Source organism: Sphingomonas sp. (assembly GCF_965200135.1).
Classification (GTDB): domain Bacteria; phylum Pseudomonadota; class Alphaproteobacteria; order Sphingomonadales; family Sphingomonadaceae; genus Sphingomonas.
In genome coordinates this window covers 110,557-218,778 of record NZ_CBDATK010000004.1, presented here as the reverse complement: position 1 = coordinate 218,778, position 108,222 = coordinate 110,557, and the positions used below count along the sequence as shown (strand labels likewise).

The 108,222-nt window shown below is 69.5% G+C and carries 117 protein-coding genes, 3 tRNA genes and 2 pseudogenes (2 of these 122 cut by a window edge); 56 read left to right on the top strand and 66 right to left on the bottom strand.

What is annotated here, in order from left to right:
- The 4 genes in view from ACOFKS_RS03200 to ftsE are tightly spaced (at most 53 nt apart) and all read right to left on the bottom strand, a layout consistent with a single transcriptional unit that may run on beyond the window.
- On the bottom strand, positions 1–559 hold the 5' portion of the coding sequence (locus tag ACOFKS_RS03200; protein WP_419807797.1) for a lysophospholipid acyltransferase family protein. Its footprint begins 155 nt before the window's first position; 559 of the gene's 714 nt are visible here — the first part of the coding sequence; it begins with the start codon at positions 557–559; its stop codon lies off the left edge, out of view.
- The gene (locus tag ACOFKS_RS03195) at positions 556–1,086 is read right to left on the bottom strand and encodes a YdcF family protein (RefSeq protein WP_419807796.1); all 531 of its coding nucleotides are present in this window, start codon (positions 1,084–1,086) and stop codon (positions 556–558) included. Before ACOFKS_RS03195 ends, ACOFKS_RS03200 begins: the two co-directional genes overlap by 4 nt.
- Positions 1,083–1,907 (bottom strand): cell division protein FtsX, encoded by an 825-nt coding sequence (locus ACOFKS_RS03190; protein WP_419807946.1) that lies wholly within the window; start codon positions 1,905–1,907, stop codon positions 1,083–1,085. Before ACOFKS_RS03190 ends, ACOFKS_RS03195 begins: the two co-directional genes overlap by 4 nt.
- 53 nt (positions 1,908–1,960) lie before the next feature.
- Complete coding sequence (gene ftsE / locus ACOFKS_RS03185; RefSeq protein ID WP_419807795.1) at positions 1,961–2,659, bottom strand: cell division ATP-binding protein FtsE; 699 nt, start codon at positions 2,657–2,659, stop codon at positions 1,961–1,963.
- Positions 2,660–2,769: 110 nt separating this feature from the next.
- Between ftsE and ACOFKS_RS03180 the strand changes: the two genes are divergently transcribed.
- Both ACOFKS_RS03180 and ACOFKS_RS03175 read left to right on the top strand, forming a co-directional pair.
- Entirely contained in the window at positions 2,770–3,501 is a 732-nt protein-coding gene (locus ACOFKS_RS03180) for an MJ0042-type zinc finger domain-containing protein (RefSeq protein WP_419807794.1), read from the top strand.
- A 108-nt stretch (positions 3,502–3,609) separates the two neighbouring features.
- Positions 3,610–3,696: transfer RNA gene (locus ACOFKS_RS03175), tRNA-Leu, on the top strand.
- A gap of 375 nt (positions 3,697–4,071) precedes the next feature.
- Here the strand turns inward: ACOFKS_RS03175 and ACOFKS_RS03170 are convergent.
- Positions 4,072–5,145, bottom strand: coding sequence for an alkene reductase (locus ACOFKS_RS03170; RefSeq protein ID WP_419807793.1), 1,074 nt, complete (start codon positions 5,143–5,145; stop codon positions 4,072–4,074).
- 50 nt (positions 5,146–5,195) lie between these two features.
- Here ACOFKS_RS03170 and ACOFKS_RS03165 point away from each other — a divergent pair, with 50 nt between their 5' ends.
- Positions 5,196–6,122 carry a DMT family transporter gene (locus ACOFKS_RS03165; RefSeq protein WP_419807792.1) on the top strand — a complete coding sequence of 309 codons (927 nt, stop codon included), beginning with the start codon at positions 5,196–5,198 and terminating at the stop codon, positions 6,120–6,122.
- A gap of 6 nt (positions 6,123–6,128) precedes the next feature.
- Positions 6,129–6,782: a COQ9 family protein gene (locus ACOFKS_RS03160; RefSeq protein WP_419807791.1), complete on the top strand. Its 654-nt coding sequence runs from the start codon at positions 6,129–6,131 to the stop codon at positions 6,780–6,782.
- Here ACOFKS_RS03160 and ACOFKS_RS03155 read toward each other — a convergent pair.
- From ACOFKS_RS03155 to ACOFKS_RS03145, 3 genes are all read right to left on the bottom strand, one after another.
- Positions 6,767–8,122, bottom strand: a complete 1,356-nt coding sequence (locus tag ACOFKS_RS03155) for a PQQ-dependent sugar dehydrogenase (protein WP_419807790.1) — start codon at positions 8,120–8,122, stop codon at positions 6,767–6,769. The genes ACOFKS_RS03160 and ACOFKS_RS03155 overlap by 16 nt on opposite strands.
- A complete protein-coding gene (locus ACOFKS_RS03150) occupies positions 8,119–8,601 on the bottom strand; it encodes a DUF2231 domain-containing protein (protein ID WP_419807789.1) in 483 nt (160 codons plus the stop codon). The genes ACOFKS_RS03155 and ACOFKS_RS03150 overlap by 4 nt, the downstream gene beginning before the upstream one ends.
- Before the next feature lie 80 nt (positions 8,602–8,681).
- Positions 8,682–8,755, bottom strand: a tRNA-Gln gene (locus ACOFKS_RS03145).
- Positions 8,756–8,895: 140 nt separating this feature from the next.
- Between ACOFKS_RS03145 and ACOFKS_RS03140 the strand changes: the two genes are divergently transcribed.
- From ACOFKS_RS03140 to ACOFKS_RS03130, 3 genes are read left to right on the top strand one after another with little or no spacing between them, the layout of a single operon-like run.
- Entirely contained in the window at positions 8,896–9,966 is a 1,071-nt protein-coding gene (locus ACOFKS_RS03140) for a Ppx/GppA phosphatase family protein (RefSeq protein WP_419807788.1), read from the top strand.
- Positions 9,963–10,625 carry an RlmE family RNA methyltransferase gene (locus tag ACOFKS_RS03135; RefSeq protein ID WP_419807787.1) on the top strand — a complete coding sequence of 221 codons (663 nt, stop codon included), beginning with the start codon at positions 9,963–9,965 and terminating at the stop codon, positions 10,623–10,625. Before ACOFKS_RS03140 ends, ACOFKS_RS03135 begins: the two co-directional genes overlap by 4 nt.
- Positions 10,626–10,681: 56 nt before the next feature.
- Entirely contained in the window at positions 10,682–11,320 is a 639-nt protein-coding gene (locus ACOFKS_RS03130) for a hypothetical protein (RefSeq protein ID WP_419807786.1), read from the top strand.
- A gap of 99 nt (positions 11,321–11,419) precedes the next feature.
- On the opposite strand, the gene rpoZ is transcribed toward ACOFKS_RS03130, so the two are convergent.
- Positions 11,420–11,761, bottom strand: coding sequence for a DNA-directed RNA polymerase subunit omega (gene rpoZ / locus ACOFKS_RS03125; protein ID WP_419807785.1), 342 nt, complete (start codon positions 11,759–11,761; stop codon positions 11,420–11,422).
- Between the two features lie 131 nt (positions 11,762–11,892).
- Here rpoZ and ACOFKS_RS03120 point away from each other — a divergent pair, with 131 nt between their 5' ends.
- Positions 11,893–13,044 (top strand): phospholipase D-like domain-containing protein, encoded by a 1,152-nt coding sequence (locus tag ACOFKS_RS03120; protein WP_419807784.1) that lies wholly within the window; start codon positions 11,893–11,895, stop codon positions 13,042–13,044.
- Positions 13,045–13,056: 12 nt separating this feature from the next.
- Here ACOFKS_RS03120 and ACOFKS_RS03115 read toward each other — a convergent pair whose 3' ends face one another.
- Positions 13,057–13,671, bottom strand: a complete 615-nt coding sequence (locus tag ACOFKS_RS03115) for a class I SAM-dependent methyltransferase (protein WP_419807783.1) — start codon at positions 13,669–13,671, stop codon at positions 13,057–13,059.
- Positions 13,672–13,801: 130 nt separating this feature from the next.
- On the opposite strand from ACOFKS_RS03115, the gene ACOFKS_RS03110 reads away from it, so the two are divergent.
- Both ACOFKS_RS03110 and ACOFKS_RS03105 read left to right on the top strand, forming a co-directional pair.
- Positions 13,802–14,122 carry an antibiotic biosynthesis monooxygenase family protein gene (locus tag ACOFKS_RS03110; RefSeq protein ID WP_419807782.1) on the top strand — a complete coding sequence of 107 codons (321 nt, stop codon included), beginning with the start codon at positions 13,802–13,804 and terminating at the stop codon, positions 14,120–14,122.
- A 32-nt stretch (positions 14,123–14,154) separates the two neighbouring features.
- Positions 14,155–15,429: an MFS transporter gene (locus ACOFKS_RS03105; RefSeq protein WP_419807945.1), complete on the top strand. Its 1,275-nt coding sequence runs from the start codon at positions 14,155–14,157 to the stop codon at positions 15,427–15,429.
- Positions 15,430–15,441: 12 nt separating this feature from the next.
- Here ACOFKS_RS03105 and ACOFKS_RS03100 read toward each other — a convergent pair whose 3' ends face one another.
- Positions 15,442–16,689 carry a DUF2254 domain-containing protein gene (locus tag ACOFKS_RS03100; RefSeq protein ID WP_419807781.1) on the bottom strand — a complete coding sequence of 416 codons (1,248 nt, stop codon included), beginning with the start codon at positions 16,687–16,689 and terminating at the stop codon, positions 15,442–15,444.
- Between the two features lie 10 nt (positions 16,690–16,699).
- The gene (locus tag ACOFKS_RS03095; protein ID WP_419807780.1) at positions 16,700–18,991 is read right to left on the bottom strand and encodes a CDC48 family AAA ATPase; all 2,292 of its coding nucleotides are present in this window, start codon (positions 18,989–18,991) and stop codon (positions 16,700–16,702) included.
- Positions 18,992–19,287: 296 nt separating this feature from the next.
- Between ACOFKS_RS03095 and ACOFKS_RS03090 the strand changes: the two genes are divergently transcribed.
- A complete protein-coding gene (locus tag ACOFKS_RS03090) occupies positions 19,288–20,175 on the top strand; it encodes a LysR substrate-binding domain-containing protein (RefSeq protein ID WP_419807779.1) in 888 nt (295 codons plus the stop codon).
- Between the two features lie 77 nt (positions 20,176–20,252).
- Here the strand turns inward: ACOFKS_RS03090 and ACOFKS_RS03085 are convergent, their stop codons facing one another.
- Complete coding sequence (locus ACOFKS_RS03085; protein WP_419807778.1) at positions 20,253–20,708, bottom strand: peptidylprolyl isomerase; 456 nt, start codon at positions 20,706–20,708, stop codon at positions 20,253–20,255.
- A gap of 183 nt (positions 20,709–20,891) precedes the next feature.
- Between ACOFKS_RS03085 and mgtE the strand changes: the two genes are divergently transcribed.
- On the top strand, positions 20,892–22,295 hold the full coding sequence (gene mgtE / locus ACOFKS_RS03080) for a magnesium transporter (protein ID WP_419807777.1): 1,404 nt from the start codon (positions 20,892–20,894) through the stop codon (positions 22,293–22,295).
- A 57-nt stretch (positions 22,296–22,352) separates the two neighbouring features.
- On the top strand, positions 22,353–22,757 hold the full coding sequence (locus ACOFKS_RS03075) for a DUF1489 family protein (protein ID WP_419807776.1): 405 nt from the start codon (positions 22,353–22,355) through the stop codon (positions 22,755–22,757).
- Positions 22,758–22,759: 2 nt separating this feature from the next.
- Here ACOFKS_RS03075 and ACOFKS_RS03070 read toward each other — a convergent pair whose 3' ends face one another.
- From ACOFKS_RS03070 to ACOFKS_RS03045, 6 genes and pseudogenes are all read right to left on the bottom strand, one after another.
- On the bottom strand, positions 22,760–23,461 hold the full coding sequence (locus ACOFKS_RS03070; RefSeq protein ID WP_419807775.1) for a GIN domain-containing protein: 702 nt from the start codon (positions 23,459–23,461) through the stop codon (positions 22,760–22,762).
- Positions 23,462–23,463: 2 nt separating this feature from the next.
- Positions 23,464–24,204 carry a head GIN domain-containing protein gene (locus tag ACOFKS_RS03065; RefSeq protein ID WP_419807774.1) on the bottom strand — a complete coding sequence of 247 codons (741 nt, stop codon included), beginning with the start codon at positions 24,202–24,204 and terminating at the stop codon, positions 23,464–23,466.
- Between the two features lie 113 nt (positions 24,205–24,317).
- Entirely contained in the window at positions 24,318–24,851 is a 534-nt protein-coding gene (locus ACOFKS_RS03060; RefSeq protein ID WP_419807773.1) for a CarD family transcriptional regulator, read from the bottom strand.
- Between the two features lie 246 nt (positions 24,852–25,097).
- Complete coding sequence (gene fdxA, locus ACOFKS_RS03055) at positions 25,098–25,439, bottom strand: ferredoxin FdxA (protein ID WP_419807772.1); 342 nt, start codon at positions 25,437–25,439, stop codon at positions 25,098–25,100.
- A 63-nt stretch (positions 25,440–25,502) separates the two neighbouring features.
- Positions 25,503–25,805, bottom strand: a complete 303-nt coding sequence (locus tag ACOFKS_RS03050) for an RNA-binding S4 domain-containing protein (RefSeq protein WP_419807771.1) — start codon at positions 25,803–25,805, stop codon at positions 25,503–25,505.
- Positions 25,798–28,340 (bottom strand): annotated as a pseudogene (locus ACOFKS_RS03045) (helicase-related protein). Before ACOFKS_RS03045 ends, ACOFKS_RS03050 begins: the two are co-directional and overlap by 8 nt.
- A gap of 213 nt (positions 28,341–28,553) precedes the next feature.
- Between ACOFKS_RS03045 and ACOFKS_RS03040 the strand changes: the two are divergent.
- Positions 28,554–30,029 (top strand): M23 family metallopeptidase, encoded by a 1,476-nt coding sequence (locus ACOFKS_RS03040; RefSeq protein WP_419807770.1) that lies wholly within the window; start codon positions 28,554–28,556, stop codon positions 30,027–30,029.
- A gap of 168 nt (positions 30,030–30,197) precedes the next feature.
- On the opposite strand, the gene ACOFKS_RS03035 is transcribed toward ACOFKS_RS03040, so the two are convergent.
- Entirely contained in the window at positions 30,198–31,862 is a 1,665-nt protein-coding gene (locus ACOFKS_RS03035; protein WP_419807769.1) for an ATP-binding protein, read from the bottom strand.
- Positions 31,863–31,965: 103 nt separating this feature from the next.
- On the opposite strand from ACOFKS_RS03035, the gene ACOFKS_RS03030 reads away from it, so the two are divergent.
- Complete coding sequence (locus ACOFKS_RS03030) at positions 31,966–32,883, top strand: ABC transporter ATP-binding protein (protein ID WP_419807768.1); 918 nt, start codon at positions 31,966–31,968, stop codon at positions 32,881–32,883.
- 17 nt (positions 32,884–32,900) lie between these two features.
- Here the strand turns inward: ACOFKS_RS03030 and ACOFKS_RS03025 are convergent, their stop codons facing one another.
- From ACOFKS_RS03025 to ACOFKS_RS02990, 8 genes are all read right to left on the bottom strand, one after another.
- Complete coding sequence (locus tag ACOFKS_RS03025; RefSeq protein ID WP_419807767.1) at positions 32,901–33,347, bottom strand: TM2 domain-containing protein; 447 nt, start codon at positions 33,345–33,347, stop codon at positions 32,901–32,903.
- A 41-nt stretch (positions 33,348–33,388) separates the two neighbouring features.
- Positions 33,389–33,464, bottom strand: a tRNA-Val gene (locus tag ACOFKS_RS03020).
- A gap of 49 nt (positions 33,465–33,513) precedes the next feature.
- Positions 33,514–34,377, bottom strand: a complete 864-nt coding sequence (locus tag ACOFKS_RS03015; protein ID WP_419807766.1) for a hypothetical protein — start codon at positions 34,375–34,377, stop codon at positions 33,514–33,516.
- Positions 34,374–35,882: an NAD(P)(+) transhydrogenase (Re/Si-specific) subunit beta gene (locus ACOFKS_RS03010; protein ID WP_419807765.1), complete on the bottom strand. Its 1,509-nt coding sequence runs from the start codon at positions 35,880–35,882 to the stop codon at positions 34,374–34,376. Before ACOFKS_RS03010 ends, ACOFKS_RS03015 begins: the two co-directional genes overlap by 4 nt.
- 3 nt (positions 35,883–35,885) lie before the next feature.
- Complete coding sequence (locus ACOFKS_RS03005) at positions 35,886–36,167, bottom strand: proton-translocating transhydrogenase family protein (RefSeq protein ID WP_419807764.1); 282 nt, start codon at positions 36,165–36,167, stop codon at positions 35,886–35,888.
- Positions 36,168–36,178: 11 nt separating this feature from the next.
- Positions 36,179–36,517, bottom strand: a complete 339-nt coding sequence (locus tag ACOFKS_RS03000; protein WP_419807763.1) for a hypothetical protein — start codon at positions 36,515–36,517, stop codon at positions 36,179–36,181.
- Positions 36,514–37,635 (bottom strand): NAD(P) transhydrogenase subunit alpha, encoded by a 1,122-nt coding sequence (locus tag ACOFKS_RS02995; RefSeq protein WP_419807762.1) that lies wholly within the window; start codon positions 37,633–37,635, stop codon positions 36,514–36,516. Before ACOFKS_RS02995 ends, ACOFKS_RS03000 begins: the two co-directional genes overlap by 4 nt.
- Position 37,636: 1 nt before the next feature.
- On the bottom strand, positions 37,637–37,774 hold the full coding sequence (locus tag ACOFKS_RS02990) for an aa3-type cytochrome c oxidase subunit IV (protein ID WP_419807761.1): 138 nt from the start codon (positions 37,772–37,774) through the stop codon (positions 37,637–37,639).
- Between the two features lie 116 nt (positions 37,775–37,890).
- Between ACOFKS_RS02990 and ACOFKS_RS02985 the strand changes: the two genes are divergently transcribed.
- Positions 37,891–39,306: a sigma-54-dependent transcriptional regulator gene (locus ACOFKS_RS02985; RefSeq protein ID WP_419807760.1), complete on the top strand. Its 1,416-nt coding sequence runs from the start codon at positions 37,891–37,893 to the stop codon at positions 39,304–39,306.
- 163 nt (positions 39,307–39,469) lie between these two features.
- On the opposite strand, the gene ACOFKS_RS02980 is transcribed toward ACOFKS_RS02985, so the two are convergent.
- Together ACOFKS_RS02980 and ACOFKS_RS02975 are read right to left on the bottom strand one after the other, a co-directional pair.
- Complete coding sequence (locus ACOFKS_RS02980) at positions 39,470–40,159, bottom strand: HAD family hydrolase (protein ID WP_419807759.1); 690 nt, start codon at positions 40,157–40,159, stop codon at positions 39,470–39,472.
- Positions 40,160–40,169: 10 nt separating this feature from the next.
- Entirely contained in the window at positions 40,170–41,054 is an 885-nt protein-coding gene (locus ACOFKS_RS02975) for a bestrophin family protein (protein ID WP_419807758.1), read from the bottom strand.
- A 46-nt stretch (positions 41,055–41,100) separates the two neighbouring features.
- Here ACOFKS_RS02975 and ACOFKS_RS02970 point away from each other — a divergent pair, with 46 nt between their 5' ends.
- Complete coding sequence (locus tag ACOFKS_RS02970) at positions 41,101–41,847, top strand: SDR family NAD(P)-dependent oxidoreductase (protein WP_419807757.1); 747 nt, start codon at positions 41,101–41,103, stop codon at positions 41,845–41,847.
- Positions 41,848–41,875: 28 nt separating this feature from the next.
- Here the strand turns inward: ACOFKS_RS02970 and ACOFKS_RS02965 are convergent, their stop codons facing one another.
- On the bottom strand, positions 41,876–42,406 hold the full coding sequence (locus ACOFKS_RS02965) for a DUF2306 domain-containing protein (protein WP_419807756.1): 531 nt from the start codon (positions 42,404–42,406) through the stop codon (positions 41,876–41,878).
- 145 nt (positions 42,407–42,551) lie between these two features.
- On the opposite strand from ACOFKS_RS02965, the gene ACOFKS_RS02960 reads away from it, so the two are divergent.
- Positions 42,552–43,337: a LytTR family DNA-binding domain-containing protein gene (locus ACOFKS_RS02960; protein ID WP_419807755.1), complete on the top strand. Its 786-nt coding sequence runs from the start codon at positions 42,552–42,554 to the stop codon at positions 43,335–43,337.
- Here ACOFKS_RS02960 and ACOFKS_RS02955 read toward each other — a convergent pair.
- Together ACOFKS_RS02955 and folP are read right to left on the bottom strand one after the other, a co-directional pair.
- On the bottom strand, positions 43,315–43,707 hold the full coding sequence (locus ACOFKS_RS02955) for a hypothetical protein (protein ID WP_419807754.1): 393 nt from the start codon (positions 43,705–43,707) through the stop codon (positions 43,315–43,317). The genes ACOFKS_RS02960 and ACOFKS_RS02955 overlap by 23 nt on opposite strands.
- Positions 43,704–44,756: a dihydropteroate synthase gene (gene folP, locus ACOFKS_RS02950; protein ID WP_419807753.1), complete on the bottom strand. Its 1,053-nt coding sequence runs from the start codon at positions 44,754–44,756 to the stop codon at positions 43,704–43,706. The genes ACOFKS_RS02955 and folP overlap by 4 nt, the downstream gene beginning before the upstream one ends.
- Here folP and ACOFKS_RS02945 point away from each other — a divergent pair.
- From ACOFKS_RS02945 to ACOFKS_RS02935, 3 genes are read left to right on the top strand one after another with little or no spacing between them, the layout of a single operon-like run.
- Entirely contained in the window at positions 44,755–45,132 is a 378-nt protein-coding gene (locus ACOFKS_RS02945; protein WP_419807752.1) for a hypothetical protein, read from the top strand. The two genes, folP and ACOFKS_RS02945, sit on opposite strands and share 2 nt — an antisense overlap.
- Positions 45,133–45,138: 6 nt before the next feature.
- Positions 45,139–45,714 carry a hypothetical protein gene (locus tag ACOFKS_RS02940; RefSeq protein ID WP_419807751.1) on the top strand — a complete coding sequence of 192 codons (576 nt, stop codon included), beginning with the start codon at positions 45,139–45,141 and terminating at the stop codon, positions 45,712–45,714.
- Between the two features lie 36 nt (positions 45,715–45,750).
- On the top strand, positions 45,751–46,137 hold the full coding sequence (locus tag ACOFKS_RS02935; RefSeq protein WP_419807750.1) for a hypothetical protein: 387 nt from the start codon (positions 45,751–45,753) through the stop codon (positions 46,135–46,137).
- A 421-nt stretch (positions 46,138–46,558) separates the two neighbouring features.
- On the opposite strand, the gene rfbH is transcribed toward ACOFKS_RS02935, so the two are convergent.
- The 7 genes from rfbH to ACOFKS_RS02900 all read right to left on the bottom strand — a co-directional run bounded on the left by rfbH (position 46,559) and on the right by ACOFKS_RS02900 (position 54,458).
- Entirely contained in the window at positions 46,559–47,902 is a 1,344-nt protein-coding gene (gene rfbH, locus ACOFKS_RS02930; RefSeq protein ID WP_419807749.1) for a lipopolysaccharide biosynthesis protein RfbH, read from the bottom strand.
- Between the two features lie 83 nt (positions 47,903–47,985).
- A complete protein-coding gene (rfbG, locus tag ACOFKS_RS02925; protein ID WP_419807748.1) occupies positions 47,986–49,071 on the bottom strand; it encodes a CDP-glucose 4,6-dehydratase in 1,086 nt (361 codons plus the stop codon).
- Positions 49,068–49,838 (bottom strand): glucose-1-phosphate cytidylyltransferase, encoded by a 771-nt coding sequence (rfbF, locus tag ACOFKS_RS02920; protein WP_419807747.1) that lies wholly within the window; start codon positions 49,836–49,838, stop codon positions 49,068–49,070. Before rfbF ends, rfbG begins: the two co-directional genes overlap by 4 nt.
- Positions 49,835–50,959, bottom strand: coding sequence for a site-specific DNA-methyltransferase (locus ACOFKS_RS02915; RefSeq protein ID WP_419807746.1), 1,125 nt, complete (start codon positions 50,957–50,959; stop codon positions 49,835–49,837). The genes rfbF and ACOFKS_RS02915 overlap by 4 nt, the downstream gene beginning before the upstream one ends.
- Before the next feature lie 117 nt (positions 50,960–51,076).
- Entirely contained in the window at positions 51,077–51,748 is a 672-nt protein-coding gene (locus tag ACOFKS_RS02910) for a ribonuclease HII (protein ID WP_419807745.1), read from the bottom strand.
- A complete protein-coding gene (gene thiD / locus ACOFKS_RS02905; RefSeq protein ID WP_419807744.1) occupies positions 51,745–52,887 on the bottom strand; it encodes a bifunctional hydroxymethylpyrimidine kinase/phosphomethylpyrimidine kinase in 1,143 nt (380 codons plus the stop codon). Before thiD ends, ACOFKS_RS02910 begins: the two co-directional genes overlap by 4 nt.
- On the bottom strand, positions 52,884–54,458 hold the full coding sequence (locus ACOFKS_RS02900; RefSeq protein WP_419807743.1) for a lysine--tRNA ligase: 1,575 nt from the start codon (positions 54,456–54,458) through the stop codon (positions 52,884–52,886). Before ACOFKS_RS02900 ends, thiD begins: the two co-directional genes overlap by 4 nt.
- Before the next feature lie 137 nt (positions 54,459–54,595).
- On the opposite strand from ACOFKS_RS02900, the gene ACOFKS_RS02895 reads away from it, so the two are divergent.
- The 8 genes from ACOFKS_RS02895 (at position 54,596) to ACOFKS_RS02860 (ending at position 64,003) form a co-directional block, all read left to right on the top strand.
- Positions 54,596–55,198 carry a hypothetical protein gene (locus ACOFKS_RS02895; protein WP_419807742.1) on the top strand — a complete coding sequence of 201 codons (603 nt, stop codon included), beginning with the start codon at positions 54,596–54,598 and terminating at the stop codon, positions 55,196–55,198.
- 47 nt (positions 55,199–55,245) lie between these two features.
- Positions 55,246–57,954 carry an ATP-dependent DNA helicase gene (locus tag ACOFKS_RS02890; RefSeq protein WP_419807741.1) on the top strand — a complete coding sequence of 903 codons (2,709 nt, stop codon included), beginning with the start codon at positions 55,246–55,248 and terminating at the stop codon, positions 57,952–57,954.
- A 16-nt stretch (positions 57,955–57,970) separates the two neighbouring features.
- Positions 57,971–58,510 carry a SixA phosphatase family protein gene (locus tag ACOFKS_RS02885; protein WP_419807740.1) on the top strand — a complete coding sequence of 180 codons (540 nt, stop codon included), beginning with the start codon at positions 57,971–57,973 and terminating at the stop codon, positions 58,508–58,510.
- A gap of 72 nt (positions 58,511–58,582) precedes the next feature.
- On the top strand, positions 58,583–59,644 hold the full coding sequence (locus ACOFKS_RS02880; protein ID WP_419807739.1) for a type III polyketide synthase: 1,062 nt from the start codon (positions 58,583–58,585) through the stop codon (positions 59,642–59,644).
- Positions 59,641–60,330 (top strand): methyltransferase domain-containing protein, encoded by a 690-nt coding sequence (locus ACOFKS_RS02875; protein ID WP_419807738.1) that lies wholly within the window; start codon positions 59,641–59,643, stop codon positions 60,328–60,330. The genes ACOFKS_RS02880 and ACOFKS_RS02875 overlap by 4 nt, the downstream gene beginning before the upstream one ends.
- Positions 60,309–61,394: an NAD(P)/FAD-dependent oxidoreductase gene (locus tag ACOFKS_RS02870; protein ID WP_419807737.1), complete on the top strand. Its 1,086-nt coding sequence runs from the start codon at positions 60,309–60,311 to the stop codon at positions 61,392–61,394. Before ACOFKS_RS02875 ends, ACOFKS_RS02870 begins: the two co-directional genes overlap by 22 nt.
- A gap of 39 nt (positions 61,395–61,433) precedes the next feature.
- Entirely contained in the window at positions 61,434–61,838 is a 405-nt protein-coding gene (gene msrB, locus ACOFKS_RS02865) for a peptide-methionine (R)-S-oxide reductase MsrB (RefSeq protein WP_419807736.1), read from the top strand.
- Positions 61,839–61,882: 44 nt separating this feature from the next.
- On the top strand, positions 61,883–64,003 hold the full coding sequence (locus ACOFKS_RS02860; RefSeq protein ID WP_419807735.1) for a transglycosylase domain-containing protein: 2,121 nt from the start codon (positions 61,883–61,885) through the stop codon (positions 64,001–64,003).
- On the opposite strand, the gene ACOFKS_RS02855 is transcribed toward ACOFKS_RS02860, so the two are convergent.
- From ACOFKS_RS02855 to ACOFKS_RS02845, 3 genes are read right to left on the bottom strand one after another with little or no spacing between them, the layout of a single operon-like run.
- Positions 63,976–64,665 (bottom strand): M48 family metallopeptidase, encoded by a 690-nt coding sequence (locus tag ACOFKS_RS02855; RefSeq protein WP_419807734.1) that lies wholly within the window; start codon positions 64,663–64,665, stop codon positions 63,976–63,978. The genes ACOFKS_RS02860 and ACOFKS_RS02855 overlap by 28 nt on opposite strands.
- Positions 64,655–65,098: a YcgN family cysteine cluster protein gene (locus tag ACOFKS_RS02850; RefSeq protein ID WP_419807944.1), complete on the bottom strand. Its 444-nt coding sequence runs from the start codon at positions 65,096–65,098 to the stop codon at positions 64,655–64,657. Before ACOFKS_RS02850 ends, ACOFKS_RS02855 begins: the two co-directional genes overlap by 11 nt.
- Positions 65,095–65,670, bottom strand: coding sequence for an SCO family protein (locus ACOFKS_RS02845; RefSeq protein WP_419807733.1), 576 nt, complete (start codon positions 65,668–65,670; stop codon positions 65,095–65,097). Before ACOFKS_RS02845 ends, ACOFKS_RS02850 begins: the two co-directional genes overlap by 4 nt.
- Before the next feature lie 67 nt (positions 65,671–65,737).
- On the opposite strand from ACOFKS_RS02845, the gene ACOFKS_RS02840 reads away from it, so the two are divergent.
- On the top strand, positions 65,738–66,328 hold the full coding sequence (locus ACOFKS_RS02840) for an ankyrin repeat domain-containing protein (RefSeq protein ID WP_419807732.1): 591 nt from the start codon (positions 65,738–65,740) through the stop codon (positions 66,326–66,328).
- Here the strand turns inward: ACOFKS_RS02840 and ACOFKS_RS02835 are convergent.
- The 11 genes from ACOFKS_RS02835 to ACOFKS_RS02785 form a co-directional block, all read right to left on the bottom strand.
- Positions 66,325–66,816 carry an MmcB family DNA repair protein gene (locus tag ACOFKS_RS02835; RefSeq protein WP_419807731.1) on the bottom strand — a complete coding sequence of 164 codons (492 nt, stop codon included), beginning with the start codon at positions 66,814–66,816 and terminating at the stop codon, positions 66,325–66,327. The two genes, ACOFKS_RS02840 and ACOFKS_RS02835, sit on opposite strands and share 4 nt — an antisense overlap.
- Positions 66,817–66,865: 49 nt before the next feature.
- A complete protein-coding gene (locus ACOFKS_RS02830; protein WP_419807730.1) occupies positions 66,866–67,438 on the bottom strand; it encodes a cell wall hydrolase in 573 nt (190 codons plus the stop codon).
- A 156-nt stretch (positions 67,439–67,594) separates the two neighbouring features.
- Positions 67,595–67,918, bottom strand: a complete 324-nt coding sequence (locus tag ACOFKS_RS02825) for a DUF1491 family protein (RefSeq protein WP_419807729.1) — start codon at positions 67,916–67,918, stop codon at positions 67,595–67,597.
- Entirely contained in the window at positions 67,911–68,384 is a 474-nt protein-coding gene (locus ACOFKS_RS02820; protein ID WP_419807728.1) for a PaaI family thioesterase, read from the bottom strand. The genes ACOFKS_RS02825 and ACOFKS_RS02820 overlap by 8 nt, the downstream gene beginning before the upstream one ends.
- Complete coding sequence (locus tag ACOFKS_RS02815; protein WP_419807727.1) at positions 68,374–68,850, bottom strand: PTS sugar transporter subunit IIA; 477 nt, start codon at positions 68,848–68,850, stop codon at positions 68,374–68,376. The genes ACOFKS_RS02820 and ACOFKS_RS02815 overlap by 11 nt, the downstream gene beginning before the upstream one ends.
- A 79-nt stretch (positions 68,851–68,929) precedes the next feature.
- Positions 68,930–69,511 carry a ribosome hibernation-promoting factor, HPF/YfiA family gene (gene hpf, locus ACOFKS_RS02810; RefSeq protein ID WP_419807726.1) on the bottom strand — a complete coding sequence of 194 codons (582 nt, stop codon included), beginning with the start codon at positions 69,509–69,511 and terminating at the stop codon, positions 68,930–68,932.
- A 70-nt stretch (positions 69,512–69,581) separates the two neighbouring features.
- Positions 69,582–70,280 carry a DNA polymerase III subunit epsilon gene (gene dnaQ / locus ACOFKS_RS02805; protein ID WP_419807725.1) on the bottom strand — a complete coding sequence of 233 codons (699 nt, stop codon included), beginning with the start codon at positions 70,278–70,280 and terminating at the stop codon, positions 69,582–69,584.
- A 7-nt stretch (positions 70,281–70,287) separates the two neighbouring features.
- Entirely contained in the window at positions 70,288–70,881 is a 594-nt protein-coding gene (gene coaE, locus ACOFKS_RS02800; RefSeq protein WP_419807724.1) for a dephospho-CoA kinase, read from the bottom strand.
- Positions 70,882–70,888: 7 nt separating this feature from the next.
- Positions 70,889–71,704 (bottom strand): shikimate dehydrogenase, encoded by an 816-nt coding sequence (aroE, locus tag ACOFKS_RS02795; protein ID WP_419807723.1) that lies wholly within the window; start codon positions 71,702–71,704, stop codon positions 70,889–70,891.
- A 34-nt stretch (positions 71,705–71,738) separates the two neighbouring features.
- Positions 71,739–72,335, bottom strand: a complete 597-nt coding sequence (locus ACOFKS_RS02790; protein WP_419807722.1) for a Maf family protein — start codon at positions 72,333–72,335, stop codon at positions 71,739–71,741.
- Positions 72,332–73,147, bottom strand: coding sequence for a pyruvate, water dikinase regulatory protein (locus ACOFKS_RS02785; RefSeq protein ID WP_419807721.1), 816 nt, complete (start codon positions 73,145–73,147; stop codon positions 72,332–72,334). Before ACOFKS_RS02785 ends, ACOFKS_RS02790 begins: the two co-directional genes overlap by 4 nt.
- A gap of 281 nt (positions 73,148–73,428) precedes the next feature.
- Between ACOFKS_RS02785 and hemE the strand changes: the two genes are divergently transcribed.
- From hemE to ACOFKS_RS02765, 4 genes are all read left to right on the top strand, one after another.
- Positions 73,429–74,472 (top strand): uroporphyrinogen decarboxylase, encoded by a 1,044-nt coding sequence (gene hemE, locus ACOFKS_RS02780; RefSeq protein ID WP_419807943.1) that lies wholly within the window; start codon positions 73,429–73,431, stop codon positions 74,470–74,472.
- A gap of 2 nt (positions 74,473–74,474) precedes the next feature.
- Positions 74,475–74,921: a CopD family protein gene (locus ACOFKS_RS02775; RefSeq protein ID WP_419807720.1), complete on the top strand. Its 447-nt coding sequence runs from the start codon at positions 74,475–74,477 to the stop codon at positions 74,919–74,921.
- Between the two features lie 142 nt (positions 74,922–75,063).
- On the top strand, positions 75,064–76,320 hold the full coding sequence (gene rho, locus ACOFKS_RS02770; RefSeq protein WP_419807719.1) for a transcription termination factor Rho: 1,257 nt from the start codon (positions 75,064–75,066) through the stop codon (positions 76,318–76,320).
- A gap of 276 nt (positions 76,321–76,596) precedes the next feature.
- Positions 76,597–77,301, top strand: a complete 705-nt coding sequence (locus ACOFKS_RS02765; RefSeq protein WP_419807718.1) for a YjbE family putative metal transport protein — start codon at positions 76,597–76,599, stop codon at positions 77,299–77,301.
- Here the strand turns inward: ACOFKS_RS02765 and ACOFKS_RS02760 are convergent.
- Positions 77,282–77,827 (bottom strand): methylated-DNA--[protein]-cysteine S-methyltransferase, encoded by a 546-nt coding sequence (locus tag ACOFKS_RS02760; RefSeq protein WP_419807717.1) that lies wholly within the window; start codon positions 77,825–77,827, stop codon positions 77,282–77,284. The two genes, ACOFKS_RS02765 and ACOFKS_RS02760, sit on opposite strands and share 20 nt — an antisense overlap.
- Here ACOFKS_RS02760 and ACOFKS_RS02755 point away from each other — a divergent pair.
- The 6 genes from ACOFKS_RS02755 to ACOFKS_RS02730 are packed head-to-tail and all read left to right on the top strand — an operon-like array spanning position 77,808 to position 83,474.
- Entirely contained in the window at positions 77,808–78,044 is a 237-nt protein-coding gene (locus ACOFKS_RS02755; RefSeq protein WP_419807716.1) for a DUF6489 family protein, read from the top strand. The genes ACOFKS_RS02760 and ACOFKS_RS02755 overlap by 20 nt on opposite strands.
- A 3-nt stretch (positions 78,045–78,047) precedes the next feature.
- Entirely contained in the window at positions 78,048–79,331 is a 1,284-nt protein-coding gene (gene mnmE / locus ACOFKS_RS02750) for a tRNA uridine-5-carboxymethylaminomethyl(34) synthesis GTPase MnmE (RefSeq protein ID WP_419807715.1), read from the top strand.
- Positions 79,332–79,382: 51 nt separating this feature from the next.
- Entirely contained in the window at positions 79,383–81,218 is a 1,836-nt protein-coding gene (mnmG, locus tag ACOFKS_RS02745; protein ID WP_419807714.1) for a tRNA uridine-5-carboxymethylaminomethyl(34) synthesis enzyme MnmG, read from the top strand.
- A gap of 23 nt (positions 81,219–81,241) precedes the next feature.
- A complete protein-coding gene (gene rsmG, locus ACOFKS_RS02740) occupies positions 81,242–81,826 on the top strand; it encodes a 16S rRNA (guanine(527)-N(7))-methyltransferase RsmG (protein ID WP_419807713.1) in 585 nt (194 codons plus the stop codon).
- On the top strand, positions 81,823–82,611 hold the full coding sequence (locus ACOFKS_RS02735; protein WP_419807712.1) for a ParA family protein: 789 nt from the start codon (positions 81,823–81,825) through the stop codon (positions 82,609–82,611). The genes rsmG and ACOFKS_RS02735 overlap by 4 nt, the downstream gene beginning before the upstream one ends.
- Positions 82,608–83,474: a ParB/RepB/Spo0J family partition protein gene (locus ACOFKS_RS02730; protein ID WP_419807711.1), complete on the top strand. Its 867-nt coding sequence runs from the start codon at positions 82,608–82,610 to the stop codon at positions 83,472–83,474. Before ACOFKS_RS02735 ends, ACOFKS_RS02730 begins: the two co-directional genes overlap by 4 nt.
- Here the strand turns inward: ACOFKS_RS02730 and holA are convergent.
- Genes holA through ACOFKS_RS02710 form a run of 4 tightly spaced genes read right to left on the bottom strand, consistent with a single transcriptional unit; the run spans position 83,471 to position 87,965 of the window.
- The gene (gene holA, locus ACOFKS_RS02725; protein WP_419807710.1) at positions 83,471–84,475 is read right to left on the bottom strand and encodes a DNA polymerase III subunit delta; all 1,005 of its coding nucleotides are present in this window, start codon (positions 84,473–84,475) and stop codon (positions 83,471–83,473) included. The genes ACOFKS_RS02730 and holA overlap by 4 nt on opposite strands.
- Positions 84,472–84,978, bottom strand: coding sequence for an LPS assembly lipoprotein LptE (gene lptE / locus ACOFKS_RS02720; protein ID WP_419807709.1), 507 nt, complete (start codon positions 84,976–84,978; stop codon positions 84,472–84,474). Before lptE ends, holA begins: the two co-directional genes overlap by 4 nt.
- Complete coding sequence (gene leuS, locus ACOFKS_RS02715) at positions 84,975–87,524, bottom strand: leucine--tRNA ligase (RefSeq protein WP_419807708.1); 2,550 nt, start codon at positions 87,522–87,524, stop codon at positions 84,975–84,977. The genes lptE and leuS overlap by 4 nt, the downstream gene beginning before the upstream one ends.
- A gap of 3 nt (positions 87,525–87,527) precedes the next feature.
- Entirely contained in the window at positions 87,528–87,965 is a 438-nt protein-coding gene (locus tag ACOFKS_RS02710; protein ID WP_419807707.1) for a DUF3576 domain-containing protein, read from the bottom strand.
- Between the two features lie 221 nt (positions 87,966–88,186).
- Between ACOFKS_RS02710 and ACOFKS_RS02705 the strand changes: the two genes are divergently transcribed.
- The 6 genes from ACOFKS_RS02705 (at position 88,187) to ACOFKS_RS02680 (ending at position 93,442) form a co-directional block, all read left to right on the top strand.
- A complete protein-coding gene (locus ACOFKS_RS02705; RefSeq protein WP_419807706.1) occupies positions 88,187–88,879 on the top strand; it encodes a hypothetical protein in 693 nt (230 codons plus the stop codon).
- An 80-nt stretch (positions 88,880–88,959) separates the two neighbouring features.
- Complete coding sequence (locus ACOFKS_RS02700; RefSeq protein WP_419807705.1) at positions 88,960–89,562, top strand: LolA family protein; 603 nt, start codon at positions 88,960–88,962, stop codon at positions 89,560–89,562.
- Positions 89,563–89,902: 340 nt separating this feature from the next.
- Positions 89,903–90,685, top strand: a complete 783-nt coding sequence (locus ACOFKS_RS02695) for an exodeoxyribonuclease III (protein WP_419807704.1) — start codon at positions 89,903–89,905, stop codon at positions 90,683–90,685.
- Positions 90,682–91,740, top strand: a complete 1,059-nt coding sequence (gene ribA / locus ACOFKS_RS02690) for a GTP cyclohydrolase II (RefSeq protein ID WP_419807703.1) — start codon at positions 90,682–90,684, stop codon at positions 91,738–91,740. Before ACOFKS_RS02695 ends, ribA begins: the two co-directional genes overlap by 4 nt.
- A 17-nt stretch (positions 91,741–91,757) precedes the next feature.
- Positions 91,758–92,234 (top strand): YdcF family protein, encoded by a 477-nt coding sequence (locus ACOFKS_RS02685; protein WP_419807702.1) that lies wholly within the window; start codon positions 91,758–91,760, stop codon positions 92,232–92,234.
- A gap of 107 nt (positions 92,235–92,341) precedes the next feature.
- The gene (locus tag ACOFKS_RS02680; protein ID WP_419807701.1) at positions 92,342–93,442 is read left to right on the top strand and encodes a peptidoglycan-binding domain-containing protein; all 1,101 of its coding nucleotides are present in this window, start codon (positions 92,342–92,344) and stop codon (positions 93,440–93,442) included.
- Here ACOFKS_RS02680 and ACOFKS_RS02675 read toward each other — a convergent pair.
- Together ACOFKS_RS02675 and ACOFKS_RS02670 are read right to left on the bottom strand one after the other, a co-directional pair.
- Positions 93,439–94,098 carry an HAD family hydrolase gene (locus tag ACOFKS_RS02675; RefSeq protein WP_419807700.1) on the bottom strand — a complete coding sequence of 220 codons (660 nt, stop codon included), beginning with the start codon at positions 94,096–94,098 and terminating at the stop codon, positions 93,439–93,441. The two genes, ACOFKS_RS02680 and ACOFKS_RS02675, sit on opposite strands and share 4 nt — an antisense overlap.
- A complete protein-coding gene (locus ACOFKS_RS02670) occupies positions 94,095–94,769 on the bottom strand; it encodes a YggS family pyridoxal phosphate-dependent enzyme (protein ID WP_419807699.1) in 675 nt (224 codons plus the stop codon). Before ACOFKS_RS02670 ends, ACOFKS_RS02675 begins: the two co-directional genes overlap by 4 nt.
- 21 nt (positions 94,770–94,790) lie before the next feature.
- Here ACOFKS_RS02670 and ACOFKS_RS02665 point away from each other — a divergent pair, with 21 nt between their 5' ends.
- Genes ACOFKS_RS02665 through ACOFKS_RS02655 form a run of 3 tightly spaced genes read left to right on the top strand, consistent with a single transcriptional unit; the run spans position 94,791 to position 96,861 of the window.
- Positions 94,791–95,285 (top strand): thiamine phosphate synthase, encoded by a 495-nt coding sequence (locus ACOFKS_RS02665; RefSeq protein ID WP_419807698.1) that lies wholly within the window; start codon positions 94,791–94,793, stop codon positions 95,283–95,285.
- Positions 95,286–95,323: 38 nt separating this feature from the next.
- Positions 95,324–96,103 (top strand): cytochrome b/b6 domain-containing protein, encoded by a 780-nt coding sequence (locus ACOFKS_RS02660; RefSeq protein ID WP_419807697.1) that lies wholly within the window; start codon positions 95,324–95,326, stop codon positions 96,101–96,103.
- Positions 96,100–96,861 carry a molybdopterin-dependent oxidoreductase gene (locus ACOFKS_RS02655; RefSeq protein WP_419807696.1) on the top strand — a complete coding sequence of 254 codons (762 nt, stop codon included), beginning with the start codon at positions 96,100–96,102 and terminating at the stop codon, positions 96,859–96,861. The genes ACOFKS_RS02660 and ACOFKS_RS02655 overlap by 4 nt, the downstream gene beginning before the upstream one ends.
- A 276-nt stretch (positions 96,862–97,137) precedes the next feature.
- Here the strand turns inward: ACOFKS_RS02655 and ACOFKS_RS02650 are convergent, their stop codons facing one another.
- Positions 97,138–97,683: a recombinase family protein gene (locus tag ACOFKS_RS02650; protein ID WP_419807942.1), complete on the bottom strand. Its 546-nt coding sequence runs from the start codon at positions 97,681–97,683 to the stop codon at positions 97,138–97,140.
- 484 nt (positions 97,684–98,167) lie between these two features.
- Here ACOFKS_RS02650 and ACOFKS_RS02645 point away from each other — a divergent pair, with 484 nt between their 5' ends.
- A complete protein-coding gene (locus ACOFKS_RS02645) occupies positions 98,168–98,323 on the top strand; it encodes a hypothetical protein (RefSeq protein ID WP_419807695.1) in 156 nt (51 codons plus the stop codon).
- Between the two features lie 402 nt (positions 98,324–98,725).
- Here ACOFKS_RS02645 and ACOFKS_RS02640 read toward each other — a convergent pair whose 3' ends face one another.
- The 3 genes and pseudogenes from ACOFKS_RS02640 to ACOFKS_RS02630 form a co-directional block, all read right to left on the bottom strand.
- Complete coding sequence (locus ACOFKS_RS02640) at positions 98,726–98,962, bottom strand: hypothetical protein (protein ID WP_419807694.1); 237 nt, start codon at positions 98,960–98,962, stop codon at positions 98,726–98,728.
- A 169-nt stretch (positions 98,963–99,131) separates the two neighbouring features.
- Complete coding sequence (locus ACOFKS_RS02635) at positions 99,132–99,599, bottom strand: hypothetical protein (RefSeq protein ID WP_419807693.1); 468 nt, start codon at positions 99,597–99,599, stop codon at positions 99,132–99,134.
- Positions 99,600–100,003: 404 nt separating this feature from the next.
- Positions 100,004–100,156, bottom strand: a pseudogene (locus ACOFKS_RS02630) (integrase); the annotation flags it as partial.
- Between the two features lie 114 nt (positions 100,157–100,270).
- On the opposite strand from ACOFKS_RS02630, the gene ACOFKS_RS02625 reads away from it, so the two are divergent.
- From ACOFKS_RS02625 to istA, 6 genes are all read left to right on the top strand, one after another.
- On the top strand, positions 100,271–100,750 hold the full coding sequence (locus tag ACOFKS_RS02625) for a hypothetical protein (protein ID WP_419807692.1): 480 nt from the start codon (positions 100,271–100,273) through the stop codon (positions 100,748–100,750).
- Positions 100,751–100,867: 117 nt separating this feature from the next.
- Entirely contained in the window at positions 100,868–102,199 is a 1,332-nt protein-coding gene (locus ACOFKS_RS02620; RefSeq protein ID WP_419807691.1) for an O-antigen ligase family protein, read from the top strand.
- A 41-nt stretch (positions 102,200–102,240) separates the two neighbouring features.
- Positions 102,241–102,951, top strand: a complete 711-nt coding sequence (locus tag ACOFKS_RS02615; RefSeq protein ID WP_419807690.1) for a polysaccharide biosynthesis/export family protein — start codon at positions 102,241–102,243, stop codon at positions 102,949–102,951.
- Positions 102,952–102,986: 35 nt separating this feature from the next.
- The gene (locus tag ACOFKS_RS02610) at positions 102,987–105,185 is read left to right on the top strand and encodes a GumC family protein (protein ID WP_419807689.1); all 2,199 of its coding nucleotides are present in this window, start codon (positions 102,987–102,989) and stop codon (positions 105,183–105,185) included.
- A 146-nt stretch (positions 105,186–105,331) separates the two neighbouring features.
- The gene (locus ACOFKS_RS02605; RefSeq protein ID WP_419807688.1) at positions 105,332–106,444 is read left to right on the top strand and encodes a hypothetical protein; all 1,113 of its coding nucleotides are present in this window, start codon (positions 105,332–105,334) and stop codon (positions 106,442–106,444) included.
- A 657-nt stretch (positions 106,445–107,101) separates the two neighbouring features.
- On the top strand, positions 107,102–108,019 hold the full coding sequence (istA, locus tag ACOFKS_RS02600; RefSeq protein ID WP_419807687.1) for an IS21 family transposase: 918 nt from the start codon (positions 107,102–107,104) through the stop codon (positions 108,017–108,019).
- Between the two features lie 14 nt (positions 108,020–108,033).
- Here istA and ACOFKS_RS02595 read toward each other — a convergent pair.
- The gene (locus ACOFKS_RS02595) for an IS3 family transposase (protein ID WP_419807427.1) occupies positions 108,034–108,222 on the bottom strand (it continues 932 nt past the right edge of the window). Within the gene, positions 108,034–108,222 belong to an annotated coding region that runs on past the window's edge; the region does not span the whole gene.

Below are 108,222 nucleotides of genomic sequence, written 5' to 3'. Positions count from 1 at the left end.
CGCTGTCGACCGCGATCGGGACCACCGGCAGCTTCAGCGTCTTGTACAGCCCCGCGAAACCGGCCTTGAGCGGCGGCTGCTCGCCCGGCGGCACCCGCGTGCCCTCGGGAAACAGCAGGATCGAGCGGCCCTCGCCGGTCAGCGCGCGGCCTTCCGTCATCATCCGCCGCATCATCGCCGCCGAGGCTTCGCGATCGACCGCGATCGCGCCATAAACCTTGGTCGCCCAGCCCCAGAACGGGATGCGCGTCAGCTCGCGCTTGAGGATGATCGCGGGGCCGTTCAGCGCCGCCGCCATGTCGATCGCCTCGAAGAACGACTGGTGCTTGACCGCGTAGAGCACGGGATGCGTCGGCAGCGTCCCCTCGACGCGCACCGTGATCCCCAGGATCAGCCGCGCGCACCAGCGCTGATAGCTCGACCAGATGCGCGCGTGCCCGATCATCGCGCCGCGCCCGAACAGCCCGCTGATCGGCACCGTGACGATGATCGGCCCCGATCCGCCGTAAAAGGCGAGGCGGAACAGCCAGGTGCGGAGCCGGCTCCCCATATCCGTCATCGGCCCATCCACAGCAGCACGCGCCGCAACAGCAGCTTGTTGTACTCGCTGACCAGCGTCAGCAGGCGCGGTTCGCCCGGCACCCCGTCGCCCAGCACGACGACGTCCGGGCCGACCGCCGCGCGCAGCTCCATGCCCGCGCGCGCCAGGTGCCAGTCGGAGGTGACGAGCCGGACGGTGTGAAACCCCTGCGCCGTCAGCCACGTCGCCGTCTCGCCCGCGTTGGAGCGGGTGTCGACCGCGTCGCGCCCGAGATCGACGCAGCAGGCGAGCAGGCGCGGGTCGGCCTTGTATTCGCGCGCCAGATCCGCCTCGCGGACGCCGGGCGCGACGCCGGTGACGAGCATCCGCTTCGCCTGATGCCGCCGCAGCAGGTCGAGCCCGCGATCGATCCGCCCCGGCCCCCCGGTCGGCACTACCACCGCGTCGGTGGTCGACCCTTCCAGCGGCGACGGCAGCAGCAGCGTGAACAGCACGAAGCCGAGGCTCCAGGCGATCACCAGGAAACCGAGCGCGCGGCGGATCACAGGGTGCGCCTCAACGCGGCGACGACCGTCCGCCGCGCCGCCAGCGTCGCCACCGCGACGAAGGCGAGCGGCAGGATCACGAGCAACAGCCAGTCGCCGGCACCGAGCGTCGCCCCGCCGAGCAGCTCGGACCCGAGCCCGGCTATCCGCCCGCCGATCAGCCACGCCACCGCCGCCGCCGCCGTGCCGCCCACCGCGCCGCCGATCGCGGCGTCGATCGCGACGCGGCGCTGGAACAGCCGCGCGACCTGGACGTCGGTGGAACCGAGCATGTGCATCACCTCGATCGTCGCGCGATGCGTCTCCAGCCCGGCGCGCGCCGCGAGCACCGCCACCGCCGCCGCCGCGCTCGCCATCAGCAGCACCAGCGTACCCGCCAGCCAGGTCAGCGAGCGCATGAAGTCGCCGACCGGCGACATCCAGCGTTCGTGCCGGTCGACCTGCGCGAGCGGGCTGGCGCGCCGGGCGATGCCGGCGACCTGTGCCGCCGTCGCGTCGCCGGGGTCGGCGAGATCGACGTCGATCAGCGCGGGCACCGGCAGTTCGGGGTCGGCGCCGTCACTGCCCAGCCACGGCCGCAACAGCCGCGCCAGCTCCGCCCGGTCTACCGCGACGACGCGCCGCACCTCCGGCAATCCGCGCAACGCCGCCAGCACGCGCGCCGCCGCCGCGTCGCGCCGCGCCGGCTCGCCATCGACGATCTGCACCGTCAGCCGCCCCGCCAGCTGCCGGTCGAGCTGCGCGGTCGCGTTGCGTGTCGCCAGCCCCGCCGCCGCCGCCAGCACCGTCAGGAACAGCATCACCGCCATCACGCCGGTCATCGCGCGCAGCCCGCCCGCCTCGTCCAGCACGCGCCGTGCGGAGGACCGGCGGCTCACGCGCCCGCCGGGTGGCGCAGCGCGCCGGTCGGGTCGAGCAGACGACCCTTGTCCAGCCGCATCATCGACGCGTGCGGAATCCGGCTGAGCAGGTGGAAGTCGTGGGTCGCGATCAGCACGGTCGTGCCCATCTTGTGCATCGCATCGAACAGGGCGAGCAGCCGCTCCGCCATGTCGGGATCGACGTTGCCGGTCGGCTCGTCGGCCACGAGCAGCTCCGGCCGGGCGATCACCGCGCGCGCGATCGCCACGCGCTGCTGCTCGCCGCCCGACAGCGTCGCGGGCCGCGCGTCGGCACGCTCGCCCAGCCCGACCCAGGCGAGCATCTCGCGCACCGGCTGGCGCAACTCCTCCTCGGGCACGCCCGCGACCCGCAACGGCAGCGCGACGTTGTCGGCGGCCGACAGGTGCGGCACCAGCCGGAAGTCCTGGAAGACGACGCCGATCCGTCGCCGAAAGCCCGGCAGCCGGTCGCGCGGCAACAGCACCGCGTCCTCGCCGAACAGCCGGATGATACCCCGGCTCGGCCGCTGCGCGAGGTATAACAGCTTCAGCAGCGAGGTCTTGCCCGCGCCGCTGGCGCCGGTCAGGAAGTAGAAGGCGCCGCTGCGAAGCTGGAACGACACGTCGGCCAGCGTCTCCGGCTGGCTACCATAGCGCAGTCCCACATTCTCGAACTGCACCACCGTCGCCATGTCCGCGGAACCTTGCCATGACCGCCGCGCCCCTTCAAGCTTGCCAGCCCGGCGGACCCGTGCCTAAGAATCGCACCGGGCCGCATCCGGCTCCGGGGTGTCCGACACGCATGATCCTGCAATGCCCCGAGTGCCAGACCCGCTACCTCGTCCCGGACAGCGCGATCGGGGCGGCCGGGCGCACGGTGCGCTGCGCGAATTGCAAGCATTGCTGGTTTCAGGACGGCGCGCCGCTGCCCGAGCCGGCGGCATCCCCGGCGCCTGCGATCGCGACGGGGACCATCACCGTGCCGCCGCCGCCGGTCGAGGACGAGTTCGCCGGTCCATCGCCCTTCCTGCCGCCGCTCGACGAGCCGGAAGCCGAAGCTCCGGTCGCCTCGGTCGAGAGCTACGACGAGCAACCGCCGTTCCGCGCGCGGCGCAATCCCGTCCGGCGGTGGACGATTGCGGCGCTGATCGCGGGCGCGCTGATGCTGGCGGCGGTGGCGGCGATCACCTGGCTGGGCGCGCCGAGCTTCCTCGGCCGCCTCGGGCTGGCGCTGGGGCCGACCGAGAGCCCGCTGCTCATCAAGGACAAGCCGATCCAGCGCCGCGACCTCGACAACGGGTCGGAGCTGTTCGCGGTCGCCGGCCAGATCACCAATGCGTCCGCCGAGCGTCAGCGCGTACCCGACGTCCGCGCCGAGCTTCGCGACGCGCAGGGACGACTGGTCTACAGTTGGACGATCACGCCGCAGCTGCGGACGCTGGCACCGGGCGCGTCGGTCGACTTCAATTCCGCCAAGCTCGACGTGCCGGCCAATTCCAAGCGCCTGGTGCTGAGCTTCGCCGGCGAGAGCTGACGCCGCCGCCTCCCCTCCCACGCAAAGCCGTTGCGGCGGGCGGGTCGCTTTGCTAGTGGCCCGCTCCTGCCAGCCGTCCGTCGCGATCGCGAGGGGCGGCGATCACGTGCGGCCGTGGCGGAATTGGTAGACGCGCAGCCTTGAGGTGGCTGTGTCCGAAAGGACGTGGAAGTTCGAGTCTTCTCGGCCGCACCACTTCCGGTCAAAAGGTGGGCACCATGCCCATGATGGCCGGTTCCGGCTTCCCGACGGCTCGTTCGAGCCTCCGGTGGACCCCGAAATCCAGGTGGCCTCCTGGTCGATATCGGCCTCGGAGAAGAACCGGGCGACACAGGTATTTCAACGCGCGGGACCTTCGCTGTGGAGGCGTTCGCAGCGACGCGATTTCGGTCGAACCTACACGGATAGGATGCGCTGTGGTCCGTGGCGTATAGTGGGTAGCCAATCGCTATACCCCCAGCCTCCAGCCGGGATGACGCAGAGGAGCCATGGCCTCCACCGCAAATGCGCGGTAATTCAAAAGGGCCACCGGCACCTGTTAAGCCGGCGGCCCCGTTGGACAGCCATTCGTCAGACGGTCGCCGCCTCCAGCGCCAGATAGTCGGTGTAGCCCTCCGGCCCCGGCGTATACCAGGTCCGCATGTCATCCTTCGCCAACGGGGCCCCCTGCCGGAAACGCTCGGGCAGGTCGGGGTTGGCGATGAAGGCGCGGCCCCAGGCGATCGCGTCGGCGCGACCGGACGCCACGTCCGCCTGACCGGTCTCGACGCCATAGTCCTGGTTGAGCACCAGCGGGCCGGTGAACGCCTCGCGGATCAACGGGCTGAGCTTGGGCACGTCGGTCTTGCCGAAGGTGCCGTCCGGCCCCTGCTCGCGCAGCTCCAGAAAGGCGATGCCCAGCTCGTTCAGCGCGCGGGCGGCCGGCACGAACACCGCCGCCGGATCGGAATCGTCCGCGCCCTGCGTCTCGCCGTTGGGCGACAGGCGGATGCCGGTGCGCCCCGCGCCGATCGCGTCCGCCACCCGCGCCACGCTCTCGCGCATGAAGCGGATGCGGTTCTCCGGGCTGCCGCCGTAATCGTCGTCGCGATGATTGGTGCCGTCGCGCAGGAACTGGTCGATCAGATAGCCATTGGCGCCGTGCAGCTGCACGCCGTCGAAGCCGGCACGGATCGCGTTGGTCGCGGCGTCGGCATATTCGTCCTGCGCGCGGGCGATGTCGTCCAGCGTCGCCGCCTGCGCCTCGCCATAGGGGTTGGGCTCCTTGTGGTAAGGCGCGCGCGTCGCCGACGACGACAGCGGCACCGCGCCGGTCACGTCGGGCCGGGCCAGCCGCCCCATGTGCCAGATCTGCGCGACGATCCTGCCGCCCGCCTCGTGCACCGCGGCGGTGATCGGCTTCCATGCCTCGGTCTGCTCGTCGGTCCACAGCCCCGGCGCGGCGGGCCAGCCCAGCCCCTGACGGCTGACGCCCGTGCCCTCGGTGATGATGAGCCCCGCGCCCGCACGCTGGCGGTAATAGTCGATCATCAGGTCGGTCGGCACGTGCGCGGGGGTCGAGCGGCCGCGCGTCAACGGCGCCATGAAGATGCGGTTGGCGGCGTCGATGTCGCCGAGACGGATGGGGTCGAACAGGGTCGGCATGGGTGCTCCTGAAGGGTGTCGGTGCAGGAGATAGGGCGTTAGGGGCCACCATGCACGACGCCGATCGCTCAAGAAATGCTGTCACGCGGCATAGCGCCGCGTTGCCGCTGGCCGCGGTGTTGGTCGCCAACGTCGCGCTCGCCTTCGGCCCGTGGTTCGTGCGGCTGGCCGATACGGGGCCGGTCGCCGCCGGGTTCTGGCGGCTGACGATCGCGACGCCGTTCCTGGCGGCCATGGCGCTTGCGGGGGGCGCGCGCCCGGCGCGGGTCGAGCGGTGGCTGATCTGGGCACTGGCGGCGGCAGGGCTGTGTTTCGCGCTGGACATCGCGGCATGGCATCTCGGCATCCTGCGGACGACGCTGGCGAATGCGACGCTGTTCGGGAACTGCGCGACGCTGATCTTCCCGATCTATGGCTTCGTCGTCGCGCGGGCGTGGCCGACGCGCGGCCAGGGCGTCGCGTTCGCGCTGGCGCTGGCGGGCGCCGGTCTCTTGATGGGGCGGTCCTATCAGCTCGACGCGCGCAACCTGGGCGGCGACCTGCTCTGCCTGACGGCGGGGGTGCTTTATACCGTCTATTTCGTGCTGATGGCGCGGGTGCGCGAGACGATGGCGGCGCTGTCGGCGCTCGCGCTGGCGACGGCGGCGAGCGTGCTGCCGCTGCTCGCCTTGTCGCTGCTGCTCGGCGAGCGGGTGTGGCCGGGCGACTGGTGGCCGCTGATCGGGCTGGCGCTGGTCAGCCAGGTGCTGGGACAGGGATCGATGATCTATGCGCTGGGCAAGCTGTCGCCGCTGGTGATCGGGCTGGCGCTGCTGGTGCAGCCGGTGGTCGCCGCCGCGATCGGCTGGATACGGTATGACGAGAAGTTGGGCTTGCCCGACCTGTTCGGCGCGGCGCTGGTCGCGGTCGCGCTGGTGCTGGTGCGGCGCGCAGGCCGGGACTCGCCGGTTGAACGCGGGGCCGTCGAGGCCCATTAGGGTGGCATGACCCAGGACTGGACGCTCGACGAGCTGACCGAAAAGCTGGCGCCCGAGATCGCCGCCAACGCCGCCTTCGACGGCTGGGGCGAGGAGGCCCTGACGATGGCGGCCGATGCCGCCGGGGTCGATCCCGGTGTCGCCCGGCTCGCCTATCCGGGCGGCGCGGTGGACATGATCGACGCCTGGTTCCGCCACGTCGATCGCGCGATGCTGACCGCGCTACCGCCGGCCGAACTTGCGGGGATGAAGATCCGCGCACGGATCGCGGGGCTGGTCGAGGCGCGGCTCGCCGCCGTCGCGCCCGACCGCGAGGCGCTGCGCCGCGCGCTCGCGACGCTGGCGATGCCGCAGCATCTCGCGCGCGCGGCGCGGCTGGGCTGGCGCACGGTCGACACGATTTGGCGCGCGGCGGGGGACACCGCGACCGACTACAACCACTATACCAAGCGCGCGATCCTGCTCGGCGTCTATGGCGCGACGCTCAGCGTCTTCCTGGACGACGAGAGCGAGGCGTTCGCCGACACCCGCGCCTTTCTGGGGCGCCGGATCGACGGCATCATGCGCTTCGAGAAGGCGAAGGCGGGGTTCGCCAAGCGGACCGAGCACATGCCCAGCCTGTCGCGCTTCATCGGCCGGCTGCGCTACCCCGCGGTCTGAGCGCGGCGGCGGGCGGCGGTGCGCGTCGCCGCCGACACCCGCCAGACGACGTTGCCGGTGTCGTCGGCGACCAGCAGCGCGCCGCTGCGATCGACCGCGACGCCGACGGGGCGGCCGCGCACCTTGCCGTCGCTGCCCAGGAATCCGGTCAGGAAGTCCTGCGCCGTCCCGCTGGGTCGCGCGTTCGCAAAGGGGACGAAGACGACCTTGTAGCCGTTCAGCTCGTCGCGATCCCAGCTACCGTGCTCGCCGATGAAGGCCCCGCCGCGATAGCGCGGGGGCAGGCCAGCGCCCGTGTAGAAGGTCAGGCCGAGGGCCGCGACATGGCTGCTCAACGCATAGTCCGGCGCGATCGCGCGGGCGACGAGGTCGGGGCGCTGCGGCATCACACGCGGATCGACGTGGCGGCCGTAATAGCTGTACGGCCAGCCGTAGAAGCCGTTCTCGCGCACCGAGGTCAGATAGTCTGGGACCAGATTCGGCCCAAGCTCGTCGCGTTCGTTGGCGACCACCCACAGCGTGTTGGTGCCGGGATAGAAATTGGGGCTGTTCGGATTGCGGAGCCCCGACGCGAAGACGCGCGCGCGGCCGCTGGCGCGGTCGATCTCATATACCGCGGCGCGGCCTTTTTCCGCTTCCATCCCGTTTTCGGTGATGTTGCTGTTCGATCCGACCGTCGCATAGAGCAGCGTGCCGTCCGGGCTGAGCGTCAGGCTCTTGGTCCAATGATGGTCGATCGGGCCGCCGGGCAGGTCGGTCAGCCGCACCGCCGGCGCGGTGATCCGGGTCTGACCGGGCGTGAACGGATAGCGCAGCACCGCGTCGGTCGCCGCGACGTAGAGGAAACCGTCGGCATAGACGACGCCGAACGGCGAATTGAGGTGACCGATCAGCACGCTGCGGCTTTCGGCCACGCCGTCGCCGTCCGCGTCGCGCAGCAGCGTGATCTGGTTGGTCGCACCCTTCGGCTTGGCACCGCCGCCGGTCGCACGCTTCTGCACCCAGCCGACGATCGGATTCTTGGGCCGCGTGATCGGATCGAGGTTCGGCCCCTGCGACTCGACCGCGAGGACATCGCCGTTGGGCAGCAGCGCCACGTTGCGCGGGTGGTTGAGGTCGCGCGCGAACGCCTGCACCTGCAACCCGGCAGGCGCGGTCGGCGTCTCGTTCGCGCCCCAGCCGACGACCTCCGCGACATGGATCGGCGGCACCAGATACTGCTGCGGCGCGGGTAGCACCGGGTTCGCCCCGATCTGCGTCCGCCGATCGAACTTCGCCCCGCCGTCGCCACAGCCGGCGAGCACCAGCGCGGTGGCGACCGCGACCCCGGCGCGCCTCATGGCCGCACTCCGACACGGTGTTTATAGACCAGCGACCCGCCCAGCCACGAACTGACGCCCAACAGCGCCACGCTGACGATCGACAGCGTCAACCCGGTCGGCACCACAGCCGTCCAGCCGTCGCGACTGTGGACGAAGGCGTTGACGAACTCGATCGCGAAGACGCTAAGGTTGAGGATCATATGCAGCGTAGCCGGCCCAGCCGCGCGCACCCGCCGGTCGCCGGCATAATCGATGATCCCCGTCAGCGCCGCCAGTCCGCCGCCGATCAACCCGGCGGTGATGAGCCAGATCGAAAAATTGCTCCACTGGACGTTGGCGGAGCCCAGATAGGCGAGATCGGTCAGCAGCGCGCCGCTGAAGCAGACGATGGGGAACGGCACCAGCATCGGGTGAAGCGGGTGCCCGAACAGAGTCGCGGTGGATCGGGGGTTGGCGTCCGTCCGGCGATCGGCGGCCTGTGTCTGGTCTGCATCCATGTCGCTCAAGCGAGCCGCGCGCGCGTCGGTTCCCGCCCGACGATCATGGATCAGCGAGAAGACCGCGGCCGGTGGAAAACTGGATGCCCGACAAGGACTCGAACCTTGATTGACGGAGTCAGAGTCCGCTCTCTTACCATTAGAGGATCGGGCAGCAGGTCGGGGCCACTAGGCCGATGGTGGCCGGGGGTCAAGGGGCCGCTTGCCGAGTGACCCGCGCACCGCTAGCTTGGCGGCAAGCACCGAGCGGGCCTCCGTCCGCGCCGGCATAACAGAAGAAGCGAGTATCGGCCGATGGGGGATGTATCCGCCCGCGAGCCGCAGCGACAGGTCCCGCCCGCGATCGGGCCGGATCGTCAGGCGGTGAATCGGCCCCAACGGGGTCGCTGGTCCAACGCGCAGGCGTTCGCCGCACTGGACCTCGGCACCAACAACTGTCGCCTGCTGATCGCGCGGCCTCAGCCCGTCGACGGCGGCACCGGCAGCGGCTTCGCGGTGATCGACGCGTTTTCGCGCATCGTCCGGCTGGGCGAAGGGCTGGCGGCGAGCAACCGGCTCAGCGATGCCGCGATCGACCGGACGCTCGCGGCACTGAAGATCTGCGGCGACAAGCTGCGCCGCCGCAACGTGACGCTGGCGCGATCGGTAGCGACCGAAGCGTGCCGCCGCGCGGTCAACGGCGCGGACTTCATCGCGCGCGCCTATGACGAGACGGGCATCCACCTCGACATCATCTCGGCGGAGGAGGAGGCGCGCCTCGCGGTGCTCGGCTGCCACGTCTTGATCGAGCCCGGCGAGGGGCCGGCGTTGATCTTCGACATCGGCGGCGGGTCGACCGAGCTGGTGCTGGTCGACACCGGCGGCGCGATCCCGCGCGTACTCGATTGGCATTCGGCCCCCTGGGGCGTGGTGTCGCTGACCGAAAGCTCGCCCGGCGGCGAGGGCCGCGACGGGCGGATCGCCGCCTATGCGCGGATGCGCGCGCTGGTGGCGGACAGCATGGCGGCCTTTGCCGCGCGGCTGCCGACCGGGGTGCCGCGCGCGCGGCTGCTCGGTACGTCGGGGACGGTGACGACGCTCGGTTCGGTCCATCTCGGGCTGCCGAGCTATGACCGGTCGGTGGTCGACGGGCTGATCGTGCCGGCGGCGGCGATGCGGCGGATCAGCGGTGACCTGGCGGCGATGGACGTGCGCGAACGCGCGCAGCTCGCCTGCATCGGCACCGAGCGCGCCGACCTGGTCGTCGCCGGCTGCGCGATCCTGGAGACGATCATGGACCTGTGGCCCGCCGAGCGGCTGGGCATTGCCGATCGCGGCATCCGCGAAGGCATCCTGCGGCGGCTGATGGGGGCCTCTCGCCCATGAAGCCGCCCGGTCACCAGCGCGTCAAGACGGCGCGGCGGCGGACGGCGCAGTCGACGCGCTGGCTCGAACGCCAGCTCAACGACCCCTATGTCCGCCGCGCCAAGGCGGACGGCTATCGCAGCCGCGCGGCCTACAAGCTGATCGAACTCGACGAGCGGTTCGGCTTCCTCAAGGGCGCGCAGCGGGTCGTCGACCTCGGCCTCGCGCCCGGCGGGTGGAGTCAGGTGGTGCGCCGCCAGCTGTCCAAGAGCATCGTCGTCGGCATCGACCTGTTGCCGGTCGACCCGATCGACGGCGTCCACATCCTGCAACTGGATTTCATGACCGACGCAGCACCCGCGCTGCTGACCGACGCGCTTGGCGGGCCGGCCGATCTGGTCCTGTCGGACATGGCGGCGAACACCGTCGGCCATCCGCAGACCGATGCGCTCAGGACGATGGCTCTGGCGGAGGCGGCGGCCGACTTCGCCTATGACGTGCTGCGCCCCGGCGGCGCATTCGTCGCCAAGGTATTCGCGGGCGGTGCGGATACGGCGTTCGTCGCGGAGCTGAAGCGGCGGTTCACGACGGTCAAGCACGCCAAGCCGCCGGCCAGCCGCAAGGGATCGGTGGAATGGTTCGTCGTGGCACAGGGGTTCAAGGGCGACGCACCACGCTGATGCTTGTCACGCCCGACGCGGCTTGGCATCGTCGTCTGCGTTAATAGGGGCCGACGATGATCTTCTGGTGGGGTGCGCGCAGCGAGCGCGCGACGGTCGGGTCGGCGGGCCTGCTTCATTGCAACGTCTGCGACAAGGACAGCGTGTTCAGCCGCGTCGTCACCTATCGGGTGCGCCACGCCTATTGGGTGTTCCGCTGGGCGACGAATCGACAGCTCCATCTGGTGTGCGGCAATTGCGGCGCGCCCGCGCTGGACGATGGCGACGTGCGGGCGCCGGAGGTGGTCAAGGCCATTCCGGCGTTCGATCGACGCGGCTGGCTGATCGGCGCCGGCATCCTGGCGTCGCTGATCGTGGTCATCGCCGTCGCGGGCGCGTCGATGAACGCCGCGAACCGGGACTATGCCGCGCAGCCGCAGGCCGGGGACGTCTACGAAACCAACATCGCGCGCATCGTCGATCGGCCCGAGGCGCCGGAGATGTTCGGTGCGATCCGCGTCGTCGCGGTGAAGGGCGATGCGGTGGAGCTGGAGCTGCCGGAAGCGTCCTACAACAAGCGCCGGGGCGTGGACCGCGACATCAGGTCCGGTGCATTGGCACGACCGGGGTATTTCCGGCCGGAGCACATGACGGTGCCGCGCGCCGAACTCGCACGGATGTACGCCGACGGCATCACCTGGAATATCGAACGCTAACGCGGCGACGCCGATCGGCGCACGCGAGATGAGCGCGCGCCGCCGTCGGACGGCGTAGCGCCGATTGCCGGCCGAGCGCCTTGCGCTCAGCCTTGGGCGTTACTCGTAATCGCCACCCATGTTCTGGTTTCGCGGCGGCGCGGCGGCGGTGAGGCGGAGCGCTTCGGCGGACGCCGAAAGCGAGCCGACAGCATCGACCTCGTCGTCGTCGTCGATCTGCACCTTTTGCAGCCCGCTGACGATCGAGTCGTTCAGAAGGTCCGGGCGCACCGTCTCTTCCGCAATCTCGCGCAGCGCCACGACCGGGTTCTTGTCGCGGTCGCGATCGATCGTCAGCTCGGCCCCGCCCGAGATCTGCCGCGCGCGCTGCGCCGCGATCAGCACCAGGTCGAAGCGATTGGGAATCTTGTCGACGCAATCCTCGACGGTGACGCGCGCCATGCCGTGTCCTTAAAAACCAACGGTAACGGTGAAGCTGTAGCGGCTAGCCACCGCGCTTGCGAAAGTCAAGATTTTCGCTGAGCGCGGCGCCCGCTTGCCCCGTCCCCGCGTCTGCCCCAATGCCGCACGCGATGGCGGACGCGGAGCCCTATACCGTCGACGGCAACCAGATGACGCTGCTCGTCACCGGGCGCGAGCGGTTGCGGGCGCTGTTGGCGCTGATCGACGGTGCCGAGCGGACGCTGCGGCTGATCTATTACATCTACGCCGACGACGACACCGGACGGCAGGTCAACGCCGCGCTGATTCGCGCGGCGCAGCGCGGGGTGAAGGTCTCGCTGATCGTCGACGGCTTCGGCGCCGGGCTGGTGGCGGAGCGCAGTTTCTTCGCGCCGCTGAGCGAGGCGGGGGTGGACACCTGCTGGTTCAGCCCACGTTGGGGCGCACGGTATCTGCTGCGGAACCACCAGAAGCTGGCGCTCGCGGACGAGATGCGGATCATTGTCGGTGGCTTCAATATCGAGGACGACTATCTCGGCAAGGCGGACGAGGCGTGGAAGGTCTGGCGCGACCTGGGGCTGTTGGTCGAGGGGCCGGTGGCGGCGGCGATGGCGGGCTATTTCGACGCGCTGCGGCGCTGGACGGGCGATCCCAAGGCGAAGCTCCGCACGCTCAACCGGTCGCTGCGCCAATGGAGCGGCGGCGACGGCGCGCTCCGCTGGCTGATCGGCGGACCGACGCGGCGGCTGTCGCCCTGGGCGCGCTGCCTGCGCGCCGACATGCGCGTCGCGCGGCGGATCGACATCATCGCCGGCTATTTCTCGCCCAGCCCGACGATCCTGCGGCGGCTGGACAAGGCGGGCAAGCGCCACGCGGCGGTGCGCGTGGTGACGGCGGCGCTGTCCGATCACCAGAACGCGGTGGCGGCGGCGCGCTTTACCTATGCCGGGCTGCTCCGCAAGGGCGTGCGCGTGTTCGAATACCGGCCGACGAAGCTGCACACCAAGCTGTATCTGGTCGACGACGCGGTTCACATCGGCTCCGCCAATTTCGACATGCGCTCGCTGTTCATCAACCTGGAGCTGATGCTGCGCGTCGACGATCCGGGCTTCGCCGCGCATGTCCGCCGCTATGTCGAAGGCGAGGTGGCGAACTCGGAGGAGATCACCGCCACGCTGCATCGCCAGCGCACCGGGATCGGCGCGCGGGTGCGGCAGTTCCTCGCCTATATGGTGCTGGCGGTGGTGGACCCGACGGTCAGCCGACGGCTCAACCTGGGGTAACCGCGCCAGCCTTCAGCCCTTGTAGCCCCAGTATAGCTGCGCCGGGGGCACGTTCCACCATTCCATGCCGTGGTCGATGCGCGCGAAATGGGGGTCGAGGAAGTCCTTCACCTTGGGCGAGAACTGATAGACCAGGAACGCACCACCGGGGCGGAGCACGTCGTGGGTCGCCTGCGCGATCGCCGGGCCGACGCCGGTCGGCAGCGTCGAGAAAGGCAGCCCCGACAGCACGTAGTCGGCGGCATCGAAGCCATGGTCACGAACGATCTGCTCGACGTCGGCGGCCGACCCGTTGACCGCGGCGAAACGCTGGTCGGGGATCGTATGGCGCAGATAACGGATGAAGTCGGCGTTGGTGTCGATCGCAATCAGCTTCGCGTCGGGCGCCATATGCTCCAGAATGGGACGGCAGAAAGTGCCGACGCCGGGGCCGTATTCGACGAACAGCTTGCAGTTCGCCCAGTCGACGGGCGCCAGCATCTTGCGGATGAGCCGGTCGGAGGACGGGATGATCGACCCGACCATCACCGGGTGCTTGAGAAAGCCCTGGAAGAACATGCCCCACGGAGAAGGCACGCCTGCGGGTCGGGAGCGCGCACGCCGTGCGGCGGTAGTGGACGAGGGCATGGAGGCTCCCTGAAAGTGTCGGCGGCTGCCGTCGCAATTCCGGCGGCGGTAATCGACTAGGACCGCTGCGACAACCTTTTCGGGCGCGAAGGGTTGCCTCGCCCCCCCGATCGCCTATCCGATCGCAGGCATGACGGACCGCACCGGCCAGGTCGCCGTGATCTTCGCGTCGCAGCGCAACGGGGTCGACGCGGCCGGGTACGACATCGCCGCCGTGGCGATGGACGCGCTCGCTGCCGCCCAGGCCGGCTATCGCGGCGTCGAAAGCACGCGCGGGGCCGATGGGTTCGGTATCACGGTCAGCTACTGGGCCGACGACGACGCGGCGCGGGCATGGCGCGACCACCCCATCCATGCCGAGACGCGCGAGGCCGGGCGCGCACGCTGGTACGATCGCTATGCGGTGACGGTGGCGCGGGTCGAGCGCGGCTACGACTGGCGCGCGACGTGAAGCGGCCGGCGGTCGACCGCAACTTCGCGCTGATGTTCCTCGTCATGTTGACGGTGGCAGCGGCAAACACCGCGCTGCAATCGGTGCTGCCCGCGCTCGGCCGGTCGCTGGGGGTGCGCGATCAGGCGGTGGCGGCGGCGTTCTCGGTCTCGGCGCTGCTGTGGGTGCTTGCCGCGCCGTTCTGGGCGAACCGATCGGATCGGCATGGGCGGCGACACATGATCCTGCTCGGCGTCGGCGGGCTGATCGTCTCGCTGGCGGTGTGCGGGATATTCCTGTGCCTGGGCATCAACGGCGTCATTCCCGGTACGGCGGCGTTCGCACTCTTCATCGTCGGGCGGCTGATCTATGGCAGTCTCGGCGCGGCGGCCCCGCCGGCGGTGCAGGCGCTGGTCGCGGGCGCGACGAGCCGCGAGGAGCGGACCAAGGCGCTGACGCTGCTCGCCAGCGCGTTCGGGCTCGGCACCATCCTGGGTCCGGCGATCGCGCCCTATCTGATCCTGGGCAGCATCGGCGGCGTCGAGATCGGGCTGGCGGGGCCGGCGTTCATCATGGCCGCGTTCGGCGTGCTGGTGTGGTTCACGGTGCGGCACATGCTGCCCGACGACCGCGCTTCATCGGTGCACGAGGGCCACGGCGCGCAATCCGCCTATCCTTCGATCGGTGGCGCGCCGACCGGTGCCAGCGTCCGCGCGGCGACTTCGCCCGCAGGCGAAAAGGTGGGTTTCCTCGACCCGCGCATCCGGGCGTGGATGATCGTCGGGCTGGTGATGGGTCACGCGCAGGCGATGACCAGTCAGGCGATCGGCTTCCTGGTGATCGATCGCCTCCATCTGCCGCCCGCGCTGGCGCTGGAACCGACCGGACTGGTGCTGATGATGGGCGCGGGCGCGTCGCTGCTGGTGCAGTGGGGGATCATCCCGCTCCTCAACCTCAACCCGCGCCAGCTGGTGCTGGTCGGGCTGGCGGTGTCGGCGGTCGGCACCGCGCTGACCGGGCTGGCGGGGTCGCTCTATGGCATCGCGACGGCCTATGCGCTGGCGAGCCTGGGGTTCGGCTTCGCGCGGCCGGGGTTCACCGCGGGCTCGTCGCTGGCGGTCGGGCCGGAGGGCCAGGGCTCGGTCGCGGGTAAGGTGACGAGCGTCAACGGTGCCAGCTTCGTCCTGGGGCCGAGCATCGGCGTCGGGCTGTACGAGGCGCAGCACTCGCTGCCGTATCTGGTGGCGGGCGCGGCGTGCGTGGTGATGATCGGCTATGCGTGGTTGGCGTTGCGGGACAAGGACGAGCCGGAACCGGCATCGTCCTGAGCCGCGTTACCGTCACACCCGAACGGCATCCCAGCAGCGGTGATGGACATCCGACAGGTCGCGCCGGTCGCTGTCGTTGCTCAATTCGGCGCGACTCCGCGAGAACGCCGCGGCGGCTTCGGCGCGGCAGTCCGCCTGGATTTGCGGTTCCACCGCGGCGAGCGTGGCAAGCGATTTCTGCAGGCGGATCGCGACCTCCGTCGAGCCGGCGCCGTACCGTTCGATCGGCCGATAGAAGTCGCCGATCAGGTCCGCCAGCATCACTGGCGCAACGTCGACGTCGGCCGGCAGGCGCGACGGATCGGGATCGTGCCGCAGCATCGCCGCAAGCACGCGCGTCCCGGCCTCGATGACGGCGATCGCGGTGCCCGGATCGTTGACCGCCGGCGACAAGGCCCGCGCCGCGATCTCGGCCAGCACGACCAGCCCGAAGCGTGGATCATGGTCGAACGCGCGCTGCGTCGCGATCGTGAAGGCGCCGGCGACTCGTCGAGTCTGTCGCGGGTCCAGCCTGCCTTTGGTCCACGCCAGCACGCGGACGGGATCGGTGAGCGCGCCCGGCAGTGAGGCGACGGTGATCCGCGCGCCGATCTCGGCCGCCACCGCGGCGATCTCGACCAGATCGACATGCGTGATTCGGCCGATGCCGTCATGCCGCACGACGGTGGCATCCTCTGGAAACGTCGCGATCGCGCCCGGTCCGCTCCTTGGCCGCTCGGTCATCTCGCGGACCGCCGCCATGGCCGCTCGCTCGACCCGCTCGATCGAGTCCGACACCCGCCCGAACCGCGCGACATATTCGATCCAGCGTACCAGCGTGACGACGATCAGCACGATCACCACGATCGTGCCGGCGTAGAGGATCACCCGCCCGGTCTCGCCGTACAGACCGGTCGACAGCGCGATGATACCAACGATCGCGAACAGGAAGGCGCCGAGAAAAGTCGCGAGCGCATTCTGCGCGGCGGGATCGTCGATCAGCAATTGCACCGCGCGCGGCGTGATGTTGCTCGTGGCACCCGCATAGGCCGACACCATCGTCGCCAACGAGAAAGTGGTGACCGTCAGCATGCTCGACGCCAGCAGGCCGAGAATGTTGTCGACCGACTTCGCCCCGACTTTGGTGGCAAAGCTATAAGGTATGGCGTGCCCGATCAGCGCGCCGGCCAGCGCCAACCCGACGGCGAACAGGCAGAACAGCGCTGCCCGGAACCACATCCGGCGCGTCAGCAGCCGAACCGCCCATTGCCAGCGCTTCATGGGTAACGCCTCACGGCAGTTCCTTCGTCCCACGCGCGGTCAGTTGGCCCGGTGCGACGAAGCCCAGCGGCTGGATCGCATTCGCGTCCTGCTTGAGGCGCGAGGCCATCTGTTCGTACTCGCGCTCGACCTCCGGCGTCACGCTCGCGCGCGAATCGGTCAGTGCCGCCTCGAAGTCCGCCATCGTCACCGCCTGCGTATCGAGCGAGCGGCGCAGCGCCGACAGGCCGGCGCGGCGGACCACGTCCTCCAGGTCGGCGCCGGTGAACCGCTCCGTCTGCCGCGCGACGCGGTCGAGATCGACATCGTCCGCGAGCGGCATCTTCGCCGACTGGATGCCCAGGATGCGTCGGCGCCCGGCCTGATCGGGCAGCCCGACATAGATCAGTTCGTCAAACCGTCCCGGCCGCAGCAGCGCGGGGTCGATCAGGTTGGGCCGGTTGGTAGCGCCGATCACGACCACCGCCTGCAATTCCTCCAGCCCGTCCATCTCGGCCAGTATCGTGTTGACGACGCGCTCCGTCACCTGCGGCTCGCCCATGCCGCCACCGCGCGCGGGGACGAGGCTGTCGAGCTCGTCGATGAAGATCACGCACGGCGCTACCTGGCGCGCGCGCTGAAACAGCCGGGCGATCTGCTGTTCGCTTTCGCCATACCACTTCGACAGTAGGTCGGACGATTTGGTGGCGATGAAGTTCGCCTCCGCCTCGCGCGCCACCGCCTTGGCGAGCAGCGTCTTGCCGGTGCCGGGCGGGCCATAGAGCAGGAAGCCCTTCGCCGGGCGGATGCCCAGCCGCCGGAACGCGTCGGGGTCTTTCAGCGGCAGCTCGACGCCCTCCTTAAGCCGGGTCTGCGCGTCGTCGAGGCCGCCGACATCCTCCCAGCGGACGCGCGGCGCCTCCACCATCACCTCGCGCATCGCCGACGGCTGGACGCGCTTGAGCGCCTCCAGAAAGTCGTCGCGGGTGACCGACAGCTGGTCCAGCACCTCGGCCGGGATTGTCCGCTCCTCCAGGTTCAGCATCGGCATGATCCGCCGCACCGCGTCGATCGCGGCCTCGCGCGTCAACGCCGCCAGATCGGCACCGACGAAACCGTAGGTGGTGCGCGCCAGCTCGGTCAGGTCGACGCCGTCCGCCAGCGGCATGCCGCGCGTATGGATGCCCAGGATCTCGCGCCGCCCGCGCTCGTCGGGGACGCCGACGACGATCTCGCGATCGAAGCGACCCGGCCGCCGCAACGCCTCGTCGATCGCCTCCGGCCGGTTCGTCGCGGCGATCACGACGAGGTTGGCGCGCGATTCGAGCCCGTCCATCAGCGTCAGCAACTGCGCGACGAGCCGCTTCTCCGCCTCGCCCGAGACCTGACCCCGTTTGGGCGCGATCGAGTCTATCTCGTCGATGAAGACGATCGAGGGCGCGTTCTTGGTCGCCTCCTCGAACACCTCACGCAGGCGCTTTTCCGACTCCCCATAGGCCGAGCCCATGATCTCGGGGCCGTTGATGAGGAAGAACTGCGCGTCGCTCTCGTTCGCGACCGCGCGCGCGAGGCGCGTCTTGCCGGTGCCGGGCGGGCCGTACAGCAACAGCCCGCGCGGCGGATCGACGCCGAGGCGCTGGAACAGCTCGGGATAACGCAGCGGCAGCTCGACCATCTCGCGCAGCTGGTCGATCGTCGCGCCCATGCCGCCGAGGTCGTCATAGGTGACGTCGGCGCGACGCGCCTGATCGGGCTCCGCATATTCGGCGCGCAGCTCGATCTCGGTATTCTCGTCGATATGGACGATCCCCTTGGGAGAGGCGGACGCGACCAGCAGGCGGATCTCCTGCAGCGCATAAGCGGGCGCGTTCATGAACTGCTGGACGCCCGGCGGCATGTTCGCGACGCGCTGATGCCCCGCCGTCGCGACGACGTTACCCTGCGCCAGCGGGCGGCCGTAGAAGGTGCGGCGCAGCGCGTTGCTCGACCCCTGCAGCCTGAGGTTCTGCTGCGCCGGCGCGAAAACGACGCGCGTCGCGGGTTTCGATTCGGCACGCCTGATCTCGACGAAATCGCCCGAGCCGACCCCGGCATTGGCGCGCTGCAATCCGTCGATGCGGAGCAGGTCGAGCCCCTCGTCCTCCGGATAGGGCTGCACCGCGCGCGCCGGCGTCGATTGCTTGCCCACGATTTCGATGACATCGCCCTCGGTGATGCCGAGCGCCGCCATCACCGCACGCGGCACATGCGCCAGCCCGCGCCCGGAATCTTCCGGGCGGCTATTGGCGACTTGGATCTTTCGGGTCGGGTCGGCGTCGGCCATCACTTGCTCCTGCGGGGCTCGTGGCCCTGAAGCGAGGGATGTGGGGAGGCGGTTCCGCGTGCGCCAGCGGAATGGAAGGTGGCGTCGCCGTGTACCTTCAAACTTGCTTCCGCAATCCACACAAAAAGGAGGCCGGCGGCTCCGAGGAGCGGCCGGCCTATCAAAGTTTTTTAGGAGAGGATGCCTGAAAGGCCTGCGCTATGTGCAGCGCAGCATCCTATGTTGCAATTGCGAAATGACCGGCTACGAATGCAAATAGTGCAATCGTCTACATCAAGGGCCGGCAGGAGGGTGCGATGCGAAGGTTGCCACCTTTAGGGGCCATCGAGGCGTTCGTTCAGGTCGCGCGGTCAGGGTCGGTCAAGGCGGCAGCCGAGGAGCTGTCGCTGTCCGCGCCCGCGTTGTCGCGTCGCGTCCAGTCACTGGAACGCTTCATCGGCAAGCCGCTGTTCGATCGCCGGCACCAGGCGATCGTGCTGAACGCGGAAGGGGAGCGACTGCTCGGCCATCTCGCTCCAGCGCTCGATCAACTGTCGGACGCGGTGGAGGCGATGACCAGCGGCGCGGAGCTGCTGCGGCTGCGGCTCGGCGTGCTGCCGCTCTATGCATCGCAGCGGCTGTTTCCGCATTTGGGCAATCTGCGCCGAGATCATCCCGAGCTTCACCTCGACATCGACACCGCCGGTCACGGTGTCGCGCGACTGGGCGAGGGGCTGGATGCCGCGATCGTCCTGGCGCGGGAGATCGATCCGTCGCTGCATTCCGACCGCCTCGATCGCAACGCCGTCTATGTGATCGGCGCGCGGTCGCTGATCGAGGGCGCGAATCCGGTGACCCGGCCCGAACAACTCGCGGGGCTCACCGCGCTGGTCCATCGCGAGATGACGGAGGCGTTCGACGCCTGGCGCTCGCTGGCCGGCGTGCCCGGCGTAGAACCGGTTGCCGTCGATTATTTCGACTCGGGGCCGCTGATGCTGGAAGCCGCCGCGCAGGGGCTGGGCGTCGCCTTCATGCACGAAAGTCACTTGAACGACGCGGCGGATCCAAGACTGGTGCGGCTGTTCGACGTCGCGGTCGAGAGCCCGTATTCCTACTGGTTCGTTTGCCGGCCGCGGGCGTTGCAGACAAAGCCGGTCCGGATATTCCGGGACTGGCTGATCTGGACGCTGGGGAGCGAGGATTAGCCGCGCAGCGACGCCGTGGTGAGGACGTCAGGCCGAGCGCCTCCCCTCCCGCCAAGACGGGAGAGGAGGCGACGAGGTCACGCCGCCTTGGCGCTGACGATCTTGCCGGGACTGCGCGGCGGCTCGCCGACGGGCAGCGCGTCGACCAGCTCCATGCCCGATTCGACTTGGCCCCACACCGTGTACTGGCGGTCGAGGAAGCGCGCGTCGTCGAAGCAGATGAAGAACTGCGCGTTGGCGCTGTTCGGGTCGCTGGTCCGCGCCATCGAGCAGACGCCGCGCACATGCGGCTCGCCGGAGAACTCGGCGGGCAGGTCGGGCTTGGTGGAGCCACCGGTGCCGTTGCCGTTTCCGCCGTCACCGCCCTGCGCCATGAAGCCGGGGATGACACGGTGGAACGGTACGCCGTCGTAGAAGCCCTCACCCGCCAACTCGGCGATCCGGGCGACGTGCTGCGGTGCCAGATCGGGGCGCAGCTTGATGACGACGTCGCCGCCGTCGAGCGTCAGGGTAAGGGTGGTGAAGTCGGCCATGCCATGGAATCCTTTGTCGTCGTCCCGAACTCGTTCCGGGACCGAAGGCGCGACGGCAATCGCGCACGGCTTCGCTAATGGGGGTGCGCCGGTGCGGAAACAAGTTCGGCTTCGTTGCTCGCCGGGTGGCAATCGCCGTCCCCACGCGATAGGGCGCGCGCATCCGAACGGCAGGAGGCGGCGATGAGCGACACCGAACTTCCTGAACCCCTGACCGATCGCACGGGCGATCAGCTCGACCGCGACGACCACCTCCGCCCCGCCTTCGTCGACGCGGTGCTGGGTGCTGTGCGCGACGGCGACCCGGAACGCGCGCGCGCGCTGGTGGCACCGCTCCACCCGGCCGACATCGCCGACCTGTTCGAGCTGACGCCCGGCGACGAGCGCGACGATCTGGCGCGCGCGCTCGCCGACCTAGTCGACGCCGACGTGTTCGCGGAGATGAACGATTACGTCCGCGAGGACCTGATCGACGAGCTGTCGCCGACCCAGGTCGCCGACATTGCCTCCGAGCTGGATACCGACGACGCGGTCGCGATCATCGAGGACATGGAGCCGGCGGACCAGCGCGAGGTCCTGCGCGCGATGGAGCCGGACGACCGCGCCGCGATCGAGGAGGCGCTGCGCTATCCGGAGGAGTCCGCCGGACGGCTGATGCAGCGCGAGCTGATCGCGGTGCCGCTACATTGGACCGTCGGCGACACGATCGACTACCTCCGCAGCCACGACGACCTGACCACCGATTTCTGGGAAATCTTCGTCGTCGACGGGCGGCACCACCCGGTCGGCACCTGCGCGCTCAGCTGGATCCTCCGCACGCCGCGATCGGTGGCGATGGCCGACGTGATGAAGCGCGAACAGACGCTGATCCAGGTCGACATGGATCAGGAGGAGGTCGCGCTCCGCTTTCAGAAATATGCGCTGATTTCCGCCGCCGTCGTCGACGGCTCCGGCCGGCTGGTCGGGATGATCACGGTCGACGACATCGTCCACATCATCCAGCAGGAGGCGGGTGAGGACGTGCTGCGCCTGTCGGGCGCGGGCGAGGGCGACATCAACGAGCCGATCCTGTTCACCGTCCGCACCCGACTGACCTGGCTGGTGGTCAACCTCGCCACCGCAATGCTGGCATCGTGGGTGGTCAACCTGTTCCAGGGCGAAATCGCCAAGTTCGCGGTGCTGGCGGTGCTGATGCCGATCGTGTCGGGGATGGGCGGCAATGCTGGGACGCAGACGTTAGCGGTCGCTGTGCGCGCGATTGCGACCAATCAGCTGACCGATTCGAACACGATCCGCACCATCGTGCGCGAACTGCGGATCGCCGCCGCCAACGGCGTGGCGCTCGGCGTAATCGTGGCGCTGGGCAGCTACCTGATTTTTCACAATCGTGACCTGTCGATCGTGATGGGCGCCGCGATGGTCATCAACAACCTGGTGGCGGGGATGTCGGGCGTCATCGTGCCCGTGACGCTGGACAAGTTCCGTGTCGACCCGGCGGTGTCGTCGGCGGTTTTCGTGACGATGATGACCGACACGATGGGATTCCTGAGCTTCCTGGGGCTGGCGACGTGGTGGGGATTGGGGTGACCGGGTCCGCCTGACTTGGGGGCTTGCCTGCCTGCCGCCCCACCCCAAATCGCTTCCATGGCCCTCCATCTCACCAAGGTTGCGTTCGGTGCCGTCAGCGTCGAGCACCTGACCGATCGGCTGCGCGAGCGTGGCGAGGCGGGCCCGCTGTTCCTGACGACACGCTACCTGCCCAAGCGCCACGAGGAGGTGTCGGGTGCGGGCTCGCTGTTCTGGATCATCAAGCACCAGCTCGTCGCGCGCTCGCCGATCCTCCATTTCGGTGAAGCCGAGGGCGGGCGCGTCGCGATCCATCTCGATCCGGTGCTGGTGCTGGTCCATGCCCGCCCCAAGCGCGCGCATCAGGGCTGGCGGTATCTGGAGGGCACCGATGCGCCGGTGGACCTGGCCGGCGATGCCAGCGGTGTGGCGGCGATGCCGGCGGCGCTGATGGGCAGGCTGGCGGAGTTGGCGCTGCTCTGACGTTAGCGGGTCGCGCCCGCCCCGCAGGTCACCGGCCCGCCCGCCGCGCTGTTTACCAGGCATTTCGGCGTTCCCGCGATCGCGACGCGGCCCAGACCGGTGTTCGTCACCGTCGCGGTGCAACGCGCTCGCGCGGTCGTCTCGCCGGGACCGTCGACGCGCACCGTCACCTCACGCGCGTCGAGGGCATCCGCGACGATCCTGCCCGCGCCGTTGACGGTCAGGCGGACCGTGCCGGCGCGCCCCGCCAGTGTGACCGCGCCGTTGCCGATCACGATGGCGCTCGCCTGCTCGGTATCGATTCCGGTCCACCCGATCGAGCCGGTGCCCGCGACCGACAGGTCCAACCGCGGCACCCGCCCGCCGCCGGTCACGACCAGCGCGCCGCCGCCGAGCAGCGTGGCCGCCTTCAGCGACAGCGTGGTCAACGTCACTCGTACCGGCGCGCCGGGATTGGCCGGCATGCCGCCCGCGTCGTCGGGCGCGGGGCGCACCACCAGCGTCGTGCCGTCGACCCGTACTTCGGTCCGCTCGATCTGCCGCGTCTCGCCCGACAGCATCGCCCCCGAGCCGCGGCCGACCGCGACGGTCACCTGATACGGCCCCTCGACACGGATGCGGTCGAAGCTGGTCACCATCACTCGCCGATCGGCGGCCTGCGCCGCACCGGGCAGCAGGAGCGACAGTGCGATCAGAACGCGCACGTTCAGCCGCCGCACCGGACCGAGCCTGACCCGACCTTGCTCGTCTGGCACCGCGCCTTGCCGCCGAGATCGACGTCGCCCGACCCCATCACCGACACCTTGGCCGGCCCGTCGACCTGCGCGCGAAGGCTGCCGGAGCCGGCGATCGACACGTCGGCCTCGCTTACGGTCAGCCCGTTCGCCTCCACGTCGCCCGATCCGGCGATGTTGACGGTCAGCCGCTTGGCCGATCCCCCGACCCGTGCCTTGCCCGACCCGGCCAGCGACAGTTCGGCGCGGTCGACGGCCAGCGTCGCGACCGACAGATTGCCCGAACCGGCGATCGCGCCCTTGAACCGCGCGCCCTGCGCGCGGTCGACGGTCACGTCGCCCGAGCCGGCGACGGCGACGTCGGCCAACGCCGGCATGGTGATCGACACCTTCGCCTTGCCGCCGCTCCAGTTCCAGCCGCTGGTTCGGATGCGGCTGATCCGCAGCGCGTTGCCGACGCGGCTGATCTTGAGGTGGTCCAACAGCTCGGAGTCACCATCGGCCCGCACCGAGAAGCCGGGACCGACGCGAACGTCGACATCGTCCGCCCCGCGCAGCTCGACCGCCGTGAAGTCGGCGGCCTGATAGGTCCGGGTGCCGCCGGTGCCCTGAGCGGCGATCCCCGGTGTCCCGTCATCGCGCTCACCGGTGGCGACCGAGCAGGCGGCGGCGAGCGGCAGGAGCAGTCCGGCGGTGAGAAGAAGCGCGCGCATGAGGTAATCTCCCCTGGTGTGTCGCCACAATAACACACGCACACGCGCCCGCAAACGCAAAAAGGGCGGCCCCGCAGGACCGCCCCTCCAGCATCGTAAGGTCGAGCCGCGCGTTACGCCGGCACCTTGTCCTTGTTATAGATCGCCGCCGCCGCGCGCAGGATGTCGAGGATCTTGACCTGCGCGCCGGGCTCGTCGAGCTGCTCCATCGCGGCCAGCTCACGCGCCAGTCGGCTGCACGCGGCCTCGAAGATCTGACGCTCGGAGTAGCTCTGCTCGGGCTGGTCCTCGGCGCGGAACAGGTCGCGAACCACCTCGGCGATCGACACCAGGTCACCCGAGTTGATCTTCGCTTCATACTCCTGCGCGCGGCGCGACCACATGGTGCGCTTGACCTTGGGCTTGCCCTTCAGCGTGTCCATCGCCTCGCGCATCGTCTTTTCCGAGGAAAGCTTACGCATGCCTACCGATTCGGCCTTGTTGGTCGGCACACGGAGCGTCATCCGCTCCTTTTCGAAACGCAGCACGTAGAGTTCGAGCGACGCGCCCGCGATCTCCTGCTTCTGCAGCTCCACGACACGGCCGACACCGTGCTTGGGATAGACTACATAATCACCGACGTCGAAGATAAGTGCCTTCGCGACCATGGCGAAACCTTTCTCTTGCATCCGGCGCGCGACCCAGGAGGCGCGTTCGCCTCGGGCAGACCGCTGAAAGGATGTCTAACGAGTGTTGTCACTGGGCGGAATCGCCCGTCCCGGTTCCATTAACACCGTTGAAACAAAATTACCAGTGTTACGGTCAGTCTGACTGACCGTTGCATGACACGTCCCGGAGGCTCCGGGCCGGTTAGCGCCGCGACGAAGCCGCCGTCGGCCCGGCTTGTGCGTCGCTCAATCGCCCGCCCCGCCCTCCGGCGTGAAATACTTGTCGTACTTGCCCTCTTCGCCCTTGTGCTCGTCGGCGTCGGTGGGCGTCTGGTCGGCCTTGCGCGTGACGTTGGGCCATTGCGACGAAAAGGTCGCATTCAGCTCCAGCCACTGTTCCAGCCCGTTCTCGGTATCGGGCAGGATCGCCTCCGCCGGGCATTCCGGCTCGCAGACGCCGCAGTCGATGCACTCGGACGGATTGATGACCAGCATCGTCTCGCCTTCGTAGAAGCAGTCGACCGGACAGACCTCCACGCAGTCCATGTATTTGCAGCGGATGCAGGCGTCGGTGACGACGTAAGTCATGGGAGCGCTCCTACGGCAGCTACGGTGATCGTGGCCGCTGCTATGCCGCGCCTCACCCGCCCGTCAATCGTTCCCGGTCTGTTGCGATACGTTCGCAGCCGGGACGGCGAGGTCGAGGTAGCAGCCCTGCGCCTCCGGCGGCGGGCCGCGCCGCGCCGGCAGCGCCTCGACGCGCACCACCCGCACCCGCCCGTGCGCGGCGAAGGTGAGGATGTTGCCGACCCGCACCGCCGCATGCGCGCGGTCGATCACGCGGCCGTCGATGCGGAGACGGCCGTCGGCAGCGATCGCCTGCGCCGCGCTTCGCGTCTTCGCCAGTCGCGCCCACCACAGGAACCGGTCGAGACGCATCGCCGGGTCAGCCATGCCCCGCCCACTCGGCGAGCGCGGCAAAGGCGCCGTCGGGGCGCTGCACCGGCGTCGGCGCACCGGGACCGGGACGGCCGCGCCACACCCAGCGACTTTCTGTCCCGGCGACATGGCGAAAACCCAGCTCCGCCATCAATCGCGCGATCGTCGCGGGCTCCAGCCCCATCGACATCGCGAGCGCCGGATCGGGTGCGAACGGCTTGCGGCCGCCACCCGCCTGCCGCGCGTCGTGCGCCGCGCGCGCGATCCGCTCGACCAGATCGACGCGCACCGCCTGCGCGCCGAGCGGCCGGAAGCCCGCGACGAGCACCGCCTCTTCATTGTCTCGCGGCAGCACCGTCGCGCCGGCGGGCGGTATCGGCACGGTCAAGCCCTTCAACCCGAGCAGCAGCCGCCGCCAGCGCGCCGCCGCCGGCTTGAGCAGCGCCGGGGCGAACAGGTCGAGCGCGCCGACCGTCGCGCCCGTGTCGCGGAGCCGCTTGCGTTCGGGCGGCGCCAGCGCGTCGAGGTCGCGCGCAAGCGGGCGGCGCGGCAGCACCCCGCCCGCCGCCTCCAGCGCACCCGCGACGACGCGCAGGCCCGCGCTGACCTCGCGGTCGCGCGCCAGCGCCGCCAGCCGGGGAAGGGCGGGGACATGCCGGGCGAGCTGGTCCGCGAGCCATCGCTCCAGCCGCGCCTTGATCGCGTTGCGCTCGGGCGGCGCGAGGACGTCGAGCGCGCGGTCCAGCTTGAGCGACGGTCGGGCGAGAGAGGGGCCGGCGGCGAGGTGCGCGACGGCGTGGCCCTGCCAGGTGATCTCCGCCTCCGGTGCCGCCCTACGAGGAGCCCCTCCCCGGCGATCGGCGGCGGGACGGGGTTCGAGCGCGGCGACCGAAAACGCCTCATCCTCCGCCTCCACCAGCGCCTTCGCCCGCGCCGCCCGCTCCGCGCCCAGCCGCTTTTCCGCCGCCGCCAGCAGCAATCGCCGTCGCCCGCCCGCGCGTCGCTGGCGACGGTGAAGCGAAAACCGTCGAGCCGCCCGATCGGGTGATCCTCGACCAGCACCTCGCCCTGCGCCCCGATCGTCACCGGCAACGCCGCCGCGCCCGTCCCGATCTGCCGCATCAGCGCGGTGGTGCGCTTATCGACGAACCGCTGCGTCAGCCCGGCGTGGAGCGCGTCGGACAGCCGCTCCTCGATCGCGCGCGTCCGCTCCGCCCACAGCGCCGGGTCGGCGAGCCAATCGGCGCGGTTGGCGATGTAGGCGAAGGTGCGGACCGACGCGATCCGCCCCGCCAGCGTCTCGACATCGCCCCCGACCGTGTCCAGCCGCGCGATCTCGTCGGCGAACCACTGGTGCGGGATGTGGCCGGTGCCCTCGCTCAGCCACCCGAACAGCCGCGACACGAAGCGCGTGTGCGGATCGAGCCCGACCTTGCGGAAATCGGGCACCCCGCACGCCGCCCACAACCGCGCCACCGCGACGCCTCCGCGCGCGCGCTCGCGCATCCCCGGCTCGTCGGCGAGCCGCTTCAGCACGCCCAGGTCGAGCGCCTGCGGGGCGGGACGGAGCACCCGGTGATCGGGACGCTGCTCCAGCGAGGCGATCAGCGCGTCGACGCTGCCGGTGTCGGGCTCGCCGTTGCGCCAATAGAGGTGCTCCAGGCGCGGGAAGCGATGCTCCTCGATCGCCAGCACCTCCTCCGGCCCGAACGCGCCCGGCCCCTCCTCCGTCACCGCGCCAAAAGTGCCGTCGCGCTGATGTCGCCCCGCCCGGCCGGCGATCTGCGCCATCTCCGCGACGGTCAACCGCCGCTGCCGCCGTCCGTCGAACTTGTGCAGCGAGGCGAACGCGACATGCGCCACGTCCATGTTGAGCCCCATCCCGATCGCGTCGGTGGCGACGAGGTAGTCGACCTCGCCAGCCTGGAACATCGCCACCTGCGCGTTGCGGGTACGGGGGCTGAGCGCGCCCATCACCACCGCCGCCCCGCCACGCAGCCGCCGCAGCATCTCGGCCACCGCATAGACCTCCTCGGCGCTGAACGCGACGATCGCGGACCGCTTGGGCAGGCGGCTGATCTTCTTCGCACCCGCATAGGTCAGCGTCGAGAAGCGCGGCCGCGCGACGATCTCCGCGTCGGGGACCAGCGCCTTGACCATCGGTCGCAGCGCCTCGGAACCGAGGATCATCGTCTCGTCGCGCCCGCGCGTCCGCAACAGCCGGTCGGTGAAGACGTGCCCCCGCTCCGGATCGGCGCCGAGCTGCGCCTCGTCCAGCGCCACGAACGCGGCGTCGTGGCTCGGCATCGACTCCGCGGTACACAGGAACCAGCGCGCGTCCTTGGGAACGATCTTTTCCTCGCCGGTGACCAGCGCCACCCGCTCCTTGCCCTTCAGCGCGACGACGCGGTCGTAGACTTCGCGCGCCAGCAGCCGGAGCGGAAAGCCGATGATCCCCGACGAGTGCGCGCACATGCGCTCGATCGCGAGATGGGTCTTGCCGGTGTTGGTCGGTCCGAGCACGGCGGTGACGGATCCCGGTCGGGTCATGGCGACAACATTGGGGCTAAGGTGCGGCGGCGCAATGGATTTACGTTGTCGAACCCGCTCCCTCGCGGAAAGGAGTGGGCGCCGTCCGCCGCGCCTCGCCAACGCCCCGTCGCAGCAGGGTTCGTTCGCATATCCGGTTGATTTGACTTTAACGTTTTGCCCCCACAACCCGCCTTCCCAGCGCCGGGCATCGGCGAACGGAGCCGAGCGCGCGTGTTCTTGCGGAACGATCTTGGGGCGGAACTGGGCGGCGGCACCGCCGCGCGCTCGTTCGGGCGCGCGCTTGCCGCGACGCCACCGCCGCCGACTCCGTGGGAACAGTTCCGCGGCCGTGCCGCCGGCATCGACTGGCTACCCGACCTGGGGTCCGCGATCGGCAGCCGGCAATGGTGGCGGGGCCTCGCCACCTGCACCGCGCTGTGTGCCGGCACCTGCTATTTCCTCGCGCCCGACCTGGGTCCGCTCGCCGGCGCCGCACCCGCGCCGCTCGTCGGCAGTCAGTGGGACGAGGCGCGCGCGCAGGCGATCTCGCCGCTCGCCTGGGGCGGCACCACCGGGCGGCGGATGGCCGCCAACGACCTGGTCGTGCCGCTCGCCGAGGCGCCCGAGCGACCGACGGTCGAACTCGCCGCGACGCTGGGTCAGGGCGACGGCTTCGCCAACGTCCTCCAGCGCGCCGGCGTCAGCCAGTCGGATGCGAGCGCCGCCGCCGATCGCCTGCGTGAGGCGGTGGCGCTGGGCGATATCGCGCCGGGTACGCGGCTGGCGCTGACGCTCGGGCGACGCGCCAACAAGACGGTGCCGCGACCGCTGGAACGGCTCGACATGCGGGCGCGGTTCGACCTCGCCGTGACGCTGACGCGGGCAGGCGAGGGCATGACGCTCACCCGTCACCCGATCGCGATCGACGGCACGCCGCTGCGTTTGCAGGGCGTCGCCGGATCGAGCCTCTATCGCGCCGCGCGCGCGGCGGGCGCGCCGGCGAAGGTCGTCGAGGCTTATATCCGGGCGGTCGCCACCAAGCTGTCGATCGGCGAACTGGGCGCGAACGACAGCTTCGACATGGTCATCGACCGCGAGCGCGCCGCGACCGGCGAGACGCGCCTCGGCAACCTTCAGCTCGCCGCGATCACGCACAACGGCCGCCCGCTCCAGCTGGTGCGCTGGGCCGCCGATGGCGGCGACGAATGGTGGGACGCTAACGGTCAGAACGAGCGGCGCGGCTTCATGGGCATGCCGGTGCAGGGACGGATCACCTCCACCTTCGGCTGGCGGATGCACCCGCTTCTCCACTTCGTGCGGCTGCACAAGGGAATGGACATCGGTGCGCCCTGGGGTTCGCCGGTCTATGCCGTGCTCGACGGCGTCGTGCAGATGGCGGGCCGCGCAGGGGGCTACGGCAACTTCCTGAAGCTCCAGCACGGCGGCAATCTGCAAAGCGGCTACGGCCATCTCAGCCGCTTCGCGGTGTCGGCCGGGCAGCGCGTGCGGCAGGGTCAGGTCATCGCCTATGTCGGTTCGACCGGCATGTCGACCGGCCCGCATCTGCATTGGGAGGTCTGGAAAAACGGTCAGGCGATCAACCCACAATCGATCAGCTTCACCTCGATCGCGAGCCTGTCAGGCGACGAATTGCAGCGGTTCAAGGCGCGGGTGAAGGCGTTGCTGGGCGTGAAGGTCGGCGGCTAACGCCCCTCGTTTCTGTCTTCGTCATCCCGGCCTTGAGGCGGGACCCCGCTTTTTTCCCGTGGCGAGCTGACGCCGGCAAAGCCGTCGTCGGTCGGGTCGGCGGTGCCGCCCGCCGGCCTGGTCAGTAGCTGCGCCTTCGGCGCACCGGCACGGGCGTGGCTGCGCCTGCTACTTCCCTTGCGCGCGCCAGCGCGCGATCGTGCGCTGGATGATCGCGTCTTCGCCGCCGGTGTCGCGCCACAGCTGCGAGAACAGCGGATCGCCCGAGGCGGGGCGCTTGTCCTCCGCCAGCGCGTCGAAGCATACGCGGATCGGGATCGTGACGCCCTCGCCGCAGATGATGCACTCCCGATTGCGCAGCGCCGGGATCGAATCGAGGAACCCGCGCGCACCCTCCGGCATCGCGGCGCGGACGAACGCCTGATCGCGGTCGTTGTTGAGCCGCATGGCGATGATCGTACCGCACTGCGACAGCACGCCCTCCGCCAGGTCGCTCGGCCGCTGCGTGATGAGGCCCAGCGACACGCCGTACTTGCGGCCCTCCTTGGCGATCCGCCCGAGGATGCGCCCGACCGAGCTGGAGTTCTCGTTGCCCGCCGGGATGTAGCGATGCGCTTCCTCGCAGACGAGCAGGATCGGCCGCTGCGGCTCGTTTCGGCTCCAGATCGCGAAGTCGAAGGTCATGCGGCTCAACACCGCCACCACCACCGCGGTGATGTCCGACGGCACGCCCGACACGTCGACGATCGAGATCGGCTTGCCGTCGCTCGGCAGCCGGAAAATGCGGCTGAGGAAGCTCGCCATCGTATCGGCGACCATCATCCCGGAGAACATGAAACCGTAACGCGGGTCGGCCTTGATCTCGTCGATCTTGGTCTTGAGGCGCAGATAGGGCGCGGTGTCGCCCGCGCGATCCATCTTGCCCATCTCGTTCGAGATCATCGTCGTCAGGTCGGACAGCAGATAGGGGATCGGCGCGTCGACGGTCAGCTTGCTGATCTCCTGTCCCAACCGGCTCTTGCCCCGAGCCGCCAGCAGGCACTTGGCGAGGATATCCGCGTCGACCTGCCGCTCCGACCCCTGCGTGGTCAGGATGACCTCGCAATGCTCCTCGAAGTTGAGCAGCCAATAAGGCATCTGGAGGTTGGTCACGTCCATGATGTGACCGTTGCCCTTGAACGCGGCGGAATATTCGCCGTGCGGGTCGATCATCAGGATATGGCCCTCGGGCGCGAGGTCGCAGATCTTGTGCAGGATCAGCGCGGCGCTGGTCGACTTGCCGGTGCCGGTCGAGCCGACCAGCGCGAAATGCTTGCCCAGCATCGAATCGACGTACAACGTCGCGCGGATGTCCTTGCTGGGATAGACCGTGCCGATACTGACGTGCGCGCGGTCGTCGGCGGCATAGACCTGTTTCAGGTCGGACGTGGTCACCGGGTAGACTTCGGCGCCAGGCGACGGGTAGCGCGTCACGCCGCGGCGAAAATTGTAGAGCTTGCCGGTCAGCTTCTCCTCGTCGCCTTCGCCCAGAAAGTCGATCTCGGCGGCGATCGCGGTGCCCATCGCGTCGTCGAGCCGCAGCGAGCGGACGTTGGCGACGATCCATGTCGAGCCGATCCGCATCTTGATCTGTCCGCCGACCTGACCGGCGCACGCGACCGCCTGATCCTCGTCGCCGGCCGCTACCGCCAGGGCGGCCCGATCGAGCAGCGCCCGGCTCGCCGATCCGGCGATCGACACCACCACCCCGATCGGCGCGAGGCCGAAGGAGCCCGTGAGCCCCGGCGCGGCGACGGCCGGCTCGAAGGAGGTGAAACGCGTCATGTCGTTCATGGGAGCGGCCCGATCCATCGTCAGGCTGTCCGATCTAGATCGCCCCCGTTAAGATAGGGTGAGGCGGTTGTCGCGCGCGCGCGCGCCGCCTATCGACGGCGGCATGACCGAAGCCGCCATCACCATCGACCGGCTATGCAAGACCTATGCGGGCGGCAAGCAGGCGCTCGACGACGTCAGCTTCGACGTGCCGCGCGGGTCGATCTTCGGGCTGCTCGGGCCGAACGGCGCGGGCAAGTCGACGCTCATCAACATTCTGGCCGGGCTCGTCAACAAGACCGGCGGCACCGCGTCGATCTGGGGCTTCGACATTGACGCGCACCCGCGCAACGCCAAGGCGTCGATCGGCATCGTCAACCAGGAGATCCTGTTCGACCCCTTCTTCACGCCGGTCGAGACGCTGGAGATCCAGGCGGGGCTGTATGGCGTACCCAAGGCGCAGCGCCGCTCGATGGAGCTGCTCCGCGCCGTCCATCTGGAGGACAAGGCCACCGCCTATGCCCGGACGCTGTCGGGGGGGATGAAGCGGCGGCTGATGGTGGCCAAGGCGATGGTCCACTCGCCTCCCGTGCTGGTGCTCGACGAGCCGACCGCCGGCGTCGACATCGAGCTGCGCCAACAACTCTGGGCTTATGTGCGCGAGTTGAACGCGGGCGGGGTGACGGTGGTGCTGACGACGCACTACCTGGAGGAAGCCGAGCAGCTCTGCGACCGCATCGCGATCATCAACCACGGCCGGCTGGTCGCGAACGAGCCGACCCGCGACCTGGTCGCGCGCGCGCAGGAGAAGGTGGTCTCCGTCACCGTCGACCGCGACCTGGCGCAGGCACCCGCCGCGGCGTGCTTCGAGAAGATCGTGCTGAAGCGCGGCCGGGTGCTGGAAATCACCTACGACAAGGGCCGGGTCAACGCCGGCGAGGTGCTGGCGGCGGTGCAGCGCGAGGGATTGGGCATCGTCGACGTCTCGACGCGCGAGGCAGACCTCGAGGACGTGTTTCTGAGCCTGACGCGGAGCGCCTGAACCCGGTTCGGGCGCGCTCAGTCCGTGCCGTACCGCCGCGCGAAGTCACGGTCGCTCATCACCAGGTAGCGGATGAAGTCGATGAACGCCCACGGTCCCGTGACCAGCAGCCCCACCACCGTGCAGGTGAGCACCAGCATGACGATTCCCGATCCGGTCCGCCCGACGTAGAAGCGATGAATGCCCAACGTGCCGAGAAAGAAGGCGAGCAGCGCCGCCACGATCCGGTTGCGGTCGGTGGTCGGCTCGTGGCGTGATGCGGGCGCGGGTGCCGACGACACGACGGGCGCGGTGCCCGCCACGGCCGGCACCGGAAAGATCGAGGTCGCCCGCGTCTCTTCGGGCTCAAAGTCGACCGGCAGCCCGACCGCGGGCTCGCCGCGATGCGCCCAGTCCTCGGGACGAAAACGATACCGCCGCCCGTCTTCGCCGGCGAGCTGTCCCTCGCCTGTCCGGAGGTCCACGCCCAAAATCTGTCCGCGCACGCTCGCCTCTCGATCGATGGTGGTGGGCGCTGACGGGCTCGAACCGCCGACATCTTCCGTGTAAAGGAAGCGCTCTACCAACTGAGCTAAGCGCCCTCCGGCTAGCGCGATGCCACAGCTTGGCCCGTCGCGCGAGAGGCAATGACTATCCCAGCGGCATACCGGCGCGGTCCAGCGCCGCCAGATAGCCGCGCATCGCGGCCGAGCCGCGCGCCGACAACCCCATAAAGGCGCGACGCTTGTCCCGCAGGTCCGGCCGGCGTTCGAACAGGCCGTCCTCTACCAGACGGCCGATCCAGCGTAGCGCGGTGGTCGGGGCGACATGCGCGGCGATGCAGAGCGACGAGACCGAGACCCTGCCGCCTTCCAGCTCGGCAGCGAACAGGTCGAGGAGCATGTCCCAGGCGGGGTCCTCGAACAGGTCATTGCCGAAGAACTGTGCGCGCAGGCGCCGGGCGCGGATGGCCAGGCGCACGGTCGCGGCATCGACGAGGACTTCGAGCCCCGCAGGACCGGCGTCGTAGGCGGGGCGGCGATCGGCCAGCAAGCTCGCGCCTTCGTCGGCGGCGAGGCGGGCAAGGACGCCGGCGATACGCCCCACCTCTTCGCTGAAGCGACGCAGGCGGGCAGGCTCGCCCTCGCGTACACCGTCGGGGGCCGCAGCCTCCTGCGCCGCGATCGCCAGCGCGGCGACGCGCTCGGCCGGCGACGGCGCGCAGAGCAGTTGCGCGTCCGACAGCAGCACCGCATCGGCGACCAGATCGAGCTGATCGAGATCGCAGACGACGAGATCGGCGCGCTCCAGCGCTGCCGGATCGGCTAGCGCCACCTCTCCCAACCCGCCGAGATCGATCGCGAGCAGCGCGCCCACATCGACCAGCAGCGGCGCATCCCAGGCAAGCGTGGCGACGATCCGGCCGCCGGCCAGCGCGACCGCTTCCACCATGGCCCCGTCGCCGCCGCCGACCACCACGACGTCGAACGGATCGCCCAGCCTATCCCAACTCATGCGAGCGCCTTGACGATCTCTTCGGTCATCTTCTTGGCGTCGCCGAGCAGCATCATGGTGTTGTCCATGTAGAACACGTCGTTGTCGACGCCGGCATAGCCGACGCCGCCCATCGAGCGCTTGATGAACAGCACCGTCTTGGCGCGCTCGACGTCGAGGACGGGCATGCCGTAGATCGGCGAGGTCTTGTCGGTCTTCGCCGCCGGGTTGGTGACGTCGTTGGCGCCGATCACGAAGGCGATGTCGGTCTGCGCGAACTCGGCGTTGATGTCTTCCAGCTCGAACACGTCCTCATAGGGCACGTTAGCCTCGGCGAGCAGCACGTTCATGTGGCCGGGCATGCGGCCGGCGACGGGATGGATCGCATATTTCACGCGGACGCCCGCCTTCTTGAGCGTGTCGGTCATCTCACGCAGGATGTGCTGCGCCTGGCTGACCGCCATGCCGTAGCCGGGCACGATGATGACCTGTTCGGCCTGGCCCAGCAGGAACGCGGCGTCCTCGGCCGAGCCGCGCTTCCACGGGCGCTGTTCCTTGGCCTCGCCGCCGGTGTCCGCGACCGCGCCGAAGCCGCCGGCGATCACGCTGATGAAGCTGCGGTTCATCGCGCGGCACATGATGTAGCTGAGGATCGCGCCCGAGCTGCCCACCAGCGCGCCGGTGATGATCATCGCGGTGTTGTGGAGCGTGAACCCCATCGCCGCCGCCGCCCAGCCCGAATAGCTGTTGAGCATCGACACCACGACCGGCATGTCGGCGCCGCCGATCGGGACGATGAGCAGGAAGCCGATCGCGAACGACAGGATAACGATCGTCCAGAACACCCAGGCGCTCTGGTCCTGCGTGAACCAGCCGATCAGCCCCAGGATCGCGGCCAGCGTCGCGAGGTTGATGACGTGGCGGCCGGGCAGCAGGATCGGCTTGCCGCCCATGTTGCCGTTGAGCTTCAGGAACGCGATCACCGAGCCGCTGAACGTGATCGCGCCGATCGCGACGCCGAGGCCGAGTTCGATGCGAGAGACCGGGTTGATCTCGGGCGCGGCGCTCGCCGCAAACGCGGACATCTTACCGACGGACGACAGGATGCCGAACGCCTCGGGATTGAGATACGCGGCGACGCCGACCAGCACCGCCGCCAGGCCGACCAGCGAGTGGAAGGCGGCGACGAGCTGCGGCATCGCGGTCATCGCAATGCGTCGCGCGGTGACGAGACCGATGACGGCACCGACCGCGATAGCGGCGACGATCTCGCCAACGTTGATCCAGTCGATCACGAACGCGCCGTGCGCGCAGTCGCCGTAGATCGGGCAGACCGCCATCCGCAGCCGCTCGCCGGGCACATGCGTCAGCAACGTCGTGCCGACCGCGATCGCCATGCCGGCCATCCCGTATCGATTACCGCGCACGCTGGTCGCGGGGCTCGACAGACCACGCAGCGCCAGGATGAAACAGACACCGGCGACGAGATACGCGAGTGCGACCCAGGGGTTGACCGCGTGCGCCACGGCCTAGCGCCCCTTCTTCTGGTACATCGCCAGCATCCGGGCGGTCACCGCGAACCCGCCGAAGATGTTGATGCTCGCCAGCGTCACCGCCAGCAGCCCCAGCCACTTGGAACCGGCCGACCCCGCCGCGGCGGCGGCGATCAGCGCGCCGACGATGATGACCGAGGAGATTGCGTTGGTCACCGCCATCAACGGCGTGTGCAGCGCCGGGGTGACGCTCCAGACGACGTAATAGCCGACGAAGCAGGCCATCACGAAGATGGAAAGGATGGAGATGAAGTCCATGGCCGTGCTCCTCAGGTCGTGCACCAGGGGTCGCGGGCACCCCCGCCCTGACCCTCGATCCACGGTGCGCCGCCCCGGTCCGACCAGCTGTACCGCCGGAAGCCGATGCGGACGCCGGCCCGGTTCTTGGCGTCGACCTGACCGCAGACGACGTGCCGGTCGCCATCGTCGGCGGGAGTCCGCGGCGCATCCTGGACGATGTAGACGTCGCGGAAGCGAGCCGAGCCGGGATCGATCAGCCGGCGCGTCACCGCGTCCCGCGCCTGGATCGTCACGCGCTCTTCGGCCGGACGGTCGCAGGCGGCGAGCGGCAGCGCGCAGGCCATGATCGCGATATGCCAATGTTTCATCCGAGCAGCCTCGCATGCACGATCCTGCCGCCCTGCGTCAGGCGGATCGCATCGCCGATCTCGGCGTCGAGCACCGGCCGGCCGGCGTCCTTGTCCCAGAAGGCGTTCAGGAAGTTGAAGAGGTTGCGCGAGAACAACGCGCTGGCGTCGGCGGCCAGGCGCGACGGCACGTTGCGGTGGCCGACGATCCTGACGCCATGGCGTGTAACCACCTCGCCCGCGACCGCGCCCTCGACGTTGCCGCCCTGCTCGACCGCGAGATCGACGACGACGCTGCCGGGACGCATCGTCGCCAACTGCGCGTCGGTGACCAAGCGCGGCGCGGGGCGGCCGGGGATCAGCGCGGTGGTGATGACGATGTCCTGCTTGGCGATGTGCGCCGATACCAGCTCGGCCTGCGCCGCCTGATATTCCGGGCTGGTCTCGCCGGCATAGCCGCCCGCGCCCTCGCCCTCGATGCCGGCGACGTTCTCGACGAAGACCGGCTTCGCGCCCAGCGACATGATCTGCTCGCGCGTCGCCGAGCGGACGTCGGTGGCGGAGACCTGCGCGCCCAGCCGGCGGGCGGTGGCGATCGCCTGCAGCCCGGCGACGCCGACGCCCATCACGAAGACGCGCGCGGCCGAGACGGTGCCGGCGGCGGTCATCATCATCGGAAAGGCGCGGCCGTATTCCGCCGCCGCGTCCAGCACCGCCTTGTAGCCGGACAGGTTCGACTGCGAGGACAGGATGTCCATCGACTGGGCGCGGGTGATGCGGGGCATCAGCTCCATCGCCAGCGCTTCCACCCCGGCGGCGGCGTAGGCGTCGACGCGCTCGCGGGCACCGAAGGGGTTGAGGCTGGCCACGACCCAGGCGCCCGGCCGAGCGCCGGAAAGTGCCGCCGAATCAGGGCCTTGGACCCCGAGCACGATGTCCGCGTTCGCGACCGTCGCCGCCAGGTCGCCGACGCTCGCGCCGGCGGCGGCATAGTCGGCGTCCGCGAAGGACGCGGCCTCGCCCGCCCCCGCCTCGACCGCGACGCTCGCGCCCAGGGCGCCGAGTTTCTTGACGGTTTCGGGCGTGGCGGCGACGCGGCGTTCGCCGTCGGCGCGTTCGCGGAGGACGGCGATCTTCACCTCAATGGGCGATCAGCCAGATCACCAGCGCGGCGACGATCACCGCCGCCATCGTGCCCCATTTGAACAGCGCGATGACGCCGTCATAGGTCTGGACATGGGCCTTGAGGCTGCTGCGTTCGACCTGATCGTCTGCCATCACACCATTACCTTGCTGATACCGATGTCGGCTTAACTGGCGCATCGCCACCCGGCAATGCCGTTTCACGCGGCGTTTAAGCGGCCTTTACCGCTGGCCGATTATGGCGTGTCCCCATGACGCGCAACGGCCAACGCCTGCTACTCCTGATCGACGACGAGCCGGCGCAGCGCCGGCTGGTCGCGGCACTGGCGGCGCGCGGGGGATGGCGCGCGATCTTCGCCACCGACGGCGAGATGGGCGTGGCGACGCTGGGCACGCAGGACGGGATGCGGCTGGACGCGATCCTGCTCGACCACCAGTCGCCCGACACCGACGGCACCCCGATCATCGCCGCGCTGCGCGAACGCCGCCCCGCGCTGCCGATCCTGATGCTGACCGCCAACGGCTCGGTCGGGCACGCGGTGGCGGCGATGCGCGCGGGCGCGACCGATTTCCTGGTCAAGCCGCTGGCGCCCGAGCGGCTGCTCGCGGCGCTGGAAGCGGCGGTCGGCGGGCTGGCGGCGGGCGAGCTGCGGCCGCTGACCGAAAAGATCCCGGCGCTGCTCGGCTTCGACGAAATCGTCGGCTCCGCCCCCGACTTCCGCACCGCGCTGGCGATTGCGGCCAAGGCGGCGCGCGCGCGGGTGCCGGTGCTGATCGAGGGCGAGAGCGGGGTCGGCAAGGAGGTGGTCGCCGAGGCGATCCACGCCGCCTCGCCCCGCGCCAAGAAGCCGATGGTGTCGGTGAATTGCGGCACGATCCCCGCCAATCTGGTCGAATCGGAGCTGTTCGGGCACGAGAAGGGCGCGTTCACCGGCGCGTTCGAGCGCAAGATCGGGCGCCTGCAACAGGCCGACGGCGGCACGCTGTTCCTCGACGAGATCGGCGAGATGCCGTTGCAGGCGCAGGCCAAGCTGCTGCAACTGCTCCAGACCGGCGAGGTCCACCCGGTCGGCGCGCGTCATGCCCGCGTCGTCGACGTGCGCGTGATCGCGGCGACCAACCGGCGGCTGTGCGACGAGGTCGAGGCGGGGCGCTTCCGCGCCGATCTGCACGACCGGCTGACGGTGGTGCCGGTGACGATCCCGCCGTTGCGCGAGCGTGCCGGCGACATCCCGGCGCTGACGCGGCACCTGCTGGCGCGGATTGCGCAACAGCCGGGGCTGCGCGCGCTGGGCGTCACCGACGACGCGCTGCAGCTGCTCGCCGATTACGACTGGCCGGGCAACGTCCGCCAATTGCAGAACGCACTGTTCCGCGCCGCCGTGCTGTGCGACGCCAATGCGCTGACCCGCGACGACTTCCCGCAGATCGCGAGCCTGGGGGCGCGGCGCAACGCGACGGCGCAGGCGGCGATCGCGGGCGGCGTGACGCTGTTCCGCGCGGACGGCAACATGCGGCCGCTGGAGGATATCGAGGCGGACGTGATCCGGCTGGCGATCGGGCATTATCGCGGGCGGATGACCGAGGTCGCGCGGCGGCTGGGGATCGGGCGGTCGACGCTTTACCGCAAGCTGGGCGAGCTGGGGATCGACAGCGCGGCGGCGTAGGCGCAGCGCGGCTTGCCGCGCACCGCGGCGAAACTCACGCAAGCCCGGCCGGCGGGTCGCGCCAGCGAACCCGTCTGTCGATGCCGTCGTACATGGATGCTGAAACGAGTTCAGCAAGACGCTGAAGAAGCGGGACCCCGGCTCAAGGCCGGGGTGACGATGTTCAGAGCCCGGCAATCCAGTCCGGCAGCTCGGCCAGCGACCTCAACTCCCGGAACCGCGCATCCGTCGGCATCTCGCCCGCCTCGTGCGCCCAGGCGCCGGGTTGCGGGATGAACGCGGCCCAGGCGCCGGCCGCCAGCGCGGGCAGCACGTCGGAGCGCAGCGAATCGCCGGCCATCAGGCAGCGCTCGGGCACCACCCCGTGCTTCGCGAACACGCGCGCGAAGGTGTCGGCGGTCTTGTCGCTGACGATCTCGACCCCCGCGAACAGCTCGCCCAGTCCGGACGCGGCCAGCTTCGCCTGCTGGTGGAGCAGGTCGCCCTTGGTCACCAGCACCAGCGGCGCCCGCTCCGCCAGCCGCACCAGCGTGTCGGCAACACCGTCGAACAGCTCGACCGGATGCGCCAGCAGCGTCCGGCCCGCGGCGAGGATATCGCGCACCGCCGCCACCGGCAGCGCGTCGCCGCCCAGTTCCAGCGCGGTCTCGATCATCGACAGCGTGAAGCTCTTCGCGCCGTAGCCGTAATGCGGCAGATTACGCGTCTCTACCTGCAACAGCCGTTCGCGCGCGACGCCTGTCGCCGCGAACGGCGCCACCATCGCCAGCAGCGCCTCCTCGGTCGCGGCGAAGAAGCGCATGTTGTGCCACAGCGTGTCGTCGGCATCGAGGCAGATGAGGTCGATCGGCATCGCCCCTACCCTACCAGAGCACGCCCTTGACCGGCGTCAGCGGCGCGGGCGCTGCGTCGCCGATCGCCTGGAGCAGATCGATCTCGATCGTCCGGCACATCGCCGACAGCGGCACGTCGTGGACGGTGTCGGCGAAGGGGTCGACCAGGTCGTCGCCGATCTGGAGCACGGCCAGGAACATCAGCCCCGCGACCGTCGAGCCGAGCGGGGTCGCGAAGCCCAGCGTCTCGACCAGCCCGATCGGCAACAACAGGCAGAACATGTGCGTGAACAGCGTCGGGAAGAAACGGTACTGGTTGGGCAGCGGCGTGTTCTTGAGCCGCTCCATCGCACCCTGCGCGTTGCTGATGTCGACCAGGTCGCGCTCGATCGCCGCCTGCTGCACCGTGTCGAGCCAGCCACGGCGTACCGCATCGGCGACGCGGCGGCCGGTGCCGTCGATCAGGCCGTTGGCGGCGTTGGTGCGGGCCAGCGCCGGCTCCGCCTCTCCCTTCGACAGGAAACGCAGCACCTCGGCATCGTGCGGCTGGCGACGCAGCTGGCACCGCAGCGTGTTCACATAGGCGATCTGGCGCAGCACGATCGTGCGCTTCAGGTCGCGGGCGCCGTCGTCGGGCAGGAAGTTGCGGACCGCGCGCGCCAGGCTGCGCGAGGCGTTGATCATCGCGCCCCACTGGACGCGCCCCTCCCACCAGCGCTGATAGGCGGAATTGTCGCGAAAGCCGAGGAACAGCGCCAGCGCCGAGCCGAACAGCGTCAGTGGCAGCGACGGCGCGCGGAACGGCAGCTTGAAATAGGCGATGGTGACGATCACGTCCCAGACGAACAGCACCGTCAGCGGTGGCCACACCTCGCGCACGATGTGGCTGAGGCGGGGGGTGGCCGAAACGATCATCGCCGGCCCCTAGCTGTGCGGGCCGGGCGACGCTACCGCGTGAAGCATGCGTTTCACCGGCAGGACCGCGCTCGTCACCGGCGCCGCTTCGGGCATCGGGCTGGCCGTCGCGACGCGGCTGGCGGCGGAAGGGGCGGCGCGGCTGGTGCTGGTCGATATCGACGGCGCCGGACTCGATCGCCTCGACCTGCCCTGCTCGGTCGAGCGATTGACGGGGAGCGTCGCGGACGAGGCGTTCTGGGCGGCGGTCGCGCCGGTGCTGGCGGGGATCGACGTGGCGGTGGTCAACGCCGGCGTCGCCGGGGCGGGACCGATCGCCGATCTCGACTTCGCGGAGTGGCGGCGGATCATGGCGGTGAACCTGGACGGCGCGTTCCTGACGCTGCGCGCGGCGTTGCGGGCGATGAACGAGAACGGCGCGATCGTCGCGGTGGCGTCGGCGGCGGGGCTGAAGGCGGAAGCGGGCGTGGCGGCTTATGGCGCGTCGAAGGCGGCGCTGCTGCATCTGGTCAGGGTCGCGGCGAAGGAGGCCGCGCCGCGCCGCATCCGCGTCAACGCGATCGCGCCGGCGGGGGTGGAGACGCCGGTGTGGGACACGGTGCCGATGTTCGCCGAGCGCGCGGCGGCGGTGGGGCGCGACGCCGCCTTCGCCGAGCTGGCGGCGATGGCGACGCCGCTGGGGCGCTATGCCACGGCGGACGAGATCGCGGGGCAGGTCGCGTTCCTGCTGTCCGACGACGCGGCGCTGGTGACGGGCGCGACGCTGGTCAGCGACGGCGGTTATACGCTGTAGGCCGCGGCCGCTCTCAGCGCGTTCGCCCTCACCCGACCAGCCAGACCCACATCAGCCGGCCCGGCAGGAACGACAGCAGCCCCGGCAGGATCAGTCCGGTGACGAACAGGATGACCAGCCCGCGCTTGTGCGCGGCGATGTCGCCGGCGCGCGCCCTCGCGATCGCGCGCCAGGCGGTGACCAGGACGACGGGGACGAGCAGGTGGATCCAGCTCAGCGAGCCACCGTTGAGGTGCCGGATCCACAGCGCCGACAGCGCGCCGACGACCATCAGCAGCATCCAGATCTTGCCGAGGCGGCGATGGCGGGCCGTGCCCTTGCGCGTCAGCAGCACATAGGCGCCGAGCGGCAGCGCCGGGATCACGGCGAGCAGGTGGATGACGAGCGCCACCTCCTTGAACGCCGCCACGCCGGGCGCCGCGCCGATCAGGACGCGCGCCAGCGCCAGCAGGATCGCGGCGGTGACGAGCCCGGCGCCGGTCGCGAGGAACGTGCGGGTGCCGGGACGCAGGTCGCCGGCGGGGCGGCGGACGGAGTGGGCGATGGCGAGGGTGGACATGGCGGCGGCTCCGATGAGGGGTCGTCACCGGTCATGCCGCCCGCCGCATCGCGGGCAAGCGCGGCTGCGTCGGTGGCACGGTTCCTTCGCGAGCGGCGTCACGCGGCCATTTCGCGATGCGCGAAGTGGCGGTAACGCTCGCGGCATGACGCTGCGCGAGACGCTGATCGACCTGGCCGTGATGATCGCGATCGGCGTCGCGCTGGCGCTGCTGGGGCCGTTCGGCAGCTTCGCGGCGCCGTTCGCGGTGCGGCTGCTGTACTGGCTGATGCTGTGCCTGGCCGGATACGCGCTCTACATGCCGGTCATCCGCGGCGGCGACGGGGTGGCGACACGGCTGGCGCTGCCGACGGCGGCGTTGTGGGTGGCGGGGTGGCTGGTCGCGAGCGCGCCGATGGCGGTGGTGGTGTGGTTCGCCAACGCGCTGTGGTCTCGGCGGTCGCCGCCGACGCTTGACGAGGCGGCGGCGCTGTACGGCGACGTGCTGGTGGTGGCGGGGATCGCGTGCCTGGTGCTGTGGTTCGTGACGGCGCACCGGCGGCGGGAGGAGGCCGTGTCGCCGGAACTCGGCGAGCGCGGGCCGGACGCGACGGTTTCGCCCGGTGCCGACGTGCCGGCATCGCCGCGCCTGCTCGACCGGCTACCGCCGCATCTCGGCCGCGACCTGCTCGCGCTGGAGATGGAGGATCATTATGTCCGCGCGCACACGGCGGCGGGGTCGGCGCTGCTGCTGCTGCGGATGCGCGATGCGGTGGCGGAGCTGGACGGGATCGACGGCGCGCAGGTGCATCGCAGCTGGTGGGTGGCGCGCGCGGCGGTGACGGGCAGCGTGCGCGACGGGCGCAACGTGCGGCTGCGGCTGGCGAACGGGGTGGAGGCGCCGGTCGCGCGCGCCGTCGCGGGCGACCTCAGGGCGGCGGGGTGGTGGTAGCCAAGCGGCACGGCATCGGCCCCCACGTCGCCGGCCACTCGGCGAAATCGGCGGCGGCGTGGACGCCGGCGTCCGCGCCGATCGCGAACCAGACGAAGCGCGGCGGGTCGGGCCAGCCGTGCCAGTCGCGCTCCATCACCGCCCAGCGGCGCTCGTCCACCTCGGCCAGCGCGACGCAATCGTCGGCGAAGCGGCTGAAGCGGGGATGCTGCCGCCACCATCGCGCCGCCGCGTCGGACGGGGATCGCCAGGTGACGGATCGCCGCCGGGCGCGACGGTAGCGGGCGAGCCAGCGGAGGTCCTCGATCAGCCCCTGCCCCATGCCGTCGGGCGATGGCGGGCCGAGGAGCAGCTCGCGCAGCCGGCTCACCCGACCAGCGCCTGGTCCCTCAACCCGCGCCACACCCGCAACGCCTGCACCGTCGCGGCGACGTCGTGGACGCGGTGGAGCTGGACGCCGGCGTCGGCGCCCCTGATCGCCAGCGCGATGCTGCCGCCCAGCCGCTGGTCGGCGGGCGCTTCGTTCGACAGCGCGCCGATCAGCCGCTTGCGGCTGGCGCCGAGCATCAGCGGCACGCCGAGCCCGTGGAACATGGCGAGGCCGTTCAGCAGCTGGAGGTTCTCCGCCAGCGTCTTGCCGAAGCCGATGCCCGGATCGGCGACGATGCGCGTCCGCGGCACACCGGCGGCGACGACCGCGGCGATGCGCGCGTCAAGCCAGTCGAACACCTCCGTCACCACGTCGCGATAGCCGGTGCGGCCGTGACCGCCGTCCTTCGGATCGGGCGAATGCATCAGCACCACCGGCGCGCCGCTCCGCACCACCACGTCGAGCGCGCGGTCGTCCCAGAGCAGCGCCGAGACGTCGTTGACGATGGCCGCGCCCGCCGCGAGCGCCGCCTCCATCACCGCCGCCTTGCGCGTGTCGATCGAGACCAGCGCACCGCCGCGGGCGAGCCGCTCGACGACGGGGACGGCGCGCGCGATCTCGTCCCCTTCCCACACGGTCGTAGCACCAGGCCGGGTCGACTCGCCGCCGACGTCGACCAGCGCCGCGCCGGCCACCAGCATATCGGTCCCCGCCGCCGCCGCGCCCGCCGGATCGCCCGCATGCGCGCCGCCGTCGGAGAAGCTGTCGGGCGTGACGTTGAGGATGCCCGCCATCGCCGGCTGATCGAACCGCAGCGTGCGTTCGCCGAGTTGCAGCGGCGGGCGGGGCGCGGTGATGCGCGCGTGGAGCGCCACCGCCCGCTCGCCCAGCGTCGCGACCTCGGCGACCGACACGGTGCGCCGCGCGCCGCCCTCGCGCACCTCATAGGCGGCGAACCACTGCATCCCCCCCGCCAGCCGAACGGCGGCGCCGTCCGCGAGGTGGACCGGGGAGGCGACGAACTGGGTGGGGAGGAGGTGAAGCGTCATGCCGACCACCCTATCCGGGCCGCTCCCACGATCCAACGCCGCGTTCCGGTGGGACGTGGAATCGACCAACCCGCCTTGCACGCAGGCCATCATGAGCATAGCCCGTCGCCACGATTCAGCCGACAGGAGACGCGAGATCGTCGCACCATCCATGATCGGGCTGTCGAAGATGATCGACGTCCCGCCCGACCTGATCGATTGGCTGCTTCGGCTGATTCAGCAGGGCGGGCGCGAGCTGTTCCCGGTGCCGGAGGTGCCGTCGATCATCCCACCGGCTTGGCGGCCCTGGTTGTCGCCGATCTCCGAGATTCAACGGCGGCTGGAAGAAGTGGCGCGGGCTGCAGCGCGCGACGCGGCGGCGGCGGCCTACGCCTGAGCGCGCATGGAGGCGCTCGACGTTCTCGTCGGCGCGCCCTGCCTGGCCGCAGCCGGCGTGTTCGCCAGCACCGGTCACGCCGACGCCGCCCTCCTGCTGCGCGAGTTCGTCAACGCGACCGGACCACAGACGCGCTCCTTTGCCGTCGGATCGGCCTTCTCGCTCGGTTTCGCGCGATCGGAAACGACGACGAAAAGCGTCGCCGGGGCCCTGCGCATATGGAAGGATCGCGCCGGCGGCCTTCAGGCAAACGGCGGAACCATCACGCGATTGTCGAGCACCTTCGTTCCACTGGCGCCGACCATACGACTGCTCCCGACGCCTGGGCCCGGGGTTCGCGTCATCGGGTCGCCAGGGGCCCATGTCATTGGCTCTTTCAGCTATCAGGGGAGGCTGGTCGGCAACGACATTGCGGAGTGGGAGGCCTCGAACCAATTGAGCCTCAAGTCTAATTTCGCGGATAATTGGACCAAGCGCGTCAACACCCACCTGGTCGACGACAATGCGCGTCCCGCGAAATACGGAAGCACCAATCAGGTCATCGCGTGGCGCACGACGTTGGATGGGGCGGTGATGGGATAGATGACACCACGCAGACTCCTAGCCACGCTCGTCCTCGTGTCGTTGCCGACCGGCTGCGCCGTCAACGGCGAGCGTGCGGTTCCCGGCACCTACGTCGCCCATGACATGGGCCTCACCGCCATCGAGCCGCCGGTGACGCTGATGATCGCGCCGTCCCATCGCTATCGCTTCTGCCAAGGAACGAGATGTGCGGCCGGCAGCTGGTCGTATCGCTACTTTCCCGAGGCCCAGAAGGGCAGGCTTACGATCGTCGGGCCCGAGTTTGAAACCTGGTCACTCGCCTTTCTGACGGCGGCTTACGGCAACAGCGAGGTGCTTCGGCAGAGGGGCATTCAGGGATCGGTGGACATGGATTTCGACACCGGCCCCGGCCAGACCTCGATCACGATCGGCGCCGGCGATGCCGCCTTCGTCAGGCAGTGATGCGCCGGGCCGGGTCGCGAGCCGATCGGTGAGACGAAGGTGCTCGGGCAAGCGACGCCGCGCCGCCTCCTCGCAGCGCTCGTCATGCTGTCGCGGACGTCCGCGTGCGTACACGGCGAAAGCACACTCTACGGATCGGTAGGTCGCGCATGACATGGCGCTGATCGAGGTGACGCCGGTAACCCTGCCCTCGACCGATCGGGTCGACTTTGGTTCTGCATGGGTGAGCGTTGCGCGAATGGCCGATGGTTCGTCCGCCACTATGGCGATGCCGGTGACCGGATCATGCTGGTCGGCTCGGAGCCGGAAGCGAGGATGCGACGGCGCGGAAACAACACTGAGCGCAGGCGATGCCGTAATCGTCAAACGCCGACGCTCGGCGCGATCGGCAGCGCCAGGGTCGCCTGCCGGCCTTACCCCGTCAGGCCGCTTCGTCCCCGCGCATCTCCTGCGCCACCGCGTCCAGCGTGGCGGCCATATAGTCCAGCCGCTGGTCGTCGATGCCCGGCCAGACGCCGACCCAGAAGCTGTCCGTCATGATCTTGTCGGTGCGCGTCAGGTCGCCGTGGACGCGGTAGTTCACGTCGCGGAAGGCGGGCTGACGGGTCAGGTTGCCCGCGAACAGCATGCGGGTGCCGACCTTGCGCTCCTCCAGCCGCTGGACCAGCCGGTTGCGGTCGATGCCGGTGCCGTCGCGCACCGTCAGGAGATAGCCGAACCAGCTCGGCTGGGTGCCCGGCGTGGGTTCGGGCAGGTGGAACAGCCGGTCGAGTCCGCGCGCGCGCAGCCGCTCGGTCAGGCGATCGAAGTTCTCGCGTCGCCGCGCGATGAAGCGGTCGAGCTTCTGGAGCTGGCTGACGCCCACCGCCGCCTGCATGTCGCTGACCTTCAGATTGTAGCCGACATGGCTGTAGGTGTATTTGTGGTCGTAGCCCTTGGGCAGATCGCCCAGCCGCCAGCCGAACCGCTTGTTGCAGGTGTTGTCGCAGCCGGGCTTGCAATAGCAGTCGCGGCCCCAGTCGCGAAAGGACTCCGCGATCTTGGCGAGCAGCGGGCTGTCCATCAGCACCGCCCCGCCCTCCCCCATCGTGATGTGGTGCGCGGGGTAGAAGCTGAGCGTCGCGACGTCGCCGAAGGTGCCGACCTGCCTGCCCTCCGCCAGCGCGCCGAAGGCGTCGCAGCAATCCTCGACCAGCCACAATTTATGTTGCTTGCAGATCGCCTGCACCCGCGCGACGTCGAACGGGTTGCCGAGCGAATGCGCGATCATCACCGCGCGCGTCCTGTCGGTGATCGCCGCCTCCAGCAGGTCGACGTCGACATTGTGCGTCGCGAGGTCGACGTCGACGAACACCGGCACGCAGCCATATTGGACGATCGGCGAGACCGTGGTCGGGAAACCGGCGGCGACGGTGATGACCTCGTCGCCCGGCTTGATGCGGCGCTCGCCGAGCTTCCACGAGGTGAGGCACGCGAACGCCAGCAGGTTCGCCGCCGAACCCGACACGGTGAGCTTGGCGTGGCGCAGCCCGAAACGCGCCGCGGCCTCCTCCTCGAACCGGTCGGCGAAACGCCCGGCGGTCAGCCACATGTCCAGCGAGGCGTCGATCAGGTGACCGCAATCGTCGGCATCCATCACCTTGCCCGACGGCGGGATGTAGGTCTCGCCGGGGACGAACGGCGCGGGCGGACGGGAGTCGAAATATTCTCGGGCGAGCCGGATGATCTCCGCGCGCTTGTCGTCGGGGCGCTGTTCGTCGGACATGGGGGCGGGCACCGGAACTGCGGATGGGAACAGAGCCGGATCGGTATGCGCTCGTCCGGAGGATGTCGATAGCGCCGCCGGGATCAGGCGGCGGCGACGTAATCGGCGAGCTGGCGCTCCGTGTATCGCACCATGTCGGCGCCGTCGTGATGCGCGCGATACCAGGCGACGGTCAGCGCCAGGGCGGCGTCGATGTCGAGGCGTGGCCGCCAGCCGAGTTCCTGGCGCGCCCTGGCGCAGTCGAGCTTCAGCGTATGCGCCTCGTGCGGGTGGACGCCGTCGTCCTGCGCCCAGCGCGCGCCGTCGCCCCATGCCGTCGCCAGCCGGTCGGCGACCGCGCCGACGGTGACGTTCTCGTCCACCGACGGGCCGAAGTTCCACCCCTGCCCGAAGCGTGCGTCGGCGCAGGCGCGCTCGGCGAGCAGGAGGTAGCCCGCCAGCGGCTCCAGCACATGCTGCCAGGGACGGACGGCAAGGCGATTGCGGACCGCCAGCGGGGTGCCGGCGGCGAAGGCGCGGATCGCGTCGGGCACCAGGCGGTCCGCCGCGAAGTCGCCGCCGCCGATGACGTTGCCCGCGCGGGCGGAGGCGATCGTCGTGCCCGCGCCGGGCGCGAAGAAGCTGTGGCGATAAGCGTCGACGACCAGCTCGCACGCGGCCTTGCTGTTGGAATAGGGATCGGCGCCGCCCAGCCGGTCGGTCTCGCGATAGCCCCAGACCCAGCCTTCGTTCGCGTAGCATTTGTCGGTGGTGACGATCACCGCCGCCTGCACGCCGCCGCAGGTCCGAACCGCATCGAGCAGATGGACCGTGCCCATGACGTTGACGGCATAGGTGCCGACCGGATCGTCGTACGACGCGCGCACCAGCGGCTGTGCGGCGAGGTGGAGGACGATCTCCGGACCGAACGCGGTCAGGCTGGCGCGCAGCGCGTCGGCGTCGCGGATGTCGCCATGCTCGGACTCGATCCCGCGCCCGGCGTCGGCGAGGTGGAACAGCCCCGGCTCCTCCGCCGGCAGCGCGAAGCCCTTGACGATCGCGCCCATCGACCGGAGCCAGATCGCGAGCCAGCTGCCCTTGAAGCCGGTGTGGCCCGTCAGGAACACCCGCTTGCCGCGCCAGAAGGCGGGTGCCGGCCCGCGCTGGACGGCGCTATCAGGGGCGCTCACCAGAGTTTCCAGGGCGCCCGGTCGGATGCCCACAATGCTTCCAGATGCTGCTTGTCGCGCAGCGTGTCCATCGGCTCCCAGAAGCCGCGATGCTGATAGGCCATCAGCTCGCCGTCGTCGGCGAGGCCGCGCAGCGGCTCCTGCTCCCACGCCGTGTCGTCACCCGCCAGCCGCGCCAGCACGCGGGGCGACAGGACGAAGAAGCCGGCGTTGATGACGCCGCTGCCGCCGACCGGCTTTTCGAGGAACTGCGTGACGCGGTCGCCCTGGATATCGAGCGCGCCGAACCGCGCCGGCGGCGGCGCCGCGGTCAGCGTCGCGTCGCGTCCGTGCGCGCGGTGAAAGGCGATCGAGGCGGTGACGTCGATGTCGCCGACGCCGTCGCCATAGGTCATGCAGAACGCTTCCTCGTCGCGCAGGTGGTCGGCGACGCGGAGCAGGCGGCCGCCGGTCTGCGACTGGTCGCCGGTGTCGACCAGCGTCACATTCCACGCCTCCGCGCGGCGCTGATGCACCTCCATCCGGTTCTCGCCCATGCGAAAGGTGACGTCGGACATGTGCAGGAAGTAGTTGGCGAAATACTCCTTGATGACATAGCCCTTGTAGCCGCAGCAGATCACGAAGTCGGTGATGCCGTGCGCGGCGTAGATCTTCATGATGTGCCACAGGATCGGGCGGCCGCCGATCTCCACCATCGGCTTGGGGCGCAGCGAGGTCTCTTCGCTGAGCCGGGTGCCGAGCCCGCCCGCCAGGATCACCGCTTTCATGGCTGCGTCGCCAGCAGATAGCGCTGGCGGATCGTGTCGATCGGCTTGAGCACGCCTTCGGTTTCGTGATGCCAGAACGACCAGCCGTTGCACGCGGGCGCGCCCTGGAGCGTCGCACCCAGCTTGTGGATCGAGCCGACCGTGCCGCAGCCGCTGAGCAGCGAGCCGTCGGCGCGGACGGTGGCGGTGAAGCGGCGCTTCGCGTCGGTCAGCACCGCGCCCGGCGCGAGATAGCCGGTCTCAACCAGCGTGCCGAACGCGACCTTGGGCTGCGAGCGCGGCGACTGCATCGTCGCCAGCGCCGATTCGTCGAGCGGCAGCGCCGCCTCGATCCGCGCGGTGGCGGCCGCGCAATAGCCCGGCTCGCGCTCGATCCCGACCCAGCGGCGCCCGAGCCGCTTCGCCACCGCGCCCGTCGTGCCGGTGCCGAAGAACGGGTCGAGCACGACGTCGCCGGGCTTCGTGCAGGCGAGCAGCACGCGATAGATCAGCGCCTCCGGCTTTTGCGTCGGATGGACCTTGTGCCCGTCCTGCTTGAGCCGCTCCGGCCCGCCGCAGATCGGAAACTCCCAGTCGGACCGCATCTGCAGCTCGTCGTTGAGCGTCTTCATGCTGCGATAGTTGAAGGTGTATTTCGCCCCCTCGCCCTTCGACGCCCAGATCAGCGTCTCGTGCGCGTTGGTGAAGCGGGTGCCGCGGAAATTGGGCATCGGATTGGCCTTGCGCCAGACGATGTCGTTGAGAATCCAGAAGCCCAGATCCTGCACCGCCGTGCCGACGCGGAAGATGTTGTGGTAGCTGCCGATCACCCACAGTGTGCCGTCGTCCTTGAGCAGCCGGTGCGCCTCCGCCAGCCAGGCGCGGGTGAAGGCGTCGTAATGGCGGAAGCTCTCGAACTTGTCCCAGTCGTCGGTGACGGCGTCGACATGGCTGCCGTCGGGGCGATGCAGGTCCCCGCCGAGCTGGAGGTTGTAGGGCGGGTCGGCGAAGATGCAGTCGACCGACTTCGCCGGCAACGCGCGCATCGCGGCGATGCAGTCGCCCATGACGATGCTGTCGAGCGGCAGCGGCTCGGCCTCCGCCACCGTCGTCGCGCGCCTGATCCTTGTCGTTATCCCCACGCGACCCCGCCTCCCTGGCAGCTGAAAAGCCGGTCCGACCGGCCCTTCGTCAAGCGAACATTGGTTAACGAGCGCGGTTACGATCGCGTTAACGAACGGAACGGAGATGGGGTGGACCTAGATATTGAGTCCGTCGCCGGGTGGCGGACTCAACCCGTGGGGGTGTGGCGCGGAGGACTCACCCCATCGCGCAAGCACCGCCTCGGCCACGGGGGCGAAGCTGCGGCGGTGCAGCGGGGTCGGGCCGTGCTCGCGCAGCGCGCGGCGATGGGCGGGGGCGGCATAGCCCTTGTTCGAATGCCAGTCATATTGCGGGTATGATTCGGCATGGGCGAGCATGATCGCGTCGCGGGTGTGCTTGGCGACGATCGAGGCGGCGGCGATCGATAGCGACAGCGCGTCGCCGCCGACGATCGCGGTGGCGGCGCGATCCCAGCGCGGCAGGCGGTTGCCGTCGACCAGGATATGGGCGGGCGCCTGCGCCAACGCCTCGACCGCGAGCGTCATCGCCTTCATCCGTGCCCAATAGATGTTGAGCCGGTCGATCTCGTCCGCCTCGACGATGCCGATGCCGACGACCGCGCAGGCGAGCAGGCGGCCGTGGAGGCGGGCGCGCTCGGCGGCGGGGAGCTTTTTCGAATCGTCGATACCGCGCGGGACGCCGCGCACGGGCAGGATCACGGCGGCGGCGACGACCGGCCCGGCGAGCGGGCCGCAGCCGGCCTCGTCGACCCCGGCGACGGGGGCCAGGCAGAGCCGTTCGTGGCGCAGCGAGGGGCGTTTGCTCATGCGATGCGCCATGGCGGATAGCGGCGGTTCTCGTCGGCGGCGAACAGGCAAACCGCGTTGCCGCTGGGGTCGGTCAGCCGCGCCTCGCGCCAGCGCCACGGCTGGTCGGTCGGGACCTCGGCGACGTCGATGCCGAGACGGCGCAGGCGGACGAGCTGGCTGTCCAGATCCTCGACCTCGAGGAAGATCGTGGGCCGAGCCCCGGCTTCGAGCGACAGCGTCGTGCCGCCGGGCGCCTCGAAGCGTGCATAGCCGTGGTCGGTGGCGACGACCTGCCTGAGGCCGAGCGCTTCGTAAAAGGCGAGGTCGGTGGCGGCGCCGGCCGACGGCAGCGTCACCTGATTGAGGCGCGGGCCGGGGCCGAGGTCCTGACGCACCTGCTGTTGCCCCATCGGGCCGTGGCCTTGCCCCAGGCCCGGCGCGTCCTTGATCGCGAGCCGGACGAACTGGCGCGCGCGGGCGATCGCGGCCTTGAGCGGCTTCCCGCGCGCGAGGTTGACCGCAAGCGCGCTCGCCAGCGTGCAGCCGGTGCCGTGCGTCGCGGTCGATTCGATCCGCTCGCTCTCCCATTGCGCGCCGGCATGAATGCTGGCGGGCGCGGCGTGGGTGACGAGGCGGTCGACCAGCATCGCGCCGTCGCCATGGCCGCCCTTGACGAGCAGCGCCGGCGCGCGGGCGAGCACCGCCGCCTCGCCGCCCAACGCCGCCAGCTCGGGAAGATTCGGGGTGACGACGGTGCACAGGTCCATCAGCCGCCCGAACGCGGCGATCGTGTCGGCGTCGGCGAGCACGGCGCCCGAGGTCGCGACCATGACGGGGTCGAACACGATCGGGATCGGCCTGGCGGGGTCGAGCGCCGCCAGCCAGTCGGCGACCGCGTGCGCGGTCTCGGCCGAGCCGATCATGCCGATCTTGACCGCATCGACGCCGATGTCGTCCGCACAGGCGCGCGCCTGCGCCACGACCATCTCGGCCGGCACCGGCATCACCGCCTGCACGCCCAGCGTGTTCTGCGCGGTGATCGCGGTGATCGCCGTCATCGCATGGCCGCCGAGCATGGTGACGGTCTTGATGTCCGCCTGAATCCCCGCGCCGCCGCCCGAATCGGACCCGGCGATGATGAGGATGCGCGGCGTCACCGTGCGAGCGCCTCGGCGATCAGCGCGCGCGTCTCGGCGATGCCGTAGAGTGCCACGAAGCTGCCCATGCGCGGTCCCTGCGACGACCCGAGCAGCGTCTCGTACAACGCCTTGAACCAGTCGCGCAGCGCCTCCTTGCCGAACACCGTCTTGCCGGTTTCGTAAACCAGCGTCTGGAGATCCTCCGCGCTCGCATCGGCGGACAGCGTGGCGAGGCCGTCGTCGAACAGCCGCAGCGCCTCCGCCTCGCGCGCGTCGGGCGCGCGGCGGTGAAGCGTCGGTGCGACGGCGCTGGCGTGGTAACGGATCGCGAACGGCACCAGCGCGGTCAGCGCGGGGTCGCTCGCCTGCGCCGCCGGCAGATAGCGCCCGAGATAGCCGCGCACCTGCTCCTCGGTCGCGCCGGCACCGAGCACGCCGACCAGGTTGAGCAGCAGCCCGAACGGGACCGGCGGCACGCTGTCGGGCACGGCACCGTCGTGGATGTGGTGGACGGGGTTGCTCAACCGCTGGTCGAGCGGCTGGGCGGCATGGTCGGCGACAGACTTCCAGTAATCGTCCACCGCGCGCGGGATCACGCCCAGATGCAGCTGCTTGGCGCGCTTGGGCTCGCGATAGATGTAATAGGCGAGGCTCTCCTCCGGCCCGTTGTCCAGCCATTGTTCGATCGACAGGCCGTTGCCCTTGGACTTGGAGATCTTCTGCCCGGTATCGTCGAGGAACAGCTCGTAGACCAGCGTCTCGGGCTTGCGGCCGCCGAGGATGCGGCAGATGCGGCCGCCCAGCGCGGCGGAATCGATCAGGTCCTTGCCGTGCATCTCGTAATCGACGCCCAGCGCCGCCCAGCGCATGCCCCAGTCGGGCTTCCATTGCAGCTTCGCCAGGCCGCCGAGCACCGACTGTTCGACGCGGGTGCCCGCATCGTCGAACGCGATCGTGCCCGCCTCGGCATCGACGACCTCGACCGGCACCTGGAGCACGATGCCGGTCGACGGGCTGATCGGCAGCACCGGCGAATAAGTCGCGCGACGCTCGGCGCCGAGCGTCGGCAGCATCACCGCCATGATCTCGGCGTAGTGGCGCAGCACGCCCCGCAGCGCCTCGTCGAAGCGCCCGGCGGCGTAATAGTCGGTCGAGGACGCGAACTCGTAATCGAAGCCGAAGCGGTCGAGAAACGCGCGCAGCCGCGCGTTGTTGTGCGCGGCGAAGCTGTCATGCTTGCCGAACGGATCGGGGATGCGGGTCAGCGGCTTGCCGAGATGCTCGGCCAGCATCGCGCCGTTGGGGACGTTGTCGGGCACTTTCCGAAGCCCGTCCATGTCGTCGCTGAACGCCAGCAGCCGGGTCGGCTGGTCGGACAGCGTCGCGAAGGCACGCCGCACCATCGTGGTCCGCAGCACCTCCTGAAACGTGCCGATGTGCGGCAGCCCCGACGGGCCGTAGCCGGTCTCGAACAGGATCGGCGCGCCGTCTGGCTTGCCGTCGGGCCAGCGCGCGAGCAGCTTGCGCGCCTCCTCGAACGGCCAGGCCTTGGAGGCGAGCGCGGCGGGGCGGAGATCGTCCTGGGTCATGGCGGGTGACTAGCGCCCTCGGACGCGAGCGTCACCCCGTGGCCCTCGGCCTGCGCCACCGACCGGCGAGCGGCCCGACGCCCGTTTGTCGCGCGACGCTGTCGACCGGCGACGCGCGCGGATAGGCCGGACCGACCATGGATCAGCTCTCTCCCACCCAACGCGCCGCCGTCGATCGGCAGCTCGATCCGGGCGAGCGGTTGTTGTGGGCGGCGGGCACCAGCACCGGGATGCAGGCGGGCGCGCTCGCCCCCGGCTGCGTCGGTGTCCCCTTCGTGCTGTTCGGGCTGTGGCCGCTGCTGACCGCGCTGTCGCGGGTCCGCACCGTGTTCGACGAGCAGAACGGCCTTCTCGCCTTCCTGATCTTCGCCGGGTTCGGCACGCTCTTCACCGGCGTCGGCGTGCTCGCGATCCGGCAGGGCTTCCGCAGCCGCCGCGACGAGGCGGCGGCGGTGTGGGCGGTGACCGACCGGCGCTTCTTCAAGGCGATCGACCGGCCGAACCGTCGCGTGCTGGAGGCTGTGCCGCTCAGGTTCGTGACTGGAGTCGACGTGGTCGAATACGGCGACGGCTCCGGCAGCCTGACGATCACCACCGACGCACCGCACAATCTGCGCCGCAAGGGCGCGGGCGCGCGCCGCGGCCGATATCTCATCATGGGCGTGCGCGACGCCGCCAATGCGCGACGGATCATCCAGACGGAGGTCGACCGCGCCGCCGCCGAGCACCGTTCCGACTGAGACGAACCGTCGTTCCCCTCCCGTTCCTCCCGCGCTAGGGAGGTGTCGTGCTCCCCCACCCTGCCCTTCATGCCAGCCACGCCGGCATCTGGCTCGCGACGCGCGAGGGGGCGCGGGCGATCGGGCGGGCGGAGGCGATCCGGGTCGCGGCGGAGACGCCGGTCATCCTGTTGAACGCGCCGTTGATCGGGCAGCGGCTGGGCTATGCCGAGCTGTCGGGGCTCGACCTGCTGGAGCTGTTCGCGTTCATCCACCCGGCGAAGTTCGCGGTGCCGACCCCGGCGGGGCTGGCGCGTGCGGTCGACCTGTCGCCGCCCGAGCGTGACGAGGATGTCGGCAGCTTCCTGCTAGAAGCGGCGGAGGCGCTGCTGGCGGGGACGGCGGGCGAGTGGCCGGAGCGCGAGGGTGCGTGGAGCGCGGCGCAGTCGCTGCAACGGCTGCGCTGGCCGTGGGCGCCGGCGGTGCTGGAGCGGCTGACCAAGCCCGAACGCGCCGAGCGGTGGCTGTTCTCGCGGTTGCCCGAATGGGAGGAGGCGCCGCCGCGTCCGGCGCCGCGCACCGTGACGATCGACCCCGCCGAGGTCGCGACCCGGCTGGCGGCGCTTACGGGCAGCGTCGGAGGAAGTGGGGGGGCGGAGGAGCGGCCGGGGCAACGCGCCTATGCCGCCGCCGCCAGCGCCGCCTTCGGTCCGCGCAGCGTCCGTGACGCGCCCAACCTGATCCTGGCGCAGGCGGGGACCGGCATCGGCAAGACGCTGGGCTATCTCGCCCCCGCCGCGATCTGGGCGGAACAGGCGGGCGGGGCGGTGTGGATCGCGACCTTCACCAAGGCGCTGCAACGCCAGCTGGCGCATGAGACCGCGCGGCTCCACCCCGACCCCGCCGAGCATCGCGCGCGGGTGACGACGCGCAAGGGGCGCGAGAACTATCTGTGCCTGCTCAATCTGGAGGACGCGCTTCAGGGCGGGTTCGCGGGGCGGGCGGCGGTGCTGGCGCAGCTGGTCGCGCGCTGGGGCGCCTACACCGCCGACGGCGACATGGTCGGCGGCGACCTGCCGGGCTGGCTGACGACGCTGTTCCGCCGCAACGGGCAGGTGGCGCTGACCGACCGGCGCGGCGAGTGCATCTATGCCGGCTGCCCGCATTACCGCAAATGCTTCATCGAGCGCGCGGCGCGGGCGTCGGCGCAGGCGGACATCGTCATCGCCAACCACGCGCTGGTGATGGTCAACGCCGCGCGCGGGCGCGAACTGGCGACGCGGCCGACGCGCTATGTCTTCGACGAGGGGCATCACCTGCACGACGCCGCCGACGCGATGTTCGGCGTGGCGCTGACCGGGGCGGAGCTGATCGAGCTGCGCCGCTGGATCGTCGGGCCGGAGGCGGGCGGGCGCGGGCGGCGGCGGGGATTGCAGGCGCGGCTGCTCGACGTCGCCAGTTACGACGAGGCGGGCAACCGTGCGATCGTCGATACCGTCGACGCGGCGCGCGCGCTGCCGAGCGACGGCTGGCTCGGGCGACTGGTCGAGGGCCAGCCGTTCGGCCCGATCGAGGCGCTGCTCGCCGCCGTGCGCGGGCTGACCTATGCGCGCGCCGAGCAGCCCGGCGACGCGGGCTATGGGCTGGAGACCGAGCTGGCCGAGCCGACGCCGGCGCTGATCGAGGCCGCCGCGCCCGCCGCGCAGGCGCTGGACGCGCTGGTGCGGCCGCTCAACGCGTTGGGGCGGCGGCTGGAGGCGGTGCTGGCGGAGGCGCCCGACTGGATGGACGCGCCCGCCCGCGCCCGGATCGAGGGCGCGATCGCCTCGACCGGATGGCGCGCGGAGACGGTGGCGGCGTGGCTGGCGCTACTGGCGCGGATCGGCGGACCGGCGGATCCGGACTTCGTCGACTGGCTGGCGGTCGATCGCGCGGACGGGCGCGAATATGATGTCGGGCTGCACCGCCGCTGGCTCGATCCGACGCGACCGTTCGCCGAGGTGGTGCTGAAGCCCGCGCACGGCGTGCTGGTGACCTCCGCGACGCTGACCGCGGGGGGCGACTGGGCCTATGCGGAGGCGCGGGCCGGGGCGCCGCATCTCGGCCGCCCCGCCACCTCGTTCGAGGCGCCGAGCCCGTTCGACTATGCCGAGCAGGCGGAGGTGCTGATCGTCACCGACGTGATCCGCGGCGACCTCGGCAGTCTCGCCAACGCCTATGCGCGGCTGATCGCGGCGGCGGGCGGGGGGACGCTGGGATTGTTCACCGCCATCCGCCGGCTGCGCGGCGTCCACGGGCGGATCGCCGACCGGCTGGCGCGCGACGGCCTGCCGCTGCACGCGCAGCATGTCGATCCGATCGACACGGGGACGCTGGTCGACATCTTCCGCGACGATCCCAACGCCAGCCTGCTCGGCACCGACGCGCTGCGCGACGGGGTGGACGTGCCGGGTCACTCGCTGCGGCTGGTGGTGATGGAGGGCGTGCCCTGGCCCAAGCCGACCGTGCTCCACGCCGCACGCAAGCTGGCGGGCGGCGGTGCCGCGTTCGACGACCGGCTGGTCCGTGCGCGACTGGCGCAGGCGTTCGGGCGGCTGATCCGCACGTCGGCCGATCGTGGCGCGTTCGTGCTGCTGTCCGCCGCCATGCCGTCACGACTGCTGTCGGCCTTTCCACCAGGGGTGCCGATCGTGCGCGTGACGCTCGACGAAGCGATCGCGCGCGTCGCATCGCGGCTATCATCGCCCGCCCGGTTGGGGCATGACGCCCCTGCCTGACGCGGGAGGGGCGGACGTGAAGACCTTGACGCTGCTGCGCCATGCCAAGTCGGGCTGGGACGATCCCGTGCAACGCGATTTCGACCGGCCGCTCAACGGCAAGGGCAAGCGCGCCGCGCAGACGGTCGGCAAGCATCTGCGCCGCGAGGGCGTCGAGTTCGACCATGTCGTCGCCTCGCCCGCGTTGCGGGTGCAGCAGACGCTGGAGGACGTCGCGGTCGGCTATGGCCGGACGCTGGCACCCGTGTGGGACCGCCGCATCTATCTCGCCTCGGCGGCGACATTGCTCGACGTCGCGCGCGACCTGCCCGACGGCGCGGCGACGGCGCTGCTGGTCGGGCACAATCCGGGGCTGGAGGATCTGGTGCTGCTGCTGGTGCCCGACGCCGAGCCGGGGCTGCGCGACGCGGTGGAGGAGAAATACCCGACCGCGAGCGTCGCCCAGCTGCGCTTCGAGGTCGATCGCTGGCGCGACCTGGCCGAAGGGGCGGCGACGCTGGTGCGGTTCGTCCGGCCGCGCGATCTGGACGCCAGCCTGGGGCCGGACGCGGGCTGACGAAAGCACCGGGCGCGGCACGGTCGGCCCGATCGCGCGTTGTCGGTAGTCCTCGGGCGCGAAAGGGCCTTTTTGTCCGCTTACCTCCACGCGATCGGCACGGCCGTTCCCGGCCATGACGTGCACGCCGCGTTCATCGACTGGGCGCGCGCACAGGTGGAGCCGCGCTCGGCAAAGCTGTTCGACCGCATGGCCGCGCGCGCGGGAATCGACCACCGCTGGTCGGTGCTGCCGGTGGGCGACGATGGCGGCTCGCCGGTCGCGGCGGGGGGCTTCTATGCCGGCGACGCGCATCCGGGCACGGCCGCGCGGATGCGGGTCTATGCCGAGGCCGCGCCCGCGTTGGCGCTCGACGCGATCGCGCGGCTTGGCGAACAGGTCGCGCTGGACGGGATCACGCATCTGGTGGTGGCGAGCTGCACCGGCTTCGTCGCCCCCGGCGTCGATCAGATCATCGCCGCGCGGCTCGGCCTGTCGGCGTCGGTGGAGCGCCTGCTGGTCGGCTTCATGGGCTGCTACGCCGCCGTCGCCGCGATCCGCACCGCGCGGCACATCGTCCGCTCCGACGCGGGCGCGCGCGTGCTGGTGGTGACGGTGGAGCTGTCGACGCTCCACCTCCAGCCCGCGACCGCAATCGAGCCGCTGCTCGCGATGCTGCAGTTCGGCGACGGCGCGGCGGCGGCGCTGGTGACGGGCGAGGCGGGCGGGTTCCGGCTCGACCGGCCGTTCGCGGCGGCGTTGCCCGAATCGGGTCACCTGATCCGCTGGGACATCACCGACAGCGGGTTCGCGATGCACCTGTCGGGCGAGGTGCCGGGGCGCATCGCCGGCGCGCTCGCCGATCGCGCGCTGGCGGACGCGGTGACCGGCGGCGTCGCGGCGGAAGAGGTCGACGGCTGGGCGGTCCATGCCGGCGGGCGCTCGATCCTCGACGCGGTGGAGGGAGCGCTGCACCTGTCGCCCGACGCGCTGGCGGCGTCGCGCGCGGTTCTGGGCGACTATGGCAACATGTCGTCGGCGACGCTGATGTTCGTGCTGGCGCGGCTGCTCGCCGGGCCGCCGGTGACGCGCGGCGTCGCGCTGGCGTTCGGGCCGGGGCTGGCGGCCGAGGGCTTCGGGTTCGCCTCGACATGAGCCTGGCGAACCGCGCCCACGCCGAGGAACTGATGGACGCCGACGACCTGTCGGCGGAGACCTATGCGGCGGTCGTCGCCGACCTCGCGCGGGTCAACGTCGTGACGATGGCGGGGCGACCGACCCTGGCCTTCCTGAGCCGCGCGGCGGTGAGGCGAACGAGCCTGCGTGTCCTCGACGTCGGGTTCGGCGATGGCGACATGCTGCGCCGGATCGCGCGCTGGGCGGCGCGGCGCGGGCTGGCGGTCGAGCTGGTCGGGGTCGATCTCAACCCGCGCAGCGAGTTGGCCGCGCGTGCCCGCACCCAAGCAGCGTTGCCGATCCGCTACGTCACCGGCGATTATGCCGATCTCGCCGGAGAGCCGTGGGATTGCGTGATATCCAGTCTCGTCGCGCACCACATGACGCACGCGCAACTGGTCGGCTTTCTGCGCTGGATGGAAGCGCACGCACGGGTCGGCTGGCTGGTCAACGACCTCCATCGCCATCGCTTCGCGCATCTCGGGTTCCCGTTGCTGGCGACGCTGGCGCGCTGGCATCCGATCGTGCGGCATGACGGCACCCTGTCCATCGCGCGCAGTTACCGGCCAGCGGAGTGGCCGCCGCTGCTCGCCGAGGCGGGCATCGCGGGCGCGACCGTGCGCCGTGTCTTTCCGTTCCGGCTGTGCGTCGAACACCGGCGCTGATCGTCGGCGGCGGGCCGGCGGGCGCGGCGGCGGCGATCGGGCTGGCGCGCGAGGGGTTGCCGCACCTGCTGGTCGAGCGGTCGCGCGAGACGGGCGACGCGCTGTGCGGCGGGTTCCTGAGCTGGCGGACGCTCGACCGACTGGCGACGCTGGGGATCGAGGCGGACCAGCTCAATCGCGAACGGTTGACCGAGGTGCGCCTGTTCGCGGGCGGCCGCACCGCCGGCGCGCGCCTGCCCCGCCCGGCGGTGTCGGTGTCGCGGCACCGGCTCGACACGCTGCTGCTCGATCGCGCGATACGCGACGGCGCGGCGATCGAGCGCGGCGTCGCGGTGCGCGCGATCGAGGGCATGCAGGCGCGCACCGCCGACGGCGCGACGTTGGTGGCGGAGACGCTGTTTCTGGCCAGCGGCAAGCACGATGTGCGCGGGCTTGCCCGGCCGGTCGACGCGCGGGGCGACGATCCGACGCTGGGGCTACGGCTTCGCTTGCCCGCGTCGGCGGGGCTGACCCGGCTGGTCGGCGGGGCGATCGAGCTGCATCTGTTCGATCGCGGCTATGCCGGCCTGTGCCTGCAGGAAGATGGCAGCGGCAATCTGTGCCTGGCGGTGCATCGGTCGCGCCTCGCACAGGCGGGCGATCCGGTCGCGCTCCTCCGCGATCTCGCGCGGGAACTGCCGACGCTCGGGGAGCGGTTCGCCCATGCCGATCCGGCCGCGCCGATCGATGCGATCGCCAACGTGCCCTATGGGTGGCGTGCCCATACCGCGCCGCCGGGCGTGGTGCGGCTGGGCGATCAGGCGGGGGTCATCCCGTCGCTAGCCGGCGAGGGGATGGGGATCGCCATCGCCGGCGGCATCGCTGCGGCGGCCGCCTATGCGCGCGGCGGGGCCGCCGCGATGGACAGGTGGCAACCGCAGTTCGCGCGGCGGCTCGCCCGGCCGCTGGGCGTCGCGGGCGCGGCGCGGCGGATCGCCGAAAGCCGACTGGCACCGCTGGCGTTGCTGGCGGCGCGACCGGCGTTGATCGAGGTTGTGGCCCGGCTGACCCGCGTCGGGCCATGATGGCTTGAAGCTTCCTCTTGCGATACCGAGATTGCTGCCATGGATCACCTCAATCTCTCCGAAGCCGAATGGCGCAAGCGCCTGACCCCCGAGCAATATCATGTGCTGCGTGAGGCGGGCACGGAGCGCGCCTATGCCGGTGCGCTGACCGACAACAAGGCGGCCGGCACCTATCGCTGCGCGGCCTGTCAGCTCGATCTGTTCGATTCCGCCGACAAGTTCGACTCCGGGTCGGGGTGGCCGTCGTTCACCGCGCCGGTCGAGCAGGACGCCGTCGTCGACCATACCGATCGCAGCCACGGCATGGTGCGTACCGAAACCCGCTGCGCGCGGTGCGACAGCCATCTGGGCCACGTCTTTCCGGACGGGCCGCCGCCGACCGGGCTGCGCTATTGCATCAACTCGGTCTGCCTCGACTTCCGATCGCGCGGCACGGCGGAATAGGCAGCCTTGTTGCGGGGGCGGTAAGCGGATAATCGACAGCGCGAATGGCTCGCGCGCGTCCCCGCCCCTCCCCCGGTCCTTCCTCGCCGTGGCGGCGTCGCATCGTCCGCACGTTGCAGGTACTGTTCGGGCTGGCGGCGTTGGCGCTGACCGCGCTGGTGATCGCGGTCTACGTCGCGCGATCGCAGCTGCCGGACTTCGACACGCTCAAATCGTCGCCCAACGGCCAGATGATCCGCGTCCATGCCGCCGACGGCACGGTGATCTTCAGCCAGGGGCCGAGTTATGGCCGCTGGCTGAGCTATGACTCGATCCCGCAGGCGATGCGCGACGCGACCGTGTCGGTCGAGGACAAGCGCTTCCGCAGCCATCTGGGCGTCGATCCGATCGGCATCGCACGCTCGGTGCAGGTGCGGATGCAGCGCGGGCGGTGGGTGCAGGGCGGCTCCACCATCACGCAGCAGCTGGCGCGCAACGTCTTTCTGACCAACCAGAAGAAGTTCGGGCGCAAGTTCCGGGAGTGGATCCTGGCGCTGGCGATGGAGCGGAAGTTCACCAAGGACCAGATCCTCGAGCTGTACCTCAACAAGGTCTATTACGGCGGCGGTGCCTATGGGATCGACGCCGCCAGCCGACTGTTCTTCGGGCATGGCGCCGATCATCTGAGCCTGGCGGAGTCGGCGGTGATCGCGGGGCTGGTCAAGGCACCGTCCAACTACTCTCCCACCGCCGACGCCGCCGCCGCCGTGGGTCGCGCGGGCGTGGTGTTGCAGGCGATGCAGGACGCCGGCGCGATCACCGCCGCGCAGGCCGCCGCCGCCGACCCGCAGGGATTGCAGCTGAAACCACCGCCCAAGCAGAACTCGGTGCGGTATTTCACCGACTGGGCGTTGCCGCAGCTGGATACGCTGATCGACGAGCAGGACCGACCGCTCGACGTCTACACGACGCTGGACCTGGGCATGCAGACCGCCGCCGACGCCGCGATCCGCGCCAACACGCCCGCCAGCGCGCAGGGGGCGCTCATCAGCCTCGACCGCGACGGCGCGGTGCGGGCGATGGTGGGGGGCAAGGACTATGTCACCTCGATCTACAACCGAGCGACGCAGGCGGTGCGGCAGCCGGGGTCGTCGTTCAAGCTGTTCGTCTATCTGGCGGCGCTGGAGGCGGGCAAGCGGCCCGAGGACATCGAGGTCGATGAGCCGGTGACGATCGACGGCTGGAGCCCGCGCAACGATTCGCGGCATAATTCCGGGCCGGTGACGTTGCGGACCGCGTTCGCCTACTCGCTCAACACGGTGGCGGCGAAGCTGGGGCAGGAGGTCGGCTTTCCGACCGTCGCCGACATGGCGCGGCGGTTCGGCATCACGACGCCGGTCAACACGCACCCGTCGATGGTGCTCGGCACGTCCGACGTGCGGCTGATCGACATGACCCGCGCCTTCGCCAGCGTCGGCCAGACCGGGGTCGCGGTGACGCCCTATGGCATCAATCGCGTCGAGGCGGACGGCGAGGTGATCTATACCCACCAGACCGACCGCAGCCATGTGCTGGTCGCGCCCAACGTCGCCGCGGAGATGATCGACCTGCTCCAGACCGCGGTCAACACCGGCACCGGCCGCGCGGCGCAGATCGGCCGGCCGGTAGCGGGCAAGACCGGGACGACCAGCTCGGGCAAGGACGGCTGGTTCCTGGGCTTTTCCTCCGGGCTGACGACCGGCGTGTGGATCGGCCGCGACGACGCGCGGCCGGTGCCGGGGCTGCACGGCGGCACCGCGCCGGCGCGGACCTTTGCCGCGTTCATGGGCCCGGCGACGCGCGGGCGGCCGATCGAGCAGTTCCAGACGGCGGTGACGCTGCCCGACGATGCGCTCGCGAACGAGGAAGAGGCGTATTTCGGCGAACCCGACAACACCGCCGGAGTTTCCGTGGGCGGCGGTGTGGACGCCGACGGCAATCCGCTGCCCGAGCGGGTGCCGCCCTCGGCCTCGGATCAGGGAGCAGGCCCGCCCACCGACGGCTCCGACCCGCTCGGCGACCTGATCGAGAAGACGACGCGCGACGAGCAGTCGCCGCCGGCCGATCGCCGCCGCGACGATCCGGCGCGCGCCCTCCCCCGAAACGGGTCGAGCGATCCTCAGCCGGAAGAGCGGCCGAACCAGTGAAGCCCCGCGCCGTGGCTGCGGAGCCACGCGCGTGCCGGCGCCGGATCGGTGCCGAGCAGCTCCCGGTCGAGCGCATGGAAGGCGGGGCCGTGGTTCATGTGGACGCGGTGCGCGACCTCGTGCGCGACGGTGGCGCGGCGGACGAAGCCGGGGGCGAGGATCAGCCGCCAGCTGTAGCGGATCACGCCGGTGCCGGCGCAGCTGCCCCACCGCCCGCGCGGGTCGCCGACCGCGACCTGCGCCACGGTGACGCCCGCCTTGGCGGCGAACGCGGCCGTTTCCTCGCTGAGCACGCGTAGCGCCTCGCGACGCAGCCACAGCTCGACGCGGCGACCCAGCGTCTCGGCCGGCCCCTGTGCGAGCAGCCGGTCACCCTCTCGCAACACCGTGCGACGGGGACCGGCGCTCCAGGCGATCGTCAGCTCGTCCCCGGCCACGGTCAGCACCGCCCCGTCGACGAACGGGCGCGGCGTCGGCAGCCGCGCGCGCTGGTCGGCGAGCCAGTCCGCCTTGCCCTGCGCCCAGGCGAGCGCGGGCTTCAGCGCGGCGCGACGTGGCAGCGTCAGCCGCGCGCGGCCGGTGACGGGATCGAGCGACAGCTTGAGCGTGCGCGCCCGTGGGTGACGGACGACCTCCCACTCGGCGGTCGGGTCAGAGCTCACGGTCGATCAGATGGTGTTCCAGGTCGCCGACCTCGTCCTCGCTGACGGTCCAGCCGCTGACCGACTGACCGGCGCGATGCACCGACTCGCGATCACCGCTGACGAGATAGTGCCAGTCGGGTAGCGGCCGCCCCTCGCCGCGCAGGCGATAGGCGCAGGTCGAGGGTAGCCATTCGATGTCGCGGACGTTGCCGGCGGTCAGCCGCACGCATTCGGGGACATAGGCGCGGCGGTGCTTGTAGTCGCGGCATTGCCCGGTGCGGCGATCGAGCAGGCGGCAGGCGACGTTGGTCGCGTGCAGCTCGCCGGTATCCTCGTCCTCCAGCTTGTGGAGGCAGCATTTGCCGCAGCCGTCGCACAGCGCTTCCCACTGGCCGCGGTCGAGCGTCTCGATCGGACGCTCCCAGAACCGGCCGGACGATGCTTGCGTCACTTCACCCACTTTTCGATCGTCGCGGCGACGGCCGATGGGCCGCCGTCCTGCCCGGCGAGCGCGATCGGCTTGCCGTCCGGTCCCATCAGATAGGCGGCGCGGCTGTGATCCACCAGATAGCCGCCCGCCGACTTCGCGCCGATCGAATGGGCTATGCCGTATTCACGCGCGACCCGATCGATCTCGGCGGTCGTCCCGGTCAGCCCGATCGCGCGGGGATGAAAGGCGGCGGCGAACGCCTTCACCACCGCCGGCGTGTCGCGCACCGGATCGACGGTGACGAATATCGGCACCACCTTCGCGGCGATCGCCGGGTCGGTGCGCTCGACCTGTTTCAGCCCGGCGGCGATCGCGCCCATGTCGGTCGGGCAGGCGTCCGGACAGAAGGTGTAGCCGAAATAGACGATCGAATAATGGCCGAGCAGATTGCGCTCGGTGAACGGGCGGCCGTCGCCGTCGGTGAGCGCGAACGGGCCGCCGATCCGCGCGCCCGCGAGCGGCGGCGGCGCGGCGGGTGCGGCCGGCTGACACGCGGCGAGCGCCAGCGGAAGGAGGAAGGTGAGCCTGTTCATCTTGACGCCAGCCTTGATCGGTATCAGCGGCACGCGCAAGCATCGCAGATCACGCAGGAATCGCCCCATGTCGCTCCGCCGCTCGCTCGCCATTCTAGCCCTGCTCGGCGCCACGCCGGTGGCGGCGCAGTTCCAGTCGGACGGCTACAAGTTCCTGCAATCGGTGCGCGACGCCAAGAACAACGAGGTCATCACCGCGCTCAACAAGCCGGGCAGCCAGATCGTCAACACGCGCGACGTGACCAGCGGCGAGACGGCGCTGCACATCGTCGTGCGGCGCGGCGATGTGCCCTACACGACCTTCCTGCTGCAAAAGGGTGCCGACCCCAACATCCGCGACGGTCGCAACAACACGCCGATGCTGATCGCGATCGAAACCGGGCATTCGGAGCTGGTGCCGCTGTTGATCGCGGGCAGGGCGAACCCGAACTTGCCCAACGCATCCGGCGTCACGCCGCTGATCCTGGCGACGCAGCTGCGGAATGCCGAAGCCGTGCGGCTGCTGATGGCGGCGAATGCCAATCCCGACCAGAAGGACTATAACGGCCTGTCGGCGCGCGATTATGCGGGCCGGGACACACGGGCGGCGGCGATCGCCAAGCTGTTCGCGGATGCGCCACGCCGCGCCAACCCGGCGGTGGCGGGACCGCGCCTCTAGAAGACCACCAGCTCCGGATCGTGATGCCCGATCAGCCGGCGTGCCGCGCGGCGGGCGAAGGCGAGCGTGCAGCGCTTGCGGGCGTGGGCAGCCAGCGGGTGCGAATGCGCCTCACGCACGATCGCGGCGTCGTAGCGGTCGGCGACGATGATGCCGGTGCGTTCGGGCAGAAAGGCGGGCCCGTCGAGCGGTTGCAGGTCGAAGCCGGCGGGCACCGCCCAGAAGAAGCGGTCGCAATGGTCGAGATAGTCGGGCCATTTGCCGTCGCCGAGCAGGTCGGCGCGCGACACCTTGATCTCGACGATGACGAGCCGGCCGTGCGCGTCGATCGCCATCAGGTCGGCACGGCGGCCGCCGTCGAGCGGCACCTCCGCCATCGCCATCAGGTCGTGACGGAACAGCAGCCGGGTGACGCCGCGACACACCTCGGCGGCGCAGAGCGGCGAGCCGGGGTCGTCGAGACAGGGTTGGGGCGCGAGTTCGAGCACCCGCGACGATTAGAACATCCGAGGAACGGAACGCAAGCCGGACGGCGGCTCAACGATAAAAGGCGTGGCCGCCGATCACCGCGATTCGCTGGCCACCGACGCGGCGGGCGCGGACACCGTTGAAATAGAGCGCGCCGCCGGCGGTCGTCGTCGTCCACGCCTCGGTGAGCGCCACCTTTGCGACCGCGATGGCGGTGCGATAGGCGGAGCGGGTGGCGTCGATCGCCGGAATCGCGCCGCCGCGCACGAAGCCGAACTGACCGCGCTGGAGCACGACACCGCAGACGCTGGACGCGAACCGGCCCGAGCGGATGCGGTTGAGGATGACGCGGGCGACCGCGAACTGGCCGGCGAGCGGCTGACCCTGCGACTCGAAATAGACGGCGCCAGCGAGGCAGCGGAGGTGCTCGTCCGATGCGGTGCCGTCCTGGGCGGCGACGGCGGCGGCGAGGCTGGCGAACAGCGTCTTCGGTGAGGCGGCGGCGGCCGGGGTCGGCAGCGGGGCCGCAATGGTCGCGGCGACGGTGCGGGTGCCGGGTTCGTCGTCGGCGAGGGCGGGACTTACCCCCGCGATCAGGAAAAAAGCGCCGAGCAGGCGGGTGACGTGCCGAAGGAGCGGCATGGGACGGCCGGATCTATGCAGTTGGTGCGCGGCCTACGACCCCCCGGCCGATCGTCCGAACCACCCCCCGACTGCGTCACCGGCGTGGGATCGCACCCGCGGCCAGCACAACGCTGCGTTTCGATGGGGTGGGGTTCGGGCCGTTGCGGCCGCAGGTCAACCTGTGCCGAGCACTTCGGCGGCGAGCCGTGGCGAGTCCGCGATGTCCAGTTCGATCACCCACAGATCGGGGTCGCGCGCGCGCCGTCGCTGCCAATATCCGGTGAGATCGTCGGCGGGTGTCGAGTCGATCAGACCCGGTCGTCCGTCCGGTCCGATCCCGCGTTCGAGCAGCCGGCTCTCGCCGCGATTGACCGCGACGACGAGCACCGCGCCCGCCTGCGGATCGCCCTTCGCCAGCACCGCACCGAAGCCGCCGGCATCGTTGACCTGCCGCAGCAGCGCGCTGACCAGCACCTGCGTCGGCAGGCGGTCACTCACGGCGATAGCCGGGCAGATCGGCGAGCGGCAGGCGCGAGCGCATGAAGGTGCCGGTGCCGCGTGCCACCTCTTCGCCCTCACCGTCGATCAGCCGCGCGTCGCCGACGAAAACGCGGCGCCGACCACTGACCCAGCGGCCCTCCGCGACGACCGGCCCGGCGCCGAGCGGACGGGTGAAGAGAATGTTGAACTGCGTCGTCAGCAGGAAACGATCGGTGATCAGGCTGTTGCAGGCGTAAAAAGCGGCGTCGTCGAGCATCTTGAAATAGCTCGTCCCGTGCGCCGCGCCACCGGCATGGAAATGGCGTTCGTCGATCGTGAAGCGGATGCGGGCGATGCCGCTTTCGGGCAATTCGAGGCGACTGTCGAAGAAGCGGTTGATCGGCGCGTGCGCGTAGAGCGACTCCAGCGCGCGGTAATGCGCGGCTTCGCCACCCTCTTTCGGCTCGTCGGCCTCAGGCGGCATCGTTCGCACGGTCGGCGGTGAACAGCGCATAGACCGCGTCGGGCGAGGCGGCGCCGTGCAGCTTGGCGAGGAACGCGCGATCGCGCAGCCGCCGCGATACGCGGGCGAGCGCCTTGAGGTGATCCGCCCCGGCGTCGGCGGGGGAGAGCAGCGTCATCACCAGATCGACGGGAACGCCGTCGACCGCCTGCCAGTCGATCGGCTGCGCCAGGCGGACGAAGGCGCAGGTGACCTGCGCCAGTCCCGGCAGCTTCGCATGCGGGATCGCGACACCGCCGCCGAAGCCGGTCGAGCCGAGCTTCTCCCGCGCCGCCAACGCATCGGCGATGGCGATGCGGTCGGCGCCGGTGGCGCGGGCGAGCATGGCCGCGACATGGCCGAACAACGGCTTGCGGCCCAGCACGGGGACGCCGAGTTGCACCGCGTTGGGGCGCAGCAGGTCGCTGAGATCGGTGGTGTTGGACATGAGGAGTTCCGGTCGCGCGCCATAGGCCCCGCGACCGGGCTTGGGAAGCTCGGGGTGGCGCCTATGCTCGCGCTTGTGCCTATGCTCGTTGAGGCTCGACCCAGCCGATGGTGCCGTCGCCACGGCGATAGACCATGTTGTACGACCCGGTGCCGGAGTTCTTGAACAGCAGCGCGGCGGTGTTGCGGAGGTCGAGCATCATCACCGCGTCCGACACGCTGGCGTCGGGGACGTCGACGCGCGTCTCGGCGACGATCAGCGGGGCGTCGCCGACCTCTTCCTCCTCACGCGGCTCCTGAAACAGCGTGTAGCCGGCGTTGTCGTAGGCGCCGGCCTCCGCCACCTCGATCGTCTCGGCGGCGTGCGTATCCTTGAGCCGGCGCATGTAGCGGCGCAGCTGCTTCTCGATCTTCTCGGCCGCGCCGTCGAAAGCGGGATGCGCGTCCTGTCCGTCGTGCCGACCCTTCAACACCAGCCCGCGCATCACGTTCATGACGATGTCGCAGGTGAAGCCGTTGTCGTGCGGACCCTTGCCGAAGGTCACCTGCGCCGAGATGGCCCGGCTGAAATGTTTGTCGACGATGGCCTGGAGCCGGGTGTGGACGTGGGTGTTGAGCGCGTCGCCGGTGACGACCTGATGGCCGGAGATCCGGATGTCCATGCGTAATTGCTCCTTCGCTGGCGGGCACGAATGGCCCGCTCTGTTGGCGGGCCTGCCCGCGTTACCTCCGTCAGCCGACCGCCTCTTCCAAGGACGGTCCCCATAACGGGTTGCTGACCGTCCGAAGAAACGCCCGATGTCGTGCCGTTTCTCCCTCCGACACGGCGAAAAGGCGTGGTGGGCGGACGGGCCGCGTCCGGGCCGCCGCAACGGGCACCGCCGCCGCCTTCACGTCCGCGATCAGGCCGAGGCCGATCTGGCGCCCGCCCATCAGCTCGACATAGACCTGCGCCAGCAGCTGCGCGTCGAGCAGCGCGCCGTGATGGACGCGGTGCGAGCGGTCGATGCCGTAGCGGGTGCAGAGCGCGTCGAGGTTGTGCTTGGCGCCCGGATGCCGCTTTTGCGCGAGCGGCAGCGTATCGACCATCCGCGTCATGCACACCGCCGGGCGACCGCAGCGCGCCAGCTCGCCGTTGAGAAAGCCGAAGTCGAACGTCGCGTTGTGGGCCACCAGCGGCGCGTCGGCGATGAAGTCGAGCAGGTCGTGGACCAGCGCGGCGAACAGCGGCTTGGCGCGCAGGAAGTCGCCGCGCAGCCCGTGGATGCGCGCCGCCTCCTCCGGCATGTCGCGCTCGGGGTTAAAATAGGCGTGGAAGTGGCGGCCGGTGTCGCAGCGATTGACCAGCTCGACGCAGCCGATCTCCACCATCCGGTCACCGCCCGGATAGCTCAGGCCGGTGGTCTCGGTATCGAACACGATCTCACGCATCGCGACGCTATGAATCCTCGCGCGGCAGCAGGCAAGCGAGGACGTTGGCGACGGCGGTGCGGGTCTCGGCGAGCGAGACGTCGGTCGGAATCACGAAGTCGGCGCGGGCGCGCTTGTCCGCGTCGGGCAACTGGCGCGCCAGGATCGCGTCGAGCTTGGTCGCGGTCATGCCGGGGCGGGCGAGGACGCGCGCGCGCTGCACCGGGGCCGCCGCGCTGACCACCACGACCCTGTCGACCGCGCGATCGCCGCCGGTTTCGAACAGTAGCGGTATGTCGAACACGACCAACGGCGCGGCGGTGTGGGCGGCGACAAAGGCGGCGCGTTCCTCCCCGACGGCGGGATGAACGATCGCTTCGAGCCGCTTGATCGCCGCCATGTCGCCGAGCACCGCTTCGGCGAGCGCGGTACGGTTGACGCCTCGGGCGCCGGTGGTGCCGGGGAAGTCGGCCTCGATCGCGGCGACGACGCGGCCGGCTGGACCCTGTAGCCGGTGGACGGCGGCATCGGCGTCGAACACGGGCACTCCCATGTCGGCGAACATCGCGGCGACGGTGGACTTGCCCATGCCGATCGAGCCGGTGAGGCCGACTTTCAGCATCGGTGGCTCACGCCGTCAGCAATCCGCGCAGTTCCTCATCCCGGTCGCGCGGCGGTGCCGCGCCGAAGAACAGCTCGAAGGCGAGCGCGGCCTGGCCGATCAGCATCTCCAGCCCGTCGACGACGGCGAGGTCGCGGGCGCGGGCGCCGGCGAGGAGCGGGGTTTCGAGGGGGGCGTAGACGATGTCGTAGACGACCGCGTCCTCGGGCAAGGGCGCCAGGTCGATGTCGAGCGGCGGCTGGCCGGTCATGCCGAGCACGCTGGTGTTGACCAGCAGCGCGGCGGTCGGGGGCAGCGGCGCGGCGAGCGGCACCACGTCGCCCTTCAGCCCGAAGCGTGCCAGCAGGCCCGCGGCCTTGAGCGGGGTCCGGTTCATCACCGTCACCCGCTCGACACCGAGCTGTGCCAGCGCCCACAGCACCGCGCGCGCCGCCCCGCCCGCCCCGATCACCACGGCATGACGGCCGCCGAGATCGAGCGCCGAGATCGGCGCCGCGAAGCCGCCGGCGTCGGTGTTGGTGCCGATTACCGCGCCGTCGCGCTGGTGCAGCAGCGTGTTCATCGCGCCGATCGACGCGCGGACCTCACCGGGATCGTCGACCAGGTCCATGACCGCGACCTTGTGCGGCAGCGTGACGTTGCAGCCGCGCCAGGCGGGGTCACCGCGCCGCTGCGTCACGAACGCCGACAAGTCGTCTGGCGCGACTTGGGTGCGGCGATAGTCGGCGTCGATGCCGAGCGCGTCGAGCCAGAAGCGGTGGATCAGCGGCGACTTGGAGTGCGCGATCGGGTCGCCGATCACCTCCGCATAAGGGCCGGTCATGACCAAAGATGAGTGAAGTTCACACCAAAACGCATCATGACGCCATTATCCCCCGAACACGCAAGAAACCGAGCACCGGGATCAACGGCAGGCCGAGCACGGTGAAGTGGCTGCCCTCGATCCGGTCGAACAGCTGCACCCCCGACCCCTCGATCCTGAACACCCCGACGCAGCCGCCGACCGCCGGCCATTCGGCGTCGAGATAGCGATCGATGAAGCCGTAGGACAGCGTTCGAACGTGCAGCGTCGCCGCGTCGACGTGACGCCACACGGGTCGGCCACCCTCGGCGATGACAGCGGCGCTCCACAGCTTGTGCGTGCCGCCGCTCATGCGCGTGAGGTGATCGGCGGCCTGCTCGCGGCTCTCCGGCTTGTCGAGCAGCGTGCCGTCGGAGAGTGCCACGACCGAGTCGCTGCCGAGCACCAGCGCGTCGGGATGGCGCGCGGACACCTTGAGCGCCTTCAGCTCGGCCAGCGCATCGGCGAGGTCGCGGGGCGACAGATCGGCGAGCGCCGCCTTGGCGGCATCCTCATCCACGCCGGCCGTCTCGGCGGTGAACGGCACGCCTGCCGCCGCCAGCATCGCGCGTCGCGACGCCGACTGCGAGGCGAGGATCAGCGATCTGCTCATGCCGCAGCATCCCGCCGTTCCTGGCAGAGCGCGATGATCGCCGCCGCCGTCTCCTCGATCGAGCGCCGCGTCACGTCGATCACCGGCCAGTCGTTGTCGGCGAACATGCGGCGGGCATAGGTAAGCTCGCGCGCGACCGCTTCCTCGTCGACGTAGCTGGTGTCGGGCTGCTGGTTCAACGACAGCAGGCGGTTGCGACGCACCGCGATCAGCCGGTCGGCGCTGGTGGTCAGCCCGACGACGAGCGGATGCGCGAGCGTGAACAGCGTGCGGGGCGGCGGGCTCTCGATCACGATCGGGATGTTGGCGGTCTTGTAGCCGCGATTGGCGAGGTAGATCGAGGTCGGCGTCTTGGACGAGCGCGACACGCCGGCCAGCACGATGTCGGCTTCTTCCCAGTCCTGATGGCCGATGCCGTCGTCGTGCGCGATCGTGAACTGGATCGCGTCGACGCGCGCGAAATAGGCGGCGTCGAGCGCATGCTGGCGACCGGGACGCGCCTTGGCGGTCTGTCCCAGCATCCCCGACAGCGCGTCGTTGACCGGATCGAGCGGCGCCACCGCGGGCAGGCCGAGCTGGCCGCACCGTCCCTCCAGGATGCGCCGCGTCACCGGGTTGACGAGCGTGAAGATCACCAGCCCCGGATTCTGCGCGATCTCCTGAAGGATACGCTCCAGATGCGCCTCGGTGCGGACCATCGGCCAGAAGTGACGCACGGTTTCGACATCGTCATATTGCGCGAGCGCCGCCTTGGCGATGTTCTCCAGCGTCTCGCCGGTCGAGTCCGAGAGCAGGTGCAGGTGGAGCCGCATCGGGCTTCAGCATGACTCTGTGGACAACATGCGGACAACCGCTAGCGCAACCGCGCCGGGCCGCCAAGCGAGAGGACGGGCGTGGACAACCCGCGTTCGGTCCACAAATCCGCGCACAGCCCCCCGTTCCATACCCAGCCTGTGGATAGCGGGCACGACCTGATCGACTCGTCAGGCGGCAGCGGCGCGGATGGGGTCAAGCTGTTGGCAAAAGCGGGACAGCCGCTAATGGCCGTCATCCACGCGCCAACTACATCAACATCCTCTTTAAGACTCTCTTAATAGGTAGAAGAGCCCTGCCCGATTCCGTGCACAAGCCATTGCTCGCGACGTTGAGGGGCGAGCGGCAGGACCGGCCGCCGGTGTGGCTGATGCGTCAGGCGGGGCGGTATCTGCCCGAATATCGCGCGTTGCGGGCGGAAAAGGGCGGCTTCCTGGCGCTGGCGACCGATCCCGAGGCGGCGGCGGAGGTGACGCTGCAGCCGATCCGGCGGTTCGGGTTCGACGGCGCGATCCTGTTCTCCGACATCCTGATGGTGCCCTGGGCGATGGGGCAGGAGCTGAGCTTCGGGGCCGGGGAAGGGCCGCGGCTCTCCCCGACATTGCTGACACGGAAGCTGGCGGAGCTGTCGCCGGACGTCGCAAGGCTGGCGCCGATCTATGCGACGGTACGGCGCGCGGCGGCGTCGTTGCCGGCGGCGACCACCTTGCTCGGCTTTGCGGGGTCGCCATGGACCGTCGCGACCTACATGGTCGCGGGCCAGGGATCGAAGGACCAGGCGGAGACGCGGGCGTTCGCCTATGCCGATCCGGTGGCGTTCGCCGCGATCGTCGACGCGATCGCGGACCTGACCGTCGAGTATCTGGCCGGGCAGATCGCGTCGGGGGCGGAGGCGGCGCAGCTGTTCGACAGCTGGGCCGGCAGCCTGTCGCCCGAACAGTTCGAGCGCTGGGTGATCGAGCCCAACGCACGGATCGTCGCGGCGCTGCGCGCGCGCTGTCCCGGCGTGCCGATCATCGGCTTTCCCAAGGGCGCGGGCGACAAGCTGCGCGCCTATGCCGAGGGTACGGGGGTGGACGCGCTGGGGCTGGACGAGACGCTGGACCCGGTGCTGGCCGACGCCATGCTGCCGCCGGGGCTGCCGGTGCAGGGCAATCTGGACCCGCTGGCGCTGCTGACCGGGGGCGAGGCGCTGACGCGCGGGATCGCGCGGGTGCTTGCGGCGTTCCCCGAGCGGCCGCATATCTTCAATCTGGGGCACGGGATCGGCCAGCATACGCCGATCGCGCATGTCGAGGCGCTGCTGCGTCAGGTCAGGGGATGACGATGCAACAGCTTGCCGGTGCCTATCTGTGGCTGCTCGCCGCTCACATCATCTTCATGGTGTTCTGGATGGCGGGGCTGTTCATCCTGCCGCGCTATCTGGTCCATCATCAGGAGGCGATCGAGGCGGGGCGGGCGGAGGAGGCGGGCGCCTGGGTCGAGCGCGAGGCGAAGCTGCGTCGCGTGATCCTGACGCCGGCTATGCTGGTAGTGATCGCGCTGGGGCTGTTGCTGGCGACCGTCGGGCAGCATTGGCGGGAGGGGTGGCTGCACGCGAAGCTGCTCTTCGTGCTGCTGCTCGCCGGCTATCACGGCTGGGCGGTCGGTTATACGAAAAAGCTGGCGGCGGGGCGGCCGACGTTGAGCGGGCGGACGCTGCGGTTGTTGAACGAGGTGCCGGCGGTGGGATTGGCGGTGATCGTGGTGCTGGCGGTGGTGAAGCCGTTCTGACGGCGCTTGACGGCGTCGCGGCAGGCTCTTACCCCCAGGTCTAGCGTTGCGACCGACGTCCTGTCGGCCCTGCACCTTCTCGATAGCTTCGCGCCTTTCTCCAAAAGCGCGCCCGCGCCAGCCCGAGCACGACGGAATCCCCATGCATCTCAAAGACCTGAAAAAGAAGAAGCCCGCCGAGCTGGTGAGCATGGCCGAGGAACTGGGCGTCGAGGGCGCATCCACGCTCCGCAAGCAGGACCTGCTGTTCGCGATCCTGAAGGTCCAGGCCGAGAACGGTGACCAGATCATGGGGCTGGGCACGATCGAGGTGATGTCGGACGGCTTCGGCTTCCTCCGCAGCCCCGAATCCAACTATCTGGCGGGGCCGGACGACATCTATGTCTCGCCCAATCAGGTCCGAAAGCACGGGTTGCGGACCGGCGACACGGTCGAGGGCGAGATTCGCGGACCCAAGGATGGCGAACGCTATTTCGCGCTGGTCAAGCTGACGGCAGTGAATTTCGACGATCCCGAGGCGGTCCGCCATCGCGTCAATTTCGACAACCTGACGCCGCTCTATCCCGAAGAGAAGCTGACGCTGGATAACTTCGACCCGACGGTGAAGGACAAGTCGTCGCGCGTCATCGATATCGTCTCGCCGCAGGGCAAGGGGCAGCGCACGCTGATCGTGGCGCCGCCGCGGGTCGGCAAGACAGTGATGCTCCAGAACATCGCGCGGGCGCTGTCGGAGAATCATCCCGAGGTGTTCCTGATCGTGCTGCTGATCGACGAGCGGCCCGAGGAAGTGACCGACATGCAGCGGTCGGTGAAGGGCGAGGTCGTCTCCTCCACGTTCGACGAACCCGCCACGCGCCACGTCCAGGTCGCCGAGATGGTGATCGAAAAGGCCAAGCGGCTGGTCGAGCACAAGAAGGACGTCGTGATCCTGCTCGATTCGATCACGCGTCTGGGCCGTGCCTACAACACCGTCGTGCCGTCGTCGGGCAAGGTGCTGACCGGCGGCGTCGACGCCAATGCGCTTCAGCGGCCCAAGCGCTTCTTCGGCGCGGCGCGCAACATCGAGGAGGGCGGGTCGCTGTCGATCATCGCCACCGCGCTGATCGATACCGGCAGCCGCATGGACGAGGTGATCTTCGAGGAGTTCAAGGGCACCGGCAACTCCGAGATCGTGCTCGACCGCAAGGTAGCGGACAAGCGCATCTTCCCGGCGCTGGACGTCGGCAAGAGCGGCACGCGCAAGGACGAGCTGCTGGTCGACAAGGCCAAGCTGTCGAAGATGTGGGTCCTGCGTCGCATCCTGATGCAGATGGGCACGACCGACGCGATGGAGTTCCTGCTCGACAAGATGAAGGATTCGAAGTCGAATGAGGCGTTCTTCGAAAGCATGAACCAGTAGCGCAACGCGGCAGCCGGCCACGTCCGGCTGACTCGCGCAAGCTCGGCCGGCGGGCACTTCGGCGACCCGTTCGACGTAACGGCGCGGCTTTGCCGCGGCGGTTTGCTCCCTATCACAGACCGTCCGGCGCCGGCTGTTGCATATGAATGCTGAAACCGGTGCACGATCCAGGCGTGGCGACGGATCGGCCTCTGTTATCGCTGTGCCGGTTTGTGCTGCTTCAGAAGAAGGGGATCTCCGCTTTCGCGGGGATGACGGGGAGGTTAGGAGCACCCCATGTTCCTTACCTTGCTGACCGCCGCCGCTGCCGCCGCCACCCCGACCGCGCCCGGCGACATCTGGGCGGACATCCTCACCGACTTTGCCAACATCGGCACCGCGACCGCGCTGACCGCGTTTTTGCAAGTGCTGATGATCGACGTCGTGCTCGCCGGCGACAATGCGATCGTCGTCGGGGCGCTGGCGGCGGGCTTGCCCGCCGAGCAGCGCAGGCGCGTGATCCTGATCGGCATCATCGCCGCCCTGGTGCTGCGGATCGTCTTCGCGTTGGCGGTGACGTGGCTGATGGGGATCGTCGGGCTGATCTTCGCCGGCGGGCTGTTGCTGTTGTGGGTCGCCTACAAGATGTGGCGCGAATTGCGCGAGCACGGGGCGGCGGCGGACGAACTCGAATCGGGCGTGCGACCGGCGAAGAGCTTCGCGGCGGCGGCGTGGGCGGTGGCGGTCGCCGACGTATCCATGAGCCTCGACAACGTGCTGGCGGTGGCGGGTGCGGCGCGCGCGCATCCCGGCATCCTGATCCTGGGGCTGTTGCTGTCGGTGGGATTGATGGGCCTCGCGGCCAATTTGATCGCGCGCTACATCGAGCGTTACCGCTGGATCGCTTATGTCGGGCTGGTCATCATCCTCTACGTCGCGGGCAAGATGATCCACGAGGGCTGGACCGACCCGGCGATCGGGGTCAGCCGGCTTTGGGCCTAGCCGTGCGCGCCTCGAAGTCGATGAGCCAGCGCTTGGTCGCCTGACCGTCGCCCGCGGAGTAGCGGCCGAGCGCGCCGCCGGTCGGCAGGATGCGGTGGCACGGCACGATCAGCGGAAACGGATTGCGCGCGCAAGCCTGACCGACCGCGCGCGGCGAGGAGCTGGCGCTGCGGGCGAGATCACCGTAGCTCGCGGTTCGGCCAAAGCCGATATCGACGATCGCTCGACGTAGAGCCCCTCCGCGCGGCGTCGCCGGGTCGGCCAACGGGAGATCGAACGCAGTCAGGCGCCCGTCGAAATAGGCGCGCAGCTGGGCGACAGCCTCTCGGACGGCCTTCGCCGTCGCGCCGGTCGGACCCGTCGCCGTGCCGATCGTGACCGACGTGACGTGGTCGTCTTCGCCCACGATCGTCACGAGTCCGATGGGCGTTGTCAGCGAGGCGGTGTCGAGGGCATACACGGTCCGACCCTGCACCGGCGGCGCGGGCGGCTCAAGGATCGTATCTATGAAGGTGACCGTCGACATCGATCTCACGCCGGAGGAAGCCCGCCGCGCGATGGGGTTGCCCGACCTGTCGCCGATCCACGAGCGCTATGTCGCGATGGTGCTCGACACGATGGCGGGAACCGGCATCAAGCCGGAGATGATCGACGGGTTGATGAAGAGCTGGTCGCCGATGGGCGAGGCGGGGCTGACGATGTGGCGGCGGCTGCTGGAGAGCGGGACGACGTCGGGCAAGTAAACGGTGGCTGGCTCTGACACCATCGTGGCGCTGTCGAGCGGCCGCGCCCCGTCGGCGATCGGCGTGGTGCGGGTCAGCGGGCCGCAGGCGCGGGTGGCAGCGACAGGGCTGGCCGGTCCGCTGCCGACACCGCGTCGTGTCTCTCTACGGGCATTGCGTGACCCGGACGGTGCGTTGCTGGATCGGGCATTGGTCCTGGTGTTTCCCGGTCCTCGCAGCGCCACCGGCGAGGATCTGATCGAACTTCATTGCCACGGCGGTCGCGCGGTGGTCACGGCCGTGATCGAGACGCTGATCGCCACGCCCGGCGTTCGTCATGCCGAGCCGGGCGAATTCACCCGGCGAGCACTGCTCAACGGACGGATTGACCTGGCGCAGGCGCAGGGACTGGCCGACCTGCTCGAGGCGGAAACCGAAGCGCAGCGTCGCGCCGCGCTGACTGCGAGCGAAGGGCGGCTGAGCGGCGTCGTGCGCGACTGGCTCGCGCGCCTCGCCATGCTGTCGGCGCAGGTGGAGGCAACGCTGGACTATGCGGAGGATGGCGACGTCGCGGCGGAGGCATCGATCCTCGAACTGGTCCGCTCGGACGCGGCTGAGTTGCGACGGGAGATCGAACGGGCGCTGGCTGCACCGCCGGTCGAACGGCTGAAGGACGGAGTGCGGGTGGTGATCGGTGGGCCGCCGAACAGCGGCAAGTCGACATTGCTCAATTTGCTTGCGGAGCGGGAGGCGGCGATCGTCTCACCGTACAAGGGGACGACCCGTGACCTGATCGAGGCGCCGCTCGTGCGGAACGGCGTCGCCTATCTGTTCGCGGACACGGCGGGGTTGAACGACGCCATCGACGAGATAGAACGGATCGGCGTCGCGCGTGCGAAGGCGTCGATCGCAGCGGCGGATCTCCTATTGTGGCTAGGTGACGACCTACCCCCGCGGAAGGATGCGATCTGGGTCCATGCCCGTGCCGATCTGCCGGGGCGTGGCGTGAGGCCGGCAGGTCCGACTGTTACTTTGCGACAGGATGAGCCTTTGTCGGTCGCTGCGGTGTGGGAGGAGGTCGATCGCCGGGCCAGGGCGTTACTGCCACTGCCCGATGACCTGCCGTTCAAGGCCGGGCAGCGCGCGGCGTGTGAAACGGTTGTTGAAAACCTGGAGCTGGGCGACGACCCACTGCTCTCGGCCGAACGCCTGCGTGTTGCGACGAAGACCCTTTCGTCATTGCTCGGCTTGGATGCGAGCGGGCAAGTCTTGGACGCACTTTTCGGACGTTTCTGCCTCGGTAAATGAGTTCCACGTGGAACATTTTGACTGGGTGGGGTGAGCGGGTTAGGCGGCCGCATGTTCGACGTCGTAATCGTTGGTGGTGGACATGCCGGCTGCGAAGCGGCCGCAGCGGCTGCGCGGCGTGGCGCCAAGACAGCATTGGTCACCTTCGATCGGCGCGTAATCGGCGCCATGAGTTGCAATCCCTCTATCGGGGGGGTGGGCAAAGGGCACATCGTTCGCGAGGTCGACGCTTTTGACGGCTTGATGGCACGAGCCGCCGACGCGGCGGCCATCCACTATCGTCTGCTCAATCGGAGCAAGGGTGCGGCCGTGCGAGGACCGCGCGTTCAGGCTGATCGCAAACACTATGCAGCAACCATCCAGGCGATGTTGGCGTCGGAACCACTGATAAGCGTCATCGAAGGTGAGGTGGTCGCCCTACACCGTGTTGCCGGTGTCATCGGCGGCGTCATCATGTCGGACGACGTCGTCGTCGAAGCGCGGGCCGTGGTGCTGGCGACGGGTACGTTCCTCGGCGGCAAGATGTATCGCGGTGACGAGAGGTTCGGCGGGGGACGGGTGTCGGAACGGCCCGCGACACGCCTCGCCACGCAGCTGCGCGGCGAAGGCCTGCCGATCGCCAGGTTGAAGACCGGCACGCCGCCCCGCCTGGATGGTCGGACAATCGATTGGTCCAAATTGATCGAACAGCCGAGCGATGCGGACCTCTGGTCGATGTCCGCGATGCCGCCCCTGTCCCGACTACCGCAGGTGGCGTGTGCGATTACGCGAACCAACGAGGCGACCCATGCGGTCATTCGCGAGAACTTTTCGCGTTCTCCCCTGTTCACCGGCGCGATCGAGGCGAATGGGCCGCGCTATTGCCCGTCGATCGAGGACAAGGTTCAGCGCTTTCCCGATCGGGATGGCCACCAGCTATTCCTCGAACCCGAATGTCTCACCGACTTTACGGTCTATCCGAACGGCCTGTCCACGTCCTTGCCCACCGACGTGCAGGAGGCGGCACTCGCGACGATTGCGGGGCTCGAGCGCGTCCGTATCACCATACCCGGCTATGCCGTCGAATATGATTATCTCGATCCGAGATCGCTGACACCGACACTGGCTTTGGCGTCGATCGACGGTGTGTTCTGCGCCGGTCAGATCAACGGGACGACGGGGTATGAGGAGGCAGCCGGCCAGGGACTCGTCGCCGGACTCAATGCCGCTGCTTATGCGCTTTCGTTGGCGCCGGTGGTCCTTGATCGAGCGTCCAGCTATCTTGGCGTGATGATCGACGACCTTGTTCTTCAAGGCGTGACCGAACCATATCGGATGCTGACGGCCCGCGCCGAGTTCCGGTTGTCGCTGCGTAGCGACAATGCCGAGACCCGGCTGGGAAGATCTGCCGCGGCGGCGGGATGCTTGTCGGAGGCGCGGATCAGACAGCAGGCAGATGGATCGGCCGCGCGAGCAGAGATCCGCCGACGACTGTCCGTCGCGGTGACGGCCAGCGAGATGGCGAAGAGGGGTGCCCCCGTCGCGCAAGATGGTGCTCGACGATCCGCATTGGCGTGGCTGCAATCACCCGACGTCTTACTAGCGCATGTCGTTGCCGACGCTTCGACCATCGGTCCCTCCGATGCCCTTGCGGAGATCGTCGAGGATGCGCGTTATGCACCATATGTCGATCGGCAGGTGGAGGAGATTGCCCGCTTGAGAAAGGACGAGGAATTGGTGTTGCCGGCCGATCTCCAGTTCCGTGATGTTCCCGGCCTCTCGACGGAGATGATCGACCGCCTGTCGGTCGCACGGCCAAGCTCGCTTGCCGCGGCGTCGCGAATTCGGGGTGTCACGCCGGCGGCCCTTTCTGCCGTACTCCTTCATGCTCGTCGTCTCGCGGCGTGACCGAGGATGAAGCACGAGCCTGGATGAAGGCGCGCTTCGGCGTTGAACCGTTCGCCTCGTTATCGCACTTCGTGGACCTGATTTGCGAGGCGACATTAGCGCAAAACCTGATTTCACCATCGACAGTCGACACCATCTGGAGCCGCCATGTCGTCGATTCAGCGCAGCTGATCGAGTTGGCCGGGCCGACCGGAACGTGGGTCGACGTCGGTACGGGTGGAGGCTTTCCGGGTGTGGTCGTCGCGATCTTGCGGCGGCAGCGCACGATCATGGTCGAACCCCGGCGCCTGCGCGCTGACTTCCTAACGACCGTGGCTCGCACTTTAGGGCTCGCGAACGCGGAAATAGTTGCCAGGAAGGTCGAGGCCGTCGCCGATCCGGCGGCCGTTATCTCCGCGCGCGCAGTCGGATCGGTCGAAAAACTTTTGCGTGCTGCCTCTACGTGCGCCACAACGTCGACGCGCTGGCTGTTACCGAGAGGCCATCTCGATCAGGCAGAGCTGACGTCGCTACGCGCGCGATGGGCCGGGGAGTTCCACGTGAAACAAAGCATCACCGATGCCGCCTCCTCGATCCTGGTTATCGATGGCGCGGAGCTACGACGTTGATCAGTATCGCGGTCGCCAATCAGAAAGGTGGCGTGGGAAAAACCACGAGTGCGATAAACCTCGCGACCGCGCTTGCCGCAACCGGATTACGGGTCCTGCTCATCGATCTCGACCCGCAGGGAAATGCATCGACCGGCTTGGGAATAACGCAGGCGAGCCGATTACGTTCGTCCTATGAGGTTCTGATCGGCACGGCGTCGATCGATGTCGCCGCGGTTCCGACGCGCGTGCCTCGACTGGACGTCGTTCCCGCCACGGTGGACCTGTCCGGTGCAGAGATCGAACTCGTCGATTTCGATCAGCGTACGCATCGTTTGGATGCCGCGTTACAAGTGGCACCGCCGCGATGGGACGTCGCGTTGATCGATTGCCCGCCTTCGTTGGGGTTGCTGACGATCAACGCCATGGTCGCCGCCGACCGACTGCTGGTGCCGTTGCAGTGCGAGTTCTTTGCGTTAGAAGGTCTGTCGCAGCTACTCAGTACCGTCGAACGGATCAGAGCGCGGTTCAATCCGGGCTTTTCGATTATCGGAGTGGCGCTGACGATGTACGATCGGCGCAATCGATTGACCGAGCAGGTGTCGACCGACGTGCGGGCGGTACTCGGGGCGGTGGTGTTCGACACGGTGATCCCGCGTAACGTCAGGCTGTCGGAAGCACCGAGCCACGGCCTGCCGGCATTGATCTACGATCATCGCTGTAGCGGATCGGAAGCCTATATCGCGCTGGCTCGAGAGTTGATTGCGCGCCTGCCGTTGCCCACCGCCAGCGCGGAGGCGGCATGACCGAGAAGCGCGGCCTGGGACGGGGGCTCGGCGCCTTGCTGGGTGAGATCGCGCGTGAGAAGCCGGTCGACGAGGACAGCGGCGGGGGGGTGAGAACGCTCCCCATCGGGGCGTTGCAACCCCACCCCGAGCAGCCGCGGCGTCGCTTCGACGATGCTCAACTGGAGGAACTGGCAGACTCCATCCGCAAACGCGGGGTGATCCAACCGATCGTCGTCCGGCCCCATGGTCGCGGGTATCAGATCGTCGCCGGGGAACGCCGCTGGCGTGCGGCGCAGCGCGCGCACCTGCACGAGGTGCCGGTCGTCGTGCGCGACTTCGACGAGTCCGAAACGCTCGAGATCGCGCTGATCGAAAACATCCAGCGTCAGGACTTGAACGCGATCGAAGAGGCACAGGCCTACCAGCGGCTTCAGCAGGAATACGGACACACGCAGGAGGCGCTTGGCGGGATCGTTCACAAGTCGCGCAGTCATGTCGCCAATTTGTTGCGGCTGCTCGATCTGCCTGACAGTGTACAGGAGAGACTGATCGACGGGTCGCTGTCGATGGGTCATGCGCGGGCACTGCTAGGGTCGGCGGATGTGGAGGGGCTGGCGGAGCAGGTGGTCTCACGAGGACTGTCCGTCCGCAAAACCGAGGCGCTTACGCGTGCCGGGAAGACGAAGCGCGAGCACCGCGAGCCGCGTTCCGGTGCCGCGCCGGATGCCGATATCGCCGCGTTGGAACGGCAGCTGGCCGACCTGCTGGGGGTTTCCGTACGGGTGCAACACGGTACGTCGGGCGGATCGTTGACGCTGGCCTACTCTACGCTCGATCAGCTCGACATGCTCTGCCAACGGCTGACCGGCGAAACGATCTAGCGGCGATCGGCCAATCGCCGGGCGAGCGCGACCGCGTCGTGTTCGGCGCCGACGGCGCCTGCCGTGCCGCTGCTCATCGCCGCCAGCTCTGCTCCACGTACACGCTGCAAGGCGGTGGCGATCATACCGGCGGACCAGCGGCGAAGATCGCCGGTCGTTTTGGCCTCCTCTCGCCAGAAGATGCGGTGCCGCTTCATCACCGCGTCCGCCGGTTCGCCGCGATCGACGGCGCTGCGCATCTCGCCCAGCGTCACCAGCCGCCGCTGCACCGCGCGCAGCCATGGCACGGGCGAAGCGCCGCCCTCGTCTAACCGGGCCAGTGCCGCACCTAGGTTGCCCGGCCGCCCCTCGATCAAGGCGTCGACCGCACCCGCCAGCTCGGCCTCGCCGAGATCGGCGCCGATCGCGTCCAGATCGGCCAAGCTGGCGTCATGGGGCCGGTCGGGCGCGGCGTCGAGGAAGAGCGCCAGCTTCTCGACCTCCTGCGCCATCACCGCACGGTCGGTGCCGGCCGCGTCCGCGATGCGCCGCGCGAGGCCGGCTGCGGGCCGCAGCCCGGCGTCGGTCAACATCGTGCCCGCGATCCGCTCCGCGTCGGCGGCACTCGGCGCATAACAGGCCACCGCGACGGCGCGGGGGCTGTCGGTGGCAAGCTTGACGATCTTCGACGACGCCTTGACGCTGGGCGCGACCGCGATGACCGGATTACCGGCGCGGTCGGCGTCGAGCAGCAGCGTCAGCGCCGCCAGGCTCTCCTCGCCGATGCCGGTGGCGCGGATCAGGCGGGCGTCGCCGAACAGCGACATCGACGCAGCTTCGTCGGCGAGGCGGCCCGGGTCCTTGCGAAGCGCGACCGCGTCGAGGTCGACGCGCTCGGCGTCGGGTAAAGAGGCCGCCAGCCGCTTCGCGAGGTCGGCCGCTCCGGCTTCGTCGGCCCCGTGGAACAGATACAGGCGAAGGTCGGGCCGAAGCTTCGGTAGCTGGCCGTTGGTGCCCTTCACCGGCCCGCAGCTTGCGCCCGGTGATTGCGGGCGTAAAGCGCGACACGGCCGACGATCTGATCCGCGACGATACCGGAGAGCCGCTCCAAGGCGGTGTTCTCCGCCGCGATCGTGGCATATTCCGAGCCGACCACGTCGATGCCGGCGTCCGACCCGGCGGTCGCGTCGAGCAGCACGGCGCTCGTCGACAGGTCGATCAATTGATAGCGGGCACGCAACGAGCGGCGCTCGCGCGCGACCGAGTCGTCGCGTCGGACGCCGAGCCCGCGGATCTCGTCGTCGAGGCGGACGTCGAGGCGATAGCGCGGCGCGCCGCCGCCCGCGAACCGATCGCGCAGGGCATTGGCGACGAGCCAGCCACCGCGTCCATCGATCGGCCCGACCTCGATCCCGGCGAGCGCGTTGGCGACTTCGCCCGAGCCGCCGCCGGCGTAGAGCGGGTGGAGGCCACAGGCACCCAATGCGAGCGGCAGCGTCAGCGCGAGAACGGCGAGCCGCTTCATGCGACGAGATTTACGAGACGGTCGGGCACGACGATGACCTTTTTGGGGGACTTGCCGGCGAGGAAGGTCACCACCTTGTCCGACGCGAGCGCGGCGGCCTCCGCCTCTTCGCGTGTGAGTCCCTTCGGGAGCGTCAGCGTATCGCGGAGCTTGCCGTTGACCTGCACCGCGATCGTCACTTCGTCCGCGACGAGCAGCGCCGGGTCGACGGCAGGCCAGGCGGCATCGGCGATCAGGTCCTCTCCACCAACGACCGTCCAGGCCTCTTCGGCGAGATGTGGCGCCATGGGGGCGACGAGCAGCATCGTCGTGCGGATCGCGACGGTGCGCGAGGCGGAGGGGGCCGCCTTTTCGATCGCGTTGACCAGTTCGTAGAGCTTGGCGACCGCCTTGTTGAAGGCGAGCGCCTCGATATCGGTGGCTACCCCGGCGATGGTCTGGTGGAGCTTGCGGTCGAGTGCCTTGTCCTCGCCCGACGCGGTGTCGGCCACGTCGAACAGCCGCCACAGCCGCTGCACGAACCGCCACGCGCCCTCGATGCCGTTCTCCGACCATTCCAGATCGCGTTCGGGCGGGGAGTCGGAGAGCATGAACCAACGGACGGCGTCGGCACCGTACTGGTCGACGATCGGTTCGGGATCGACGGTGTTCTTCTTGGACTTCGACATCTTCTCGACGCGGCCCTTCCTGACCGGAAGCCGCGCGCCGTCAGCGTCGAGGAAGAACAAGGCGCCACCCTCGCCGACGACGAGTTCGTCCGGCGACACCCACAGATTGCCCGGCGGTCCTTCGCCGTCGGGCAAGGCGAGAGAGTAGGTCTCGTGCGTCACCATGCCCTGCGTGAACAGCCCGGCGAACGGCTCGGCGATGTCGAGCTTGCCGAGATGCTTGAGCGCGCGGGTCCAGAAGCGGGCGTAGAGCAGGTGCAGGATCGCGTGTTCGACCCCGCCGATATACTGGCCGACGGGTAGCCACTGCTCCGCCGTCGCGCGATCGAACGGCCGGTCGTCGGGCTGGCTGGCGAAGCGGATGAAATACCAGCTCGAATCGGCGAAGGTGTCGAGCGTGTCGGTCTCGCGCACCGCGTCCGCGCCGCAGGACGGGCAGGCGACGTGCTTCCAGGTTGGATGCCGGTCGAGCGGATTGCCCGGCGTGGCGAAGTCGACATCCTCTGGCAGCACCACCGGCAATTGGTCGCGCGGCACCGCGACGGGACCGCAGGCGGCGCAATGGATGATCGGGATCGGCGTGCCCCAATAGCGCTGGCGCGACACGCCCCAGTCGCGCAGGCGGAACACGGTCGTGCCCTGGCCCCAGCCACCGTCCTCAGCGCGCGCGATCACGGCGCGCTTGGCGTCGGCGACGTCGAGCCCGTCGAGGAAGTGCGAGTTGACCAGCGTGCCGGCGCCGGTCCACGCCTCGTCGCCGACGAACACCGGCGCGGTCTCTTCTCCGTCCGAGACGACGCGCTTGACCGGCAGGTCGTATTTGCGCGCGAAGTCGAGGTCGCGCTGGTCGTGCGCGGGGACGCCGAACACCGCGCCGGTGCCGTATTCCATCAGCACGAAGTTGGCGATGTAGACCGGTAGCCGCCAGGCGGCGTCGAACGGGTGCTGCGCGGTCAGGCCGGTGTCGAAGCCGAGCTTTTCCGCCGTCTCCAGCTCGGCGGCGGTGGTGCCGCCCTGCTTGCAGCGCGCGACGAAGGCGGCGGCCTCGGGCGAGTGCGCCGCCAGTGCCTGCGCGATCGGGTGATCGGCGGCGACCGCGACGAAGCTCGATCCGAAGATCGTGTCCGGACGAGTGGTGAAGACCTCGACGGTGTCGCCGTCCGACAGTGCGAACCGAAAGCGCAGTCCCTGGCTGCGGCCGATCCAGTTCTCCTGCATCAGCCGGACCTTGTCGGGCCAGTCCTCGAGATCGCACAGCCCGTCGAGCAGCTCGTCGGCGAAGGCGGTGATCTTTAGGAACCACTGGCTGAGCTTGCGGCGCTCGACCGGTGCGCCCGAGCGCCAGCCGCGCCCGTCGATCACCTGTTCGTTGGCGAGCACGGTCATGTCGACCGGGTCCCAATTGACCGACGATTCCTTGCGATAGACGAGGCTTGCCGCATAGAAATCGAGGAACAGCGCCTGTTCGTGGCCATAGTAATCGGGTTCGCAGGTCGCGAGCTCGCGGCTCCAGTCGAGCGCGAAGCCCAGACGCTTCAGCTGCGCCTTCATCGTCGCGATGTTGGCGCGGGTCCAGGTGCCGGGATGAACGCCCTTCTCCATCGCCGCATTTTCGGCGGGCATCCCGAACGCATCCCAGCCCATCGGGTGGAGCACCTCGTGCCCGATCATCCGCCGATAGCGCGCCAGCACGTCGCCCATCGTGTAATTGCGGACGTGGCCCATGTGGATCTTCCCCGACGGATAGGGGAACATCTCCAGCACATAGCTGCGCGGCTTCGTGGAGGCGTCGTCGGCGGCGAACGTCCGGCGTTCATCCCACACGCGCTGCCAGTGGGCGTCGGCCTTGAGCGCGTTGAACCGCGTGGGGGGTGCCACCGCCTACCCCGCGACGGCCGCGCGGCGCAGGTCGCGGGCGCGGGTGAGGATGATGTCCTCCAGCTTCTGCACGGTCGCGGCCTGGACCGGGGCGGCGACCCACTGGCCACCCTGATTGACCTGACGCAGCGCCGCGACACGGACGGCATCGGCGCGTAGATCCTGGTCGAGGATCGACACCGTGACCTTCAGTCGCTCGCCCGGATTCTGCGGGTTGGCGTACCAGTCGGTGACGATGACGCCGCCGTTCGAGTCGGTCTGGAGCAGCGGCATGAACGACAAGGTGTCGAGCGTCGCACGCCAGAGATAGGCGTTGACGCCGATGGTCGTGACCCGCGACGCGGCGAGATCGGCGCGCGGCCGCTCGCCGCCCCGGCTGCACGCCGCCAGTGGCAGAAGAGTGACGGCGATCAGGGTCGCGGTACGCAACGGGCGAAACATCGGCAATATCCTGTGTGGAACGACCCGAGGCTCTATAGCGGCGCTCGCACACCCGCAAGCGCGCCACGATTGTGGGGTATTTATCACAGCGGAATGGAATCTGGCCGTGGCGATGGTGACGTCGCGTCGAATCGCTATATGGCGGGTTCAACGAGGACCGAGTCCGATCGGTTCTACGGGCTGGGGTCCACAAGGGGGTAAGGGTGCGGAAGCACGGCGTCATGATCGCGATCGCTGCGGGGGTGCTGGTCACCTCCGCGCTCGCCGTCGTGCCCGCGTCGGGCGCCTCGACCGAGCGGCAGGCGCGTGTCGCGCGCCGCGTCGCCACCGGAGCGCGGCCTGCACTCGCCTTTACGCCCGCCGCCGCCGACCCGCGACTCGCGGCGGTGTTCGCGCGGGGTGGCATGGACACCAGCGGCTTTCGTTTCACCCCCGCCGATACCCGCAACGCCAATCGTGCGGTGACGGTGGCGGTGCGTGCGCGGGCGAACCGGCCGGACACGGTCGCGCGAACGGTGGCGACCACGGCGGCGGTCGGACTCGCGCCGATCGCGTACAATCTGGGCGTCGCGGTCGGCTGGCGCCGCTTCGGCATCGCCGGCGAGGCGCGCCGCGTCGACATGGCGGGCCAGCCCGGCGGACGCGAGGCGGCGGACGTGACGGTCTCCTATGCGGGCGATCGCATGATCGGTCGGGTCAAGGCCGGCGCGGATCGGCCGTTCGAATCGGTGGCACCGCGGATCGACGGCGACCGCAGCTATTCGCTCGACCTCGGCGGCTCATATCGCGTGACCGGCAATCTGGATGTCACCGCCGGCCTGCGCTATCGCACCGAGCGCGACCGTCTCGTCCGGCTGGACGAGCAGCGGCGGAACAGCCAGGCCGTCTATGTGGGAACGGCCTTCCGCTTCTAGCCCGGCGCCGGCGCTGGCCCGTCGGGTGGGTCGCGAAGATATTCACGACCGGTTCAATGCCCGCCGCTAGGGAGTAGCATATGAAGCTTCTTTCTCTCCTGCCGCTGGCCGCGCTCGTCGCCGCCGCGCCCGCGCCGGTGCCCGACCTCCAGCAGGTGCAGCGTCACCTGCAGGCGCTCGGCACGATGACCGCCGCGTTCTCGCAGACCGATCGCGCGGGCCGGGTGCTGACGGGCACGCTGACGATCAAGCAGCCGGGGCGAATCCGGTTCCAGTATCAGGCGGGCGTGCCGATCCTGATCGTCGCCGATGGTGGCGCGCTGACCTTCATCGATTATTCGGTGAAGCAGGTGCAGCGCTGGCCGGTCAAGAACTCGCCGCTGGGTGTGCTGCTCGACCCGTCGCGCGACATCGGCCGATACGCGCGCGTCGTGCCGACCGGCAACGACCGCGTCGTGTCGGTGGACGCCGCCGATCCGGCACGCCCCGAATACGGCAGGATCACGCTGGTGTTCGCGCGGGACGGGGCGGCCCCGGCGGGGCTGTCGCTACAGGGCTGGGTCGCGCTCGATTCACAGGGTAACCGCACCACGATCAGGCTGTCGAACCAGCGGTTCGGCGTGCCGGTCGGCGCCGGTGCGTTTCGCTGGAACGACCCGCGGCCCGCCGGTGGTCGCCGGTAGATATTGGAATAGCGGGGTTTTTCGTCGATCGTTCATCGGCGCGACAGGTTGGGGGACCTAAGGGGACCGTGCGGAGGCGGCGCTGGCGGGATTTCCCCCTGTTGCTCGCTGGTTAGCTGCTCTCCCGCCTGCGTGACGAACGTCAGGTCGGCCCTCGCTCCACGCCCCCGGAGCGGGGGCCTTTCGCTTTTTGCGGCCAGCGGCGGCACGCCGCCGGACTCGCAGAAAAGCGCGGCCGGGCTCGCGTCGCGAGCTTCGACGTCACGGCTTTGCCGTGGCGTGGCTCCGATGGCAGCGGCGCCGGGGTGACGAGGCACCCCCGACCCCCTAAGTCCCCCCCGTGAAGATCGCCTCCTGGAACATCAACTCGGTCCGCTTCCGGCTCGATATCGTCGGACGGTTCTTGCGCGAGGCGGCGCCGGACGTCCTGTGTTTTCAGGAAACCAAGGTGATCGACGGCGACTTCCCCGTCGAGGCGTTCCACGACGCGGGCTACCCGCACGTCCTGCTCCACGGGCAGCGGATGCATCACGGCGTCGCGATCGTATCCCGCGTGCCGCTAGTCGAAGACGACCGGCTGGACTGGCAGGCGAACCGGGAAGCGCGGCACATCGGCGTGCGGCTGCCGAATGGCGTCCGGCTGGAGAACGTCTACGTTCCCGCCGGTGGCGACGTGCCCGATCGCGAGGTCAATCCGAAGTTCGGGCAGAAGCTGGATTTCGTCGAGCGGATGACGCGCTGGTCCGAAGCGCTGGACGGGCCGACGATCCTGGTCGGCGACTTCAACATCGCGCCGCTGCCCGCGGACGTGTGGAGCCACAAGCAGCTGCTGACGGTGGTCAGCCATACGCCGGTCGAGGTCGAGGCGCTCGACCGGCTCAAGGCGTCGAACAGCTGGGTCGATCTGGGGCGGCATTTCCACCCGGCGCCGGCGCGGCTGCATACCTGGTGGAGCTATCGCGCGCGCGAATGGGCGCTGTCGGACCGCGGGCGGCGGCTGGACCATCAATGGGCGACCGCCGACGTCGCGGCACAGGCGACCGCGCACCGGGTGTTCGAGGATTGCCGTGGCTGGCTGAAGCCGAGCGACCATGTGCCGATCATGACCGAGTTCGCCTTTTGAGCGGTGACGATACCGGTGACGCCAAGGCGGCGGCGCGCGCGATCGACGCGCTGCGGCGCGGCTGGGCGATCGAGGTGGAGGGCGTGGGCGTGCTCGCGGTCGAGACGGCCGACGCGGCGCGGCTCGCCGCGTTCGATCCGGAGGGCCAGGCGGGCGTGCTGATCTCCGCCGGGCGCGCGGCGACGTTGAAGCTCGTCAATCAGCTGGCCGCCGCCGATCCGGAAGAGCCGGTGCTGGTCGAGCGCGCGCCGTGGCTCGATCTGGCCGGTGCGGTCGCGCTGGCGGACCCGGCGCTCGATCTGGCGACGCCGCTCAAGGGGCCGTTCCGGACGGTGGCGGCACCGGCCGGGCTGGCGGCGGCGCTGCGGCTGGCGCGGATCGCCGGGCTGCTCCCCGCCTTTTTCGTCGGCGGCACGGGGGCGACCGAGGCGCGCGTCACCGCCGCCGACCTCGACGCGCAGGTCGATCCGGCGCGGCTGGTGCTGGCGACGCGCGCGCGCCTGCCCGTCGACGGCGCCGAGCAGGCGGAGATCGTGGCGTTTCGCGCCCCCGATTCGACCGATGAGCATGTCGCCTTGCTGATCGGCCAGCCCAACGGCGCGCCGCCGCTGGTGCGGCTCCATTCCGAATGCCTGACCGGCGACGTGCTCGGCAGCCTCAAATGCGATTGCGGGCCGCAGTTGCAGGCGGCGATCGCCGCGATCGCGCACGAGGGCTGGGGCATCCTCCTCTATCTGCGGCAGGAGGGGCGCGGGATCGGGCTGGTCAACAAGCTGCGCGCCTATCGGTTGCAGGATCAGGGGTTCGACACCGTCGACGCGAACGTGCGGCTGGGCTTTGCGGTCGACGCGCGCGATTTCGGGGTGGCGGCACGGATGCTGCGGCTGCTCGATCAGGAGCGGGTGCGGCTGCTCACCAACAATCCCGCCAAGGTCGCCGGGCTGGCGGCGGCGGGGGTGGAGGTCGTCGAGCGCGTGCCGCACGTCCTGCCGCCCAATCCGCATAACGAGCGCTATCTCGCGACCAAGCGCGACCGCACGGGGCACCAGTTCTGAGCCGCACGCTGATCGTCGTGTTCGGCGCGGCGGTGCGCCCGGACGGGCGACCGAGCGAGACGCTCGCGCGCCGGGTCGGTTACGCCGCCGCCGCCGCCGAGGCCGATCCCGGCGCGGACCTGTTCTGCTCGGGCGCGAAGGGGCGGTTCGGCCCGGCCGAGGCGGAGGTGATGGGCGAGATGCTGGCCGGCGCCGTCGCGGGCGCGCGGTTGCACCTCGACCGCGAGAGCCGCGACACGTTGGAGACGGTGCGGGCGGCGGCACGGTTCTTCCGCGCCGGGGGCTATGACCGGCTGCTGGTCGCGACGGACAACTATCACGACCCGCGCGTGCGGATGCTGTTCGCGCTCGACGGCATCCACAGCCGCCGCATCCCCTTCGCGCTGCGCGGCCGGCGGCGGCTGTTGTGGAAGATGCGCGCGCGCGAGGCGGCGGCGCTGCCGTATGACCTGATCGCCGGACTCGCCGCGCGGTGGCGCGACCGGCATCGCTAAGTCCGGCGCCGCGCCCAGATAGCGACGACCGCGCGGGCCACCGATTGCGCCACCCGCAGGTCGGGCGCATGACCGCCACCCTGGGGTGACGGAGGGGATGGCCGACGATGGCGACGACGGTGCCTTGTTTCGCCCGCTCGGCCGATGGCGAATGCTTCCATCCCGCCGCCGAGCCCGACGATGGCGGTGGTGAGGCCCGGATCGCCGCCTCGGTCGGCACCGGCGGTCGGAACGCGCCGACCGACGTGCGTGCGATCCAGACGGCGCTGAACGATGTCGACCCGGCGCGTGGCGGGCCGACCCCGCCGCTGAAGGTCGACGGGCTGTGCGGGCCGCTGACCAGGGCCGCGATCGGTCGCTATCAGCGTGGCCGCGTCACGCCGGCCGATGGGCGCGTTGATCCGGGCGGGCCGACGTTGCGGGCGCTGAACGGCGGCGGTGACAGTCCGCTCGATCTGGCCGGTCCGATCGGCGCGCCGCGCGCTCGCCGCACATCGGGCAAGCAGCCGCCCAATCCGTTGGCGGTGATGGCGGTCACGACGCTGCTGGCCGAGGTCAGGATGGCGGTCGGGCGCGCCGACTTCCATTGCACGATGGCAGCCCCGTTCTGTCCGTCGACCCGGACCAAGGCGCTGGACGAGAGCGTGCCGCGCGGCGCACGCGACAGCATGGCGAAGCTGCAGGATACGTTCTCGTTGCTGGACCTGCCCGACCCGCAGGCCGGACTCGACAACATCCGCCGCGTCTATCGCAACATGGCGGTGGCGCTGAACCGGGGCTTCGGCCCCGACCCGCGCGTCGCGCAGATCCTGTTCGTCGCGAACGAGTGGGTTAAGATGGAGTCCCGCGCCGCGGCTTATACCACGCGCGGCGGTGCGTTCATGGCCGACGACGCGACCTTCACCGAATTGCCCGGCACGCCCGCCAACCGCATCTACATCTGCAACAACCTGATCGGCGGCAACGCGGCGCAGAAGATCAACACCGCCATCCACGAGCTGGCGCATTACGTCAGCGGCCAGCCGATCCTGATCGTCGACGTCGTCCGGCGGGCGCACATGCTGACGCCCGGCGACCGGCCGAAGTTCGACCGGATCGCGCCCGCGGACAAGCTGCGTAGCGCGGAGCATTACGCCTTCTTCGCCTGCACGGCGGCCGGTATCGCCCTGCCCCCGACGCCACCGACACCGAGGCCGGCGCGGCATTAGGCGAGCAGCGCGGCGACCTCGGCGAAGCTGTCCGCGATCGCATCGACCCCGATCGCGCGCAGCCGGTCGGCGTGGCCGGGCGAGCAGTGCGATCCCGCGCACAGGCCGATGACGTAGCCGCCCGACGCCACCGCCCCGGTCGCGCCGACGGGCGAGTCCTCGATGATCGCGCACCCCTCGATCGGCACGCCCAGCGCGGCGGCGGCATGGAGGTAGAGGTCGGGGGCCGGCTTGCCGCGCGCGACATGTTCCTTGCCGCTGAAGATGTGGGAAAAGGCGTCGCGCAGGCCGATATGGCGCAGGTGCGTCTCGATCCAGTGCGTCGAGCTGGACGACACCACCGCGCGCGGCAGGTCGCGCGGCAGCGACCGGACGAAGGCGACCGCGCCCGCCACTTCGCCCACACCCTCGCGCAGCACGCGCTCGTCCTCCTCCAGCCGCGCGGCGGCGAACGAATCGTGCAACGGCCCGCCGACATGCCGCTCCATCGCGGCGAGGAAGTCGGGGCCGCTCAGCCCCATGAACAGGTCCATCGCGGTTTGCGTATCGGTCGGGTGGCCGTTGGCGGTCAGCCACCGGGCGATCTGGCGGTTGCCGACATATTCGCTCTCGACCAGCACGCCGTCGAAGTCGAAGAGCAGGGCGTCGACCCTCATGCTGCCGGCCTTTCCCTGGCACCGAACAGCGCGGAGCCGACGCGGACATGCGTCGCGCCGAGCATGGCGGCGGTCTCGAAGTCGTCGGACATCCCCATCGACAGCCCGGCCAGGCCATGGTCGCGCGCCAGCCTGGCGAGCAGCGCGAAATAGGGCGCGGGCTCGACGGCCGCGGGGGGCAGGCACATCAGCCCGATCACCGGCAGGTCGGCGGCACCAGCTTCCTTCAGCAGTGCGGGCAGGTCGGCGATCGCGACGCCGCCCTTTTGCGCCTCGTCGCCGATGTTGACCTGAACGAAGCAGGCCGGCCGCCGCCCCGCCCGGTCCATCGCCCGCGCCAGCGCGGTGACCAGCGACGGCCGGTCGACCGCGTGGATCGCGTCGGCGAGCGCCACGGCCTCGTCCGCCTTGTTCGACTGAAGCTGGCCGATCAGGTGGACCTGCGTGTCGGGATAGCGTTCGCGCAACGCCGGCCATTTCGCCGCCGCCTCCTGCACGCGGTTCTCGCCGAACAGGCGGTGGCCGGCGACGAGCAGCGGCTCGATCTCGTCGACCGTCCGCGTCTTCGACACCGCGATCAACGCGACCGCGTCCGCCGGTCGGCCCGCGAGCGCCGCCGCCTGGGTCAGCCGGGCGCGGATGTCGTCGAGAGCGGTCGGGACGGGCTGCATCGCCGCCGCTATAGCCGCCCGGTGCCCGCCCGCTACCCACTTGCCTGGCTGATGACCGACGAGCGCATGGGCGACGGCCTGTGGCGCGCGCTGCGCCGACTGCCGCCGGGTGGGGGCGTGGTGTTCCGGCACCATGGCCTGTCGCCGGGCGCACGAGCGAGGCTGTTCGTCGCGGTGCGGCGTCGGGCGCACGCGCGGGGCCAGCCGGTGCTGAGTGCGGGCGCGCTGCTGCCGGGAGCGGACGGCGTGCATGGTATCGTGAGCCGGTCGGCGCACGACCGCCGCGAAGCGCTGGCGGCGGTGCGCGCCGGCGCGCGCATCCTGTTCGTATCGCCGCTGTTCGCGACCCGCTCGCACCCCGGCGCGCCGGCGCTCTCGGCGCGGGATGCGGCGCGGATCGGGCGGGGGTTGCCGGTGCGCCGCATCGCGCTCGGCGGCATGGATGCGCGCCGCTGGCGGGCGGTGCGGCGGCTCGGCTTCGACGGCTGGGCGGCGATCGATGCGTGGGTGGAGTAAGCCTGCCGCTAGCCGCTCGATCATGCTATGGCGATGTCATGACGACGACGCCTGCCCCCGAGCTTGTCGACGGTCCCGAGCCGCGCAGTGAACACGTGGGCGAGCTTGTCTATCGACACCGCCTGACGACGCGGCTGTGGCACTGGACCAACGCGGTCGCGATCGTCGTGATGCTGATGAGCGGGCTGATGATCTCGAACGCGCATCCGCATCTTTACTGGGGGGAGTATGGCGCGAACTTCGACCGCGCCTGGTTCAATCCGCCCAGCTTCCCCGGCTGGGCGACGATCCCGTCGACCTATAATCTGGCGCTGGCGCGGCACTGGCACCTGTTCTTCGCCTGGGTGTTTGCCTGGGGGTTGTTCGCCTTCCTGATCGCCAGCCTCGTCAACCGCCATATCGCGCGCGACCTGACGCTGACCCGGCGCGAGGTGTCGCCGCGACATTTGTGGCAGGACGTGAAGGATCACCTGCGCCTCAAGTTCCCGACCGGGCAGGAGGCGTTGCGCTACAATCCGATCCAGAAGATCACCTATATCCTCGTCATCTTCGTCCTGATCCCGCTGCTGATCGTCACGGGGCTGAGCCTGTCGCCCGGCTTCGACGCGGTGATGCGCTGGCCGATGGCGCTGATGGGTGGGCGCGCGTCGGCGCGGTCGATCCATTTCATCTGCGCGGGCGGGATCGCGTCGTTCATCGTCGTCCACCTGGTGCTGGTGGTGCTCGCCGGGCCGATCAACGAGGTGCGTTCGATGATTACCGGACGGTATCGGGTGCCGCCGGACCCGGAACCGGTCGTGGTTGAGGAGCCGGCATGAGCGTGCTTTCGCGACGTGCGCTGGTCGGTGGGCTGGCGGTCGGGGCGGGGACGCTGCTGACCGGGTGCGACCGGCTCGGCAACGATCCCCGGTTCAGGGCGCTGCTGAAGACCGGCGAGGACGCCAATTACGGGCTTCAGCGGCTGCTGCAGGACCGCACCGCGCTGGCGCAGGAGTTCGCGCCCTCGCAGCGATCGCCGATCTTCCGCGCCAACGGAACGCGGATGCCGGGCGGCGACGATTATGCGCGGCACCTGGCGGCGGGCTTCGCGGACTGGCGGCTGGTCGTCGACGGTGCGGTGGCGCGGCCTCAGGCATTCGCGCTCGACCAGATCAAGGCGATGCCGGCGCGGTCGCAGATCACGCGCCACGACTGCGTCGAGGGCTGGAGCGCGATTGCCAAATGGACCGGCGTACCGTTGAAGCTGCTGCTCGACCGCGCCGGGGTGCGACCGGAAGCGCGCTACATCGTCTTCCATTGCGCCGACCCGCAGGGGAACGGGACGATGTATTACGAGTCGATCGATCGCGTCGACGCGGTCCATCCGCAAACGATCTTGGCCTGGGCGATCAACGACGGGCTGCTGCCGGTCGCGAACGGCGCTCCCCTGCGGCTGCGGGTCGAGCGGCAGCTGGGGTACAAGCATGCGAAATACGTGCAGCGGGTGGAGGCGGTGACCTCGCTGGCGGGGATGTACGGGGGCAAGGGCGGGTTCTGGGAGGATGCGGCCGGGTATGAGTGGTATGCGGGGGTGTGACGCAGGCGGCTAGCGAAGTTGGCCGGCGGATCGGAGCGAACCCGTCCGACGACACGGCTCTGCCGCTGCGGGCGCCCATTCTCCCCAGCGCGTTGGTCGGGATATGGCTGTTATGAGCAAAACGCCGCGGCGAAGCCGCGTCGTGACGTCGAACGGGAGCGCGTCGCTTCCCGTCGGCCGCGCTTGCGTGAGTCTTGCGCCACCATGACGCAAGCCACGCTATGCGCTGGAGCGGGCGAAGGGAGGCGAGCGATGGCCTTCTTGGGTGTCATCATCCTAAGCGTCTCCGACCGCTTCCTGGCGGCCTTGGACGCGCTGGAGGATGGCCGAGAAGGTGACGGGCTGACCAGAACGGCACCGTGCTGGGGCGGCTCTGAGGCCGATTCCCATCGTTCTGGCGATCTGGGCGGCTCCCATGCCAGATTCACGCAGCGCCTTCACGCGTTCGGGATCGATGGAGACAGGTCGACCGCGATATTTGCCCGCCAACTTGGCCTTTATCACTCCCTCCATCTGGCGTTCCCTGCGGATGTCGTTCTCGAACATCGCGACCGCGCCGAGCACGGCCAGCATGAGCCGACCAGTGCCGGTGTGGGTATCGACGCCCGCCCGCGCCAAGCACTTGAAAGCTACGCCCTTGCTGGTCAGCCGTTCGATGATCTGGTGGAGGTCACCGACACTGCGGGCGAGCCGGTCGATCCTCGTCACGACCAGCGTGTCGCGTTCCCTGACGAACTCGATAGCCTGCGCGAGTTGCTCGCGGTTACTCGTCGAGCGTCCTGACATCTTCTCGCTGAAGACCTTCTCGCATCCTGCGGCGATCAGCGCCTCATGCTGGATGTCGAGGCTTTGGCCTACGCTGCGTTAAGCATCCATGTCTCCGTCTCGTTTGATCCTTAGACGAGGACACGCACAATTTCCCAAAAGGGCAAGGGAAAGCTGTTGAGACGAATTTCCGCGACCGTGAGACACTCCGGCAGCGGTTACCCATGAGGGGCACGGTCACGCCGTTGGTCGATATGGTCGGTAGCCTCTCGCCATTCGCTTCCTAAGAAGCACCTCAACGGGAGCAGTCGTCAGGTCAGGATAGTTGCGCTGGATGTCTACGCGCTGTCAGTCCTTGATCTTGCCGTAGGAGGTGTCCGTTTCCCAAAGATCGTCGGTCTCGAAGGTCTGGTTCGCGCGAGAAAGCGTGCTGTAATCTAATCTCTTTGCCATGGTTGGACTATACCACCCTGACAGCCAAGCCGCATTATTGTCGAGCTTTATCGCGCTTTGGAACCCAAGTCTCAAGATCGACACGCGAATGAGCAAGGACGATCCGAGCTGGCTCGACCGAGCGATCTTCCCGTTCACCAGCCGCTTCGTCAATGTTGACGGGAACAGGGTTCATTATATCGACGAAGGCACTAGGCCGACCTTGCTGCTCCTGCACGGCAGCCGAACTGCACAGCCAGGTTGACCGGGCTGTCCGACTGCCAATCCCATTCCTCACGCTGGTCTCGGTCCGGCGCTTCCGCACCGCCACGCTCCATCGGCCGGTTGACATAGGCGGTGAGTAGGCCAGCACGCCGCGCTAAGGCAAGGTCGCTATGGTAGGCCGCCACCAGGCAAAGCTCGCCGGGCGCGATAGCGAGGATGGCCGCCGTCTGCAGGTACGTCTCGTCTTGCGGCTTGTAGATCGCGGTGCAGCTGGCCGAGCGATCCGGGCTTCCATAGGCGCGGGCGGGGATGATGCGCGCGGACTAGCCGCCTTTTGCGACTTTCGGCTCCGCCCCCAAGGACCGCGAAGGACACCGTCGTCATTGGTTCGGACGATCCATAGCGCGCTGCGTGACCGGGGGTCGCCCAGTCGCCCACTAGTTTAGTGCACGAACGTTGTGTTTAGCCAGCGCTCCACCGCGTCGGCTGTGTCTGCGCTGATGTCGAGGAAGGTGCGCCGCCCGTCGCTGGGGTCGGGTCGGCGCGGAACCAGGCCATCCAGCTCCATCTGAGCGACCCAGCGCAGCGCGGTCGAAGTGGCGACGCCCGAGGCTATGCACGCGCTCGATACGCTGATGCGCCGGCCCTCCGCGCGCGCCGCGAAGAGGTCCAGCAACATGTCCCAAGCAGGGTTGCAGAAGAGGCTGGTCGCAAGCACCTCGCAGCGGTGGCGGCGAGAAGCGAGAAGCGAGATATCGGCGCGCGCTCGTGGCCGCCCGGGCCGCTTCGTAGGCAGCCGGCCCCCGGGGTGCCGACGAAGACGTCGCAGCCGGTCCCGGCGCGAGCAGTCAGGTTCGGATACCGGCCCTGCGGTCCAGCGCGATGCCGAACACCATGGCCAGCGTGATCGGGATGGCCCACAGGCTCTCCATAGCTCGATAGAGCCTGGGCGTGATCTCCGGCTCGAGCACCGTCGACAGGTGCGTCGTCACCGCAATCAGATGAAAGCCGGCCATCCAGATCGGGAAGAAGCGGCGGCTGCGGAGCGCCAAGGCGTAGAGGCCCAGGAGGAGCCCCAGGTCCACCGCGGACACGCCGACTCCCGTGCGCGCCCAGTGCTGCCCGAACCAGGTCGCCGGGATCGTCAGCAGCGACGCCGCGAGGAGAAAAACCGCCCATTGCCCATCCCTTCCCCCGGCGCCGCAACATAGCAGCAAGCGACCAGGGTGAGTGCCCAGAACAGTGGACCGATCACCGAGATGGCGTGCAAGGCGGACGGGCACCGGCCGCTGGGCGACGCCGAGTGACGGCTTCAACTGTTGGCGCCTGGCGATCAGGACGCTCCCGCTCGTGTCACTGGCTTGCGCTACCAGCCAGGTCTCGCGTACGCAGCTCGTCCTCTATGGCGGAACGCCTTTGCCGCGCCGCCCGGATCGCCATGGCGATCCCGTTCGGCAGCAGCGCGAGGATCCGTTCGTCCGTCTATTCCACCCGAACCGTTTCGACGCGCATGGTCACGCTCGCCGAACGTGCCGTCATGTGGTTGGTGCTTGCGGTCACGGTGAAGCGGGCAATTCCAGACCCCGCCGCAGGTTGCCCGACTATGAATATGTCGTCGAATATTTGTTCGGGTCGAAAGTTCAGACAGCTGCGCGTCTGCCATGCTCGCGTCGATGATCGCGGCGACCCGGAAGCCAAACTGGTCGGCCGCGATCCCCGAGCGGCGTCCGCCCGCCAGCTCCCGGACGGGCAGGCGCCGGTTCTGGAGGAACACGTCCTCCACGCGGTCGCCGAGCGCGGCACCGACACGCGCGAAGCTATAGGTCATCGTACCAATCAGCGCACGATCACGCAGTCCGATCGGCGTGGTGACGCATCGACGTGGAACGACCGGATCTGCGCCAGCGTCTAGATCGAGGAGCTGAGACGGGTCGTTGCTGCGCCCACGGTCAAGCAGCGACTGGCTGCGATCCGGCATCTGCAGCATATGGTTGGTGACGTGCCTCGCGTGACAGGGTATCAGGAGTCGATGAAGCACGACCCATCCCGGACCCGGCCGATGTCTGCCAACCGGCGCCTCGCCGCGCTTGCGATGCTCGCGTCGGCCGTTCCGCTCGACGCCGGGGCGCAGACGCGTTCGGCACGCGACACCGCGACCGCATACGGTGCGCGTCTCAATGCCAGGGGCGAGCCGGCGAACCTCAACCCGAACCGCATCAACGATCGCGTCAACAACCGGCTCGACACCCGCCTCAGCCTCCGTGTCGAGCGCTACCGCCCCGATAGCACCAACGACCCCGCCGCAGCATTTGCGGTTAGGGCGACCGACAACGCGCGCGTCGGGACCGAAACAACCCTCTCCCCTCTGGCGACGACTTCGCCCGCGTCCTCGGCCGCGCCGCAGGCATATAAGGCATCGTCGCGGGCGTCGGCGGCAAAGGCCGACGACGACCCACGGCCGCGCTGAGGCGCGCCCGCGAGATGGCGGCTGAGCGACGGTTTCTTCTGGCCGATCGATAGCCTAGGAACGGGCATGGGTATTCTACGTAGGCGGGGTTCGCGTTTCCGTCCCGATCTCTCCTTCGTGCTGCTGGCGACGCTGCTCGCCATCCTATGGCTCGCGGGCGGTGCCTCGCGCGAGGACGTGTCGGGACAGATCATATCGCGCAGCGCAGCGTGGCTCGCGATCGTCGCTGCGGTGCTGTTCGCGCGGCGCCCACGGATCGGGGAGGCGAGGTGGCCTGCGCTGATCCTTGGCGCCGCTATCCTGCTGTGCATGGCGCAGCTCGTGCCCTTGCCGCCGGACACATGGCGCGCGTTGCCAGGCCGCGCCGCCTTCACCGATCCGCTGGTGTCGCCCCCCGACCTGTGGCGGCCGTGGTCATTGTCACCCGGCGCGACAGTCAACGCACTCTTCTCGCTTGTAGTGCCGCTTGCCGTGCTGGTGCTCGCGACGGGCGTGCGTAACGAGCAGAAGCGCTGGGTTCCGGTCGTATTGCTGGCGGTGATCGGCCTCGCGCTGTTGGTCGGCCTGCTGCAGTTCACCGGCGTGCGGATCGGCAACCCGCTCGTCAATGGGACACCCGGCGCGGTCGACGGCTTGATTGCTAATCGCAATCACTTCGCGCTGTTGCTCGCCATCGGCCTGCTGATCGCGCCGGTGTGGGGGGTGGAGGCCGGCAGCGCCTCGCGCTTGCGGGCGCCGGTAGCGCTCGGGATCGTACTGCTGCTTGTCCTCACCATACTCGCGTCAGGATCGCGCGCAGGCATCGCGCTCGGCGCGGTCGCGCTCGGGCTCGGGCTCGCGATGTCACGCCGGGGGGTCAAATCGGCGCTACGTCGCTACCCGCGCTGGACGCTGCCCACGATTGGCGTGGGGCTCGTCGCGCTGATCGCGATTTTCGTGCTCGCCAGCGTCGCTGCAGGCCGCGCCGCTTCGATCGATCGCCTAGTCGTTGACGATGCCGGCGCGGATATGCGCACGCGCGGATTACCGATCGTCCTGAGCGTGATCCGTGCCTATCTTCCGTTCGGGACAGGTCTTGGCAGCTTCGACCCAATCTTCCGAATGCATGAACCCTTTGCTCTGCTCAAACCGACCTATTTCAACCATGCACACAACGATTTTCTCGAGATCGTCCTCACCGCCGGCCTGCCGGGCCTGCTGCTGCTCGTCGCCGCCATCGGCTGGTGGGGATGGCGCAGCCTGGCGGCGTGGCGCGGCGAGGCGATGCTCCCCAAACTCGGTTCGGCGACGTTACTGCTCATCCTGCTCGCCAGCATCGTCGACTATCCCGCGCGCACGCCGATCATCATGGCGGTAGTGATGGTCGCGGCCATCTGGCTTGGCGGGAGAGGGTGCGGCAGCGACGTCGCGGGCAAAGCACCTTTACCCTCGACAGAGCGCAAACTATGAGCTTGCGCTTCTCCCCGTCCGCCAGAGTAACCGTTCCGCATATGCGCACGATCCGTCTCGCCCTGTTCGGGCTCGCCGCTCTCGCGGGATGCGCGCATCAGCAACCGATGGTCTCTACCGACCAGCTGACCGTTATCCCAAACAGTGCCGGGCTTCCCGCACCCGAGCGCCGTGACCTTACCGCGGCCGATCGCCCGTCGCTGATTGGGCCGCTCGACACGATCCAGATCGACGTCTTCAACGTTCCCGATCTCAGTCGCGAGGTTCAGGTCGACGCCGGCGGACAGATCGCGATGCCGCTGATCGGGACGATTGATGCACGCGGGCGCACTGCGCAGGAGCTCGCACAGGCGGTCGAGGGCGCGCTGCGCGGCCGCTATGTGCGCAACCCGGACGTTACGGTGAATATCAGGAGCTCGGTCAGCCAGGTCGTGACGATCGACGGGCAGGTGACTGAGCCCGGCCTTTATCCGGTCACCAACCAAATGACGCTTTTGCGCGCGATCGCATCAGCAAAGGGGCTGTCCGAGTTCGCCAAGCAGGATGACGTCGTGATCCTTCGCACCGTCGACGGACGCAAGATGGCGGGACTTTATAACATCGACGCGATCCGCCGTGGCGCCTATGCCGATCCGGCGATCTACGCCAATGACGTCGTCGTAGTCGGTGACAGCCCGGCGCGGCGCCGCTTCCGCGATCTGGTGTCGCTGGCGCCGCTCCTCGCCGCGCCGCTCATTGCCGTCGTGCAGTAAGGTCTGGCAAGCGCATGAACGTCATCACGTCGAATATGAAGCCTGACGGCGTCGCGACAGGAGCGACGTTCGTCGCATCGCGTGCGATCGAGAACGCGTCTCCGCCGCTGATCCAGCAGTATCTGCGCATCGCATTGCGCTGGAAGTACGTCATCATCGGGGTGACGGTCACCTGTATCGTGCTGGGGCTCGTCGCGACCCTGCTGATGACGCCCAAATATACGGCGACGGCGACCGTCGAGATCGCGCGCGAATCCTCGCAGATCACCAACATCCAGAGCGTCGAGCGCGACACCAGCATCGCCGACCAGGAATTCTACCAGACGCAGTACGGCCTGCTCAAATCGCGGGCGCTGTCGGAGCGCGTCGCCACCCAGTTGCGCCTCGTCGACGATCCCGACTTCTACGAGATGTTCGGGCGGAAGAGCGACAATCCCGCATTGGCGCTTACGAACAACCGCTATACGGCAGCCGGTCGGGCCGAGCGTCAGCGCGTCGCGGGTGAGATCCTGCTGCGGAACATATCGATCAATCCGACACGTCTGTCGCGCCTGGTCGATATCGCCTTCACCAGCCCACAGGCGGCCTTCTCGGCACGAGTCGCCAACGCCTGGGCGGAGAACTTCATTCAGATCAACCTAGAGCGGAAGGTGCAGGCGACTTCGTACGGCCGCAATCTGCTGGAGCGACAGCTGCAACTCCAGAAGCAGCGGCTCGACGAGAGCCAGCGCCAGCTCGTCGGTTACGCCTCGCAGCAGGAGATCATCAACCTTCCCGCCCAGAACGGCGGCAGCAACGGCTCCGCCACGTCGGAACGATCGATCGTCGCGGACGATCTGGCCGCCCTCAATGCCGCCCTGACGCGGGCGACCGCTGACCGGATCGAAGCCGAGGCGCGCTTTCGCTCCGGTAGTGGCGGCGGCTCTACGATCGAGGCGCTCAGCAACATCGCGATCAATAACCTGCGCCAGCGGCGCGCCGAGCTTGCTGCGCAATACCAGCAGATGATGGTCCAATTCGAGCCCGGCTATCCGGCTGCACGGGCGTTGAAATCGCAGATCGACCAGCTCGATCGCGCGATCGGCCAAGAGGAGTCGCGCGTCAGCGGATCGATCAAAGGCGCCTATCGCTCGGCGACTGCACGCGAGACCGCGCTCCAAGCGCGGGTCGACCAGCTCAAGTCCGATTACCTCGACGATCGCCGACGGTCGATCCAGTACAACATCTACCAGCAGGAGGTGGACACCAACCGCGCACTCTACGACGGGCTGCTGCAGCGTTACAAGGAGATCGGCGTCGCGAACGGCGTCGGGGTCAACAACATCTCGGTCGTCGACACGGCCAACGAGCCGCGCAAGCCGTCGAGCCCCCGTCTGCTTCTCAACTTCCTCGTCTCGCTGCTCGCAGGCGTCGCCCTGGGTGCGGCCGCAGCGTTGGCGCTCGAGCAGATGGACGAGGCGTTCGGCGATCCCGGTGAGGTCGAGCGCAGGCTCGGCCTCCCGTTGCTTGGCTCGGTCCCCAAGGTCGACGACAAGCGCTCGCCGCGTGACGAACTGCTCGACCGCAAATCAGACCTCGTCGATGCCTATCTCGCGATCAGCACCAACCTCGGCTTCACGACCGAGCATGGTGCTCCGCGATCTTTCTCAGTCACCTCAACACGCCCTGCGGAGGGTAAGTCGACAACCGCGCTCGCGCTGGCGACGATGCTGGCGCGCGCGGACAAACGCGTCATCATCGTCGACGGCGACATGCGCTCCCCGTCAATCCATCACCTCGGCAATGTCGGGCATGAGCGTGGGCTCAGCAACTTCCTCGCCGGCGAGGAGGCGATCGAGCCGCTGACCTTCCAGATGCCTGACCTCGGCGTCACCGCTATGTCGGCCGGGCCGATACCGCCCAACGCGGCGGAACTGCTGACGGGTAATCGTCTGTCTACGCTGATCGACCGACTACTCGAGCAGTACGACCATGTCGTCATTGACGGTCCGCCGGTGATGGGGCTTGCCGACGCGCCGCTGATCGCTGCGCGGGTCGAGGGCGTCGTCTATGCGGTCGAATCGCACGGCATTCGCGCGAGCCAAGTGAAGACGGCGCTGGGCCGCTTGGCGTCCGCCAACGTGCGTATCTTCGGCGGCGTGCTGACCAAGTTCGAGACGCGTCGCGCCGGTTACGGCTACGGCTACGAGTATGGCTACAGCTATGGGCGCGCAAAGGACGATGTCAGGGGTTGAGGCTGAGCGCCCGCATGTCGTCGCGAACGCCGTATCGCACCAGCCGTCGGAGGCAATCGCCGTACGAATGGGCGGGACGGATTGCGCTGGCGTGTTGCGTCTCCGTGCTGGGATACCACGGTGTCGCCTTCTCGATCGCACAGGTCGTGGCCAAGTCGCAGCCACGAGCCGCCGATGGGCGCATCGCCTATGACGGCCGCCTGAGCGCGGCACATGCCGCCGCGCTCATCACAGCCGATACCACCGCGGCCGAGCGTGCCGAGGCGGGAACACTGGCTCGCGCGGCGCTTCGTCGCGATCCAACCGCCGTCTCGGCGGCCGCGACGCTCGGTGTCGTCACCCTGGTCCCAAACGACGTGGCGAACGCACGCCGACTGCTCGCCTACGCGCAGATGTTGTCGCGCCGGAACGTCCAGACGCAATTGTGGTCGATTGAGGACGCGGTCGGACGGGGCGATATCGCGGGCGCGCTGCGCTGGTACGACATCGCGCTGCGCACCAAACCGGCGTTGGGCGACGTGCTCTACCCCGTGCTGGCGCAGGCATCGCGGGATCCCGCCATCCGCACCGCATTGGTACGCACGCTCGTGGGCAAGCCACCCTGGTCGGACAGCTTTGTCACCTACGCCTCGGGGCAGAAGGGTGATTCGCAGAGCACGGCGGTCCTGTTCGTCGCTCTACGCGCGCGCGGCGTCGCCATGCCGGCGGTAGCGCAGGCGTCGGTCGTCAACATCCTGCTCAATGCCGGCACTGTCGACCAGGCGTGGCGTTTCTATGCCGCAATTCGTCACGGTGCGGCTCGCGACCGTTCGCGCGACCCGCGCTTCGCCGCGATGATCGACGCCCCCTCGCTACTCGACTGGACGGCGCTGAGCGACAACGGTGTCGCCGCCTCGATTCAGCGCACTTGGGAAGGCGGTGTGGTTGAATTCTCCGCACCCGCGAGCGTCGGCGGCCCCGTGCTCCAGCAGGTCCAGCTGCTTCCTGGAGGAACATACCGGCTTTCGGGCCACAGCGACGGCATCGCACAGGATGAGCGCGCGCTTCCTTATTGGGCGCTCACTTGCCGCAGCGACGGGCGCGAGCTCGGCCGCGTGGCCCTAGCCAATTCGTCGCAGGCGGGCGGTATGTTTGCAGGCAGGTTAACGGTGCCAGCGAACTGCCCGGTTCAGACATTGACGCTCTTCGCACCGGCCTCCGACGCGATCGGCGGGACGTCCGGGCAGATCGACCGCGCCGTGTTGGCGCCCGCAGGGTGAATACCAAGTATCGGCGGGGAAACCGCCCTTATCAATGACGATGGCGTGGAATTGACGGTTCAGACGCAAGCTCGCAGACAGATATACGTTGAACAGGAAGACGGTTTCCGCCTTCGTAATGCTGGAAACCTTCGGCGCGCTCCGGCCCCCCGTCACATTGTTGGCGATGAGCGAGAAGTTGACCTGCTCCATGATCGCCCTCACCGGCCCTCGATGAAGTGATAGAATCGGTCGCCCCATCGGCCGTGTCGTACATCCGCCCCGCGTTCGCGCCGATGCGTCGGGTGTCGAAATCGGTCGTGTGCCGCGTCGAGAACTGGAAATCCGGATGCGTCGTCGCGTGGGCTTGAGATCGCGTAACGTCGCCCTACGCTCCCATATCTGAAAGACAGTCGGCACGTCATGCGCGATGCCGTTCGTGAGAAACGCATAATGTGGCACGTCCTGCTTGTGGACGAGGTGGAACTGCTGTTGCAGCCTGTTCTCGACACTGGAACTGCCGGATGGAGGACGGCAGGAGGAGGGCGACGACGTCCGCGTGAGGATCGGCGTGCAATGAGGACCCCGGCAGCGGTGTGATCGGCGTCTAAAAGGGACTCCACATCCTGATGTTCTAGGCAGGTTCGCTTTGGTGGTGACCAGGGCGGCGAGATCGGGATGTTGGTATTGGAGACGGTGGTTCGGGTCCAGCGCGAGCACGCCGAGGGCAAGTCGATCAAGGCGATCGCGCGGGATCTGAGGCTGTCGCGCAAGGTGGTGCGGAAGGTGATCCGGGCGCCGGAGGCGGAGTTCACCTACCGGCGAGCGGTGCAGCCGCTGCCGCGAATCGGACCGTTCCAGGAGCGGCTCGATGCGTTGCTAGTGGAGAACGATGCGCGACCGCGGCGCGAGCGGGTGCGGATGATCCGGCTGCACGATCTGCTGCTGCGCGAGGGGTTTGAGGGGTCCTACGATGCAGTTCGCCGCTATGCGGCACGCTGGAAGATCGAGCGACGCAAGGACGCGGGGTTGGCGACGGCAGCGTTCATCCCGCTGATGTTCAGGCCCGGCGAGGCGTACGAGTTCGACTGGAGCCACGAGGACGTGGAGATCGCCGGCATGCCGGTGCGGGTGAAGGTCGCGCACATGCGGCTGCGTGCGTCGCGGGCGGCGTACGTCCGGGCTTATCCGCGAGAGACGCAGGAGATGGTGTTCGACGCGCATGCGCGTGCGTTCGCCTTCTTCGGTGGGGTTCCGACCCGCGGCATCTACGACAACATGAAGACCGCGGTGACGAGCGTGTTCACCGGCAAGGAACGGGTGTCCAACCGCCGCTTCCTGATCATAGCTTTGAACAGGCTCGAGGAAGAGGCCCGGATCGGCAAGGCCGGGATCCTGGCGGCTCAGCTATCTCGGCTCGACGTCGTTGTGCTGGACGAGCTTGGCTACCTGCCGTTCGCGCGGTCCGGCGGGCAGCTGCTGTCCCACCTCGTCAACAGGTTCTACGAGCGCACCTCGGTGATCATCACCACCAACCTGGCGTTCGGCGAGCGGCCTAGCGTGTTCGGTGATCTCAAGATGACGACCGCCATGTGACCTGCTCCCCGTTTTCAGGCCGCTGATAACTTAGCTTCAGTGTCCATATGCCCCTGGCGGGGGCAGTTGGTGAACTCGGCGGGTGCCAACCCGCCAAGGCTGCTGTGCGGACGCACGGTGTTGTAGTCCGTCCGCCATGCCTCGATGATCCGTCTTGCCGCGGCCAGCGATGGGAACAGGTGCTCGTTCAGGCACTCGTCGCG

What these genes read in the sequence shown, in the direction of transcription:
- ACOFKS_RS03165 (WP_419807792.1), top strand. Translation starts at nt 5,196, where the DNA reads ATGCACGACGCCGATCGCTCAAGAAATGCTGTCACGCGGCATAGCGCC.
- ACOFKS_RS02755 (WP_419807716.1), top strand. Translation starts at nt 77,808, where the DNA reads ATGAAGGTGACCGTCGACATCGATCTCACGCCGGAGGAAGCCCGCCGC.
- ACOFKS_RS02875 (WP_419807738.1), top strand. Translation starts at nt 59,641, where the DNA reads ATGAGCCTGGCGAACCGCGCCCACGCCGAGGAACTGATGGACGCCGAC.
- msrB (WP_419807736.1), top strand. Translation starts at nt 61,434, where the DNA reads ATGGATCACCTCAATCTCTCCGAAGCCGAATGGCGCAAGCGCCTGACC.
- folP (WP_419807753.1), bottom strand. Translation starts at nt 44,756, where the DNA reads ATGACGCTTCACCTCCTCCCCACCCAGTTCGTCGCCTCCCCGGTCCAC.
- ACOFKS_RS03135 (WP_419807787.1), top strand. Translation starts at nt 9,963, where the DNA reads ATGAAGCCGCCCGGTCACCAGCGCGTCAAGACGGCGCGGCGGCGGACG.
- ACOFKS_RS02985 (WP_419807760.1), top strand. Translation starts at nt 37,891, where the DNA reads ATGACGCGCAACGGCCAACGCCTGCTACTCCTGATCGACGACGAGCCG.
- ACOFKS_RS03155 (WP_419807790.1), bottom strand. Translation starts at nt 8,122, where the DNA reads ATGAGGCGCGCCGGGGTCGCGGTCGCCACCGCGCTGGTGCTCGCCGGC.
- ACOFKS_RS03090 (WP_419807779.1), top strand. Translation starts at nt 19,288, where the DNA reads ATGCGAAGGTTGCCACCTTTAGGGGCCATCGAGGCGTTCGTTCAGGTC.
- ACOFKS_RS03005 (WP_419807764.1), bottom strand. Translation starts at nt 36,167, where the DNA reads ATGGACTTCATCTCCATCCTTTCCATCTTCGTGATGGCCTGCTTCGTC.
- ACOFKS_RS02610 (WP_419807689.1), top strand. Translation starts at nt 102,987, where the DNA reads ATGAAGCCTGACGGCGTCGCGACAGGAGCGACGTTCGTCGCATCGCGT.
- rsmG (WP_419807713.1), top strand. Translation starts at nt 81,242, where the DNA reads ATGAAGGCGCGCTTCGGCGTTGAACCGTTCGCCTCGTTATCGCACTTC.
- ACOFKS_RS02965 (WP_419807756.1), bottom strand. Translation starts at nt 42,406, where the DNA reads ATGTCCACCCTCGCCATCGCCCACTCCGTCCGCCGCCCCGCCGGCGAC.
- ACOFKS_RS02845 (WP_419807733.1), bottom strand. Translation starts at nt 65,670, where the DNA reads ATGAACAGGCTCACCTTCCTCCTTCCGCTGGCGCTCGCCGCGTGTCAG.
- ACOFKS_RS02785 (WP_419807721.1), bottom strand. Translation starts at nt 73,147, where the DNA reads ATGCGGCTCCACCTGCACCTGCTCTCGGACTCGACCGGCGAGACGCTG.
- ACOFKS_RS02990 (WP_419807761.1), bottom strand. Translation starts at nt 37,774, where the DNA reads ATGGCAGACGATCAGGTCGAACGCAGCAGCCTCAAGGCCCATGTCCAG.
- ACOFKS_RS03000 (WP_419807763.1), bottom strand. Translation starts at nt 36,517, where the DNA reads ATGAAACATTGGCATATCGCGATCATGGCCTGCGCGCTGCCGCTCGCC.
- ACOFKS_RS03035 (WP_419807769.1), bottom strand. Translation starts at nt 31,862, where the DNA reads ATGAACGACATGACGCGTTTCACCTCCTTCGAGCCGGCCGTCGCCGCG.
- ACOFKS_RS02645 (WP_419807695.1), top strand. Translation starts at nt 98,168, where the DNA reads ATGAGCAAGGACGATCCGAGCTGGCTCGACCGAGCGATCTTCCCGTTC.
- aroE (WP_419807723.1), bottom strand. Translation starts at nt 71,704, where the DNA reads ATGACCGGCCCTTATGCGGAGGTGATCGGCGACCCGATCGCGCACTCC.
- ACOFKS_RS03095 (WP_419807780.1), bottom strand. Translation starts at nt 18,991, where the DNA reads ATGGCCGACGCCGACCCGACCCGAAAGATCCAAGTCGCCAATAGCCGC.
- ACOFKS_RS03110 (WP_419807782.1), top strand. Translation starts at nt 13,802, where the DNA reads ATGACGGACCGCACCGGCCAGGTCGCCGTGATCTTCGCGTCGCAGCGC.
- ACOFKS_RS03105 (WP_419807945.1), top strand. Translation starts at nt 14,155, where the DNA reads ATGTTCCTCGTCATGTTGACGGTGGCAGCGGCAAACACCGCGCTGCAA.
- ACOFKS_RS03060 (WP_419807773.1), bottom strand. Translation starts at nt 24,851, where the DNA reads ATGGTCGCGAAGGCACTTATCTTCGACGTCGGTGATTATGTAGTCTAT.
- hpf (WP_419807726.1), bottom strand. Translation starts at nt 69,511, where the DNA reads ATGGACATCCGGATCTCCGGCCATCAGGTCGTCACCGGCGACGCGCTC.
- rho (WP_419807719.1), top strand. Translation starts at nt 75,064, where the DNA reads ATGCATCTCAAAGACCTGAAAAAGAAGAAGCCCGCCGAGCTGGTGAGC.
- ACOFKS_RS02910 (WP_419807745.1), bottom strand. Translation starts at nt 51,748, where the DNA reads ATGAGCAAACGCCCCTCGCTGCGCCACGAACGGCTCTGCCTGGCCCCC.
- ACOFKS_RS02615 (WP_419807690.1), top strand. Translation starts at nt 102,241, where the DNA reads ATGCGCACGATCCGTCTCGCCCTGTTCGGGCTCGCCGCTCTCGCGGGA.
- ACOFKS_RS02820 (WP_419807728.1), bottom strand. Translation starts at nt 68,384, where the DNA reads ATGCCGCCTGAGGCCGACGAGCCGAAAGAGGGTGGCGAAGCCGCGCAT.
- ACOFKS_RS02655 (WP_419807696.1), top strand. Translation starts at nt 96,100, where the DNA reads ATGAGCGTGCTTTCGCGACGTGCGCTGGTCGGTGGGCTGGCGGTCGGG.
- ACOFKS_RS03065 (WP_419807774.1), bottom strand. Translation starts at nt 24,204, where the DNA reads ATGCGCGCGCTTCTTCTCACCGCCGGACTGCTCCTGCCGCTCGCCGCC.
- ACOFKS_RS03100 (WP_419807781.1), bottom strand. Translation starts at nt 16,689, where the DNA reads ATGAAGCGCTGGCAATGGGCGGTTCGGCTGCTGACGCGCCGGATGTGG.
- ACOFKS_RS02765 (WP_419807718.1), top strand. Translation starts at nt 76,597, where the DNA reads ATGTTCCTTACCTTGCTGACCGCCGCCGCTGCCGCCGCCACCCCGACC.
- ACOFKS_RS02975 (WP_419807758.1), bottom strand. Translation starts at nt 41,054, where the DNA reads ATGATCGTTTCGGCCACCCCCCGCCTCAGCCACATCGTGCGCGAGGTG.
- ftsE (WP_419807795.1), bottom strand. Translation starts at nt 2,659, where the DNA reads ATGGCGACGGTGGTGCAGTTCGAGAATGTGGGACTGCGCTATGGTAGC.
- ACOFKS_RS02945 (WP_419807752.1), top strand. Translation starts at nt 44,755, where the DNA reads ATGCCGACCACCCTATCCGGGCCGCTCCCACGATCCAACGCCGCGTTC.
- ACOFKS_RS03115 (WP_419807783.1), bottom strand. Translation starts at nt 13,671, where the DNA reads ATGCCCTCGTCCACTACCGCCGCACGGCGTGCGCGCTCCCGACCCGCA.
- ACOFKS_RS03030 (WP_419807768.1), top strand. Translation starts at nt 31,966, where the DNA reads ATGACCGAAGCCGCCATCACCATCGACCGGCTATGCAAGACCTATGCG.
- ACOFKS_RS03180 (WP_419807794.1), top strand. Translation starts at nt 2,770, where the DNA reads ATGATCCTGCAATGCCCCGAGTGCCAGACCCGCTACCTCGTCCCGGAC.
- ACOFKS_RS02710 (WP_419807707.1), bottom strand. Translation starts at nt 87,965, where the DNA reads ATGTTTCGCCCGTTGCGTACCGCGACCCTGATCGCCGTCACTCTTCTG.
- fdxA (WP_419807772.1), bottom strand. Translation starts at nt 25,439, where the DNA reads ATGACTTACGTCGTCACCGACGCCTGCATCCGCTGCAAATACATGGAC.
- ACOFKS_RS02625 (WP_419807692.1), top strand. Translation starts at nt 100,271, where the DNA reads ATGGTTGGTGACGTGCCTCGCGTGACAGGGTATCAGGAGTCGATGAAG.
- ACOFKS_RS02960 (WP_419807755.1), top strand. Translation starts at nt 42,552, where the DNA reads ATGACGCTGCGCGAGACGCTGATCGACCTGGCCGTGATGATCGCGATC.
- ACOFKS_RS02840 (WP_419807732.1), top strand. Translation starts at nt 65,738, where the DNA reads ATGTCGCTCCGCCGCTCGCTCGCCATTCTAGCCCTGCTCGGCGCCACG.
- ACOFKS_RS02980 (WP_419807759.1), bottom strand. Translation starts at nt 40,159, where the DNA reads ATGCCGATCGACCTCATCTGCCTCGATGCCGACGACACGCTGTGGCAC.
- ACOFKS_RS03075 (WP_419807776.1), top strand. Translation starts at nt 22,353, where the DNA reads ATGGCCCTCCATCTCACCAAGGTTGCGTTCGGTGCCGTCAGCGTCGAG.
- ACOFKS_RS02940 (WP_419807751.1), top strand. Translation starts at nt 45,139, where the DNA reads ATGGAGGCGCTCGACGTTCTCGTCGGCGCGCCCTGCCTGGCCGCAGCC.
- rfbH (WP_419807749.1), bottom strand. Translation starts at nt 47,902, where the DNA reads ATGTCCGACGAACAGCGCCCCGACGACAAGCGCGCGGAGATCATCCGG.
- ACOFKS_RS02900 (WP_419807743.1), bottom strand. Translation starts at nt 54,458, where the DNA reads ATGACCCAGGACGATCTCCGCCCCGCCGCGCTCGCCTCCAAGGCCTGG.
- ACOFKS_RS03015 (WP_419807766.1), bottom strand. Translation starts at nt 34,377, where the DNA reads ATGAGTTGGGATAGGCTGGGCGATCCGTTCGACGTCGTGGTGGTCGGC.
- ACOFKS_RS02790 (WP_419807722.1), bottom strand. Translation starts at nt 72,335, where the DNA reads ATGAGCAGATCGCTGATCCTCGCCTCGCAGTCGGCGTCGCGACGCGCG.
- ACOFKS_RS03050 (WP_419807771.1), bottom strand. Translation starts at nt 25,805, where the DNA reads ATGGCTGACCCGGCGATGCGTCTCGACCGGTTCCTGTGGTGGGCGCGA.
- mgtE (WP_419807777.1), top strand. Translation starts at nt 20,892, where the DNA reads ATGAGCGACACCGAACTTCCTGAACCCCTGACCGATCGCACGGGCGAT.
- ACOFKS_RS02830 (WP_419807730.1), bottom strand. Translation starts at nt 67,438, where the DNA reads ATGCCGCTCCTTCGGCACGTCACCCGCCTGCTCGGCGCTTTTTTCCTG.
- ACOFKS_RS03150 (WP_419807789.1), bottom strand. Translation starts at nt 8,601, where the DNA reads ATGGATGCAGACCAGACACAGGCCGCCGATCGCCGGACGGACGCCAAC.
- ACOFKS_RS02705 (WP_419807706.1), top strand. Translation starts at nt 88,187, where the DNA reads ATGATCGCGATCGCTGCGGGGGTGCTGGTCACCTCCGCGCTCGCCGTC.
- lptE (WP_419807709.1), bottom strand. Translation starts at nt 84,978, where the DNA reads ATGAAGCGGCTCGCCGTTCTCGCGCTGACGCTGCCGCTCGCATTGGGT.
- ACOFKS_RS02815 (WP_419807727.1), bottom strand. Translation starts at nt 68,850, where the DNA reads ATGTCCAACACCACCGATCTCAGCGACCTGCTGCGCCCCAACGCGGTG.
- ACOFKS_RS02680 (WP_419807701.1), top strand. Translation starts at nt 92,342, where the DNA reads ATGGCGACGACGGTGCCTTGTTTCGCCCGCTCGGCCGATGGCGAATGC.
- mnmG (WP_419807714.1), top strand. Translation starts at nt 79,383, where the DNA reads ATGTTCGACGTCGTAATCGTTGGTGGTGGACATGCCGGCTGCGAAGCG.
- ACOFKS_RS02895 (WP_419807742.1), top strand. Translation starts at nt 54,596, where the DNA reads ATGGATCAGCTCTCTCCCACCCAACGCGCCGCCGTCGATCGGCAGCTC.
- ACOFKS_RS02775 (WP_419807720.1), top strand. Translation starts at nt 74,475, where the DNA reads ATGCAACAGCTTGCCGGTGCCTATCTGTGGCTGCTCGCCGCTCACATC.
- ACOFKS_RS02730 (WP_419807711.1), top strand. Translation starts at nt 82,608, where the DNA reads ATGACCGAGAAGCGCGGCCTGGGACGGGGGCTCGGCGCCTTGCTGGGT.
- dnaQ (WP_419807725.1), bottom strand. Translation starts at nt 70,280, where the DNA reads ATGCGTGAGATCGTGTTCGATACCGAGACCACCGGCCTGAGCTATCCG.
- ACOFKS_RS02675 (WP_419807700.1), bottom strand. Translation starts at nt 94,098, where the DNA reads ATGAGGGTCGACGCCCTGCTCTTCGACTTCGACGGCGTGCTGGTCGAG.
- rpoZ (WP_419807785.1), bottom strand. Translation starts at nt 11,761, where the DNA reads ATGGCGCGCGTCACCGTCGAGGATTGCGTCGACAAGATTCCCAATCGC.
- ACOFKS_RS02760 (WP_419807717.1), bottom strand. Translation starts at nt 77,827, where the DNA reads ATGTCGACGGTCACCTTCATAGATACGATCCTTGAGCCGCCCGCGCCG.
- ACOFKS_RS02860 (WP_419807735.1), top strand. Translation starts at nt 61,883, where the DNA reads ATGGCTCGCGCGCGTCCCCGCCCCTCCCCCGGTCCTTCCTCGCCGTGG.
- ACOFKS_RS03140 (WP_419807788.1), top strand. Translation starts at nt 8,896, where the DNA reads ATGGGGGATGTATCCGCCCGCGAGCCGCAGCGACAGGTCCCGCCCGCG.
- ACOFKS_RS02660 (WP_419807697.1), top strand. Translation starts at nt 95,324, where the DNA reads ATGACGACGACGCCTGCCCCCGAGCTTGTCGACGGTCCCGAGCCGCGC.
- istA (WP_419807687.1), top strand. Translation starts at nt 107,102, where the DNA reads ATGTTGGTATTGGAGACGGTGGTTCGGGTCCAGCGCGAGCACGCCGAG.
- ACOFKS_RS02970 (WP_419807757.1), top strand. Translation starts at nt 41,101, where the DNA reads ATGCGTTTCACCGGCAGGACCGCGCTCGTCACCGGCGCCGCTTCGGGC.
- ACOFKS_RS02640 (WP_419807694.1), bottom strand. Translation starts at nt 98,962, where the DNA reads ATGTTGCTGGACCTCTTCGCGGCGCGCGCGGAGGGCCGGCGCATCAGC.
- ACOFKS_RS03160 (WP_419807791.1), top strand. Translation starts at nt 6,129, where the DNA reads ATGACCCAGGACTGGACGCTCGACGAGCTGACCGAAAAGCTGGCGCCC.
- rfbF (WP_419807747.1), bottom strand. Translation starts at nt 49,838, where the DNA reads ATGAAAGCGGTGATCCTGGCGGGCGGGCTCGGCACCCGGCTCAGCGAA.
- ACOFKS_RS03170 (WP_419807793.1), bottom strand. Translation starts at nt 5,145, where the DNA reads ATGCCGACCCTGTTCGACCCCATCCGTCTCGGCGACATCGACGCCGCC.
- ACOFKS_RS03130 (WP_419807786.1), top strand. Translation starts at nt 10,682, where the DNA reads ATGATCTTCTGGTGGGGTGCGCGCAGCGAGCGCGCGACGGTCGGGTCG.
- ACOFKS_RS03085 (WP_419807778.1), bottom strand. Translation starts at nt 20,708, where the DNA reads ATGGCCGACTTCACCACCCTTACCCTGACGCTCGACGGCGGCGACGTC.
- coaE (WP_419807724.1), bottom strand. Translation starts at nt 70,881, where the DNA reads ATGCTGAAAGTCGGCCTCACCGGCTCGATCGGCATGGGCAAGTCCACC.
- ACOFKS_RS03120 (WP_419807784.1), top strand. Translation starts at nt 11,893, where the DNA reads ATGGCGGACGCGGAGCCCTATACCGTCGACGGCAACCAGATGACGCTG.
- ACOFKS_RS02700 (WP_419807705.1), top strand. Translation starts at nt 88,960, where the DNA reads ATGAAGCTTCTTTCTCTCCTGCCGCTGGCCGCGCTCGTCGCCGCCGCG.
- ACOFKS_RS02670 (WP_419807699.1), bottom strand. Translation starts at nt 94,769, where the DNA reads ATGCAGCCCGTCCCGACCGCTCTCGACGACATCCGCGCCCGGCTGACC.
- ACOFKS_RS03190 (WP_419807946.1), bottom strand. Translation starts at nt 1,907, where the DNA reads ATGACCGGCGTGATGGCGGTGATGCTGTTCCTGACGGTGCTGGCGGCG.